This window comes from Streptomyces sp. UG1 (genome assembly GCF_049974585.1).
In the GTDB taxonomy this organism is placed as follows: domain Bacteria; phylum Actinomycetota; class Actinomycetes; order Streptomycetales; family Streptomycetaceae; genus Streptomyces.
The window spans coordinates 1-87,292 of record NZ_JBNGGG010000053.1; the positions used below are offsets into that span (position 1 = coordinate 1).

At 72.1% G+C, this 87,292-nt stretch carries 70 protein-coding genes and 9 pseudogenes; 45 read left to right on the forward strand and 34 right to left on the reverse strand.

From position 1 onward, the window contains the following. Positions 1-91: 91 nt before the first annotated feature. Positions 92-674 (reverse strand): annotated as a pseudogene (locus ACP4J3_RS42930) (transposase). A gap of 64 nt (positions 675-738) precedes the next feature. Between ACP4J3_RS42930 and ACP4J3_RS42935 the strand changes: the two are divergent. Continuing rightward, positions 739-1,146, forward strand: a complete 408-nt coding sequence (locus ACP4J3_RS42935) for a DUF6193 family natural product biosynthesis protein (RefSeq protein WP_426542331.1) — start codon at positions 739-741, stop codon at positions 1,144-1,146. Positions 1,147-1,228: 82 nt separating this feature from the next. Here the strand turns inward: ACP4J3_RS42935 and ACP4J3_RS42940 are convergent, their stop codons facing one another. Further along, positions 1,229-1,999, reverse strand: coding sequence for a hypothetical protein (locus ACP4J3_RS42940; RefSeq protein WP_426542333.1), 771 nt, complete (start codon positions 1,997-1,999; stop codon positions 1,229-1,231). A gap of 709 nt (positions 2,000-2,708) precedes the next feature. Here ACP4J3_RS42940 and ACP4J3_RS42945 point away from each other — a divergent pair. Then, complete coding sequence (locus ACP4J3_RS42945; protein ID WP_426542335.1) at positions 2,709-3,461, forward strand: phage tail tape measure protein; 753 nt, start codon at positions 2,709-2,711, stop codon at positions 3,459-3,461. 98 nt (positions 3,462-3,559) lie between these two features. Here ACP4J3_RS42945 and ACP4J3_RS42950 read toward each other — a convergent pair whose 3' ends face one another. Beyond that, the gene (locus ACP4J3_RS42950) at positions 3,560-4,594 is read right to left on the reverse strand and encodes an endonuclease/exonuclease/phosphatase family protein (RefSeq protein WP_426542337.1); all 1,035 of its coding nucleotides are present in this window, start codon (positions 4,592-4,594) and stop codon (positions 3,560-3,562) included. A gap of 510 nt (positions 4,595-5,104) precedes the next feature. Here ACP4J3_RS42950 and ACP4J3_RS42955 point away from each other — a divergent pair. The 8 genes and pseudogenes from ACP4J3_RS42955 to ACP4J3_RS42990 form a co-directional block, all read left to right on the forward strand. Next, positions 5,105-5,371 (forward strand): annotated as a pseudogene (locus tag ACP4J3_RS42955) (pyridoxamine 5'-phosphate oxidase family protein); the annotation flags it as partial. A gap of 135 nt (positions 5,372-5,506) precedes the next feature. Next, positions 5,507-6,334 carry a universal stress protein gene (locus ACP4J3_RS42960; RefSeq protein WP_426542339.1) on the forward strand — a complete coding sequence of 276 codons (828 nt, stop codon included), beginning with the start codon at positions 5,507-5,509 and terminating at the stop codon, positions 6,332-6,334. Between the two features lie 95 nt (positions 6,335-6,429). Continuing rightward, positions 6,430-7,004, forward strand: a pseudogene (locus ACP4J3_RS42965) (response regulator). Positions 7,005-7,141: 137 nt separating this feature from the next. Then, positions 7,142-8,170: a type I glyceraldehyde-3-phosphate dehydrogenase gene (gene gap, locus ACP4J3_RS42970; RefSeq protein WP_426542341.1), complete on the forward strand. Its 1,029-nt coding sequence runs from the start codon at positions 7,142-7,144 to the stop codon at positions 8,168-8,170. 123 nt (positions 8,171-8,293) lie between these two features. Continuing rightward, positions 8,294-10,024, forward strand: a complete 1,731-nt coding sequence (locus tag ACP4J3_RS42975) for a GAF domain-containing protein (protein ID WP_426542343.1) — start codon at positions 8,294-8,296, stop codon at positions 10,022-10,024. Positions 10,025-10,386: 362 nt separating this feature from the next. Further along, positions 10,387-10,590, forward strand: coding sequence for a hypothetical protein (locus ACP4J3_RS42980; RefSeq protein ID WP_426542345.1), 204 nt, complete (start codon positions 10,387-10,389; stop codon positions 10,588-10,590). 389 nt (positions 10,591-10,979) lie between these two features. After that, a complete protein-coding gene (locus tag ACP4J3_RS42985; RefSeq protein ID WP_426542347.1) occupies positions 10,980-11,723 on the forward strand; it encodes an ANTAR domain-containing protein in 744 nt (247 codons plus the stop codon). Further along, positions 11,720-12,490: an ANTAR domain-containing protein gene (locus tag ACP4J3_RS42990; protein ID WP_426542349.1), complete on the forward strand. Its 771-nt coding sequence runs from the start codon at positions 11,720-11,722 to the stop codon at positions 12,488-12,490. Before ACP4J3_RS42985 ends, ACP4J3_RS42990 begins: the two co-directional genes overlap by 4 nt. A gap of 5 nt (positions 12,491-12,495) precedes the next feature. Here ACP4J3_RS42990 and ACP4J3_RS42995 read toward each other — a convergent pair whose 3' ends face one another. The 4 genes and pseudogenes from ACP4J3_RS42995 to ACP4J3_RS43010 all read right to left on the reverse strand — a co-directional run bounded on the left by ACP4J3_RS42995 (position 12,496) and on the right by ACP4J3_RS43010 (position 17,497). Further along, positions 12,496-13,257, reverse strand: coding sequence for a GAF and ANTAR domain-containing protein (locus ACP4J3_RS42995; RefSeq protein WP_426542351.1), 762 nt, complete (start codon positions 13,255-13,257; stop codon positions 12,496-12,498). A gap of 95 nt (positions 13,258-13,352) precedes the next feature. Continuing rightward, positions 13,353-14,753 carry an NAD(P)-binding protein gene (locus ACP4J3_RS43000; protein ID WP_426542447.1) on the reverse strand — a complete coding sequence of 467 codons (1,401 nt, stop codon included), beginning with the start codon at positions 14,751-14,753 and terminating at the stop codon, positions 13,353-13,355. 21 nt (positions 14,754-14,774) lie between these two features. Continuing rightward, positions 14,775-16,600 (reverse strand): annotated as a pseudogene (locus ACP4J3_RS43005) (heavy metal translocating P-type ATPase); the annotation flags it as partial. Positions 16,601-16,630: 30 nt separating this feature from the next. After that, positions 16,631-17,497 carry a universal stress protein gene (locus tag ACP4J3_RS43010; RefSeq protein ID WP_426542353.1) on the reverse strand — a complete coding sequence of 289 codons (867 nt, stop codon included), beginning with the start codon at positions 17,495-17,497 and terminating at the stop codon, positions 16,631-16,633. Between the two features lie 357 nt (positions 17,498-17,854). Between ACP4J3_RS43010 and ACP4J3_RS43015 the strand changes: the two genes are divergently transcribed. The 3 genes and pseudogenes from ACP4J3_RS43015 to ACP4J3_RS43025 all read left to right on the forward strand — a co-directional run. Next, on the forward strand, positions 17,855-19,528 hold the full coding sequence (locus tag ACP4J3_RS43015; RefSeq protein ID WP_426542355.1) for a cation-translocating P-type ATPase: 1,674 nt from the start codon (positions 17,855-17,857) through the stop codon (positions 19,526-19,528). Further along, positions 19,459-19,884: a hypothetical protein gene (locus ACP4J3_RS43020; protein WP_426542449.1), complete on the forward strand. Its 426-nt coding sequence runs from the start codon at positions 19,459-19,461 to the stop codon at positions 19,882-19,884. The genes ACP4J3_RS43015 and ACP4J3_RS43020 overlap by 70 nt, the downstream gene beginning before the upstream one ends. A gap of 74 nt (positions 19,885-19,958) precedes the next feature. Further along, positions 19,959-20,351, forward strand: a pseudogene (locus ACP4J3_RS43025) (cation transporting ATPase C-terminal domain-containing protein); the annotation flags it as partial. Between the two features lie 146 nt (positions 20,352-20,497). Here the strand turns inward: ACP4J3_RS43025 and ACP4J3_RS43030 are convergent. Both ACP4J3_RS43030 and ACP4J3_RS43035 read right to left on the reverse strand, forming a co-directional pair. After that, on the reverse strand, positions 20,498-21,247 hold the full coding sequence (locus tag ACP4J3_RS43030; RefSeq protein ID WP_426542357.1) for an SDR family oxidoreductase: 750 nt from the start codon (positions 21,245-21,247) through the stop codon (positions 20,498-20,500). A 116-nt stretch (positions 21,248-21,363) separates the two neighbouring features. After that, positions 21,364-22,269, reverse strand: coding sequence for an AraC family transcriptional regulator (locus ACP4J3_RS43035; RefSeq protein ID WP_426542359.1), 906 nt, complete (start codon positions 22,267-22,269; stop codon positions 21,364-21,366). Positions 22,270-22,424: 155 nt separating this feature from the next. Between ACP4J3_RS43035 and ACP4J3_RS43040 the strand changes: the two are divergent. Both ACP4J3_RS43040 and ACP4J3_RS43045 read left to right on the forward strand, forming a co-directional pair. Further along, a pseudogene (locus ACP4J3_RS43040) lies at positions 22,425-22,580 on the forward strand (putative quinol monooxygenase); the annotation flags it as partial. Between the two features lie 20 nt (positions 22,581-22,600). Beyond that, complete coding sequence (locus ACP4J3_RS43045; RefSeq protein WP_426542361.1) at positions 22,601-23,560, forward strand: alpha/beta hydrolase; 960 nt, start codon at positions 22,601-22,603, stop codon at positions 23,558-23,560. Here the strand turns inward: ACP4J3_RS43045 and ACP4J3_RS43050 are convergent. The 3 genes from ACP4J3_RS43050 to ACP4J3_RS43060 form a co-directional block, all read right to left on the reverse strand. Further along, positions 23,557-24,258: a response regulator gene (locus tag ACP4J3_RS43050; protein ID WP_426542363.1), complete on the reverse strand. Its 702-nt coding sequence runs from the start codon at positions 24,256-24,258 to the stop codon at positions 23,557-23,559. The genes ACP4J3_RS43045 and ACP4J3_RS43050 overlap by 4 nt on opposite strands. Positions 24,259-24,365: 107 nt before the next feature. Then, positions 24,366-24,887, reverse strand: coding sequence for a CBS domain-containing protein (locus ACP4J3_RS43055; protein ID WP_426542365.1), 522 nt, complete (start codon positions 24,885-24,887; stop codon positions 24,366-24,368). Between the two features lie 132 nt (positions 24,888-25,019). After that, positions 25,020-25,484: a Crp/Fnr family transcriptional regulator gene (locus tag ACP4J3_RS43060; RefSeq protein WP_426542367.1), complete on the reverse strand. Its 465-nt coding sequence runs from the start codon at positions 25,482-25,484 to the stop codon at positions 25,020-25,022. Between the two features lie 238 nt (positions 25,485-25,722). Here ACP4J3_RS43060 and ACP4J3_RS43065 point away from each other — a divergent pair, with 238 nt between their 5' ends. The 11 genes from ACP4J3_RS43065 (at position 25,723) to ACP4J3_RS43115 (ending at position 38,534) form a co-directional block, all read left to right on the forward strand. Then, positions 25,723-26,646 (forward strand): carbamate kinase, encoded by a 924-nt coding sequence (locus tag ACP4J3_RS43065; RefSeq protein WP_426542369.1) that lies wholly within the window; start codon positions 25,723-25,725, stop codon positions 26,644-26,646. 138 nt (positions 26,647-26,784) lie between these two features. After that, complete coding sequence (locus ACP4J3_RS43070; protein WP_426542371.1) at positions 26,785-27,402, forward strand: hypothetical protein; 618 nt, start codon at positions 26,785-26,787, stop codon at positions 27,400-27,402. A 110-nt stretch (positions 27,403-27,512) separates the two neighbouring features. Continuing rightward, positions 27,513-28,418 (forward strand): universal stress protein, encoded by a 906-nt coding sequence (locus ACP4J3_RS43075; protein WP_426542373.1) that lies wholly within the window; start codon positions 27,513-27,515, stop codon positions 28,416-28,418. Positions 28,419-28,443: 25 nt separating this feature from the next. After that, positions 28,444-29,466, forward strand: a complete 1,023-nt coding sequence (locus ACP4J3_RS43080; RefSeq protein WP_426542375.1) for a zinc-dependent alcohol dehydrogenase — start codon at positions 28,444-28,446, stop codon at positions 29,464-29,466. Positions 29,467-29,471: 5 nt separating this feature from the next. Next, the gene (locus ACP4J3_RS43085; RefSeq protein WP_426542377.1) at positions 29,472-30,344 is read left to right on the forward strand and encodes a universal stress protein; all 873 of its coding nucleotides are present in this window, start codon (positions 29,472-29,474) and stop codon (positions 30,342-30,344) included. A gap of 47 nt (positions 30,345-30,391) precedes the next feature. Beyond that, on the forward strand, positions 30,392-32,773 hold the full coding sequence (locus tag ACP4J3_RS43090) for a phosphoketolase family protein (RefSeq protein WP_426542379.1): 2,382 nt from the start codon (positions 30,392-30,394) through the stop codon (positions 32,771-32,773). Positions 32,774-32,932: 159 nt separating this feature from the next. Next, entirely contained in the window at positions 32,933-35,626 is a 2,694-nt protein-coding gene (locus tag ACP4J3_RS43095) for a GNAT family N-acetyltransferase (RefSeq protein WP_426542381.1), read from the forward strand. 12 nt (positions 35,627-35,638) lie between these two features. Beyond that, positions 35,639-36,370: a CBS domain-containing protein gene (locus ACP4J3_RS43100; RefSeq protein WP_426542383.1), complete on the forward strand. Its 732-nt coding sequence runs from the start codon at positions 35,639-35,641 to the stop codon at positions 36,368-36,370. A gap of 24 nt (positions 36,371-36,394) precedes the next feature. After that, complete coding sequence (locus ACP4J3_RS43105; protein ID WP_426542385.1) at positions 36,395-36,898, forward strand: flavodoxin domain-containing protein; 504 nt, start codon at positions 36,395-36,397, stop codon at positions 36,896-36,898. A 45-nt stretch (positions 36,899-36,943) separates the two neighbouring features. After that, the gene (locus tag ACP4J3_RS43110; RefSeq protein WP_426542387.1) at positions 36,944-37,927 is read left to right on the forward strand and encodes a hypothetical protein; all 984 of its coding nucleotides are present in this window, start codon (positions 36,944-36,946) and stop codon (positions 37,925-37,927) included. A 31-nt stretch (positions 37,928-37,958) separates the two neighbouring features. Then, positions 37,959-38,534: an Rv1733c family protein gene (locus ACP4J3_RS43115; RefSeq protein WP_426542451.1), complete on the forward strand. Its 576-nt coding sequence runs from the start codon at positions 37,959-37,961 to the stop codon at positions 38,532-38,534. A gap of 57 nt (positions 38,535-38,591) precedes the next feature. On the opposite strand, the gene hypE is transcribed toward ACP4J3_RS43115, so the two are convergent. From hypE to ACP4J3_RS43170, 11 genes and pseudogenes are all read right to left on the reverse strand, one after another. After that, positions 38,592-39,626 carry a hydrogenase expression/formation protein HypE gene (gene hypE, locus ACP4J3_RS43120; protein WP_426542389.1) on the reverse strand — a complete coding sequence of 345 codons (1,035 nt, stop codon included), beginning with the start codon at positions 39,624-39,626 and terminating at the stop codon, positions 38,592-38,594. Beyond that, positions 39,623-40,639, reverse strand: coding sequence for a hydrogenase formation protein HypD (gene hypD / locus ACP4J3_RS43125; protein WP_426542391.1), 1,017 nt, complete (start codon positions 40,637-40,639; stop codon positions 39,623-39,625). The genes hypE and hypD overlap by 4 nt, the downstream gene beginning before the upstream one ends. Before the next feature lie 16 nt (positions 40,640-40,655). After that, a complete protein-coding gene (locus ACP4J3_RS43130) occupies positions 40,656-41,282 on the reverse strand; it encodes a CBS domain-containing protein (RefSeq protein ID WP_426542393.1) in 627 nt (208 codons plus the stop codon). A 21-nt stretch (positions 41,283-41,303) separates the two neighbouring features. Then, positions 41,304-42,633, reverse strand: a pseudogene (locus tag ACP4J3_RS43135) (Ni/Fe hydrogenase subunit alpha). Beyond that, on the reverse strand, positions 42,630-43,391 hold the full coding sequence (locus ACP4J3_RS43140; protein ID WP_426542395.1) for an oxidoreductase: 762 nt from the start codon (positions 43,389-43,391) through the stop codon (positions 42,630-42,632). Before ACP4J3_RS43140 ends, ACP4J3_RS43135 begins: the two are co-directional and overlap by 4 nt. A 1-nt stretch (position 43,392) precedes the next feature. Then, positions 43,393-44,196: an FAD/NAD(P)-binding protein gene (locus ACP4J3_RS43145; protein ID WP_426542397.1), complete on the reverse strand. Its 804-nt coding sequence runs from the start codon at positions 44,194-44,196 to the stop codon at positions 43,393-43,395. Continuing rightward, positions 44,193-44,657 (reverse strand): Crp/Fnr family transcriptional regulator, encoded by a 465-nt coding sequence (locus tag ACP4J3_RS43150; protein WP_426542399.1) that lies wholly within the window; start codon positions 44,655-44,657, stop codon positions 44,193-44,195. The genes ACP4J3_RS43145 and ACP4J3_RS43150 overlap by 4 nt, the downstream gene beginning before the upstream one ends. Further along, a pseudogene (locus ACP4J3_RS43155) lies at positions 44,657-45,737 on the reverse strand (4Fe-4S dicluster domain-containing protein). The gene ACP4J3_RS43150 and the pseudogene ACP4J3_RS43155 overlap by 1 nt, the downstream one beginning before the upstream one ends. A 149-nt stretch (positions 45,738-45,886) precedes the next feature. After that, positions 45,887-46,144: a HypC/HybG/HupF family hydrogenase formation chaperone gene (locus ACP4J3_RS43160; RefSeq protein ID WP_426542401.1), complete on the reverse strand. Its 258-nt coding sequence runs from the start codon at positions 46,142-46,144 to the stop codon at positions 45,887-45,889. Between the two features lie 6 nt (positions 46,145-46,150). Then, positions 46,151-48,949 (reverse strand): carbamoyltransferase HypF, encoded by a 2,799-nt coding sequence (gene hypF, locus ACP4J3_RS43165; RefSeq protein WP_426542403.1) that lies wholly within the window; start codon positions 48,947-48,949, stop codon positions 46,151-46,153. A gap of 117 nt (positions 48,950-49,066) precedes the next feature. Continuing rightward, entirely contained in the window at positions 49,067-49,876 is an 810-nt protein-coding gene (locus ACP4J3_RS43170; RefSeq protein ID WP_426542405.1) for a universal stress protein, read from the reverse strand. 182 nt (positions 49,877-50,058) lie between these two features. Here ACP4J3_RS43170 and ACP4J3_RS43175 point away from each other — a divergent pair, with 182 nt between their 5' ends. From ACP4J3_RS43175 to ACP4J3_RS43185, 3 genes are all read left to right on the forward strand, one after another. Further along, the gene (locus ACP4J3_RS43175; protein WP_426542407.1) at positions 50,059-50,994 is read left to right on the forward strand and encodes a universal stress protein; all 936 of its coding nucleotides are present in this window, start codon (positions 50,059-50,061) and stop codon (positions 50,992-50,994) included. Between the two features lie 14 nt (positions 50,995-51,008). Beyond that, positions 51,009-53,696: a pyruvate, phosphate dikinase gene (gene ppdK, locus ACP4J3_RS43180; protein WP_426542409.1), complete on the forward strand. Its 2,688-nt coding sequence runs from the start codon at positions 51,009-51,011 to the stop codon at positions 53,694-53,696. A 96-nt stretch (positions 53,697-53,792) separates the two neighbouring features. Beyond that, positions 53,793-54,629 carry an endonuclease/exonuclease/phosphatase family protein gene (locus ACP4J3_RS43185; RefSeq protein ID WP_426542411.1) on the forward strand — a complete coding sequence of 279 codons (837 nt, stop codon included), beginning with the start codon at positions 53,793-53,795 and terminating at the stop codon, positions 54,627-54,629. 136 nt (positions 54,630-54,765) lie between these two features. On the opposite strand, the gene ACP4J3_RS43190 is transcribed toward ACP4J3_RS43185, so the two are convergent. After that, entirely contained in the window at positions 54,766-55,677 is a 912-nt protein-coding gene (locus ACP4J3_RS43190; protein WP_426542413.1) for an EamA family transporter, read from the reverse strand. Between the two features lie 85 nt (positions 55,678-55,762). On the opposite strand from ACP4J3_RS43190, the gene ACP4J3_RS43195 reads away from it, so the two are divergent. The 4 genes from ACP4J3_RS43195 (at position 55,763) to ACP4J3_RS43210 (ending at position 61,123) form a co-directional block, all read left to right on the forward strand. Then, entirely contained in the window at positions 55,763-56,617 is an 855-nt protein-coding gene (locus ACP4J3_RS43195) for a LysR family transcriptional regulator (protein WP_426542415.1), read from the forward strand. A gap of 382 nt (positions 56,618-56,999) precedes the next feature. Next, positions 57,000-57,761, forward strand: coding sequence for an HAD family hydrolase (locus tag ACP4J3_RS43200; RefSeq protein WP_426542417.1), 762 nt, complete (start codon positions 57,000-57,002; stop codon positions 57,759-57,761). Beyond that, positions 57,758-60,157, forward strand: a complete 2,400-nt coding sequence (locus ACP4J3_RS43205; RefSeq protein WP_426542419.1) for a glycoside hydrolase family 65 protein — start codon at positions 57,758-57,760, stop codon at positions 60,155-60,157. Before ACP4J3_RS43200 ends, ACP4J3_RS43205 begins: the two co-directional genes overlap by 4 nt. 84 nt (positions 60,158-60,241) lie before the next feature. Beyond that, positions 60,242-61,123 carry a universal stress protein gene (locus tag ACP4J3_RS43210; RefSeq protein ID WP_426542421.1) on the forward strand — a complete coding sequence of 294 codons (882 nt, stop codon included), beginning with the start codon at positions 60,242-60,244 and terminating at the stop codon, positions 61,121-61,123. Between the two features lie 3 nt (positions 61,124-61,126). On the opposite strand, the gene ppk2 is transcribed toward ACP4J3_RS43210, so the two are convergent. Continuing rightward, a complete protein-coding gene (ppk2, locus tag ACP4J3_RS43215) occupies positions 61,127-61,930 on the reverse strand; it encodes a polyphosphate kinase 2 (RefSeq protein WP_426542423.1) in 804 nt (267 codons plus the stop codon). Positions 61,931-62,058: 128 nt separating this feature from the next. Between ppk2 and ACP4J3_RS43220 the strand changes: the two genes are divergently transcribed. The 3 genes from ACP4J3_RS43220 to ACP4J3_RS43230 all read left to right on the forward strand — a co-directional run bounded on the left by ACP4J3_RS43220 (position 62,059) and on the right by ACP4J3_RS43230 (position 64,564). Beyond that, positions 62,059-62,400 carry a hypothetical protein gene (locus ACP4J3_RS43220; protein WP_426542425.1) on the forward strand — a complete coding sequence of 114 codons (342 nt, stop codon included), beginning with the start codon at positions 62,059-62,061 and terminating at the stop codon, positions 62,398-62,400. Between the two features lie 65 nt (positions 62,401-62,465). Next, a complete protein-coding gene (gene ctaD / locus ACP4J3_RS43225) occupies positions 62,466-64,121 on the forward strand; it encodes a cytochrome c oxidase subunit I (protein ID WP_426542426.1) in 1,656 nt (551 codons plus the stop codon). Continuing rightward, positions 64,121-64,564, forward strand: coding sequence for a cytochrome c oxidase subunit 4 (locus ACP4J3_RS43230; protein WP_426542427.1), 444 nt, complete (start codon positions 64,121-64,123; stop codon positions 64,562-64,564). The genes ctaD and ACP4J3_RS43230 overlap by 1 nt, the downstream gene beginning before the upstream one ends. Here ACP4J3_RS43230 and ACP4J3_RS43235 read toward each other — a convergent pair. The 3 genes from ACP4J3_RS43235 to ACP4J3_RS43245 are packed head-to-tail and all read right to left on the reverse strand — an operon-like array spanning position 64,507 to position 66,827. Then, the gene (locus ACP4J3_RS43235) at positions 64,507-66,015 is read right to left on the reverse strand and encodes a cytochrome b (RefSeq protein ID WP_426542428.1); all 1,509 of its coding nucleotides are present in this window, start codon (positions 66,013-66,015) and stop codon (positions 64,507-64,509) included. The two genes, ACP4J3_RS43230 and ACP4J3_RS43235, sit on opposite strands and share 58 nt — an antisense overlap. A 41-nt stretch (positions 66,016-66,056) precedes the next feature. After that, a complete protein-coding gene (locus ACP4J3_RS43240) occupies positions 66,057-66,407 on the reverse strand; it encodes a hypothetical protein (protein ID WP_426542429.1) in 351 nt (116 codons plus the stop codon). 54 nt (positions 66,408-66,461) lie between these two features. Then, a complete protein-coding gene (locus ACP4J3_RS43245; protein WP_426542431.1) occupies positions 66,462-66,827 on the reverse strand; it encodes a DUF6479 family protein in 366 nt (121 codons plus the stop codon). A gap of 106 nt (positions 66,828-66,933) precedes the next feature. Between ACP4J3_RS43245 and ACP4J3_RS43250 the strand changes: the two genes are divergently transcribed. From ACP4J3_RS43250 to ACP4J3_RS43270, 5 genes are all read left to right on the forward strand, one after another. Beyond that, positions 66,934-67,308 carry a ferredoxin gene (locus tag ACP4J3_RS43250; protein WP_426542432.1) on the forward strand — a complete coding sequence of 125 codons (375 nt, stop codon included), beginning with the start codon at positions 66,934-66,936 and terminating at the stop codon, positions 67,306-67,308. 72 nt (positions 67,309-67,380) lie between these two features. Beyond that, positions 67,381-68,559, forward strand: coding sequence for an acyl-CoA dehydrogenase family protein (locus ACP4J3_RS43255; RefSeq protein WP_426542433.1), 1,179 nt, complete (start codon positions 67,381-67,383; stop codon positions 68,557-68,559). A gap of 9 nt (positions 68,560-68,568) precedes the next feature. Next, positions 68,569-69,411: an oxygenase MpaB family protein gene (locus ACP4J3_RS43260; protein WP_426542434.1), complete on the forward strand. Its 843-nt coding sequence runs from the start codon at positions 68,569-68,571 to the stop codon at positions 69,409-69,411. A 63-nt stretch (positions 69,412-69,474) separates the two neighbouring features. Beyond that, complete coding sequence (locus ACP4J3_RS43265; RefSeq protein WP_426542435.1) at positions 69,475-71,715, forward strand: tetratricopeptide repeat protein; 2,241 nt, start codon at positions 69,475-69,477, stop codon at positions 71,713-71,715. Between the two features lie 47 nt (positions 71,716-71,762). Next, positions 71,763-73,337 carry a phytoene desaturase family protein gene (locus ACP4J3_RS43270; protein WP_426542436.1) on the forward strand — a complete coding sequence of 525 codons (1,575 nt, stop codon included), beginning with the start codon at positions 71,763-71,765 and terminating at the stop codon, positions 73,335-73,337. On the opposite strand, the gene ACP4J3_RS43275 is transcribed toward ACP4J3_RS43270, so the two are convergent. Further along, positions 73,334-74,119 carry an SDR family NAD(P)-dependent oxidoreductase gene (locus tag ACP4J3_RS43275; RefSeq protein ID WP_426542437.1) on the reverse strand — a complete coding sequence of 262 codons (786 nt, stop codon included), beginning with the start codon at positions 74,117-74,119 and terminating at the stop codon, positions 73,334-73,336. The genes ACP4J3_RS43270 and ACP4J3_RS43275 overlap by 4 nt on opposite strands. Before the next feature lie 86 nt (positions 74,120-74,205). Here ACP4J3_RS43275 and ACP4J3_RS43280 point away from each other — a divergent pair, with 86 nt between their 5' ends. Continuing rightward, entirely contained in the window at positions 74,206-75,057 is an 852-nt protein-coding gene (locus ACP4J3_RS43280) for a helix-turn-helix transcriptional regulator (protein ID WP_426542438.1), read from the forward strand. A 4-nt stretch (positions 75,058-75,061) separates the two neighbouring features. Here ACP4J3_RS43280 and ACP4J3_RS43285 read toward each other — a convergent pair whose 3' ends face one another. Next, positions 75,062-76,822, reverse strand: a complete 1,761-nt coding sequence (locus tag ACP4J3_RS43285; RefSeq protein ID WP_426542439.1) for a serine hydrolase — start codon at positions 76,820-76,822, stop codon at positions 75,062-75,064. 127 nt (positions 76,823-76,949) lie between these two features. Between ACP4J3_RS43285 and ACP4J3_RS43290 the strand changes: the two genes are divergently transcribed. Together ACP4J3_RS43290 and ACP4J3_RS43295 are read left to right on the forward strand one after the other, a co-directional pair. Further along, a complete protein-coding gene (locus ACP4J3_RS43290; protein WP_426542440.1) occupies positions 76,950-78,059 on the forward strand; it encodes an NAD(P)H-dependent flavin oxidoreductase in 1,110 nt (369 codons plus the stop codon). Beyond that, positions 78,056-79,633, forward strand: coding sequence for an acyl-CoA synthetase (locus ACP4J3_RS43295; RefSeq protein ID WP_426542441.1), 1,578 nt, complete (start codon positions 78,056-78,058; stop codon positions 79,631-79,633). Before ACP4J3_RS43290 ends, ACP4J3_RS43295 begins: the two co-directional genes overlap by 4 nt. A gap of 24 nt (positions 79,634-79,657) precedes the next feature. Here the strand turns inward: ACP4J3_RS43295 and ACP4J3_RS43300 are convergent, their stop codons facing one another. From ACP4J3_RS43300 to ACP4J3_RS43315, 4 genes and pseudogenes are all read right to left on the reverse strand, one after another. Then, on the reverse strand, positions 79,658-82,567 hold the full coding sequence (locus ACP4J3_RS43300; RefSeq protein ID WP_426542442.1) for an ATP-binding protein: 2,910 nt from the start codon (positions 82,565-82,567) through the stop codon (positions 79,658-79,660). A gap of 200 nt (positions 82,568-82,767) precedes the next feature. Then, on the reverse strand, positions 82,768-83,775 hold the full coding sequence (locus ACP4J3_RS43305; protein WP_426542443.1) for a (-)-alpha-amorphene synthase: 1,008 nt from the start codon (positions 83,773-83,775) through the stop codon (positions 82,768-82,770). Continuing rightward, positions 83,759-85,096, reverse strand: coding sequence for a cytochrome P450 (locus tag ACP4J3_RS43310; RefSeq protein WP_426542444.1), 1,338 nt, complete (start codon positions 85,094-85,096; stop codon positions 83,759-83,761). The genes ACP4J3_RS43305 and ACP4J3_RS43310 overlap by 17 nt, the downstream gene beginning before the upstream one ends. 366 nt (positions 85,097-85,462) lie before the next feature. Beyond that, a pseudogene (locus ACP4J3_RS43315) lies at positions 85,463-86,364 on the reverse strand (penicillin acylase family protein); the annotation flags it as partial. Positions 86,365-86,608: 244 nt separating this feature from the next. On the opposite strand from ACP4J3_RS43315, the gene ACP4J3_RS43320 reads away from it, so the two are divergent. Further along, positions 86,609-86,992: a hypothetical protein gene (locus tag ACP4J3_RS43320; RefSeq protein WP_426542445.1), complete on the forward strand. Its 384-nt coding sequence runs from the start codon at positions 86,609-86,611 to the stop codon at positions 86,990-86,992. The last annotated feature ends 300 nt before the right edge of the window (positions 86,993-87,292 follow it).

Sequence of the window (87,292 nt, forward strand, 5' to 3'; positions counted from 1 at the left end):
CAACCACCACCGCGGACACACCGCGCTGAAAGGGCAACCACCCGCCAGCCGCGTCCCCAACCTCACGGGTCAGTACAACTAGGGCCCGTCTTCAAACCGATCTTGCCCAAAGCAGGAATGACGCGAGTGTGAACGCCGCTTCGTATCGGGTTGCGATGCCGCGGAACCCCATGAGCCGGTTGAAGCAGTGCTCAGCGATGTTGCGTTGGCGGTAGGTCTGCCGGTCGAACGCCGGTGGCCGGCCGCGGTTGTGCCTGTGTCGCTGCTGGTCATTCGGCGCAGGTAGGCGCGGAAACCTCGGGAGCTGTAGGCCTTGTCCGCGATGACGTGGTCAACTGTCGTGACGTTGGCCAGGTGTCACCAGGACCGCGAGGGGCCGGCCGCGGCCGTCGCAGGCGAGGTGGATTTTCGTAGTCAGTCCACCTCGGGATCGGCCGAGGGCGTGATCGTCCGGTTCGTCCGGCTGACGGATCCCCCTTTTCTGCCGGTGGCGGCCGCGTGCTGGTGAGCTCGCACGATGGTGGAGTCGACCTGGGCGTATCGGCGGAGGCGGGTGTAGATCGTTTGCCATGTCCCGCAGTGGTCGGGCAGGTCCTTGGCCGGCCGGTCGCGGCCCGAGGTGTGAGCGGAGCGAGTAGATCCCACTCCTGGTCGGTGCGTTCAAATCTGTGTATCTCCCCATGATCCGCCAGCTGGTGATCTTTGATGACGGGGCCGCAGGACCTGCACAATCACGGCATGACCAACGCCGTTGAAGCAGCCTGGCGCAAGATTCTGACCACTGCCGGCGAACCTCGCCAGCCAGAAAGATCACCACTTCTGGCACCTTCTGCCGAGCTGGTCCGGGTGGCTCATGCCGAGCCGCTGCTTCGTCAGCTCTACCCCTGGACCGGTATGTGGGAGCTGCACTTCAGCAGATGCACGGAGATCCGGTACACCTGGGACATCCCCTACATCGGCACACTGCGGGATGGCCGGTACTACGTCGAAGGACCGAGTCGGAGCAGCCCGCGGATCGACGAGACGGACAGCGCGAAGGCCGCGGTCGCGATGGTCATCGATCGCCTACCAGCACACTGCGGCCTGGCCTTCTTCGGCAATGCGGAGGAACTGGCCACTTCCGAGAAGACACGGGACGGCAAGTAGAACCGGGCTCATCAGTGACGAGGCAGAGCCCGGGGCTTTGACGACGAACCCTAGTACCCACGATCTGTACCTGGAGTACTAACTAGCCGCTTCGGGGGAAGACCTCGAACGGCACTTCTGCGGCCCACTCGATGGGGCCTGCGGGCAGGCAGTTGGCCTGAGGGTCGGTATCCAGGCCGTCACAGTGCCTCTCGCGCATCGTGATGGTGACCGTGAACGTGTGTGTGCCGACTCTGAGCGGCCGGAACGGGGGCGAGACGATGCCGGAGAACGGCAGGCCATCGGATTCGCGACCGGTGCGAAGGATCTGCTCCTTGTCGAACGTGAAGGTCCTCTGCTGGCTCGTGCCACGGTCGAGAACGACGCGGGCTCCGGTGAACTTCGCGTTGAAGTCGTCGATGGGGTTGTGCTCTTCAGGTTCGTAGCCCGCCGGATACACCGCATCGTCGCCGTCGGGTGCCGTGGCCCAGGCTCCGGCGTGCAGGACCCAACGCTCCCCGGCGAGCGCCTCGCGGCACTCCGGCTCGACGCTGATCATCCGTTCGCTGACGCCGTAGAACTCGCTGAGATTGATCCCGCCCTGGATCACGTAGTCGCTGCCCGGCGCCGGCTGAGCGGCCTCGGCGCTACCGCCGCACAGTGTGGCCACCACCACGGCGGAAACTACGGTTGAGAGGACTCGGGCCGGCTTCATCGGCCACCACGTTCCTGGTTCGACGAGCGTGGGTCTCAAGTGACCACGCCCCTCCAGCCGCGACTCGCGGACCGGCCCGTTCGAGTGAGCGGCGGTGGTCCGCGTGCTCCACCGCAATCGCACCAGCGGTGACAAGCCGCGTATCAGCATGAAGATCACGACCTATCGCTGGAGGACCACGAGGGGCGCTGTGGTCGCCGACTTCGAGATGCCTACTGGCCGGGACTTCAGAGGATCGGCGCGTGAGCTGCGGCGCATGGACAACGCGGAGTTGAAGAAGCGGTTCGGGCGCGAACTGCGAGCGGCCGGGAACCGATGGTCCCGGCGGGCTAGCAGGCGATCCAGCAGACTCCGTCCAAGCGCGGCTACACACCGGCTGGGCTGCGCGGAGGCATGTCGAAGGCCGTGAAGCTGGAGGTGCGCACCACAGGCCGGGACGCGGGCGTCCGCATCCACGTGGACGGCCGCAAGATGCCGTCGGCGACAAGTCCCTCCGGGCGTACATAGAGGGCGTCAAGAAGCCCTGGTGACACCGGACCGTCGACCTCGGCGGCGGCCGCGATGGGGCAGGCTGCCCGGCAGAAGGCAAACCAGGCCATCGACGGCGTATCCCGGGACATCAGGTGATCCGTCGGCCCGTGCGGGCCGCGTCCGTCACCTGCTCGTAGATCTGACCGGCGCTGCCGCGCCCCGACCCTGTGAGGGGAGGTGCCGCGGTGTGTCGACGCGCACCACGAGGGTCGTCTACGACCTGGTCGCCTGCACGCTCATACGGGTCGGCGGCGCGGCGAACGGGCCCGCGCGGACCGGCGCCGCGGGTGGTCTCGGCTTCGCCACGCTGAAGGCGTCCGGGGACTTCGAGAAGCCGATGAAGCAGGTCCGCGCCGTCACAGGGGCGACCGGCGAGGACTTCACCGACCTGCGCGACCAGGCCAAGCCCCTCGGCGCGACAACGAAGTTCTCCGCGACGCAGGCCGCCGCAGGCCGCCGAAGGCATGGGCTTCCCGGCCATGGCGGGCTTCCAGACCAACGGCATCATGGACGCCATGCCGCGGGCGTGCTGTCCCTGGCCTCCGCGGGCAACATGGATCTCGCCCGGTCTGCGGACGTCGCCTCGAACATCCTCACCGGCTACGGCTCCAAGGCCAACCAGTTGGGCGGCCGGCCGCGAGAACGGAATCAGGAAGCCCTGTTCAGCGAGCGGAGGGTCCTTCAGCCTCCGCTGGTAACAGTCGTGCACTCGGTCCGAGAAGCGACCACAGTTCGGACGGGCAAAGGCGACCGCGCGGCCTCTCGCCGCCACCTCGCCCGTGCCGAACGCAGACGTAACCGCCTCGACATCCACATTGGGCCTCCCCAGTGTTCGCCGCCGCGGTCTCACGCGGACCCATACCCCCGCAATCGAACGGCACCGTCACCCTCCGCCGCCGCTCCCCAAGATCTGTGCCAGAACCGAGTTTCGAGTGTCGGTGAGTTCAGGCAACAACCGGAGGGATTGCGTGGCGTGTTCTGGGCACTTCTCACGAGTTCGGCCCGCCGGCCGCTCGCCGCGACATCACGAGGGGCTTCCGCTGCATGGTGGAGCTCCTCGTCGTGTCTTGGTGCCGGTTGGGACTTCTGATCCCACGCCGCAACGCGGTTCCCGCGCGGCCGTCAAGTGCGCAGCAGGAGCACGCTTCTGACGCCGGCGTGGTCGGAGGGCCAAAGGCCTGAGGAGGTTCACTGTTGGTGGCCCACTCGGTTGCTCGTCAGTGCGGTGATGCTGCCGCGGTGAAGCACGTAGTCGATGCGCTGGGTGAGGGAGGAGGCGGGGTTGCGCAGGTTGGGGGCCTGGCAGCAGGTGAAGCCGGGGTCACGCCCGGGCCCGGCGGTCCAGGCATCGGAGAAGCCGGCGGCCAGGAGACGGTTGTAGGTCTGGGTGTCGGTTCCCGGTTGGGCGCCGACTCCTGCGGCGGCCGAGTTGAGGTCGCCGAAAAGCACGGCGGGGAGTCCGGTATTGAGGGGACCGGCGAGCAGTTCGTCGGCCTGCGCTTCCTGAACGGTTCGGGAGGCAGGCTCCAGATGGGCGGTGACCACTCGGGTGGTGTGGCCGCGCACGGTGGCGTCGGCAGCGACCCAGCCGCGCTTCACCTGGATGGGTGGATTGGGCGGGCAGCCGAACGCCGGTCGGCAGACGGGTACGAAGTTCTGGAACTGCGCGGCCTGAGCGTTGGTCACGGAGAAGACGCTCGTGGGTAGGTCGGTGCGGGCCAGCAGTACGTCCCGGTCGGTGAGTCGGATGTCCTGCAGACCAGTGGGCGTGGATCGCGGGGCCTCGAAGTCGCTGCCGACGGTGACGGTGGCCACGGCAGCGTAGTGCCTGCCCCGGGCAGCGAGCTTGTCGAGAAGGATCTGCAAGAAGTCGTACTCGACGTGGGTGGCGCTGCCCGGTCCGGCGGGAGTCTGGCTGCGCCACAGTACGGCTTCCTGCAGGCCCACGAGATGGGGATCGCTGTCGGCGATCTCGTCGGCAAGCGCCTCCGCACGCTCGGGGAAGTTCGTTGCCTGGACGTTCGCGTACACCGCGGTCACCGCGGCGACGAGTGCTTGTGGGTTGCTGGCGGCGAGGACGGGGGCAAGGTCGGCGCCCAGGTAGAGGTTGCGGGTCATGACCCGCAAAGGGGCAGCCGGCTGGGCGGCCGAGGCCGCGGTGAGGTTGCCGGGCGCCAGAAGCAGGAGCGCGGCCAGGGCGCCCGTGAACCATCGGCGAACCATGCGGTTGAACCTTTCGGCGAAGAGCGGGCGAAAGCCCGCATCTTCGCCGAAATCTAGGGCGACGGGTGGAATGCGGGCGATCCAGGCGTGGGACCGCTGTGCTGAGCGACGGCTCGGCATGACCTTGGACCCTGTCGAGCGGCCGGGGGGCGACCATCCCCCTCAGGGAATTGGTGCCGACGGAGCCGTCTCCGGGATACCCGTGGATCAACCGTTGCGGTAGTGGAGCCACGCTTCGACCCCGGAGAGGAATTCGCCGGGGGCGAGGTAGCCGGGGCGGTCGACATAGTTCTTACCGAGGTGCTCGGTGTCGAAGCGGCCAGCGCGGTGATCAGCTTGTCCACGGCGGCACGGACGCCCACAAGATCCTCCGGCGACCCCTCGATGAGCCGGAGCTGACGCGGAGGAGGCGTAGGTCGCGGATGCGGGTGCCCCGCTCGCGACGGCGTTCGATGATTCATTCAGGGTTGTCGCGAGGCACTTGACAGATGTGCTCGCTGACCAGGCCATATCGACGGCGCCGTGCTGCTGCGCGCCGGGACCGCCTCCGAGGCCGACGAGTTCGACACGGCCACACACTCGGAGTGGAGCGTCGTCGTCACCGGCGCCGCCACCGTCGTCACCGACCCGGCCGAGCGCGGGCGCCTGCTCCACACCGGCCCGCGCTCCTGGGTGCCCTCGCCCCGGGAGGTGTTCATCCGGGTCGAACCCGAACTGGTGACGGGCCGCGAACTCGTGGGCGGACACAGCGTGTACGGGCTGGACATGCCTCTCTGACCCTCGGTGGTCGGACGTGGGGCCGAACGGCCCGGCGGGCGGGGACGTTCGGCGCCGCGCCGGGTGCGCGTGGCCCCTGCCCGCGACCTCGCGGAAGGACGAGCATCAGGGGCACGGAGCAGAAGGGAGAGGGAGATGACATCCCATGTGGTCGTCGGAGTGGACGGTTCCCTGAACGCCGTACGAGCCCTCGACTGGGCCTCGGACGAGGCGGCCCGGCGCGGCGTCGAGCTGCGTGTGGTGTACGCCGTGCCCGAGCGCGACGAGGCCGGACCCGTCCTCACGTCGTCCGTGGCGCGTGCCCGGGAACGTCATCCGACCCTGACCGTCGAGAGCAGGGCCGCGGTGGGTGGCGCCGTACGGGCCCTGGTGCGCGAGAGCGAGGGCGCCGACCTGACCGTCGTCGGCACCCGGGGCTTCGGCGGTGTCACCGGACTGCTGGCCGGCTCGGTGAGTCTGCGCGCAGCCGCGCATGTGCACGGCCCGCTCCTGATCGTGCGCGGTGATCACCCGTGCGACGGCGACCGCGGCGTCCTGCTCGGCCTGGAGGACGACTCCGGCGCCGACGCGGCCGCCTACGCCTTCCTCGAGGCCGAACGGCGGGGTGTCCAGCTCCGTGTCGTGCACTCGACCCATCGCCACGTCACCCCGGAACTGCCCTCCCTGATCCCCGGGACGAGCCCGGGACAGCGGCGGCGCGCCCAGAACGACCTGTCCGAGGAGGCCGTGCCGCGCTTCAGCCTGGCCGAGCTGCGGGATGCGCACCCCGCGGTCGCCGTCGAGACCCGCACGGTCCGCAGGGGACCGGCCGAGGCCCTGCTGGACGCCGCCCGCGAGTCCGCCGTCGTCGTCATCGGGGCACACCGCCGCACCAGCCGCATCGGACCGCAGCTCGGACCGGTCGCCCACACGCTGCTGCACGGCTCCCACTGCCCCGTGGTGCTGGTACCGACCGCGGCATGACCGCACGGACCCGTTTCGACGAGGGCGAGGATCTCCGTGCCACGGGTACCCGACCGCGTGCACATGAGCGCAGGACCGCGAGCAAGGAGCATCCGGTGGCGGACGGCGAACAGCCCGGCACCACGGCCCGATCCAGGTCTTCCTGCTGGACGACCACGAGGTGGTACGGCGCGGGGTGCGCGACCTGCTCGACGACGAACCGGACATCACCGTGATCGGCGAGGCCGCCACCACGGCACAGGCCCTGGTACGGGCGCCCGCGCTGCACCCCCGGGTCGCGGTGCTGGACGTGCGCCAGCCCGACGGCGACGCAGTGACGGTGTGCCGGGAGCTGCGCTCGCGGATGCCGGAGCCGGCCTGTCCGATGCCGACCTCGTTCGACGACGAGGAGGCCCTGCTGGACTCGATCACGGCCGGCGCTTCCGGGTACGTGCTCAAGCAGATCCGGGGCCCGGACCTGGTGTCGGCCGTGCGCACCGTCGCCCGCGGCCAGTCCCTGCTCGATCCGGGCGCCACCGCCGACCCGACGGCCCGGCGGCTCTTCCTCGCCGAGAAGACCATCAAGAACCACATCCCCCGGCTCCTGGCCAAGCTCGGCGTCGAACGCCGCGTCCAGGCGGCCGTCATCGCCGGCCAGGCCCGGGACCGCAGGAAGCAGCAGGGCCGCTGAGGGAGGAACGGATGGCGAGGGGGTGGGCCGGACGTCCCGCACCTCGGCGCCTTACGGCCCCTGCCGCGGCGGATCCGCAGCCCGGAGGCTGGCAGCGCACCGGGACCCACCGGGCACCGATCGGGAGGACGACGGACATGAGCGTACGTGTGGGCATCAACGGATTCGGCCGGATCGGCCGCAACTACCTGCGCTGCGTACTGGAGCGCGCCGAGACCGCCGCCGGCACCCCGGTGGAGGTCGTGGCGGTGAACGACATCACCTCACCGGCGGCGCTGGCCCATCTGCTGGCGTACGACTCGACGTACGGCCGCATCGGCCGCCCCGTCGAGCACGACGACGACTCGATCACCGTGGACGGCCGGCGCGTCACGGTCACCGCCGAGCGGGACCCGGCCGCCCTGGCCTGGGGCGACCTCGGCGTCGACATCGTCATCGAGTCGACCGGCCGCTTCCGCACCCGGGAGCAGGCCGGAGCGCACCTCAGGGCCGGCGCGCGCAAGGTGCTGCTGTCCGTGCCGGGCAAGGGCGTCGACGCCACCGTGGTGATGGGCGTCAACGAGGGAACGTACGATCCGCAGGGCGACCACGTCGTCTCCAATGCCTCCTGCACCACCAACTGCGTCGCCCCCATGGTGAAGGTCCTGGACGAGCACTTCGGCATCGTCAAGGGACTGATGACCACGATCCACGGCTACACCAACGACCAGGTCGTCCTCGATGGCCCGCACAAGGACCTGCGGCGGGGCCGCAGCGCCGCCGTGAACATCATCCCCACCTCCACCGGAGCAGCCCGCGCGGTCGGCCAGGTCCTGCCGGAACTGGCCGGCACCCTGGACGGCATCGCCGTACGCGTGCCCGTCGAGGACGGCTCGCTCACCGACCTCAGCGTGGTGCTGGACCGGCCGGTGACCGCCGAAGAGGTCAACGCCGCCTTCCGTGAGGCCGCCGACGGACCGCTCAAGGGCGTGCTGCGCGTGTCCGACGCCCCGATCGTCTCCCGCGACATCGTGGGCGACCCCGCCTCCTGCGTCCTGGACGCCCCGCTGACCCAGGCGCACGGCGAGTTGGTCAAGGTCTTCGGCTGGTACGACAACGAGTGGGGCTACACCAAACGGCTGCTCGATCTCACCGAGTACGTCGCCGTCCGGCTACCGCGCGGCTGACGGGGAATCCCGCCCCGGCCACCGGGGCCTGATCCCGTACCATCCCGCGTCCTGGACCATTACCGTGGCACTTGACCGAGGCGGTCGCCTTCCGGCAGGTCGAGGGGACGTGGAGGAGCACCGGTGGAGCGCCATGAGCGGGCCGAGAAGGCCCGCGTACGGCCGCCGCAGCTCAAGCTGGACGAGCTGCTGGAGGAGTTGCAGGCCCGCCTCGACGCGGCCCGCGGCACGCGCGACCGGGTGCACAGCCTGCTGGAGGCGGTGCTCTCGGTCGGCCGGGAGCTGGACCTCGAACAGGCGTTGCACAGCATCGTGGAGGCCGCGGTGGCGCTGGTCGACGCCCAGTACGCCGCGCTCGGCGTGATCGGCCCCGACGGCAAGCGGATCTCGGACTTCCACACGGTCGGCGTCACCGAGGAACAGTCCGCGAAGATCGGCCACTATCCCGAGGGCCACGGCATCCTGGGCGAGCTGATCCGCCACCCCGAGCCGCTGCGGCTGACCAAGCTCTCCGAGCACCCGGCCTCGTACGGCTTCCCGGCGCACCACCCGCCGATGAACACCTTCCTCGGCGTCCCGATCCGGGTCCGGGATCAGGTCTTCGGCAATCTCTACCTGACCGAGAAGCGGGGTGGGGTGCAGTTCGACGAGGAGGACGAGTCGGTCCTGTCCACCCTGGCGGTGGCGGCCGGTGTCGCCATCGACAACGCCCGGTTGTACGAGGAGTCCCGGCTGCGTGAGCGCTGGCTGCGGGCGACCGCGGAGATCACCCACAGTCTGATGTCCGGCAGCGACCGCGGCGCGGCCCTCGGCCAGATCGCCGAACGCGCTCGGGAGATCACCGGCGCGGCCCTCGCCGTGGTCGCCATGCCCCTGGAGGGGACCGAGACGCTGGAGGTGGAACTGGCGGTCGGACAGGGCGCCGAGTCCCATCGCGGGCTCGTGCTCCCCATGAACGGGAGCCTGATCGGCCAGGCCTTCTCCACCGCCACCCCGGTCACCAGCGCGGACGTCACCCACGACGAGCGAGTGCCGTTCCCCTCGCCCCGACTGGACGGGCTGGGTGCCGCCGTGGCCGTGCCCATCGGGGCCGGTGGGGGCGTCCGAGGTGTCGTGCTGCTGGTGCGTGAGGCGGGGCGCGCGGTGTTCTCCGAGAAGGAGATCGAGCCGCTGAGGGGCTTCGCCGCGCAGGCCGCGATCGCGATGGAGCTGGCCGACCGCCGCGCGGACGCGGAGCAGATCGCCCTGCTGCAGGACCGCGACCGGATCGCCCGTGACCTGCACGATCTCGCGATCCAGCGGCTCTTCGCGACGGGCATGACCCTGCAGAGCGCCGGTCGCTTCATCGAGCACAAGGAGGCCTCGGACCGCGTCGCACGGGCGGTGGAGGACCTGGACGAGACCATCAAGATCATCCGTTCGACCATCTTCGGCCTGCGAGCCCGTGACGAAACCTCCGGAAGCGGGCTGCGGGCCCGGGTGGTCCGGGTGGCCGGCGAGGCGGCCCCGGTGCTGGGCTTCGCGCCGAGCGTGCGCATGGAGGGACTGGGGGACACCGACGTACCTCGGGGGGTCGCCGACCATGTCGCGGCCGTGCTCTCCGAGGCCCTGACCAACGTGGGCCGGCACGCCCGCGCCGACCGCGCCGACGTCGCGCTGGAGACCGACGGCCGTGAGGTACGGCTGACCGTGTCCGACAACGGTGTGGGCATCCCGGCCGACGGGCGCCGCAGCGGCCTGGCCAACATGGCGGAGCGGGCACGGCAGTTGGGCGGTGACCTGACGGTGATCACTCCCGACGGCGGCGGCAGCACGCTGGTGTGGCGGGCCCCGCTGACACCCGAAGCGCAGTAGCCGGCGCCTACGCCTGGGCCGGTCGGTCCCCTTGCCAGGGACCTTCGGATCTGTCGGGCGATGGCGCGCGGTGTCAGGCTGAAACCCGGCTCACGAGGCCACATCGGCGGATGCGAAGGCCTCGTGCGGCTTCTCGGGAGGGGCAGGGCGGCCACCCTGTCCTGCCGGGCCCGCGTCAGGCCGACACGGGGCGTGCTGGGGACGCGCGGTTCCGCGGTGTCGACGGGCCCGGCATACACCGGCGGCGGCACGGATCAGGGCCGTACGGCCGGCCGTCATGGCCACCCGGCCCCTCCCGTCACCCCGGGGGCCGGACGACGCTGAGAAGTGGCAAGCAGAGCCTCCAGAGAGGGAGGGCCGTCATGAAGTTCCGGCGCCTGTTCCTGTTCACGGAGGAGACCGTGCTGTACGCGTTCGCCGTGGTGCTCGCGTTCCTGGGCTTCGCGGTGGCCCTTTCGATGGTCGGGATCATCGTGGCGCCCCTCGCGATACTGGGTGTCATCGGGCTGGTCACGCTCGCACGGCACGTCGACCATGACCGTCGCGGTCTCGTCCCCCGGCACTGACCGGGATGGCAGACCAACAGTCCCGGCCGCAGGGGCCGCCCGGCTCCTGCGGTCCCGTTCGGCGCAGAGTCCCGCGGACTCCGGTGCCCCGTCCTCCGGCCGTTCGAGCTGGGGCGTACTCCCGCACGCCCCAGGTGCCGTGGGGACGGTCCTGCGCGAGCCCTCGTGGCCGGGGAGCCATGCGGGTTGTCGCGCCGGCGGCTGCCGCTGTCGCCGACTCATGGCGGCGGCCGCCCCCAGTGAGGGCGGGTTGCACGGGCTCGGCTTCGGCCGGGGGACATGGGGCCGATGGCTGTGGGATCGCGGGGCCGGCGCCCGCTGTGCGAAGTAGGCTCCCCGCGGGTCGGTGGGTGTCGTGCCCGCCATGTGGCGGTGACAGGTGGGGCTCGGTGATCAGCGACGGCATGGCCGAGGTGCTGCGGTCCCTGGGGCGCAGCCGGGGCGACGAGGTGATGCGCGCGAGCGCCCGGGTGCTGGCCGCCGACGGCGCCGCCGTGGCGCTGATGGTCGGCAACGGCCATCTCGCGGAGCCACTGTGGTGGACGGCGGGCGCGAGCGCGCGGTTCGAGGAGTTGCAGTACACCCTCGGTGAGGGGCCCGGCCTCGACGCGATCCGCATCAGGACGCATGTGCTGGAGCCGGATCTGGAGGCGGTGCGGCCGGGGCGCTGGCCCGTCCTGGTGCCGGCGGCCCGTAAGGCGGGCGTGCACGGTGTGTGCTGCTACTTCCTGGGGGTGGGCGGCATACGTCTGGGGGTGCTGACCGTGTTGAATCCACAGGCCCGCAAGGTGACCGAGCGGCAGCACGAGGATGCCCTCGCGCTGGCGGCCGGGCTGACCGCCGCTCTCCTGGGCGAGAACCCGCCGGAGACCTGGCCCGGCGAGGGCGAGACGGCGCGGGAGCGGACGATGTGGGCGTCCGGCGGTCTGTACCGGCCGGTGGTGCACCAGGCCACGGGGATGATCAGCGTGCAGCTCGACGTGCCGCTCGCCGAGGCCCTGGTGCGGCTGCGCGCCCACGCCTACTCCACCGGCCGGCCGCTGGGCGAGGTCGCCCGGGACGTGGTGGCCAGGAGGCTCCGTTTCAGCAACGATGTGAAGGGGCCGTACCCGGCCGACGGAGCGAAGGGATGAACGGCATGGCCCGCGAGCAGCGTCTCGCCGAGATCTTCGTCGAGCTGGCGGACTCCCTGATCGACGACTTCGACGTCATCGACCTCCTGCAGCGTCTGTCGGCCCGCTGTGTGGAACTCCTGGACGTCGAGGCCGCCGGCATCATGCTGGCCGACGGGCAGGGCGAACTCCAGGTCGTCGCCGCCTCCGACGAGCGCACCCATCTGCTGGAGCTGTTCGCCCTGCAGCACGATCAGGGCCCCTGCGTGGAGTGCTTCCGGACCCGGGAGCCGAGGACGGACATCGATCTGACCGACACGGCGGCGACGGCAAACTGGCCGGCCTTCGCCGCGCGGGCGCGGGAGACCGGCTACCTGGTCACGCACGCGCTGCCGTTGAGGCTGCGGCAGCGGATCGTGGGCGCGCTCAACCTCTTCCAGTCCCGTCCGGGCACGCTCGTGGAGGACGACACCACCCTCGCGCAGGCGATGGCCGACGTGGCCACCGTCGCCATCCTCCAGCAGCGGACGCTGGAGCGGGCGCACGTCGAGAACAGCCAGTTGCAGACCGTGCTCACCAGCCGGGTGCTGATCGAACAGGTCAAGGGCGTGCTCGCCGAGCGCTGGGGCTCCACGGTCGACCAGGCGTTCACCCAGTTCCGCGCCTACGCGCAACAGGAGCGGCTGGACCTGGCCGAGCTGGCCCGGCAGATCGTCGACGGCAGCAGGGACACGACCGCCATACCGCCGCCCGGGTCACCGGTCCGGGACCCGGGCCCGAGCCAGTGACGCGGTCACCGGCGGTCGGACGACCAGTCGTGCGCCGCGGTACGTGACGCGCCGGCCATGCTGTCCAGCACGTCCTGCGCCACGTCGGTGAGACGGCGCTGATGGTGCCGGGCGTGGCCGCGGATCTGCTCGAAGGCGTCCTGCACGCTCACTCCGCGCCGCTGCGCCAGCACTCCCTTGGCCTGCTCGATGACGACCCGGGAGGAGAGGGCACCGCGCAACTGGACGGCCAGCGCGGCACTGTCGCGCAGGGCCCGCTGCTGCAGAATGCTGATGGCGGCCATGTTCGCCAGGGCCCGGGCGAGCCGCAGCCGATCGGCGTCCAGGGGGGTCGGGCGCGCGTTGAACAGGACGAGTGCGCCGATCACCTGCTCGCGCAGCCGCAGCGGCACCGCGGCCACGGAAGTGAAGCCGAGGTCGCGGGCCGCGCGGCTGAACCGGCGCCAGGCCGCCTGTGCGTGGGGGTGATCCAGGGGGATGTCGGGGATCGGGCGACCGGTGCGCAGGCAGTCCTGGCCGGGGCCCGCTCCCTGTTCGACGCTCGAGGCCTGAAGCGCGCGCGTGTTCTCGTCGGAGGCCGCCACATCGAGGCCGCGGCCCTGGGGAGAGGCCAGCAGGACGCCGGTCGCCGCCACGTCGAGCAGCCGGACGCAGTGGTCGGTGAGCGTATGCAGGAAGTCGATCACGTCGAAGTCCTCGCCGACCAGGGTGTCGGCCAGTTCGACGAAGGAGGCTGCGAGATCCGTCTCACGGGACTCGTAGGGCATCGGTGCACCTCGTCTCGCTGAGTGCCGACCACGCTCGCACGGTTCCGTATCCCGGGCCAGGGCCGAACGGCCCCTTGAGGGGTCTCGCAGTCGGTTCACTCCTCCGGCACCATCTCGATCGCACCGGCCGGGCACTCGGCGGCGCACAGCCCGCACCCCTTGCAGTAGTCCAGGTCGATCGCGAATCCCTTGCCGGGTCCCAGCTTGGTGATGGCGTTGTCCGGGCAGACGCCGTAGCAGTTGTCGCACTCGAAGCAGTTCCCGCACGACATGCAGCGCCGGGCCTCGAACAGGGCCGTGGACTCGTCGAGCCCCCGCACCACCTCGTCGAACGTCGAGACACGGCGGGCCAGTTCGAGCCGGGGCCGCACCGAGGCGGGCGCGTCCGAGTAGTACCAGGTGTTGAGGCGGTCGAAGTCGGCCGGAGCGTGCTTGGCGTCGGCCTCGTAGGAAGCGCCGCGCAGATAGGCGTCGATGTGCCGCGCCGCCCGCTTCCCGTGCCCCACGGCCACCGTGACCGTGCGCTCGGCGGGCACCATGTCGCCGCCGGTGAAGATGCCCCGGTGACCGGTCATCAGGCCCTCGGCGACCCGCACCATGCCGTGGTCCACGGCCAGCTCGGGCACGCCCTTGAGCAGTGACAGGTCGGAGTCCTGGCCCAGCGCAAGCACCACGGTGTCGGCGTCCAGCTCCTCGAACTCGCCCGTGGGCTGCGGGAACCCCGTCTCGTCGAGCCGCATCCGCTCGATCGTGACACGGCCGCCGTCGGCGTGCTTGATGGTGGACAGCCACTTCATCCGCACGCCCTCCTCCAGGGCCTCCTCGACCTCCTCGTCGTGCGCGGGCATCCGGTCCCGGGTACGCCGGTAGACCACCACGGCGTCGGTCGCGCCCAGCCTGCGCGCGGTGCCCGCCGCGTCCATGGCGGTGTTGCCGCCGCCGTAGACCGCGACCGTACGGCCCAGCAGCGGAGGAGCCTCGCCCTCCATGCTGCCCAGCAGCGCCACCGCGTCGAGGATGTGCGCGCTGTCGCCCGCCGGGATGTACGTGCGCCGGCCGATGCCCGCGCCCACGGCCAGGAACACGGCGTCGAAGCCGCCGTCCCGCTGCGCGGCGAGCACGTCGTCGACGCGGGCGCCGGTCTCCAGGACGACGCCGAGGGCGAGAACGCGGTCGATCTCCGCGTCCAGCACCTCGCGTGGCAGGCGGTAGCGCGGGATGCCGTGGCGCATCATGCCGCCCGCACGCTCCTGTGCCTCGCGGATCGTCACCTCGTGGCCGAGGAGCCGGAGATGGTACGCCGCCGACAGTCCGGCGGGGCCGCTGCCGACGACCAGCACACGCTTCCCGGAGGACACCGGCGGGGCATCCACCTGCCAACCGCGCTTGATCGCCTCGTCCCCCAGGAAGCGCTCGACGGCGTTGACGCCGACGGCGTCGTCGACCCGCACCCGGTTGCAGGCCGTCTCGCACGGGTGGTAGCAGACCCGGCCCATGACGGCGGGCAGCGGGTTGTCCCCCTCCTGGAGCAGGGCGCCGGCGGCCGGTGGAATCAGGCCGAGGGCCGCGGCGGCCATCGCGGCCAGCGACAGCGCCATACCGCCGAGCGCGCTCTGCACCGCGATGCGCGGGACCGTACGGCGATGGTGACGGCGTCGGCCAGGCGGTCCACCCGGTCGGCGGTCAGCACGATGTCGGCGGCCTCGGAGGCCGCCGTGGAGCCGCGGGCGCCCATCGCCACTCCGATGTCGGCGGCGGCGAGCGCGGGCGCGTCATTGACGCCGTCGCCGACCATCGCGGTGACGGCGAGGTCGCGTTCGGCGCGCACCGCGGCGACCTTGTCGGCCGGGGAGAGGCCGGCCCGCACCTCGTCGAGGCCGAGCACGGCGCCGACCTCGCGGGCGGGCTCGGCACAGTCGCCGGTGAGCATCACGAGTCGTTCGATGCCCGCAGCGCGCAGTCGACGCAGCGTGCGCGGGGCATCGTGCCGGAGCGGGTCGCGCAGCAGCACGGCTCCGACCGGGTGGCCGTCCACACTGAGCCAGACCACCGCCGCCCCGTCCAGGACGGCACGGTTGTCCGCCGCGCGGGCCCAGGCGGGCTTGTCCACCCCGGAGTCCAGGCGGCCGACGCGCATCCGGCGTCCGGCGACGGTGCCCACGGCCCCGCGGCCGGGTTCCTCGGACATGTCCGAGGGCACGGACAGCCGCAGACCGCGCTCCCGGGCCTCGTCGACAAGGGCCCGCGCCAGCACATGCGGCGAGTACTGGTCCAGGGAGGCGGCCAGCCGCAGCACCTGCGACGGCTGCCAGCCGTGCGTCGCGATCACGTCCAGCACCCGCGGCCGTCCGCCGGTGAGCGTCCCGGTCTTGTCGAGCAGCAGCGTGCGGGCCCGGCCGAGCTTCTCCAGCGCCCCGCCGTCCCGGATCACCACCCCGCGGCGCGAGGCCCGTGACAGACCGGAGACCACCGCCACCGGCGCGGCCAGCAGCAGGGGGCACGGCGTGGCGACCACCAGCACCGCCACCGCCCGTACGGCGGATCCGCTGACCAGCCAGGTCAGCCCCGCCACGGCCACGGTGAGCGGCAGGAACCAGGCCGCGTACCGGTCGGCCAGCCGCACCACGGGCGCGGACTGCGCCCCGGCCTGCCGGGCCAGCCGCACGATCCCGGCTCACGTGCTGTCCTGCTCGGTCGCCGACGCACGCAGCTCGAAGGCACCGCCCGCGTTGACGGCGCCGCTGCGCACCGAGCGGCCCGGCGCCCGCCGCACGGCCAGTGGCTCTCCGGTGAGCACCGACTCGTCGAGCACGGCCGGGTCGCGGACCACGATCCCGTCGACGGGGACGACCTCGCCGGGCCCCACGACGAGGAGATCGCCGACCGCCACCTCGCCCAGCGGCACCATGCGCACGTCGGTGCCGGTGCGGCGCCTGGCGGTGCGGGGCGCGTGCTCCAGCAGGGCGCGCAGATCATGTGAGGCCCGCCGTCGGGCGGCCGCCTCCAGGGTGCGGCCGGAGGCGAGCATCAGCGCGATCAGCGACCCCGCCAGTTACTCGCCGACCGCGAGCGTGCCGGCCAGCGCCAGGACCGCGATCAGGTATACGCCGGCCCGACCCCGCCGGAGCGCACCCAGCACCCAGCCCACCGCGGGCCCGACGGCGACGAGGGTGCCCAGGGCCCAGCACAGGTCGGCGAGATCGGTGGCGCCCGCCAGCCGGAAGGCGCCGCCGACCGTCAACGCGACCACGGTGTCGGCCAGCAGCAGCGACTCCAGTGCCGGCATACGGGAGAGGACCGACAGCACCTGATGCAGCGGCCTGTGAGGAAGGAAGCGGGTCATGGCGGTGCCCGTCCCGGACGCCCGGTCGGCTCAGTCGTGCGGGACGACGGCGACGGGGCACGACACGTGGTGCAGGGCGGCGTGCGCGACCGGCCCGAGCTTCCACGTCAGCAGTGACGGGTGGAGCCTGCGTCCCACCACCATCAGGCGGCCGCGGGCCGAGGCGGTCAGCAGCACCTGCGCGGCGGGACCCGTGGCCACGTGCTTAATGACAGGCACGTCGGGGAACTTCTCGCGCCACGGTGCCAGCGCGTCGGCCAGCCGCGTCCGCTCCTCGGCCTCGATGTCCTCGTCGACTCCGGCGACGAGCGAGGTCAGGGGCACCGCCCGTACCGCCCGAAGCCGTGCTCCGTGCGTGGCGGCGGAGGTGAAGGCGAACTCCAGCAGCGGCTCGGCGGCCGTTGCCGGATCCTCCACCCCGACGACGACCTCGTCGCGGTTCGCCGCCGCCGGATGGTCCCAACCCGTCTCGACGGCGGGGTCGCCCGCCCGGACGGCGACAGCCGGACACGGCGTCAGGCCGAGGACGTGCAGGCTGATGGAGCCCAGCAGGAAACTCGCCACGGAGCCGTACCCGCGCGAGCCGAGCACGAGCACGGACGCGCTCGAACCGTGCTCCAGCAGGACCTGTGCGGCAGGCGCCGACACCAGTTCCGTGGTCAGTGTCAGATCACCGTGACGGTGCAGCAGCTCGGCCGCGGTCCGTTGCAGGATGTCCCGGCCATAGCGCTGCTTGGTATGTGCCTCCTGACGGATCGGCACGTCCAAGGGCTGGGTGGTCCACGAGTGGAGCAGTACGACGGGCAGGTGCCGGTCCGCGGCCTCGCGGGCGGCCCACCAGGCGGCCGTCACGCTCGCCGGCGATCCGTCCAGCCCCACCACCACAGGTCCGGTCATGGCACACCTCCCGGTGTCGGCGCGGCACCCGTACCGGGTACCGCGCGTGTGCTCCCTCCGCACTTCCAGAGTGGGAGCCCGGTGCCCGCGGGACGAGGGCCGGTCGGGGTGTGCCCGGGGCCCGGTCGGCCCTGTGCGGGGATCGGCCGGCGAGACGAGCCTGGGAGCACAGGAGCGGGGCGACGGCCGCACGCCGGGCCGGCAGGGCCCGGCCGCACCGTGCTGCCCCGCCGTGTCGTACGGAGCCCGACTGCCTTGCCCGGAAAAGGGGAGCGCGATGAACAGCCCGGTTCTCGTAGGGGTGGACGGTTCCCGGCTCCAGGCCGTGCGCGAGGTCCGGGCGGGAGGGAGGTGACCGTGGGCGGACGACTGGCGGAAGCGGCCCCGCCGGAACGCACTCCGGAGGCGGACAGCCACCTACTGGCCCCGGCCGAGGTGGCCGCAGGCCTGGGGGTCGACCCGGCGACGGGGCTGAGCGCGCGGCAGGCCGCCGAGCGCGCCGCGATCCATGGGCCGAACCGGCTGGCCGAACCGGCCCGGCGGCCCGAATGGCTGAAATTCCTGGACCAGTTCCGCAACTGGCTCATCGGCATCCTGCTGATCGCCGCCGTCGTGGCCGGCGCCATCGGCGACATCAAGGACGCCGTCGTGATCACCGTCGTCCTCCAGATCAACGCCGTCCTCGGCTACCTCCAGGAGCGGCGCGCCGAGCGCAGCCTGGAGGCGCTGCGCCGGATGCTGGTGCCCACCGCCCGCGTCCGTCGCGACGGCATTCAGTGGCAGGTCGAGGCCGCCACCCTCGTCCCCGGCGACATCGTCCTGCTGGAGGCGGGCGACCGGGTGCCGGCCGACGGGCGCCTCACCGTCGCGGAGTCGGCGGAGGTCGCTGAGGCGGCCCTGACCGGCGAGTCACAGCCGGTCGCCAAGAGCACCGCGCCGGTCGAGGCGGAGACGAGCGGACCGGTGCCGCTCGCCGAGCGCACCGGCATGCTGTTCATGAACACCGCCGTGACCCGGGGCCGCGCCGAGATGATCGTGACGGCCACCGGCATGCGCACCGAACTCGGCGCGATCGCCGAGGCGCTGCGCAGCGGCGCGGAGCCGCCCAGCCCGCTCCAGATCCAGCTCGACAGCCTCGGCCGCCGACTCGCCCTGCTCAGCGGCGTCGCGGTCGTTGCCTACGCGCTCGTCGCCCTGATCCAGGGGGAGACGATCGGGGAGATCGCCCTGCGTGCCGTGGCCCTGGCCGTCGCGGCCATCCCCGAGGGGCTGCCGGCGGTCCTGGCGCTGACCCTGGCGCTCGGCGTGTACCGCATGGCACGCCGCGGGGCCATCGTCAAACGGCTCGCCTCGGTGGAGTCGCTGGGCTCGGCGACGGTCGTGTGCAGCGACAAGACCGGCACGCTGACCCTCAACGAGATGACGGTACGGGCCCTTTGGACCGCCGGCAGGCTCTACGAGGTCACCGGCGAGGGCTACGGCACCCGGGGCGCCGTCCGCGGCGGCGAGGGACACACCGGTCAACTCCTGCCGTTCGCCCTCTGCAACGACGCGCGGCTGACCGACGACGGCTTCGTGGGCGACCCGACGGAGGCCGCGCTGATCGTCCCGGCCACGAAGGCCGGCCTCGACGCCGACGGGCTGCGGGCCGAACTGCCGCGCACCGGCGAGCTGCAGTTCGACGCCGCGACCAAGTACATGGCCACCTTCCACCCCGAGCCCGACGGCCGCACCCGCGTCCACGTCAAGGGCGCGGTGGACGTGCTCCTTGACCTGTGCATCGCCGTACGGACCGAAGAAGGGTACGACCGCTCGACGCCCTGCGCCGCAGCGAGGTCGAGGCGATGGCCGCACGGCTCGGCGGCGCGGGACTGCGCGTCCTGGGCGCCGCGACCGCCGTCGTGGACGGCCCGCCCGACCCCACCGCACTGCCGGGCCTCAGCCTCGTCGCCGTCGCCGGGATCGCCGACCCGCCGCGCCCCCAGGCCCGCGACGCGATGGCGCAGTGCCGGTCGGCGGGCGTCGCGGTGAAGATGATCACCGGGGACCACGCCGACACGGCGACGGCCATCGCCCGCGAACTCGACATCGACGGACAGGTGGTCACCGGCACCGAGCTGGACCGGATGACGGAGGAACAACTCGCCGCGCGCATAGACGACATCGGCGTGTTCGCGCGGGTCGCCCCCGAGCACAAGGTCGGGATCGTGCGGGCCCTGCGATGGGGCGCACCGGCACGGACGTGGCCAAGGAGGCCGCCGACGTGGTCCTCACCGACGACGACTTCTCCACCATCGTGCGGGCGGTCCGCGAGGGGCGGGCGATCTACGACAACATCGTCAAGTTCGTCCGCTTCCAGCTCGCCACCAACGTCGGCGCCATCCTGACCCTGCTGGGCGCCTCCCTGGCCGGCCTGCCGGCCCCGCTGACCGCGGCCCAACTGCTGTGGATCAACATCATCATGGACGGCCCGCCCGCCATGGCCCTGGCCGTCGACCCCGCCCGCGACGACGTGATGCGCCACCCTCCGCGCGATCCTGGGGAACGGATCCTGGACACCCGCCGACTGCTGGCCATCACCCGGGCCGGCGCGGCCATGGCACTCGGCACGGTGGCCCTGCTGGCCGCGGCCCGCTCGTGGATCGACACGGACACTGCGCTGACCATGGCGTTCACCACGTTCGTCCTGTTCCAGCTCTTCAACTCGCTGAACGTCCGCGCCGACGACGGGCCCCTGCTCGGCCGCCACCAGTTCCGCAACCGCACGCTGTGGCTGTGCCTGGCCGGGGTGCTGGCGGTGCAGGTGCTGGCCGTCCATCTGCCGTGGGCCCGCTCGGTGTTCGGCACGGTGCCGCTCGACGCGGGACAGTGGGCGCTGTGCCTGGGTACGGCAGCCACGGTGCTGCTCGTCGAACTCGCGGCGCGGGGGGGGGGCGGCGGCTGCTGGGGAGGTAGGCGCCGAGGTATCAGTACGGCGCCCACCTCGCGTCCGCCGGCAGGTCACTTCGCCTGGGCGAGCCAGACCGCGTCGGCACCGGCCGGGAAGCGGAGCTGGCCGGTGGTGTCGTGCACGGCTCGCCACACCGTCTCGGCGACATCGCTCTCCTTGGTGAACAGGTCCTGGCCCGTGAAGGAGTCCATGGCCTGCTTCGCCCACGCCGCGTAGGGCGCCGGGACCAGCTCGTCCAGGGAGGCGCCGTTGGTCGCCCTGACGGCGAAGTTCGTCGTCAGGCAGGCTCCCGGCTCGACCGTCTTCGCCCGCACTCCGAAGGGCGCGAGCTCGAGCGCGAGGGAGGAGGTGAACCCCTCGATCGCCATCTTGCTCGCCTTGTAGACGGCAGACAGCGGCATGTGTCCGAGCACCACGCTGGAGGTCACGTTGACCACGACGCCGGAGCCGCGCTCGCGAAACTGCGGCAGCACCGCCTGCGTCATCGCCATCACGCCGAACGTGTTCGTCTCGAAGACCCCCCGCACCCTGGCCATGGGAGTGCCTTCGAACACGCTGATCGAGGGGACACCCGCGTTGTTGACCAGGACGTCGACGGGCCCGGCCGCCTCCAGCGCGGCGGCGATACCCTCCGGGTCGGTCACGTCGAGCCCGACGACGCGCAGCCGGTCGGACTCGGGCAGGACGCCCGTACGCGGGGTGCGCATCGTGGCGATGACGTTCCACCCCTGCGCGTGGAAGTGGCGGGCGGTCTCCCGGCCGTAGCCGGACGAGGTACCGGTGATCAGAACGGTCTTCATGCCGAGCTCCTCTGCGATGGGAATGAGTAATCCCAGTGAATCGCTCTGACCTGCGCAAATAATAGAACTATCCTCGCTTCCACTTGCACGATCCTCCTTGGTGAGGGAGTTTCCGCTCAGGACAGCACCCCCACGGGAGTGCGCACGGCGGCACGCAGCCGTGCGGCGTCCCTGCTGGGCGGTGCGCCGAACTGGCGCCGGTACTCCCGGCTGAACTGTGACGGGTTGTCGTAGCCGACGCGCTGTCCGACCCCCGTGACATCGCCGGGGTGGGTGGCGAGCAGCAGCCTCGCCTCCTGGAGCCTGATCTGCTTCTGGAACTGGATGGGGCTCATCGCGGTCACCGCCTGGAAGTTGCGGTAGAAGGCGGACACGCTCATGCCGGACATGCGGGCCACGTCCTCCACCCGGAAGGGCTCCGCATAGTGCTCGCGGATCCAGCGCACGGCCCGCGAGACATGGCTGAGGCTGCTGTCGGCGAGGCCCAGTTGACGAACCGTCGCCCCCTGCTCACCGGTGATCAGACGCCACAGGATCTCGCGCTTGACCAGCGGGGCGAGTACGGCCCGGTCGCGGGGCTCGTCGAGCAGCCGCAGCATCCGGACCACCGCGTCGAGCAGCGGGGCGGAGGCGGTGCTGACCGCGATCCCCGACGGCGCGCCTCCGCCGGCCCGGGAGGTGACTTCCGGCCCGGCCTGGAGCAGCAGTTCGGCGACGGCGGACGGCTCCAGCGTGAGGCCGAAGCCCAGCGCCGGACGGTCGGGGTCGATCCGGGTGAACTGGCCCGTGACGGGCAGGTCGACGGACGCGACCAGGTACTGCCCGGGGCCGTACTCGTACACCCGGTCACCCAGGGCGAGCCGCTTCGTGCCCTGGGCGATGACCGCGAGCACGGTGCCGGACATCGAGGGCGCCGGTGGGTCCGCACGGTCGACCTTGGAGATCAGGACACCGTCGATGGCGGTGGTCCAGTCGGGGCGGGCGTACCGGGCGAGCAGGGTGCGGAGTTCGTCGAGGTCCATGCGTCCATTGCAGCACCAGAGCTGTGGATGGCTCCTGTGCTCGCGAGGATTGTGCAAGCTCCGACGAGTATCGTTCTAACGTTTGCGCAGGTCAGACGGATTCAATGGAATCACCTCACTCCAACACCGAGAGGGAAGATTCCATGGACCGGTTGGTCGACGTCACCGAAGGCTGGACCAGCGAGGAGGACCATCACCGGATCTTCGCCGGTGCGGCCGCCCAGGCCGTCGTGGCCCGGATCGACGGGCTGCTGGCCAAGGAGCCTGAGTACGCCGACCACGTCCCGGTCCTCGGCAAGGCCGCCTTCTGAGCCCTCGAAAGGAAAAGATCATGACCGCGACCCGACCCGCCCTTGACCCCGAACTGCGGGAGCTGCTCGTCGACATGCCCCTCATGTCCCGGCTCAGCGCGGAGGTTCTCACACAACTGCGCCGGATGCCGTCGACCCCCGTCGACTCCCTCCTCACTCACCGGCAGGTCGACCGGCGTGAGATCACCGTGTCCGCCGAGGACGGGGCCCCGATCCCCCTGTCGGTCCTCAGTCCGGCGGACAGTAAACGCACCGCCGCCGCACCCTGCGTCTACTGGATCCACGGCGGCGGGATGGTCATGGGCGACCGCTTCTCGCAGATCGACATCCCGCTGGAGTGGCTCGACGAGTTCGGCGCGGTCGTGGTCTCCGTCGACTACCGGCTCGCCCCCGAGGCCACCGGGACCACCCTGGTCGACGACTGCTACCAAGGACTGCTCTGGGTCGCCGAACACGCCGCCGAACTCGGCGTCGACCCCGCCCGCATCGTCGTCGCGGGAGCCAGCGCGGGCGGCGGCCTCGCGGCCGGCGTCACCCTGCTGGCCCGCGACCTCGGCACCCCGGCGATCGCCGCGCAGATGCTGATCTGCCCGATGCTCGACCACCGCAACGCCACCCTGTCCAGCCGCCAGTACTCCGGAGTGCCCGGCGTCTGGACCGGCGAGATGAACGAGTTCGGATGGCGGGCCGTCCTCGGCGACCTCACCGGCGCCCAGGTGCCGGCGTACGTCTCACCCGCCCTCGCCGACGACCTCTCGGGCCTGCCGACCACGTACATCGACACCGGCTCCGCCGAGGTTTTCCGCGACGAGGACACCGACTACGCCACCCGCATCTGGGCAGCGGGCGGCCAGGCCGAACTCCACGTCTGGGCAGGCGGCTGCCACGGGTTCGACGCGCTGTACCCGCAGGCACGCATCTCCGCCACGGCCCGCCGCACCCGGACCGACTGGCTCGCCCGAGTCCTGCCCGGCACCTAACGGCCCGGGCGGTCGCCGGCCTCCGGCTGCTCCAGGTGGGTGGCGAGTACGGCGGCCTGGACGCGCCGCTGGACGCCCAGCTTGGCCAGCAGCCGGGAGATGTGGTTCTTGACCGTCTTCTCCGACAGATAGAGCCTGCTGCCGATCTCACGGTTGGTCAGACCGTCCCCGATCAGCGCGAGGATCTCCCGCTCGCGCGGGGACAGCCCGGCCAGTTCCGGCGCCTCGACGGGAGCCTGTGCGGGCTCGGTGCGCAGGGAGCGCATCAGCCGGGCCGTGGTCGCGGGGTCGAGCATGGACTGCCCCGAGGCGACCGTGCGCACCGCCGACACCAGGTCGGACCCCTTGATCTGCTTGAGCACATAGCCGGACGCCCCGGCCATGATCGCGTCGAGCAGGGCGTCCTCGTCGTCGAAGGAGGTGAGCATCAGCACGGCCAGCTCCGGCATCCGGCTGCGCAGCTCGCGGCAGACCGTGATGCCGTCGCCGTCCGGGAGGCGTACGTCCAGCACGGCCACGTGCGGCCGCACCGCCGGGGCGCGGACGAGGGCGTGCTCCACGTTCGCCGCGTCGCCGACGACGCAGATGTCCGGCTCGGCGTCCAGGAGGTCGGACAGTCCGCGCCGGACGACCTCGTGATCGTCTAGCAGAAAGACCCGGATCGGCTCCTGTGCGGTGAAGCGGCGCGCTTCGGTCATGTCGACCCCTCGTTCCCCGGACGGTGGCGGACGGCGGGCCGTCCTTGACCACGATCATCGTCCGACAGGGACGTGCGCACCAGGGCCGATCGGCCCCACTCGGAGCATCAGTGGGTGGCACCGTCCCACCCGTCCAGTTCGAACGTGACGTGGATCAGCCGGGCGGCCACCGGCACCAGCGACGTGTCACGGATCCGGCCGCGCACCGTCACGACCCCGTCGTCGACCGCGATCCGCGCCGCCGACGCCGGCGGCGGGAAGAGGTAGGACACGACCTCGCGGCGCACCTCCTCCGCGATCTCCTCGTCGTCCCGCAGGAACACCTTCAGCAGGTCGGCCCGGCTGACGATGCCCTCCACCCGGCCGTCCACGGCCACCACCGGCAGCCGCTTGACCCTGGCCCGTGCCATGGTGCGGGCGGCCTGGGCGAGCGTGGCGTCGGCCGTGACGGTCATCGCGGGAGAGGTCATCAGCTCGCCCGCGGTCAGCGAACCGGCCTTCCTCAGGCCGGACAGCCGGCGCAACTGCGTGTACCGGTCGGGGTCGCTGTCGCGGAACTCCTCCTTGGGCAGCAGATCGGCCTCGGAGACGACACCGAGGACCCGCCCCCGGCCGTCCACCACGGGCACGGCGCTGACCTTGCGGTCCTGCAGCGTCCGTACGACATCCTTGAACGCGGCGTCGCGGCCGAGGCGACGTCGCGGGTCATCACATCACGCACGATGTGCGGGGATCCGGGCACGATGGCTCCCTCCAACTCCTCAGCGCGGGTTTCCGCTCCCGTACGGGGCGTACAGGTCCAGCAGCCGGACCCGGGCCGCCTGCAACCGGTGGGCCACGACCTCACCGACCCAGCGGGCGATGCTCCCGCCGAACTCGGGGTCGCTCTCGCACAGCGCGCGCACGGCGGCGGCGTCGAACTCGTAGGCCCGCAGCGGCGAGGCCGCCTCCGCGCCCAGGTGCCAGATGTGCGGCGAGTACAGCCAGGACCAGCCGACGAGTTCGTTGTGGCCGAGCGAGTCGATGACGGCGGCCTGGCGGCCGGGCACCCGCATGTCGAGGTCGACCGTGCCGGTCCGGACGATCCAGAACCGGTCGGCCGGCCCGCCCTCCTCGAAGAGCCGGGCGCCCTGCGGGAAGGACACCTCACGCGCGATCCGCAGCAGCCGTTCCCGGTGCTCGGCGGACAGTGCCCGAGGCATGCTGGTCGTAGCCGGTGCGTTCATGGGTGCCTCCAGGTCGGGCGTGCGGAGCTACCACCTCCAGCGTCGGCACGACCGGCCGCCGCAGCCATGGGCCACCCGGCCCCAGGACCGGGCCACCCGGCGGCTCCGAGAGGCCCTTCGGCACGCTGTGCGGCCGCGCGGCCGCGCCGTTCCATGGGGGCAAGAGCGCCGCTCGGCACGGTCTCGACGAAGCGAGACGAAGCGAGACGAAGCGAGGCGAGGGGAGAGGCGAAAGACCATGCGCATCGTCGTCGCCCTCGGCGGCAACGCCCTGCTGCGCCGCGGTGAACGCCCCGACGCGGACGTCCAGCGCGCCAACACCGTCCGTGTCGCCACCGCGCTCGCCGCCCTCGCCCACGAGCACGAACTCGTCGTCACGCACGGCAACGCGCCACAGCTCGACCTCCTCGCCGCCCAGAGCACGGCCGACACCGCCCTCACCGCCCCGTACCCGGTGGATCTGCTCGGCGCCCAGAGCCAGGGACTGATCGGCACCCTCCTGGTGCGCGCCCTGCGCGGGGTGCTGCCCGGACGCAGGGTCGTCGCACTCGTCACGCACACGCGGGTACGGGTCGACGACCCCGCGTTCGACCACCCCACCGGGTTCGTCGGCCCCGTCTACCCGGAGCGGCCGGCCCGGTTCCTGGCGGCGAAGTACGGCTGGTGCATGGCCGAGTACCGCCACGGCTGGCGGCGTGTGGTCCCCGCGCTCTCGCCCGAGCGGATCCCGGAGGCCGACACGGTCCGGGTGCTCCTGGAGATGGGGACCGTCGTGGTGTGCGCGGGCGGGGGAGGCGTCCCCGTGGCCTGCGACTGGACGACCGGGGAGCTGCACGCGGTGGAGGCGGTCGTGGACAAGGACCTCGCCGCCGCCCGACTGGCCGAGGACCTGAAGGCCGACTTCCTCCTCGTCCTCACCGACGTCCCGAACGTGTACACCGGCTACGGCACCCCGGACCAGCGGCCCGTACTCGATGCCACGCCCGCCGAACTGCGCGACGCCGACTACCCGCAGGAGTCGATGGGCCCCAAGGCCGAGGCCGCCGCCAGGTTCGTGGAGAACACCGGCCGACTGGCCGCGATCGGGGCCCTGGACGCGGCGTACGAGATCGTGCACGGCCGCTCCGGCACCCTCGTGCGCCCCGACCTGTTCGTCACCTGACGGCGACCGGCGGCCCGACAGGGCCCGGGGTTGGGGCCGTTCAGCCCAACGGACGCGGACCTTCGGCATCGGGGCAGGGCATGTCCGCGCCACGAAAGTGGACGGTGTCAACAGGGAATCCGCTCCGAAAGGAACATCATGGCCGTGCACGAGCACCCTCACCGGAGTTCCGGCTTCCACCTTCCGTCGTTCCGCAGGACCGGGACGGCACCGGCGGCGGCCGCCACGACGACGGCGACCGCGACGAGCCCGTACGTCTTCGCGTCCCTGCGCCTGCTGACCGGGTTCATCTTCCTGTGGGCGTTCCTCGACAAGACCTTCGGCTTCGGCTACGCGACCCCGTCCGGCAAGGGCTGGATCGACGGCGGCTCGCCCACCAAGGGCTTCCTCAGCGGTGTCGCGGCCGGGCCGATGGAGTCCACGTTCCACGACTGGGCCGGGGCCGGCTGGGCGGACTGGCTGTTCATGCTCGGTCTGCTCGGCATCGGTCTGGCGCTGGTCCTGGGCATCGGGCTGCGGCTCGCCGCGGTGGCGGGCACGTTGATGATGGCGCTGATGTGGATCGCCCAGTGGCCGCCGGCCAAGCACCTGTCCGACGGCTCGCCGAGCATGTCGGCCAACCCGTTCGCCGAGTACCACGTCGTGTACGCCGTCGTCCTGATCGCCCTCGCGGCGGTGGGAGCCGGCGCGGTCTGGGGACTCGGCAAGGCCTGGGCCCGGCTGCCCTTCGTCAGCCGCAACCCCTGGCTGCGGTGAGTCCAGGGGCCGCTGGGCCGGTCGGTCCCGACCGGGGACCAGCGGCCCCTCCACGAGGGCACCCGCACATCCGACTCTGGACACAGATCCCTGACCAGGAGGCAGACATCATGGTCCGCACCGTTGTAGTAGGCCTCGACGGCTCGTCCGAGAGCCGGGCCGCCGCCGAATGGGCGGCGCGCGAGGCGAAGCTGCGCGGCCTGCCGTTGAAGATCGTCAACGTCTGGGAGCCCGTCCCGGAACCCATGGCCCAGGCCCCGCTGCTCGGCACCGAGACCCAGCAGCACTGGACCGAGCGGATCCCGCGCGAGGCCGCCGAGGGGATCAGGCTGCGCCACCCCGGCATCGAGGTGACCACCGAGCAGCTCACCGGTGCCTACGCCGAGACCCTGGTCAAGGCCACCGAGGACGCGGAGCTGCTGGCCCTCGGCTCCCGCGGACTGAGCGGGTTCGGCGGCTTCATGGTCGGCTCCGTCGGCCTGTCCGTCGTGGCGCACTCCACCCGGCCGGTCGTCCTGGTCCGCGCCGGGGAGCAGGCGGCCGACGAGCACGAACCGGACCCGGCGGGCATCCCCTCGGCCGCCACCGGCTACCGGCCCGTCCTCCTCGGCCTCGACGCCGAGAGCCCCGACGACTCGGTGATCGAGTTCGCCTTCGAGGCGGCCGCCCGCCGCGAGACCGGCCTGCGGGTGCTGCACGGCTGGAACCTGCCGCCGTACTACGTCTACGGACTGTCCCGCGACGTCCGGCTCCACGACGAACTCACCCGGCAGAAGGCCGCCATCCTGACGGAAACGCTGCGCCCCTGGCGCCAGAAGCACCCGAACGTGGAAGTCACCGAGGAGTCCCCGTCCGGCAGCCCCGGCGCCCACCTGGTGGACGCCTCCCGCGAGGCATCCCTGGTCGTCGTCGGCCGCCGTGTCCGCCGCAGCCCGTTCGGCGCGCACATCGGCCCGATCACCCACGCCGTCCTGCACCACGCCGCCGCCCCCGTAGCGGTCGTCGCCCACAACTGACACCGAGTCCCGAGGAGTTGACCCCATGAAGGCAGCGGTCGTCCGAGCCTTCGGCGAGCCCCTGGTCATCGAGGAGCGCCCCGACCCCGAACCCGGCCCCGGCCAGGTCCGCATCCGTGTCGAGGCCTCCGGGCTGTGCCACACCGACATCCACGCCGCGCACGGCGACTGGCCGGTCAAGCCCAACCCGCCGTTCGTCCCCGGACACGAGGGCGTCGGCCTCGTCGAGAAGCTCGGCGACGGCGTCACCCACCTCGCCGTCGGCTGGCGGGTCGCCGTGCCGTGGCTGGGCTGGGCCTGCGGGCGGTGCGAGCACTGCCTGTCCGGCTGGGAGACGCTGTGCGAGCGGCAGATCAACACCGGCTACGGCTGCGACGGCGGCTACGCGGAGAAGGTGCTCGCCTGGGCCGACTTCGCGCAGCCCGTGCCGGACGGTGTCACCGCCGTCGACGCCGCCCCGCTGACCTGCGCCGGCGTGACCACGTACAAGGCGCTCAAGGTCGCAGGCGTCCAGCCCTCCCAGCTAGTCGCGATCTCCGGAGTCGGCGGACTCGGGCACCTGGCGGTGCAGTACGCGAAGATCGCCGGAGCCACCGTCGCGGCCGTCGACGTCACTGACGACAAGCTCGAACTCGCCGCCGAACTGGGCGCCGACATCGTCATCGACGCCCGCAAGGAGGACGTCGGCGAGGTGCTGAAGCGGCACGGCGGCGTTCACGCCGCGATCGCCCTCGCCGTGAACGACAAGGCGTTCGCCGACGTCAACTCCGGTCTGCGGCGCGGCGGCAGGCTCGTCATGGTCGCCCTGCCCGCGCACGGCACCGTCCAGGTCCCGATCTTCGACACCGTCCTGAACGGGACGAGCGTGATCGGCTCGATCGTGGGCACCCGGCAGGACCTCGCCGAGGTCTTCCAACTGCACGCGGCCGGCCATACGAAGGTCATCTGCGAGACCCGCCCGCTCGCCTCCGTCAACGAGTCCATCGACGAGGTGCTGCGCGGCCAGGTCAAGGCCCGGATCGTGTTCGACCTCGGCGCGCAGCGGTGACGGCGATGGACCTGCCGATCGTCGTCGGCGTCGACGGCTCGGAGCCCAGCCTGCGGGCCGTCGACTGGGCGTCCGACGAGGCCGCACTGCGCGGGGTGCCGCTCAGCGTCGTGTACGCCTGCCTGTGGGAGCAGTACGAGCGTGCCGCACTGGCCAAGGACCTCGGCAAGGCCTCGGCGCGGCGGCTGCCCCAGGAGATCACCGGCGCCGCCGCCCGACGGGCACACGATCGGCACCCGGATCTGACGGTGACCTCCGACGTGCTGTTCGAGGAGCCCGAGTACGCCCTGGTGCGCGCGAGCCGGAACGCCTGCGCGCTGGTCGTCGGCAGTCGCGGCCGCAGTTCGCTCGCCGAGGCGCTGCTCGGCGCCGTCAGCCTGACGGCCGCCGCACACGCCCACTGCCCCGTGGTCGTGCTCCGCGGCAGCCACGACAACCAGGCGACACCACCGGTGCACGGACGGATCGTGGTGGGCGTCGGCGACGGCGCCGAGGACTCGGCGGCGGTGCGCTTCGCCTACGAGGAGGCCCGGCGCCGCGGCGTCCCCCTGGAAGCGATACGGGCCTGGCGGTGCCCCGCGCACGAGACCACCGACCACCCGCTGCTCACCGGAGCACCCGCCGAGCTGCACGAGCGGGACGCCGAGGAGACACTGGCCAAGGCCCTGCGGGACGCCCCGCCGGATCTTCAGGTGCACCGCCGGACCCTCGAGGGGCACGCCCGCCGCGTGCTGGTGGACGCCTCGCACAGCGCCGACCTCCTGATCGTCGGCGCCAAGCGTCGCGCCGGCCACCTCGGGCTCCAGCTCGGCCGCGTCGCCCACACGGCACTGCACCACTCGGCCTGCCCGGTCGCCGTCGTACCGCAGCCGGCCTGACCGGCCCGTTTGCTGTTGAACCCCCCCCATGACCTACGGAGTCACCCATGGCAGAGCTGGAACGCCGGCCCGGCACCGAACTGACCGACGACGAACTGCACCGGCTCGACGCCCACTGGCGGGCCGCCAACTACCTCGCCGCCGGACAGATCTACCTGATGTCGAACCCGCTGCTGACCGAGCCCCTCGCGCCGGAGCACATCAAGCCGCGACTGCTGGGTCACTGGGGCACCTCGCCGGGCCTGAACCTCGTGTACACCCACCTCAACCGCGTCATCAAGGAGCGCGGGCTCGACGCCCTGTGCGTGTGGGGCCCGGGGCACGGAGGGCCGTCCGTGCTGGCCGGCTCCTGGCTGGACGGCAGCTACAGCGAGACCTATCCGGACGTGACGCGCGACGCACAGGGGATGGAGCGGCTGTTCCGGCAGTTCTCCTTCCCCGGCGGCGTGCCCAGCCATGTGGCGCCGGAGGTCCCGGGCTCCATCCATGAGGGCGGCGAGCTCGGCTACTCGCTCTCCCACGCCTACGGCGCCGCCTTCGACAACCCCGACCTGGTCGTCGCCTGCGTCATCGGCGACGGCGAGGCGGAGACCGGTCCGCTGGCCGCCTCCTGGCACTCCAACAAGTTCCTCGACCCGGTCCACGACGGCGCCGTCCTGCCGATCCTGCACCTCAACGGCTACAAGATCGCCAACCCGACCGTGCTGTCCCGCCTGCCCGAGCACGAACTGGACGCCCTGCTGCGCGGATACGGCCACGAACCCCTCCACGTCACCGGCGACGACCCGGCCACCGTGCACCGCGCCCTGGCCCACGCCCTGGACGACGCGCTCGACCGGATCGCCGTGCTCCAGCGCACCGCCCGTGAGGACGGCATCGGCGAGCGCGCCCACTGGCCGATGATCGTGCTGCGCACACCGAAGGGCTGGACCGGCCCCGCCGAGGTCGACGGTGTGCCGGTGGAGGGAACCTGGCGCGCCCACCAGGTCCCGCTCGCCGGCGTCCGGGAGAACCCGGACCACCTGCGCCAACTCGAGGCGTGGCTGCGCTCGTACCGGCCCGAGGAACTGTTCCACCCGGACGGCACACCCGTCGCCGACGTCCTCGCCTGCGTCCCCGAGGGCGCCCGCCGCCTGGGCGCCACCCCGCACGCCAACGGCGGTCTCCTCATGCGCGACCTGCCCGTGCGGTCCCTGGACTCCTTCGCCGTACCGGTCGACAAGCCGGGCACGACCCTGCACGAGCCGACCCGGATCCTCGGCGACCTGCTGGAACAGGTCATGAAGGACACCCGTATCCGCCGGGACTTCAGGGTCGTCGGCCCGGACGAGACCGCCTCCAACCGGCTCCAGGCCGTCTTCGACGCCAGCGGCAAGGCCTGGCAGGCCGGGACACTTCCGGTCGACGAGCACCTGGACCGGCACGGCCGGGTGCTGGAGATCCTCTCCGAACACACCTGCCAGGGCTGGCTGGAGGGCTACCTCCTCACCGGCCGGCACGGACTGTTCGCCAGCTACGAGGCGTTCGTGCACATCGTCGACTCCATGGTCAACCAGCACATCAAGTGGCTGAAGACGTCCAGGGGGCTGCCGTGGCGCGCGCCCATCGCCTCCCTCAACTACCTGCTGACCTCCCATGTGTGGCGGCAGGACCACAACGGCTTCTCCCACCAGGACCCCGGCTTCGTCGACCACGTCCTCAACAAGAGCCCCGAAGTCGTACGGGTCTATCTGCCGCCGGACGCCAACACGCTCCTGTCCGTCGCCGGCCACGCCCTGCGCAGCCGCGACTACGTCAATGTGATCGTCGCCGGCAAGCAGCCCTGCTTCGACTGGCTGTCCATGGACGCCGCCCGCGCCCACTGTGCACGCGGAGCCGGCATCTGGGACTGGGCCGGCACGGAGGACGGCGCCGAGCCCGACGTCGTGCTCGCCTGCGCGGGCGACGTGCCCACCCAGGAGGTCCTGGCGGCCGCCCAGTTGCTCCGCCGCCATCTGCCCGGCCTGGCCGTGCGCGTGGTCAACGTCGTCGACATGACCCGGCTGCTGCCGCGCGAGGAACACCCGCACGGCATGACGGAGTTCGAGTACGACGGTCTGTTCACCAAGGACAAGCCGGTGATCTTCGCGTACCACGGCTATCCGTGGCTGATCCACCGCCTCGCCTACCGCCGCACCGGTCACCCCAACCTGCATGTGCGCGGCTACAAGGAGTCCGGGACCACGACCACGCCGTTCGACATGGTCGTCCGCAACGACCTCGACCGCTACCGCCTGGTCATGGACGTCATCGACCGCGTCCCCGGCCTCGCGGTGCGCGCCACCGCGGTACGCCAGCAGATGGCCGATGCCCGCACCCGCCACCACGCCTGGATCCGCGAGCACGGCACCGACCTGCCCGAGGTCGCCGACTGGACCTGGAACGCCTGACCAGGTCTTCGAGGTGGGCCGGACCGCCCGCCGCCCGGCCCCGCACACAGGGCCGACCGGCCCACCCACACCGCCCGGACAGCCCATGGGGCCGCCGCCCGTTCCGCTGGACGCTCTAAGTGCCGGGGAAGACCCGGAGGAATGCCGAGGGGAACCGCGATGACGGACGACACGCTCAGTCGGCCCACGGTCCACGCCCTGCTCGCGGACGGCACCACCGTGTGCATCCGCCCCGTGCGGCGGGACGGTCACGACCAGGTGCAGGGGCTGTACGAGGAGATGTCCCCGGAGAACCTGCGCCTGAGGTTCTTCGCCGCAAGCCGCCGCTCCGCCCAGATGGCCGCCGACCGGGCCTGCGCCGGGGCGGGCCCCGGGTACCGGGCGCTGCTGGCCGAGACCGGCGGCCGGGTGATCGGTCTCGCCGAGTACGACCGGGACGGCACCGGGACCACGGCGGAGATCTCCATCGCGGTCGCCGACGGACTGCACCACCGGGGCGTCGGCACCCTGCTCGTCGAGCACCTGGTCTCCGCGGCCCGCGCCGAGGGCGTCACCGAGTTCACGGCCGACGTGCTGAGCGAGAACCACGAGGTGCTGAAGCTCTTCGCCGACCTCGGCCTGCGGACCACCCGCCGCTTCGAGGGCCCGGAGGTGCGCTGCACGATCGCCCTCGACCAGAGCGACACCTATCTCACGGCCGTGGAGGAACGCGGCCGTGCCGCCGACGTCGCGAGCCTCGAACCACCGCTGCGGCCGCGCACCGTCGCCGTCGTCGGCGCCGGACGCAAGGCGGGCTCGGTGGGCCGGGCGATCCTGCACCACCTGCACGCGGGCCGCTACACCGGCCGCCTGTTCGCGGTGAACCCGCGCGCGAACTCGATCCTCGGCGTGCCCTGCCACTCCTCGGTCGGCGCCCTGCCCACGACCCCCGACCTCGCGATCCTCGCCGTACCCGCCGCCGCGGTCCCCGGCGCCGCCGAGGAGTGCGGCAAGGCGGGCGTGCGCGCGCTGCTGGTCGTCACCGCGGGACTGGACGCCGGCCAGGCGCGGGCCCTGCTGGAGGCCTGCCGCGCCCACGGCATGCGCCTCGTCGGGCCGAACTGCCTCGGCGTCTCCAACACCGACCCCGAGCTGCGCCTGGACGCCACCTTCGCCGCCGGCCATCCGCGCCCCGGCACCGCGGGCGTCGCCGTCCAGTCCGGCGGCGTCGGCATCGCCCTGCTCGACGGGCTGTCCCGGCTCGGCATCGGCGTCTCCTCCTTCGCCTCCCTCGGCGACAAGTACGACGTCAGCGGCAACGACATGCTCCAGTGGTGGGAGAGCGACGGCCACACCGATCTCGCCTTGCTCCACCTGGAGTCCTTCGGCAGCCCGCGCGCCTTCTCGCACACGGCCCGCCGCGTGACCCGCCGGATGCCGTTCCTGACCGTCGACGCCGGCCGCACCGAGGCGGGCCGCCGCGCTGCCGCCTCGCACACCGCGGCCGCCGCCACCCGCACCATGACGCGCGGCGCGCTGTTCACCCAGGCGGGCATCACCGCCACCCGCTCCTGCGGCGAACTCCTCGAAGCGGCCGCGCTGTTGCACTCCCAGCCGCTGCCCGAGGGGCCCCGCGTCGCCATCGTCACCAACGCCGGGGGAGCGGGGGTCCTCGCCGCCGACGCCTGCGCCGAGGCCGGGCTGCAACTCCCCGCGCTCACCCCGGAACTGATCGACGACCTGCGCGCCGTCCTCCCGGAAGGCGCCGCCGTCGGCAACCCCGTCGACGCCACCGCCGCCGTCACGGAGGAGCAGCTCACGGACTGCGTGGTCCGGATCATGCGGAACGGCGCCGCCGACGCCGTCCTCGTGGCCCTCGTCCCCACCGCGGTCGCCGCGGCGACCGGCGACGACCTCGTCCGAGCCCTCACCCACATCCCCGGACGACACCCCGAGCCGATCGTCGCGGTACGACTCGAACAGGGGCTGTCGGTCGAGCTGTTGCCCGCTGCCGACGACACCACCATCCCGTCGTACGCCGAACCCCAGGCGGCGGCCCGGGCGTTGGCCCATGCGGCCCGGCGCACCGCCTGGCTGGCCCGGCCCGCCGGGACGGTCCCCGACCTCGACGGCATCGAGACGGACCGCGCCCACACCGTCGTCGAGGCCTACCTCGACCGGCACCCCGACGGCGGCTGGCTCGACCCGCGACAGTGCGCCGAACTCCTCGGCTGCTACGGCATTCCCCAGCCGGCCTGGGCCTGGGCGGACACCGAGAACGACGCCGTCCTCGCCGCGGACCGGCTGCGCGGCGCCGACGGCCGGGTCGTGATGAAGGGCCACTGGCCGGGCCTGGTCCACAAGAGCGCCGAACACGCCGTCCACCTCGATCTGCGCGGCGACCATCAAGTCCGCGCCGCCTTCCGCGACCTGGAGACCAGGTTCGCCGGGCTGCTGGAAGGCGTGCTGATCCAGCCGCTCGCCGACCGCGGCACCGAACTGTTCGCCGGCGTCGTCCAGGACCAGGTCTTCGGCCCCCTCGTCCTGTTCGGACTCGGCGGCACCGCGACGGAGGTCCTCGCCGACCACGCCGCACGGCTCGCCCCGCTCACCGACCACGACGTCCACGACCTGATCACGTCCCCGCGCTGCGCCCCGCTCCTGCTCGGCACGAACGGCGCCCGGCCCGTGGACCTCCAGGGCCTCGAACAACTGCTGCTGCGGCTGTCCCGCATGGCGAGTGACCTGCCCCAGCTCGCCGAGGCGGACTTCAACCCCGTGCTCGCGACATCGGGCAGGGTCACCGTGCTCGACGCGCGCATCCGCCTGCTGCCGCGCAGGCCCCAGGACCCGTATCTGCGCCGACTCCGCTGAGGAGGAACAGTCATGAAGCACAACAAGGTCGGCTCCGTGATGACCACGGAGGTCGTCCGCGCCGAGTACGGCACCCCGTTCAAGGAGGTCGCCCGGCTGCTCGGTGACCACCGCATCAGCGGACTGCCGGTCGTCGACGAGGACGAGCGGGTCATCGGCGTCATCTCCGAGACCGACCTGATGGTCCGGCAGGCTGAGACCCCCGACCCGTACGAGCTCAGGAAGCGCTTCCGCTTCGACCGGCTGACCCGCACCGGCCGGGAGCGGGCCGTGAAGGTCCGGGCCCGCACGGCCGGGCAGCTCATGACCGAGCCCGCCGTCACGGTGCACGCCGACGACACCATCGTCGAGGCCGCCCGGACCATGGCGAAGCACCACGTGGAACGGCTGCCCGTCCTCGACGAGCAGCAGCGGCTGGTGGGGATCGTCACCCGCCGCGACCTGCTCCAGGTCTTCCTGCGGCCGGACGAGGCCATCCGCGCCGAGGTCGTCGACGAGGTCCTGGTCCTGGCCCTGTGGCTGCCGCCGCGCAGCATCGCCGTCTCCGTCACCGAGGGCGTGGTCACGCTGCTCGGCCAGATGGAGCGCAAGAGCGAGACGGAGATCGCCCTGTCCATGACCCGGCAGATCGACGGCGTCGTCGCGGTCGTCGACAAGCTCACCCACCGACTGGACGACTCGCATGTGAGGCCCGACTCCCCGGCGCTGCACGGCGTCGCCGACGAGTGGCTGCGCAAGCTGTGATGTGGTGAAAGGAGGCGGAGCACCATGACCGCCACCAAGGTGCTGGTCGCCTACGGGACGACCAACGGATCGACGGCGCAGATCGCCGAGGCGGTGGCCGAGGTCCTGCGCAAGGAAGGCCTCACCGCCGAGGCCCTGCCGGCTCGCTCCGTGGCCCGTGTGGACGTGTACGACGCCGTCGTGGTCGGCGGCGGACTGTACGCCGGACGCTGGCGCAAGGACTCCCGCCGGTTCCTCAAGCGGCACGGCGGTGAGCTGGCGGGACGCCCGCTGTGGCTGTTCAGCAGCGGCCCGCTGGACCCCTCGGCCTCCGAGCGGGACATCCCGCCCGTGCCCGGACTGCAGCGGGCCATGACCCGGCTCGGCGCGAAGGGGCACGTCACCTTCGGCGGCTGCCTGGAGGAGGGCGCCAAGGGATGGGTCGCGAGGATGATCATCAAGAACGGAAAGGGCGGCGACTACCGGGACTTCGCCCGGATCGAGGACTGGTCGCGCGGCGTCGCCCACGACCTGGTCACCACGGCCTGAGCCAGGCAGCGCGGGCCAGGAACGTCCACGAAGGGTGGCAGCACCATGTCCCTGTCGTACGAGATCCCCGGCCCCGCCGCCGCCCGCGTGGGCCACGGTCACGCCGCTCTCCACCTGGCCCGCGCCGCTTCCCTGGCGCCCTCACCGCACAACTGCCAGCCGTGGCTCTTCGCCGAGGAGGGCCGCGACCACGGCTTCGAGGTGTATCTGCACGGGGGGCGGCGGATGATCCTCACCGACCCCGGCGGCCGGGAGGCGGTCATAGCCTGCGGGGCCGCCCTGTTCAACGTGCGCATGGCCGTACGCCAGTTGGGCTTCCAGCCCGCCGTCGAACTCCTGCCGACAGGGAACTCCAGTCACCTGGCGCACGTGGCCTACGCGGCCCACGCCCCGGCCACGCCGGAGGAGACGGTGATGGCCGGCGCCATGCCCCACCGGCACACCCACCGCGGGCCCTTCGGCCCCGACCCCGTGCCGGACACCCTCCTCGACGAACTCCACGAGCACGTCCGTGCCGAGGGCGCCGAGCTGCTGGTCATCGACGAGCCGGAGAAGCTCCGGCTGCTCGCGGACCTGGTGCGCACCGCCGAGGATCTGCATCGCGCGGATCCGCGTCACGCCGCCGAGATCCGCCGGCTCGTCGGCCCGGAGGGGGTGCCCGTGGAGGCATGCCGCCACCACTCGGACACCGTCCTGCTCGCCGGCCGCGACTATCTCGGGCTCGCGCCGTACTGGGTTCGCCCCGGCCGCCGATGGACCGGACGCACCGGGACCGTCGCCGTGCTGTCCACACCCGGCGACAGCCGCACCGACTGGCTCCGCTCGGCCAGGCCCTCCAACGGCTCCTCCTGCACGCGACCGCCCACCACGTCGCGGCGGCCTTCCACACCCAGCCCCTCGAACTGCCCGTACTGCGGGCTCAGTTGCGCACGCACCTCGTCGGCGGCCGGTTCCCGCAGGTGGTCCTGCGCCTCGGCCGTACGACCCGCACCTCGCGCACCCTCCGTCGGCCGCCCGCCGAGGTGCTGATCCGCGACGTCCTTCGGGACCGGTGACGACGATGACCCGGCCCGGGCGACTGTGCTGGCGCCTGAGGCGCAACCCTCTCAGGCGCCGCAGCTACCTGACGGAGGCCTGGCTGATCCTCCTGGCCTGGACGTCCGCCGTCCTTGTCGCCGTCGTCACGGGCGTCCTGACCGCGCACGCCGTCGAGCGCGACATGAACGGCCTGCGGGCGCAGCGGCACCCCGTCACGGCGGTGCTCACCGAGGACGCGGAGACGTCCACGTCCGCCACCGAGGGCGCCGACAGCGCCCGCGTCTGGGCCAAGGTCCGCTGGGCCGCCGCGGACGGCACCTCCGGGACGGGACTGGCCCGCGTCGAGCCCGGCCGTAAGGCAGGGGAGACGACGCGGGTGTGGCTGAACGACAAGGGACGGCTCGTGCCCGCGCCCCCGACCCGTGACCAGGCCGAACTCCAGGGCGCGGTGCTGGGCACGGCGGCCGCGGTGGGCGTCGGCGCGCTGCCGGTTCTCGCCGGCTGGGCCGCGATCGCCCACCTGGAGCGGCAGCGGCTGCGGCAATGGGAGACGGAGTGGGCCGAGGTCGGTCCCCGGTGGCGGCGGAAGGCCGGCTGACGGGACGCGCTCAGATGACAGAAGATGACAGAAAGAGGCCGCTCCTCAGCCTGCCCCTCAGCAGATGCGCGGCAGCTGCTCCCCGAGCGGCATCTCCACGATCCGCCGGGCGCCGACCAGGGTGCGCAGGGTCACCCGACCCGCCGGCCCGTCCGGCAGCACCTCACCGATCCGCACCGCCCCCGCGCCCTCGGCGACCGAACGCATCGCGCTCAGGGCGCCCTCCGCCCCGTCGGCGGAGGCGAAGGCGACCAGGCAGCCCTCGTTGGCGACGACCAGCGGGTCGAGGCCGAGCAGATCGCAGGCCGAGGCGACCGCCCCGGGCACCGGCACCGCGCTCTCCTCGATCTCGACGGCGACGGACGAGTCACGGGTGATCTCGTTGAGGGCCGCCGCGAGCCCGCCGCGCGTCGGATCGCGCAGCACATGGACGTCGGCGCCGAGCGGTGCCAGGGCGCCCACCAGGCGGTGCAGCGGCCGGGTGTCGGAGGCGATGTCGCCCTCGAAGCCGAGGCCTTCACGGGTGCTGAGCACGGTCGTGCCGTGCAGCCCGACCGGCCCGGACAGCAGGACCGCGTCGCCGGGGCGGGCCAGCGCGGCGGACGGATGCAACGAGCCGTGCCGCCGCCCGACGCCGGTCGTGTTGATGAACAGCCTGTCGGCGGCACCACGGCCCACGACCTTGGTGTCCCCGGTGACCACGGGCACCCCCGAGTCCTGGGCGGCCTTCCCCAGCGAGGAGAGGACCGCCCGCAGTTCGGCCAGCGGCAGCCCCTCCTCCACGATCAGGGAGACGGACAGCGCGAGCGGCCACGCGCCCCGCATCGCGAGGTCGTTGACCGTGCCGTGGACGGCGAGCGAGCCGATGTCCCCGCCGGGGAAGAACAGCGGACTGACCACGAAGCTGTCGGTGCTGATCACCAGTTCCCGGTACCCGGGCAGCAGCGCCGCGTCCTCCATGGGACCCGGGCCGCCGTCGAGGGCGGGCAGGATCAGCCGGTCCAGCAGCTCCGCGGTGAGGCGCCCGCCGGCTCCGTGGCCGAGCAGGACGACCTCGTCGTCGTGGTGGGGGCTGGGGCACTGGATGGTCATGCCGTTCTCCTCGCAGGAGTGCGTCCGGCCGCGTGGAAGGCGGCGCAGGTGCCCTCGGACGACACCATCGGCGCGCCGAGGGGGTGGCGGGGCGTGCAGCGGGTGCCGTACGCCGGGCAGTCGGTGGGCACCTTGGCCCCGGTGAGGACGGCACCGGCGATGCACTCGGGGTCCTCGACCGGGCACAGCCCGGCCACGTCGAAGCGCCGGGCGGCATCGAACCGCCGGTACCGCGGGGCGAGTTCCAGACCGCTGTCGGGCAGCGCCCCGATGCCCCGCCAGGCCCGGTCGGTCACCTGGAACACCTCGCGGACCGCGTCCTGCGCCTTGGTGTTGCCGGAGCGCCGCACGGCCCGTACGTACTGGTTCTCGACCTCGGAGCGCCCCGACTCGAGCTGCCGTACGGCCATCAGGATGCCCTCCAGCAGGTCCAGGGGCTCGAACCCGGTGACCACGATCGGCACCCGGTACTTCGCGGCGATCGGCTCGTACTCCCGCCAGCCCATCACCGCGCACACGTGCCCGGCCGCGAGGAAGGCCTGCACCTCGCAGTCCGGGTCGTCGAGCAGCGCCGTCATCGCGGGCGGCACCAGGACATGGCTGACCAGCATCGACAAGTTCGTCAGCCCCAGGCCGGCCGCGTGCAGCACGGCCGTCGCGTTGGCGGGCGCGGTCGTCTCGAAGCCGACCGCGAGGAAGACGACCTCCTTGTCGGGGTGCTCGGCGGCCAGGCGCACGGCGTCCATCGGGGCGTAGACCACACGGACGTCCGCGCCCCGCGCCCGCAGCGACAGCAGGTCGGTGTCCGTGCCGGGCACGCGCAGCATGTCGCCGAAGCTGGTGAGGATCACACCGGGCCGGGCGGCGACGGCCATGGCCCGGTCCAGGGTCTCCAGCGGGGTCACACAGACCGGGCAGCCAGGGCCGTGGATCATCCGCATCCCGGCCGGCAGCAGCTCGTTCAGCAGTCGCCGGGCGAGGACGGGATCGCGGTACTCGTCGAGGTACTTCATCGCACGTGCGGCCCCTTCACCGGTGGCTGAGATCCAACTGGACGTCGACGACTCCCTCGACGGCCCGCACGGCCCGAGCCACCACCGGCACGAGCCCGCGCTCGGGCATCGAACCGCTGAGCGTGACCACGCCCTCGGTGACCGAGACGTCCAGCCCGGTGGTGATCGGCATGCAGGTCATCACCTGAGTGCGGATCTCGTCGGCGATCTCGGCGTCGGAACGCAGGAACACCTTCAGCAGATCGCTGCGGCTGACGACGCCCTGGAGCATGCCGACGCCGTCCACGACCGGAAGCCGCTTGACATGCCGGCGGGCCATGATGCGCGCCGCCTCGGCCAACGAGGCGTCCGCGTGCACGGTCACCGCCGGGGTGGTCATCAGCTCACCCGCGGTCAGCGCGGCCGCCTTGACACGCTCCGCGAGATCGCCGCCGATGTCGCTGCCGCCCCGGAACTCCTCCTTGGGCAGCAGGTCGGCCTCGGAGACGACGCCGACGACCCTGCCCTCACCGGCCAGCACCGGAACGGCGCTGACCTTCCACTGGTCGAGCAGCTCGACGATCTCCTTGAACGGCGCCTCGCTGCCGACGGCGACCACGGTGTGGGTCATCACATCGCTCACGGTGTACGGAGATTCAGGCATCACAGCCTCCCGCAGTTCTCGTCAGGTACGGACGACCGTCAGGTCGAGGAAGTGGGTCGAGCAGGAGATGCACGGGTCGTGGTTGCGGATCGCCCGCTCGCACAGGATCGTCAGCTCGCCGTCGTCCGGGTCGCCCTCGCCGATCGCCCGCTGGGTCAGCCGCCGCAGGTCGTCCTCGATCGCGCCCTGGTTCTGCGCGGTCGGCGGCACCAGCAGGGCGCTGGTCACGATTCCGGCGGGGTCGAGTTCGTAGCGGTGGTAGAGCACCCCGCGGGGCGCCTCGGTGGCACCGTGCCCGATGCCCGCGACCGGCGGCACCTCGGTGTACGGACGCGGGCGGCTCGTACGCCCTGATGATCCGCAGCGCCTCGGAGACGGCGTACAGCGTCTCCACCGCCCGCACCAGGATCGACCGGAACGGGTTGCGGCACACCGCCCCGTCGCGCGGATCGCCGAGCCCGTCCGCCACCGCCGCCTGCAGCGCCACCGGCGAGAGCCGGGCGCCGCTGATCGCGAACCGGGCCAGGGAGCCGGTGGGATGGAGCCGCCCGTCGAGCCGCGAGTGCAGTGCCGTGGAGTGCGGGACGTGCGTCTCGGCGACGCGCTCGGTGAAGTCCCGCACAGGGAAGGTGTCCGTGGTGCCGTCGGCGCGCAGCACGGTCGGTGTCCCGCTCTCGATGGCGTGCGTGTCCGGCTCGGCCGGCGCCAGCAGGTCGGCCTCGATGCGGGCGTCCGGGAACTCGAAGCCGGCGACCCAGCCCACGGTGTCCCACGCGTCGTCGAGCGCCCGCTTCAACTCCTCGGCCACCGGCCGTAGTTCGTCGCGGGTCGGCACGCGGTGGAAGCCGCCCAGGCGGACGTTGACCGGATGCACGGCCCGCCCGCCGAGCAGTTCCATCAGGGAGTTGCCCGCCTTCTTCAGCCTGAGTCCCCGCTCGACCTCGGCGCGGTGCGTGCGGGCCAGTTCGATGGCGCTCGCGCGGCCCAGCAAGTCCGGCGCGTGCAGCAGATAGATGTGCAGCGCCTGGCTCTCGATCCACTCGCCGCAGTACAGCAGCCGGCGCAGTTCGCCGATCACCGGGTCGACCGTCACCCCGCACGCGTCCTCGATCGCCGCGCAGGCGCTCATCTGGTACGCCACCGGGCAGATCCCGCACACCCGGGCCGTGATGTCCGGCGGCTCCGTGTAGGAGCGCCCGCGCAGGAACGCCTCGAAGAACCGCGGCGGCTCGTAGATCTCCAGCTTCGCCTCGGTGACCGTGCCGTCGTGGACGTGCAGGCGCAGCGCGCCCTCGCCCTCGACCCGGGACAGCGAGCCGACGTGCAGCAGACGGGAACCACGGTGCGTCACGACTCCAACTCCCTCTCGAACTTCTCGAACGCGGCGGTGTTGAACGTGTGCAGGAACCGCCCCACGTCGTCCTCGCCGAGGCCGTCGCGGCGCAGCAGCGGGATCAGCGCGGGCAGGTTCACCGACCCGGACGGGCCGAAGCAGCCGAAGCAGCCGCGGTGGTACGCCGGGCACAGCGCCCCGCAGCCCGCGTGTGTCACCGGGCCGAGGCAGGGCGTGCCCTGGGCGACGGTCACACAGACGGTGCCGCGCCGCTTGCACTCGAAGCACACGCTGTGATCGGGGATGTCCGGCTTGCGGCCGGCGAGGAAGGCGGTGATCACCTCGATGAGCTGACGCTTGTCGATCGGGCAGCCGCGCAGCTCGAAGTCGACGTCCACGTGCGCCGACACGGGCGTTGACGTGGCCAGCGTCTCGACGTACTCGGGGTGCGCGTACACCACGCGCCGGTACTCGTCGACGTCCGCGAAGTTCCGCAGCGCCTGGATGCCCCCGGCGGTCGCACACGCCCCGATGGTCACCAGATGGCGCGAGGCCGCCCGGATCGCACGGACCCGCTCGGCGTCCTCGGCCGTGGTGACCGAGCCCTCGACGAGGGACAAGTCGTACGGTCCGGGCGCCACCGCACTGGTCGCCTCCAGGAAGTGGGCGATCTCCACCTCGCCCGTCAGCGCCAGGAGTTCGTCCTCGCAGTCCAGCAGGGTGAGCTGGCAGCCGTCGCAGGAGGCCAGTTTGAATACGGCGAGGGTGGGGGCCATCTCACAACTCCCTTACCGACAGCAGCGGTTCGGCCTGAGCCCAGTTCACGACCGGCCCCGCCCGGCACAGCAGCGGGCCGAGCCGGCAGTGCCCGCAGTGCCCGGTCGCGCAGCGCATGTTGCGCTCCAGCGACACGCGGACACGGTCGTGCGGGACGCCGCGCTGGACGAGTTCGCGGGCGGTGGCCCGGATCATGGGCTCGGGCCCGCAGACGAACCCCCAGGTGGAGCCGGAGTCGAAGCGCGCCCGCCCCAGGAGCTGGGTGACCACGCCGACGTCCCCGCGCCAGCCCGGAGCGGGCTGGTCGACCGTGACCCCGGTGAAGGCGGTGGGCCGGCTCTCCACCTCTTCGCGGCCGATCAGGTCGTCCGGGGTGCGGGCCCCGACGAGGACGTTGACGCGGCGGTACGCCTCCGGCTCGGCCAGCGCGCCGAGGATCAACGGCCGCAGCGGGGCGAGGCCGATACCGCCGGCCACGATCAGCACGTCACTGCCGCGCGCCCGCCACAGTTCCCAACTGTTGCCGTAGGGGCCGCGGATCCCGACGACATCGCCGACCCGCGCGGCGCACAGCCCTTCGGAGACCGCGCCCACGGAGCGGACGGTGTGCGCCAGACCGCCCGTGGCCTGCACGGAGCTGACCGACACCGGGATCTCGCCCCGGCCGAAGGAGTGCACCATCGCGAACTGCCCCGGCGCGAAGTCGGGCAGCGCCGCGGCCACCGGTTCCAGGCACAGCGTGACCGTGTCCGCGGTCTCCGCCCGGCGGGCGATCACACGATGGGGGACCGGCACGGTGGTCATCGCGGCTCCTTCGTCTCGTAGATCCCGTACAGGTCGACCAGCCGGGCGCGCGCCGCGTTCAGCCGGTGCGCCAGCACCCGGCCGACCCAGTGCTCGACGGCACGGCCGAACTCGGGGTCGTTCAGACAGGCGAGACGGACGGCGACGGCGTCGAACTCGTAGGCCCGCAGCGGCGTCACGGCCTCGGCGCCCAACTGCCACACGTACGGCTCGTACAGCCAGGACCAGCCGACGAGGTCACCGACACCGAGCGTCTCGATGACCGGTGGCCGGCGCCCGGGCACATGCATGTCGAGGGCGGCCGTGCCGTCCCGGATGATCCAGAAGCGGTTCGCGTGCCCGCCCTCCTCGAACAGGCGGGTGCCCCGCGGGAAGCTCACCTCGCGGCCGACGCGCAGCAGCCGCTCGCGGTGCTCCACGGGCAGGGCGTGGTTCATGCGCAGGGCGATCGAGGGAGGCATCAGCCCGTCTCCGTTCCGGTCGTCGCGTGAGCGGTGCGTTTGGCGTCCAGGGCGGCGACCTCCTCCGTGATGTCGATGCCGGCCGGGCACCAGGTGATGCAGCGTCCGCAGCCGACGCATCCGGACATGCCGAACTGGTCGTGCCAGGTGGAGAGCTTGTGGGTGAGCCACTGCCGGTAGCGGCTGCGGGGAGAGGAGCGGACCGGCCCGCCGTGCAGATAGGAGAAGTCCAGGTCGAAGCAGGAGTCCCAGCGCCATGGTGCAGTTGCCGCAGGTCAGACAGCGGGCCGCGACGTCGTCCCAGCGCTCGGCGGTCAGGCTCGCACCCATGAGGGTGCGCAGTTCGACCGGGGGCAGCGAACGGCCCATGCGGTCACGGGCCGCCACCACGGCGGCGTCGGCGGTCTCCTCGGCGACCGGGTCGGCGGTGCGGTGCGGTATCCCCTCGAGGAGTTCGGCGCCTTCGTCGCTGCCGACGAGGACGAGGAAGCGGTGCCCGTCCTCGTCCACGACCTCGGTCAGCGCCAGGTCGTAGCCGGGGTCGGCCGCGGGGCCGCCGCCGGTGGACACGCAGAAGCAGGTCGCGCCGGGCTCGGTGCACTCGGCGGCGATCAGCAGTGCCTTGCCGCGACGCTTGCCGTACCCGGTGTCCTCGTACCGTCCGCCAATCAGCACCCGGTCCTGGATCGCGATGGCCCGCAGGTCACAGGGGCGGACGCCGAGGAAGGCGTGCAAGGGCCGCGTCGGCTCGTCCGCGGTGAAGGAGATGTCCCCCTCTGCCGTCCGGTCGGCGCTCCACAGCTTCTCCCGCGCCGGGTGCAGAAAGGACTTCCAGGACTGCGGGCCGGCGCTGTGCGCGAAGGCCGCGCCGTCCTCGCGGGGGACCGGCCGGTACCGCCCGGCGTCCAGTTCGACGCCCCAGCCGTAGGGAAGAGCGTCCGCCGAGGTCAGCTCGCGGAGCACGATCGCGCCGTCGCGGACGGTCGGCCCGATGACCGTGCGTCCCTGCGCCACGCGGGCGGCGACCAGCGCGTTCAGACCATCCCGGTCGAGCACGGCGGGGGCTGTGGGGGCGGTCATGACGGTCCTCCTCGTCCGGGTGGCTCGTGCTCCTCCACCGTCAGGTTCCGACCGCGAGGGGTGCCGGCGGCAGGGGCTGACCGGCCCTCTTGACGGGCCGACCGGGTCCCTCCGGAGAGCCCGTTCGAGGACAGCCGGCGGGAAGGCGGTCAGGGGAGCGGCTCGCCCAGCTCGCTCTCCACCGCGTCCGCCATCGACCGCAGCACGTCGAGCGTGCGCTGTGCCTCCGCCTCGTCGACCTGGGTGATCGCGAAGCCGACGTGCACGATGACGTACGATCCGACGGCCGCCTCGGGCGTGTAGCTCAGACAGACCTCGCGCCGGATACCGCCGAAGTCGACCGTCGCCATGCGCAGGCCCGCGTCGTCGTGGACCTCCAGGATCCGCCCGGGGATGCCCAGGCACATACGCGTTCACCCCTCCCCGGCCAGCCGTGCGACCGCGACCGCCGCCTGGCCGTAGCTGATGCCGCCGTCCCCGACGGGGACCTGACCGCCGACGAGTACCCGCAGGCCCGCTGCCTGCAGCCGGCGTTTCACCTCCGTCAGCAGCCGCCGGTTCACGAAGCAGCCGCCGCCCAGGCACACCGTGCGCGGCGCGCCCTCGCCCACGGCCCGCGCCGGGAGTTCGGCGGTGACGATCGCGAGCGTCAGATGGAAGGCCGCCGCCAGTCGGGCCGGCGGCTCCCCGTCCCGCTGCCGCCGCAGCAGATCGGACAGCGTCGGCACGGAGTCGTACACCCACAGGCCCCGCTCCCGTACCACCCGATGGGCGAGCGGTACGGCATGCTCGTCGCCGGCCGCCGCTTCGAGCAGGACGGCCGCCTCACCTTCGTAACTCACCTGGTCGGTGAGGCCGAGCAGGGCCGCCGCCGTGTCGAAGAGGCGTCCGGCGCTGGAGGCGCGCGGGCAGTTGACGTCCCGCGCGACCATGGCGCGCACGGCCGCGACCTCGGCCGGGTCGAGCCGGTCGGTGAAGGGCCGGGTGAGCCAGGGGTAGGGGCGTGGGGCGCCCAGCATCTCGCCGCCCAGCAGATGGCCGAGGGCAGTGCGGGATGGATGGCGTACCGCAGCGTCGCCGCCGGGCAGGGGCGCCGTGGCGAACCTGCCCACGCGGCGGTAGCCGCTCAGATCGGCGACGAGGATCTCGCCGCCCCACAGCGTCCCGTCGTCGCCCAGGCCCAGCCCGTCGTAGGCGATCCCGAGGAACCGGCCGCGCACCCCGTGCTCGGCCGCACAGGCGGCCACGTGCGCGTGATGGTGCTGTACCGGGACGCGGCACAGCGGCTGCTCCGTCGCCCACCGCGTGGACAGATATCCGGGGTGCAGGTCGTGGGCGAGGACGGCGGGCTCGATTCCGGTGAGTTCCTTGAGATGGCCGTACGACGTCGTGAACGCCTCGTGCGTCGGGAGGTCGGCCAGGTCCCCGGTGTGCGGACCGATGTGGGCCCGGCCGTCGGCGGCGAGGGTGAACGTGTGCTTGAGCTGGGCGCCGCCACCGGCCACCGGCCGCCCCACGGCCAGCGGCAGCGGGGCGGGAGCGAGCCCGCGCGCCCGGCGGACCGTGATCCTCGTCCGCCCGGTGAAACACACCACGGAGTCGTCGTACCGGGACCGGATCGGCCGGTCGTGCGTGAGGAACCCGTCCGACACGGCGGCCAGGCTGCCGCGTGCTTCTTCGTCATCGATGGCGATCGGCTCGTGGCTGAGATTGCCGCTGGTGACCACCAGGGGCCGCGCCAGCTCGTCCAGGAGGAGGTGGTGCAGGCCGGTGGTGGGCAGGAACAGGCCGACCCGGCTCAGGCCGGGGTGGACCTCGGGGGCGAGCGGAGCCGCGCGCCCACGCCACCGGCGGCGGCCCAGCAGCACCACCGGGCGCTCCGGGGAGGTCAGGGCCGCACGCTCGCCCGCGCCGATCTGCGCGAGCCGCGCGGCCGCCGCGAGGTCCGCGACCATCACGGCGAACGGCTTCGCCGGACGCCGCTTACGACGACGCAGCTCCGCCACGGCCACCGGGTCGCCCGCGTCGCACACGAGCTGGTAGCCGCCCAGCCCCTTCAACGCGACGATGCCGCCGCGGTCGACCGTGCGCACCGCCGCCCGCAGCGCCTCCTCGCCGCGCAGCTCCTCCCAGGCGAGCCGTGGCCCGCAGGCCGGGCAGGCGACGGGTTCGGCGTGGAACCGCCGGTCGCCGGAGTCGGCGTACTCGGCGGCGCACTCGCCGCACAGCGGGAAGCGGCGCATGGTCGTGCGGATCCGGTCGTACGGCAGGCCCTCGATGATCGTGGCGCGCGGGCCGCAGTCGGTGCAGTTGATGAACGGGTAGCGGTAGCGGCGGTCGCGGGGGTCGTACAGCTCGCCGAGACAGGCGTCGCAGATGGCCGCGTCCGGCGGGATCTCGCGGGCAGCGGTGTCCCGGCCGCCGCCGGGGGCGCTGAGCCGTACCTGGAATCCCGGGTCGGACGGCCGAGCGTGCACACCGTTGGTCAGCCGGACGCGGCGCACCCGCGCGAGGGCCGGTGCGTCGGTGCGCAGCCGGGCGGCGAACTCCTCGACCGCACGCGTGGGCCCGCAGACCTCGCCCTCCACATGGCCGTCGACGTTGGCCACCCAGCCGTCCAGGCCGAGCCCGGCCGCGGTCCGGTAGACGAAGGGCCGGAAACCGACGCCCTGGACGATGCCCTCGACGGAGAAGTGACGCACGGTCATCGCTGCCCCCCCGGCCGACACGTCACCGCTGCGCGCGATCTCGTCCTCGACCGCCGTCGCGACGGGCTCCACCGCGGCCGCGACGGCAGGGGAGAGGCCGGTGCCCAGCTCGCTCTCGGCGCCCTCGACGGCGTACACGACCAGCCGCTCGGGCAGCATGCCCAGCACCCGGGCCAGCTCCACGGCCTCGCCCAGCCCCAGCCCGTGAGAACTGGTGGTCGACGGCTGCGCGAGGCACCCGGCGTCGAGTGCCAGGCGGTGCACCCGCCCGGGCGTGCCCGGGCGGGTGTGGGCCGCGTCGACGACCACCGCGAGACGGGCGCCCTCCCACAGGCCGAGCAGTCGGCCGGGGTCGCCGTCGCAGGTCGCGAGGTCGGTGTCCGGCGGCAACGCCCGCTGCTCGGCCCGCTCGCGCAGCCGGGCGAGCACCGCCCAGCCCACGCCGTCGTCGCGCCGGAACTCGTTCCCGACCCCGATGACGGCGATGCGACCGCGTCTCCTCATGCCCTCACCGTGGGCCACGACCGCCGCATGCCGCATGGGCCGAACGACCCCTGCCAAGGGGCCGACCCTCCCCGGCCACCCTCGCCTGTCGCACCGAGCCGTGAACCCGTCGGGGCGCTATGCCGGGACGACCGCGACCGGGCACAGCGCGAGCGCCGTACGGCCCGAGCGGCGGCCGACCACCACCAGACCGCGGTTCCCGGAGGCATGGGCGAGCGCGACCTCCGGGGCCAACAGCACGACGTCCTCCAGAACGTCCACCTCCGGATACTTGCCGCGCCACGGCCGCAGCGCGTCCGACAGCCGCTGCACCTCGTCGTCCTCCCAGGTGGCGCGGTCCTCCTCCAGCACGGGGAAGGGCCGCTGCGCCGCCCGCGCGAGCGGCGCCCAGACATGTACGGCGTGCAGCCGGACGCCGCGCAGCCCGGCCGCCTCGAAGGCGAGGCCGACGGCGCCGCTCGCCGGGCCGCGGGCATCGATCCCGAGGGTCACGCCGTCGGCACGGCCGGGTGGTCCCTCGCCCGTCGGCGCACCGGGGACCAGCACCACCGGACGCGGGCATGCCCGGACCATGGCGGTGGCGGTCGAGCCCACGGGAATCCTGGGGTGAGCGCCCTCGCCGCGCAGACCGAGCACCAGCAGCTCCGCGTCCCCGGCCGCCGTGCGCAGGGCCGCCGCCGGATCCCCGGTGACATTCAGGCCCTGGGCACGCAAACCCGGGTGCCGGCCGATGAGTTCGGCGACCACGTGGTCCGCCACCGCCTCGGGACGGTACGGCCGGCGCTCGGCCGGATCCGGGCCGCCCGGCGGGGACACGTGCACCACCCGCAGCGGCAGGCCGCGCGACAGCGCCTCACGCGCGGCCCAGTCCGCCGCCGCACGGCTGCGTACCGACCGGTCCACGCCGGTGATGATCGCTCGCTCCATGATGTGCCGCCTTCCACTCCGGGGGAACTCGATGCGCGGGCCGTTCCAGCGTCGCCTCGCGCACGACCGGCACACAGGGGGCCGAACGGGCCCGGACCGAGGCCCTGGCGGCCCATGTCCGCCGGGAGGGCTCGGGCGGACGCTGGCACCGAGGAGCAGACCGACCACAGGAGGTGCGCGCCATGCTTCCGTCCGTCATGGCCGGCGTCGACGGATCCCCCGAGAGCCTCGCCGCCGCCATGGGGGTACCTCCCACGCCCTTAAGGCAGTGGGGGAGGGCCGCCCGCGAGGCGGTGCGCCGGGACCGGCCGCTGCGTCTGGTGCACGTCTGGAACTGGCACCCCGGCCAAGGCGCGGCGGAGCCGGCACCGGCGGTCCGGCGCCATCTGGGCCGGCGCGCGCTGCGCCAGGCCGAGGACCGGATCCGCCGTACCTGCCCCGGCGTCAAACTCGACGACGAGCAGATGCCGGGACCCGCGACCACCGCCCTGCTCCACGCGGCCGAGCAGTCCGTACTGCTGGTGCTGGGCTCGCGCGGGCTCAGCGGATTCACCGGGTTCCTGGTCGGGTCGGTCGCACTGGGAGTGGTGGCGCGCGCCATGCAGCCCGTCGTCCTCGTCCGGGCCGACGAGGAGGCGTCCGACGAGCACGTTCCGGCCGCCGACGGCGGCCCCTCCACCCGCACCGGCTACCGCGACGTCGTCCTGGGCATCGACCTCGACGACCCCTGCGACGAAGTGATCGAGTTCGCCTTCGAGGCGGCCCGACTGCGCGGCGCGCGCCTGCACACCGTGCACGCCTGGCAGACACCGTCCCCGCTCGGGCTCGGCCCCGGCGACATCGGCCTGGTGGACGGCCCGGGACAGGCCGACGAATGGCTCGGCTTCCTCACCGCCGTCATGAAGGTGTGGCGGGACAAGTATCCCGAGGTCGAGGTCGCGGAGACCGTCACCGAGGGCCGCGCCCAGTCCGTGCTGGTCCGCGCCGCCACCGGGGTGAGCCTGCTCGTGGTCGGCCGCCGGACGACCGAACGCCCGACCGGCCCGCGCACCGGACCCGTCACGCACGCCGCCATCCATCACGTCGGCTGCCCCGTGGCCGTCGTTCCCCACGAGTGAGAGGCCCAGGCCCGATGAGTGCGCCCACCAAGTACGTGTACGAATTCGCCGAGGGCAGCCGGGACATGGCCGCCCTGCTCGGCGGCAAGGGAGCCGGCCTCGCCGAGATGACCCGGCTCGGCCTGCCCGTACCGCCGGGCTTCACCGTCACCACCGAGGCCTGCAAGGTCTACCTGGCCACGGGCGAGGAACCGGACGAACTCGGCGTGGAGGCCGCCCAGGCGCTGGCCGGCCTGGAGCGGACCATGGGCCGCACCCTCGGCGCGCCCGACGACCCCCTGCTGGTGTCCGTGCGCTCCGGCGCCCGCTTCTCCATGCCCGGCATGATGGAGACGATCCTCGACATCGGCCTCAACGACGAGTCCGTCGCCGGGCTGGCCAAGGCCTCCGGGCAGGAGAGGTTCGCCTGGGACTCCTACCGCAGGCTGGTCCAGATGTTCGGCCGGACCGTGATGGGTGTCGACGGCGACCTCTTCGAGCAGGCCATCGCCGCCCACAAGGCGAAGCGCGCCGTCGCCACCGACCACGACCTCGACACCGCCGAACTCGTCGCGCTCACCGAGGAGTTCAAGGACATCATCCGCAAGGAGACCGGCGAGGACTTCCCCCAGGACCCCACCGAGCAGTTGGCCCGCGCCATCCGCTCCGTCTTCGACTCGTGGAACGTCGAACGCGCCCGCGTCTACCGCCACCGCGAGCACATCCCCGACGACCTCGGCACCGCCGTCAACGTCCAGGCGATGGTCTTCGGCAATCTCGGGAACGACTCCGGCACCGGCGTCGCCTTCACCCGCGATCCCGCCACCGGCGAACGGGGCGTGTACGGCGACTATCTGCCCGACGCCCAGGGAGAGGACGTCGTCTCCGGTGTCCGTGACGCGCTGGCGCTGAGCGAGCTGAAGACGCTCGACCCGCGTGCGTACCTCGAACTCGGCGACCACCTGCGCACTCTGGAGAACCACTACCGCGACCTGTGCGACGTGGAGTTCACCGTCGAACGCGGCAAGCTGTGGATCCTGCAGACCCGCGTCGGCAAGCGCACCGCCGAGGCCGCCTTCCACATCGCCCACGACCTGCGGGAAGAAGGAACCATCACCGCGGACGAGGCCCTGATGCGCGTCGACGGCGCCGCGCTGACCCGGCTGATGTTCCCCCGCTTCGACACCACCCCGTCCGACGTACCCCTGGCACACGGCGTGCCCGCCTCGCCCGGCGCGGCGGTCGGCGCCGTCGTCTTCGACTCCGCCGAGGCCGTACGACGTGCCGCGGCCGGCGAGCAGGTGGTCCTCGTCCGCCGGGAGACCACGCCGGACGACCTGCCCGGCATGATCGCCGCCGAGGCGGTCCTGACCAGCCGGGGCGGCAAGACCAGCCACGCCGCCGTGGTCGCGCGCGGCATGGGCAAGGTGTGCGTGTGCGGCGCCGAGGCGCTGTCCGTCGACCCGGTCGCCCGCCGGGTCACCACGACGTCGGGCGTCGTCGTGCACGAGGGCGACACCGTCTCCGTCGACGGCACCGCCGGCACCGTCCACCTCGGCGCGCTCCCGCTCACGGCGTCCGAGGTCGGCCGCGCCCTGGAGACCGGCGCGAGCACCGACCCGGTCACCGAAGCCGTCCTGGGCGCGCTCGCCCACGCCGACTCCGTACGCCGCCTCGAAGTGCGGGCCAACGCCGACACCCCCGAGGACGCCGCACGCGCGCGTGCCCTCGGCGCCCAGGGCATCGGCCTGTGCCGCACCGAGCACATGTTCCTCGGCGAGCGCAGGGCGCTGGTCGAACGGATGATCCTGGCCCGCGACGACACGGCACGCGAGGAGGCCCTGGCCGCCCTGCTGCCCCTGCAACGCGAGGACTTCACCGGCCTCCTCGATGCGATGGACGGCCTGCCGGTGACGATCCGGCTGCTGGACCCGCCGCTGCACGAGTTCCTGCCCGACCGCACCGACCTGGCCGTCCGCCTCGCCTCCGCTGCCCACCCCGACCCGCACGACCGCGAACTCCTGCACGCCGTCGAGCGCATGCACGAGCAGAACCCGATGCTGGGCCTGCGCGGGGTGCGCCTGGGCCTGGCCGTACCCGGCCTGATGGCCATGCAGGTACGGGCCGTCGCCGAAGCCGTGATCGACCGTCTGGGCGCGGGCGGCCGTCCGCGCGCCGAGATCATGATCCCGCTCGTCGGCACCGTCGAGGAACTGCGCCTGGCCCGCGCCGAGGCGGAGCGCGTCCTCGCCGAGGTCGCGGCCGAGACCGGCACGAGGCTCGACTGCCCGATCGGCACGATGATCGAGCTGCCGCGCGCCGCCCTCACCGCCGGACGCATCGCCGAGGCCGCCGACTTCTTCTCCTTCGGCACCAACGACCTCACCCAGACCACCTGGGGCCTGTCCCGCGACGACGCCGAGGCCTCCTTCTTCCCGCTGTACCTGGAGAAGGGCGTCTTCGCAGTGTCGCCGTTCGAGTCGATCGACCAGGAAGGCGTCGGACACCTCGTGGAACTGGCCGTACGAGCCGGACGCGCCGTCAATCCCCGCCTGGAGACCGGCGTGTGCGGCGAGCACGGCGGTGACCCCGACTCCATTCACTTCTTCCACCACGCGGGACTGGACTACGTCTCCTGCTCGCCCTTCCGCATCCCGGCCGCACGACTGGAGGCGGGCCGGGCGGCCGTCGCCGACCGGTCCGGCACCAGCGACACCAGGTGAGGCGGCCGGCACGCGCGCGAATCGTTCACAGACTCGTCCCATAACCTCATGCCTGGAGACGTCGGATGCCCTGGGCGTCCAGGGTGAGGAGGGGCGATGGTGCTCGGAAGGATCACGCGTTTACTCGTGGGCGCCATGACCGTGGCCTGCATGGTGCTCGTGGGCCCCAGTGCGCCGAGCGGTGCCCTCGTCGCGGGGGCACTGCCCGCCGAGGCCGTCAGAGACGCCGTACCGAACCGGGTCATGACGTGGAACATCTGCAACCCCTGCGAGACGAGCAACGTCGACCGGGCGGCGGAGATCGCCACGTACGCGCCCCAGGTCATCGGCATGCAAGAAGCGTGCGTGCGTGACGTCGAGAGCATCCGGGACCATCTGGAGAACCTCTACGGGCTGGTCTACCACGTCGAGTACGGGATGGTGCTGCGCAGTTGGGGCCGCTGCGGGGGAGTGCCGTGGAGCCCCGGGGAGTTCGGTCAGGCGGTCCTCTCGGCGGCACCGATGACCGACCCCGTCGAAGTGGAGTATCCCGACGGCGGATCCGAGGACCGCGGGTACATGGCCGTCACCACCACCGTGGCCGGCCAGTCCGTCCGGGTCTTCAACACCCACCTCGCCCACCGGCGCCAAGAGACGGTCCGAGCAGGCCAGACGCGCGTACTCGCCGCGGAAGTCGCCGAGCACGACCGGGCGATCGTGCTCGGCGACTTCAACGCCGTGCCGGACGCCCCCGAACTCGCCCCGATGTGGGCCCTGGCCACGGACACGGACCCCCAGTGCCGTCCCTCGGCCACCGGCTCCTGCACGCCGACCACCGACTGGCAACTCAAGTTCGACTACGTCTTCCTGCGAGGCTTCGTCCCGCTCGAGCACCATGTGCATCCGACCCCGAACTCGGACCACCACGTCCTGCGCACCGACGTCGGCTCGTAGTTCGCTTTAGCCGGCAGTGCGGCAACGCTGCACTGTGGCGGAGATCCGTCCAACTCGTCCTCGACGTCGACGACCCCTTCCTCGGCGAGCGCGCCCCGCACTGCCTGCACTGGTTCTGACCGCGCGCCCGCGTCCCTCAGTCGCGCGACGTCAGAATGCTCAGCGAGTTGGCCGCGACGATCGCCCCGACGCTCGCCCACTCCAGGCCGCCCAGGCCCTGCCCCAGACCCACCCAGCCGACCAGGGCCGCGATGACCGGGTTGACGCTCATGAACAGGCCGAAGGCCCGGGGCGGGACGTGGCGGAGCGTGAACAGGTCCGCGAGATAGGGCACGGCCGAGGACAGCAGCCCGGCGATGATCGCGCAGGCCACGGCGCCGGCCGTGGGCGGGTGCCGGACGGCGAGGGCGATACCGACCGGCAGGAACATCACGGCGGAGATACCGGCCGCGGCCGCAGCCCCCTGAGCCCCGGGGACGCGTCGGCCGACGGTGCGGTTGAGCAGGATGTACGACGCCCAGCAGACGGCCGCCAGCAGCCCCAGCGCCATCCCTAGGTAGTCCGTCGAGGGCTGCGGGCGCATCAGCGTGACGACGCCGGCCCCGGCGATCACCGCGCAGCACATGTCCACGCGGCGGCGCGAGGTCGCCAGCGCGATGGCGAGCGGGCCGAGGAACTCCAGCGTCACCGCCAGCCCCAGGCCGACCCGCTCGATCGCCGAGTACAGGGAGAGATTCATGGTGCCGAACACCACGGCCAGCAGGATCACCGGCCACCACTGACTCCACGTGAACGAACGCAGCCTCGGCCTGCCGACGGAGAACAGCACCAGGGCGGCGACGTACTGACGCACGGCGACGACACCCACGGGGCCGAGGACGGGGAAGGCGAGGGAGCCGATCGCGGCCCCGGTCTGGGTGGACAGGCCGCTGCCGATCATGGTCGCCACACCGGCGAGCCGTCCGCCGGTCTGCTCGGGCGTGTCCAACCGGGTCGCGGGCGCGGGTGCGGCTACGGACGTGGGCGTGGGTGCGGGTCGGGTGCGCATACGCCGATCGTGCGGCCACTCGATCATTGCGCAAAATGCGCAGGCCGCGTCATGCATACGCCTGGGTTATGCATACGGTGGCCTCATGGATGTGGAGCTGAGGCAGTTGCGCTGTCTCGTCGCGATCGTCGACGAGGGCACCTTCACCGACGCCGCCATGGCCCTCGGCGTCTCCCAGGCCGCCGTCTCCCGCACACTGGCCTCGTTGGAGCGCTCGCTGGGCGTCCGGCTGCTGCGGCGGACCTCCCGTGAGGTGACCCCGACCGGGACCGGCCTGCGGGTCCTGGCACACGCCCGTCGGGTGCTCGGCGAGGTGGACGACCTGATCCGGGAAGCGGCCTCCGGACACGCCCGGCTGCGGATGGGCTACGCCTGGGCCGCGCTCGGCCGGCACACCCCGGCCTTCCAGCGCCGCTGGGCCGCCGCCCACCCCGGAACCGACCTCCAGCTCGTCCGCGTCAACTCCGCCACCTCGGGGCTCGCCGAAGGGGCCTGCGACCTGTCCGTCGTACGCCGGACAGTGGCCGACCGGCGCTTCGACTCCGCCATCGTGGGGCTGGAGCGACGGCTGTGCGCGGTGGCCGCCGACGACCCGCTGGCCCGGCGCCGCTCGATTCGACTGGCCGAGCTCAGCGGGCGCACCCTCCTCGTCGACCGCCGCACCGGCACCACGACGACCGAGCTGTGGCCGCCCGATTCGCGCCCCGCGACCGAGGAGACGAACGACGTCGACGACTGGCTCACGGTGATCTCGACCGGCCGGTGCGTCGGCGTGACCGCCGAGGCCACCGCCAACCAGTACCCACGGCCCGGCGTCGTCTACCGGCCCCTCCGCGACGCCGAACCCATCGCCGTACGGCTGGCCTGGTGGCGCGACGACCCACCACCGGCCGCCCAGGCGGTGGTCGAGCTGGTCACGGCCCTGTACCGGGGCGAGTGAGGGCCGGGGCGGCCGCATCCGCACAAGGGGCGGGAAGGGCCCCATCCACTTCTCGCGGATCCTGATTGCGCGGTGCACGGCTGCCGGCCGCTTCTCCGCGCCGTTACGGGTCCTTCCCGTCACCTCCAGCACACCACGCGCACGGCGGCTGCGCCAGGGCCGGTCGGCCCTTCAGGGCCCACGAAGGTGACAAGGCGGGCCCGGCGGGTACCCATGAGCAGCGGATCCCGTCGGACGAGGGACGCGGCTCGAATGGAGGTGAGGAGGTCGTGCGGTTCACACATCGAGGTGCCGGCCACGACGGACATCCCCTGGACGCCGTACGCGCGCGGTCTCGCTCCGCGCACCACCCGATCGCCGTCCCGACACGGTGGGAGTGACCATGCCCCGCCCGCCGACACCGGACCCGTCCGAGGGCACGCTCGGCGACCCCCTTCGTGATGTGCGCGCCGTCGTGTTCGACACCGACGGGGTGATCACCGATTCGGCCCGGGTGCATGCGGCTGCCTGGAAGGAGGCGTTCGACGGCTTTCTGCGGGCTCATCCGCCGGCGGATCCCGAGCAGGGGCGCCCGTTCGATGTGCGGGAGGACTATCTGCGGTATGTGGACGGCAAGTCGCGCCTGGACGGGGCGGCGGCTTTTCTCGCGGCGCGGGGTGTCGAGGTGTCGGAGGAGACGGTGCGTGCCGTGGCTGCGGACAAGGAGCGGTTGTTCACGGAGCGGTTGCGAGCGCATGGTGTCGACGCCTATCCGGGGACGGTACGGCTGGTCCGGGCGCTGCGTGCCGCGGGAGTGCCCCGAGCGGCGGCCTCGGCGTCCCGGCACGCCGGCGAGCTGCTGAGCCGGGCCGGGGTGCTCGACCTGTTCGACGCCCTGGTGGACGGCAACGAGGCGGCCCGGCTGGGCCTCGCGGGCAAGCCGGAGCCCGATCTGTTCCTGGAGGCTGTGCGTCGGCTCGGTGTGCCGGCGGGGGAGGCCGCTGTCGTGGAGGACGCCCTGGCGGGGGTGGAGGCCGGGCGCAGCGGAGGGTTCGCCCTGGTGGTCGGTGTCGACCGGGGCTCCGGTGCGCGGCTGCTGCGGCACGGCGCCGACATCGTCGTACGCGACCTTGGAGAACTCTGCGCGGGAGGAGAGCCGCAGTGACGGACGAGCTGAGCCCGGAGGCCGTGGCGGCCGGCTGGAGCTGGGAGTACGCGGGCTATGAGCCCGCCGACGAGCGGCTTCGGGAGTCGCTGTGCACGCTGGGCAACGGCTACTTCGCCACTCGGGGAGCGCTTCCGGAGTGTGCTGCCGGCGAGGTCCACTATCCGGGGACGTATGTGGCGGGCATCTACAACCGGCTCACGTCCGATGTGGCGGGCCGCCGTGTGGAGAACGAGGACATGGTCAACGTTCCCAACTGGCTGCCGTTGCGCTTCCGCCTGCCCGACGGGCAGTGGCTCACCCCCGACACCACACCCGTGCTCGAACACCGGCAGCTGCTGCACCTGGCAGATGGACTGATGGAGCGCCGGACGCGCTACGACCTGGGCGGGGGCCGTGTGTTGGCGGTACGGCAGCTCCGGATGGTGCATATGGCCGACCCACATATGGCGGCCCTACGCACCGAGTTCACGGCCGAGGGGTTCTCCGGCGAACTGGAGGTGGAGGCGGCCCTGGACGGCGGTGTCACCAACGCCGGAGTGGCGCGCTACCGGGACCTGGACGGCCACCACCTCACCCACCTCCACGCCGGCACCTCCGCCCCGGACACCGTCTGGCTGCGCTGCCGCACCCGCACCTCCGACATCCGGATCGGCCTCGCGGCCCGCCTCACCGCCGACGTGCCCGCGACGGTCCGCCACGAACTGCCGTACGTCATCCAGCGGTTGAGGCTCGATCTGGCCTCCGGCCACACCGTCACCGTCGACAAGACCGTCGCCCTGCACACTTCCCGCGACCCGGCGATCAGTGACCCGCTGCATGCCGCCGTCGACCGCGTACGCCGGTCCCCGGACTTCGACACGCTGCTCAAGTCGCATCGCACGGCGTGGGATCAGCTGTGGCGTCGTGCGGAGCTGGATGTGCCTGGTGAGTCGGGCCGGATCCTGCGGCTGCATCTCTTCCATGTCCTGCAGACCCTGTCCCCGCACACCGCCGACCTCGACGTCGGCGTGCCCGCGCGGGGGCTGCACGGCGAGGCCTACCGCGGGCATGTCTTCTGGGACGAGCTGTTCGTCCTGCCGTACCTCAACCTGCACTTCCCCGAGGTGTCCCGGGCCCTTCTCCACCACCGCCACCGCCGCCTCGAACAGGCCCGCACCAGCGCCGCGGCGGCGGGCTACCGGGGTGCGATGTATCCGTGGCAGAGCGGCAGCGACGGGCGTGAGGAGACCCAGCAGCTTCACCTGAATCCGCGTTCGGGGCGCTGGCTGCCCGACCATTCCCATCTGCAGCATCATGTGGGCTCGGCGATCGCGTACAACGTGTGGCAGTACTGCGAGGCGAGCGGCGACATGGAGTTCCTGCACACCAAGGGTGCGGAGATGCTGTTGCAGATCGCCCGGTTCTGGGCGGACCGGGCTGTCTATGACGAGGGGTTGGGGCGGCATCGCATCCGGGGTGTGGTGGGCCCGGACGAGTACCACGAGGCGTATCCGGACAGCGCCGTGCCGGGTCTGGACGACAACGCGTACACCAACGTCACCGCGGCGTGGGTGCTGGTCCGCACGCTGGAGCTGCTCGACACCCTGCCGGAGCCGCGCCGGCGTGAACTCGTCGAACGCACCGGACTCGACAGGGGCGAACTCGAACAATGGGAGGACGTCTCCCGCACCCTCCACGTCCCCTTCCACGACGACGTCATCAGCCAGTTCGAGGGCTACGGCGACCTCGCCGAACTCGACTGGAACGGCTACCGCGAGAAGTACGGCGACATCCGCCGCCTGGACCGGATCCTGGAGGCGGAGGGCGACTCCGTCAACCACTACAAGGCCTCCAAGCAGGCCGATGTGCTGATGCTCGGCTACCTGTTCGCACCGGCGGAACTGCGGGATCTCTTCCGCCGTTTGGGGCATCGGCTGGATGACGACATGTGGCGGCGCACGGTCGACTACTACATGCATCGCACCAGTCATGGCTCCACGCTCAGCGGGCTGGTCCACGGCTGGGTGCTGGCCCGGTGCCGGCGTAGCGAGGCGTGGAAGTTCGTGCAGGAGGCGCTCCAGGGCGACATCGCCGATGTGCAGGGCGGCACCACCGGTGAGGGCATCCACCTGGGCGCCATGGCCGGCACCCTGGACCTGGTGCAGCGTGGGCTGACGGGACTGGAGACCCGGAGCGGGGCGCTGTGGCTCGACCCCGTGCCGCTGCCCGAGCTGTCCTCGTACGGGTTCGCCCTGCGCTACCAGGGCAACTGGGGCGTCCGGCTGCGTCTGGAGCGCGGGCTGCTGGAGATCGCGGTTCCGTCCCACGACGTCTCCCCGATCGACGTGAGGCTGGAGGGGCGCGAGATGTCCGTGCAGCCGGGGGAGACGGCGCGCCTGGTCGTTCACGGCTGATCGGCTGATCGGCCCTGTGCGGGATGCGGCCGACGGGTGGAGGCTGGGAGGACAGCAGCGGATCCGGCCGGGAGGGTGAGCGCGATGGACGGCCCGGTGGTCGTAGGGGTGGACGGTTCGCCGTCGAGCATGGTGGCCGTGGAGGTCGCGGCGCGCGAGGCCGGGCTGCGGGGCGTGGCGCTCCGGCTGGTGCACGCCTTCGGCTGGCCGGCCGCGCACATCCCGCCCGGCGGGCGGCCCTGGGACGCGAGGAGTGCGGGGGTGCGTGAGCTGCTCGACGGCACGCTCATCCGGGCCGAGCGGTGCGCTCACGACACGGCCCCGAATCTGGAGATCACGCGTGAGGTCGTCGTCGGCGAACCGGTGACGGTGCTGGAGGTCGAGTCGCGCACCGCGTCCCTGGCCGTGGTCGGCAGCCGCGGTCTGAGCCGCTTCGGCGCCCTGCTGCTCGGCTCCACCGCAGGTCACCTCGCCGCCCACGCCTCCTGCCCGGTGCTGGTGGTGCGCCGCAGGCCCGACCCGGCCGGGCCCGTCCTCCTCGCCGTGGACGGCTCGCCCGCGGCGCGGGGAGCGGTCGAGTTCGCCTTCGCCCACGCCTCGCTGCACGGCGTGCGCCTGGTGGCGCTGCACGCCTGGAGCACCCGGACCGAGCGGGCGTACGAGGCCCCGGCCGACCCGCCCTTCGTGACGTACGACGAGGGCCGGCTGCACGACGAGGAGGAGCGGGTGCTCGCCGAGGCGCTGGGCGGGCTGCGCGAGCGGTATCCGGATGTCGCCGTGGAGCGCAGGCTGGTGCGCGGCCGGGTGCGGCACTCCCTCATCGAGGCCAGTGCGGATGCCGGGCTGGTGGTGGTCGGGGCGCGTGGACGGGGCGGTTTCGCCGGGCTGCTGCTGGGCTCGGTCAGCCAGGCGGTGCTCCACCATGCCGAGTGCCCGGTCGCCGTGGTCCGCACCGAGGAGAAGTGAACCTCACAGGCCGGCGGTGTGGTCCGGGACGTAGTTCTGCAGCTCGCGCGGCGGTCGCCGGTAGCCGGTCGACTCCGGGCGTTCGGGCAGTTCCAGGACCGGTGGAGGCACGTCCCGGTACGGCACGGAGTCCAGCAGGTGGGCGATCATGTTCAGCCGGGCCCGGCGCTTGTCGTCGCTCTCCACCACGTACCAGGGCGCCTCGGCGATGTCGGTGTGCACCATCATCTCGTCCTTGGCCCGGGAGTAGTCCTCCCAGCGGGTGATCGACTCCAGGTCCATGGGGGACAGCTTCCAGCGGCGCAAGGGGTCCTCGATGCGGCGCCGGAAGCGCTCCTGCTGCTCGTCGTCGCTCACCGAGAACCAGTACTTGCGCAGCAGGATCCCGTCCTCCACCAGCATCCGCTCGAAGATGGGGCACTGCCGCAGGAAGAGCTGGTACTCCTCCTTGGTGCAGAAACCCATGACGTGCTCGACGCCGGCCCGGTTGTACCAGCTCCGGTCGAACAGCACGATCTCCCCGGCGGCCGGCAGATGCTCGACGTAGCGCTGGAAGTACCACTGGGTGCGCTCGCGCTCGGTCGGCTTGGGCAGGGCCGCGATCCGGGCCACCCGCGGGTTGAGGTGCTCCGTGACCCGCTTGATCGTGCCGCCCTTGCCCGCCGCGTCCCGCCCCTCGAAGACCACGACCAGCCGGGCGTCGGTCGCGCGCACCCACTCCTGAAGCCTCGCCAGCTCCGTCTGGAGGCGCAGCAGTTCCTTCTCGTACGTCTTGCGCGGCAGCTTCTTCGCGTCGTCGCCGGCCATGCCGCCTCCCACAGCCGCATCGAACACCAGAACAGCACCGTACTGACGGGCGGCGGGCGGCGCACGCCGGACACCGGACTTGCGGCCCTTCACGCAAGGGGCACCCGGCGGGAGGGCAGGATGGGTCCATGGACGACGCCGATCCGCATATCCACGTCGAGCAGAGCGTGACCCGTTACGACGCCCGTGCGCGCAACCTGCTCGCCGGCACGTTCGGCCTGGTCGGCGATCTGCCGGAGACCGTCGCCACCGGCTGCGGGCTGCGGGTGCCGTACGCGATGACCTCGGCGCGGCCGGAGAGCGTCACCTGCCTGGCCTGCCGCGAGCACGGTCGCGCGCAGCACCTCCGCCTCGCCGAGCAGATCGAGCGGCTGGGGTCCATGCCGGGCGCCGCCATCACCCCGGACCAGTCGGGCCAGGTGGCCGACCACCATCGGGACCTCGCGCGGAGGTTCGCCGACGGCGGCTGAGGCGCACGGGTGAATGCAGCCCGGCGCAGGACTGCCACCACCGGTGACGGGGTACCCAGCGGCGCATGGCGGTGGACAGCAGGATGGGGCGGACGCCGGCGGCGCCGCCCCGGCCGGATGGCAGACTCGGTCGAGCGTTGGTGCGCTGGGCGACCACGACCGACCACAAGGTGATCGGCAACCTCTATCTGACGACCTCCTTCGGCTTCTTCCTCCTCGGCGGGGTCCTCGCGCTGCTGATGCGGGCCGAACTCGCCCGCCCGGGGCTTCAGCTGTTCAGCAACGAGCAGTACAACCAGCTCTTCACCGTGCACGGCACGGTCATGATGCTGCTGTTCGCGACCCCGCTGTTCGCCGGGTTCGCCAACGCCATCATGCCGCTGCAGATCGGCGCCCCCGACGTGGCGTTCCCCCGGCTCAACGCCCTGTCGTACTGGCTGTACCTGTTCGGCGGCCTCATGGTCGTCAGCGGCTTCCTCGTACCCGGCGGAGCCGCGAACTTCGGCTGGTTCGCCTACGCGCCCCTCAACAGCGCGGTCCGCAGCCCCGGCGCCGGCGGTGACCTGTGGACCATGGGCCTGGTGTTGACCGGTGTGTCCACCACCCTCGGCGCGGTCAACTTCATCACCACGATCCTGTGCCTGCGCGCCCCCGGCATGACCATGTTCCGGATGCCACTGTTCACCTGGAACGTGCTGTTCACCTCGATCCTCATCCTGCCCGCGTTCCCCGTCCTCACCGCCGCCCTGCTCGCGCTGGAGGCGGACCGCAAGTTCGGGGCCCACATCTACGACGCGGCGAGCGGCGGGGCGCTGCTGTGGCAGCACCTGTTCTGGTTCTTCGGGCACCCCGAGGTGTACATCGTGGCGCTGCCCTTCTTCGGCATCGTCACCGAGATCATCCCGGTCTTCAGCCGCAAACCGATCTTCAGCTACCTCGGCCTCATCGGCGCCACCATCGTCATCACCATGCTGTCCGCCGTGGTGTGGGCGCACCACATGTTCGCGACCGGCGCCGTGCTGCTGCCGTTCTTCTCCCTGATGTCGTTCTTCATCGCCGTCCCGACCGGCATCAAGTTCTTCGCCTGGATCGGCACCATGTGGAAAGGCTCGCTGTCCTTCGAGACACCCATGCTGTGGGCCATGGGGTTTCTGGTGACGTTCCTGCTCGGCGGCATGAGCGGCGTTCTCATCGCCTCCCCGCCGCTGGACTTCCACCTCACCGACTCGTACTTCATCGTCGCCCATCTGCACTACGTGCTCTTCGGCACCGTCGTGTTCTCGATGTTCGGGGGCTTCTACTTCTGGTGGCCGAAGATCACCGGGAAGATGCTCGACGAACGTCTCGGCAAGATCCACTTCTGGACCCTCTTCGTCGGCTTCCAGACCACCTTCCTGGTCCAGCACTGGCTCGGCGAACAGGGCATGCCCCGCCGCTACGCCGACTACCTGGCCGCGGACGGCTTCACGCCGCTGAACACCATCAGCTCCATCGGCGCGTTCCTGCTGGGCCTGTCCACCCTGCCGTTCCTGTACAACGTGTGGCGCACCGCCCACCACGGGCGCCGGGCGGACCGGAACGACCCCTGGGGCTACGGCCGTTCCCTCGAATGGGCCACCTCCTGCCCGCCCCCGCGCCACAACTTCACGGCGCTGCCCCGGATCCGCTCGGAGTCCCCGGCGTTCGACCTGCACCACCCGGACATCGCCAAGGAGGGCTGATGCGGACCGAATCCCGGCTCTTCGTCGGTGTCGCGGCGTTCTTCCTCGTCACCACCGTCGGCTACGGCCTGAGTTCCGAGGAACCCGCGGGCACCGCCGTCCTGCTCATCGCGTTTCTCATGGCCGCGCTCGTCGCGTTCTTCCTGCACATGCAGTACCGAAGGCGCGGCCTGCGCGCCCAGGACCGTGCGGACGCCGAGGTCGCGGACACGGCCGGTCCCCTCGACTTCTTCCCGCCGCACAGCCCCTGGCCGATCACCGTCGCCGCGGGATCCGTCATCGCGGCGCTCGGCGTGGTCTACGGACTGTGGCTGTTCCTGCTGGGCGTCGGGGTGCTCGGGCACGGGGTCGTCGGCATGGTGTTCCAGTACGCGGGCCGGGACGGTCAGCGCTCCAGCTCCTCCGCGGACGGCTCCCGTTCCTCCTCGACCCGGAACCCGTAGCCGCGCAGGACGTACCGCCGTTCCTCGTCGAGCGGCTCGTGGCTCTCCTCGTAGCCGCCCTCGATGGTCTGCCGCACCTCGCCGGTCTCCTCGCCTTCCGTCAGACGCTCCTGGTCGACCTCCCGCATCGCCCGGCAGACACGTCTCGTCACCATGAACGCGAGCGGCGGCAGGACCAGGAACGAGATGCGGAACACCCAGGTCAGCGCGTTCACGGAGATCGAGAAGGTGTCGGCGATGACGTCGTTGCCGCCCGCCGCCAGCAGCACGCCGTAGCAACTGACCGCCGCGACCCCGAGTCCGGTGCGCACGGGGTGGTCGCGGGGGCGGTCGCACAGATGGTGCTCCTCGCGGTCGCCGGTCACCCACCGCTCGGCGAACGGGTACGCGTACAGCACCGCGAACAGCACCCCCGGCAGGACGACCGCGGGCAGCAGCACGTTCCACATCAGGGTGTGCCCGGCCACCGTCGTCTCCCACGGGGGCACCAGGCGCAGCGAGCCCTCCAGGAAGCCGACGTACCAGTCCGGCTGCGAACCCGTCGACACGACGTCCGAACGGTAAGGGCCGTACGCCCAGATCGGGTTGATCTGCGCCACCCCCGACAGCAGCGTCAGCACCCCGGACACCATGAAGAACAGACCGCCCGACGAGGCCGTGAACTGCGGGACCATGGGCTTGCCGACCGCGTTGCGCTCCGTGCGGCCACGGCCCGCCCACTGGGTGTGCTTGAGGTAGAACACCAGGATCAGATGCACGGTGATGAGCGCGAGCAGCAGGCCGGGGAGCAGGAGGATGTGCAGCGCGTACAGCCGCGGGATGATCTCCTCGCCGGGATACTCGCCGCCGAAGGCGAAGAAGGACACATACGTGCCCGCCACCGGGATCGACAGCATGATGCCCTGGGCGATCCGCAGGCCCGTCCCCGAGAGCAGGTCGTCCGGCAGCGAGTAGCCGGCGAATCCCTCGGCCAGCGCCAGCAGGAACAGGGTCACGCCGATCAGCCAGTTGGCCTCGCGGGGGCGGCGGAACGCGCCGGTGAAGAAGATCCGCAGCAGATGGACCCCGATCGCGGCGAGGAACACCAGGGCCGCCCAGTGGTGCATCTGACGGATCAGCAGACCGCCGCGCACATCGAAGCTGATGTCCAGCGTCGACTCGTACGCGGCCGACATGCGCACCCCGGCCAGCGGCGTGTACGAGCCCTGGTAGACCACCTCGGTCATCGACGGGTGGAAGAACAGCGTCAGCCACACACCGCTCAGCAGCAGGACGACGAAGCTGTAGAGGGCGATCTCGCCGAGCAGGAAGGACCAGTGGTCGGGGAAGGCCTTGCGCAGCAGTCCGCCGCCCTCGGAGAGCGGCAGACGCCCGTCGACGTAGTCCACCGTGCGTTCAGCGGCATGACGGGCCCGGGCACCGGCACGAGCCCTTCTCCTCCTCCACAGCACGGATCACGAGTCCCCTGACGCCCGCACCGGGAAACGGACTGTTACGTACGATCACCCTTCGGCTTCCCCCGCTGGTCCGGTGTGCCGTGCGGCGGCGGACTGAAGGGCTCCGGCGAGGTCGCGGGGGACACCGGGGAGCCCGCCCGGTGCGCGCCGCTCTCGGGGCGCAGCGCGCCGGGATCGCCGGACGTCGGTTCGGCGCCGGACTCGAGCTGCTCCAGTCGGGTGGCCAGCAGTTCGGTCACCGCGAGCCGGTCGGCGTGCGACCGCTCGTAGGCCAGCAGCTCCTCGACCTCGCCGGCGGACAGCGACCGTACGCGGCTCTCCAGACCGCCGATCGGCAGGTGGTCGTAGTCGGGCAGCGGCAGGGTGTTACGGGCCGGGTCGGCCATGGTTCTCACTTCCTTCTGTACGGCCTGTGCGGCGGCCTCGGACGGCGCCGGGCCTCACGTACCGCCCGGCCCGCCGCCGCCGAACGACCCGCTGCCGCCCGCGCTCCAGCGGCGCCGTTTCCGGGACGGGCCCGGCCGGGTGGGCAGGTTGCCGTGGGCGGGCAGTTCGTGCGGGGTGACGCGGTGGTCGCTTCTGGGCACCTCGGCGGGCTCGCGGTTCTCCCGGACCTCGTGGACCGGGCCCTGCTCGGGCAGCCGGGGCTGTTCATCCGGGCGGGGCGGACGTGGTTCGCGGCGCCTGACCCGGATGCCCAGGGCGAAGGCGCCGACGAGCAGCGCCGTGACGGCCACGCCCGCGACGAGCAGTCCGACGGCGAGCGCGCCCGATGCCGCGGCGATGTCCATCCAAGCGGTATCCATGGCGCGCGAGTACCCCTGGCACCACACGTGAACCCGGACACCGCGACCGGCCCGGACGCCCAGGAACACCGGGTTTGGCGCCCGCGGCTGCGGCTACCCGCCCGGTGTGACATCGACAACATCCCAGCAAGAGCTCGTCCGGTTCCTCGAGGACCGCTTCGCGTGCGCCCAGGCCTGTACGGAGTGCGCCCGTGCCTGTGCGCTGCGCGCGAGCCTGGTGGATCCGGACGGGACGGAGGAACAGGAACTCCTGCGGCGCAAGGGCATCATGTGCGCGGAGGTCTGCGACGCGACCTGCCAGGTGCTGTCCGAGCAGAACCTCCTCGACGAGGCCGCGATCCGCGCTCAGCTCGAGTGGTGCAGGTCGGTGTGCGTGGAGTGCGCGCACACCTTCGACAGCCGTCCCGGCGGCGAGGAGGCCGCCGAGGCGTGCCGGACGTGTGCGCGGGCTTGCACCGACTTCATCGGGAGCCTCGCCTGACCGTTCCCAATTTCTGAAACACGTTCTACGGTGTGCGCCGTCAGGACCGCCCTTCGGGAGCCTGGAGGCGCCGTGCATCTGGAATACCCGCCCGAGCAGCAGCGGCTGCGCAGCGAACTGCGCGACTACTTCGCCGAACTGGTGCCGGACCTCGCACAGACCCGCTTCACCGACCCGGCCGCCCAGAAGCGCCACTACCGCAAGACGATCCGGCGGCTCGGCGCCGACGGCTGGCTCGGCGTGGGCTGGCCCAAGGAGTACGGCGGACGCGGCTTGACCGCGATGGAACAGTTCATCTTCTTCGACGAGGCCGCCCAGGCGGGCGTACCGCTGCCGCTGATGGCGCTCAACACCGTCGGCCCGACGATCATGCAGTACGGCACCGACGAGCAGAAGGCGTACTTCCTGCCGAAGATCCTCTCCGGCGAGATCGACTTCGCGATCGGCTACAGCGAGCCCGAGGCGGGCACCGACCTCGCGTCCCTCAGGACCCGCGCGGTGCGCGACGGCGACGACTACGTCGTCAACGGGCAGAAGATCTGGACCACCAACGGTGACACCGCCGACTGGGTCTGGCTGGCCGTGCGCACCGACCCGGACGCCCCGCCCCACAAGGGCATCACCATGCTCCTCGTCCCGACCACCGAACCCGGCTACTCCTGCACCGTCATCAACACCCTCGCCTCGCACGACACCACGGCCAGCTACTACGAGAACATCCGCGTCCCCGTCTCCCGCCGCGTCGGCGCCGAGAACCAGGGCTGGCGCCTGATCACCAACCAGCTCAACCACGAGCGCGTCACCCTCGCCGCCCACGGCACCATGGCCGTCCGCGCCCTGCACGACGTCCAGCGCTGGGCGATGGAGACCAAGCTCGCCGACGGCCGCCGGGTGATCGACCTGCCCTGGGTGCGCCGCCGCCTGGCCCAGACCCACACCAGGCTCGCCGCCCTCAAGCTCCTCAACTGGCAGATGGTCAGCGCCGTCCAGGACGGCACCCTCACCCCGCAGGACGCCTCCGCCGTCAAGGTCTACGGCTCCGAGGCACGCCGCGACGCCTACGCCTGGCTGATGGAGATCGTCGCCGCACCAGGGGCGCTGAAGGAGGGCTCGGCGGGCGCCGTGCTCCACGGCGAGCTGGAGCGCGGCTACCGCTCGGCCGTCATCTTCACCTTCGGCGGCGGCAACAACGAGATCCAGCGGGAGATCATCTCCTGGATCGGTCTGGGGATGCCGAGGGTACGGCGTTAGCCTGCGGGCATGGGCGATCCCGGACTGTTCACGCCGAACTCGGTGACCTGGCAGATGCACGGCGACCCCATGATGTGGGTCGCCGGAATACGCGCGCTCTACCTCCAGGCCCTGCATCCGCGCGCGGTGCGCGGCGTGATGCAGAACTCGGACTTCCGGCAGGACGCCTGGGGCCGCCTGCTGCGCACCGCCAACTTCGTCGGCACCATCACCTACGGCACCACCGAGGCCGCCGAGAAGGCCGGCGCCCGGGTGCGCAGGATCCACAGCATGCTCAGCGCCACCGACCCCGACACGGGGGAGCGGTACGGCGTCGACGAACCCGAGCTGCTGCTGTGGGTGCACTGCGCCGAGATCGACTCCTATCTGCACGTCGCAAGCCGCTCAGGCCTGCGCCTCACCGACGCACAGGCCGACCGCTACATCGACGAACAGCGCGTCAGCGCCCGCCTGGTGGGCCTGGACCCTGACGCCGTACCGGCGAACCAGGCGGAGATGGCGGAGTACTTCGACAAGGTGCGCCCCGAGCTGGCATGCGGACCCGGCGCACGCGCCGTGGACGACTTCCTGCTCCGCCCGCCGACGCACCCCCTCCTCGTCCCGGCGCGTGAGGTGCTGTGGCGGCGCGTGGCGCACCTGGCGTACGCCGCCCTGCCGCCGTACGCCCACGAGCTGTACGGCAGAGCCGCCCCGAAACCCGCCACCGTCACCCGTCAGTTGCGTGCCACGGGCACCCTGCTGCGCTGCGTTCCCGCACGTCTGCGCTGGCAACTCCCGCCCAAACACATCCTGCGCGCCATGGCACGGCTCGGTCCGGGCTCGCGCCCGGCACCGTACAAACTCGGACGATAGCTCGCCATACTGGACGGGCCGGGGGAGGGCGGGGCGGGCCGTGACGGGGGGCGAGCGCGGGAGATGGGGGACAGCAGGCTGATCCAGGGCCGGTACCGGCTGCTCGAACTGATCGGGCGCGGCGGTATGGGCGAGGTGTGGCGTGCGCGCGACGAGTCGCTGGGCCGGCACGTCGCCGTGAAGTGCCTCAAGCCGCTGGGTCCCCACCACGACCACTCCTTCACCCGGGTCCTGCGGGAGCGGTTCCGCCGCGAGGCCCGGGTGGCCGCGGCCCTCCAGCACCGCGGGGTGACCGTCGTCCACGACTTCGGAGAGTCCGACGGCATCCTCTTCCTGGTCATGGAGCTGCTTCAGGGCCGCAACCTCAGCCAGCTCCTGGAGGACAACAAGCACCATCCGCTGCCCGTCCCCGACGTCGTCGAGATCGCCGACCAGGTCGCCGCCGCCCTCGCCTACACCCATCAGCAGGGCATCGTGCACCGCGATCTGAAACCGGCGAACATCATGCGGCTCGCCGACGGCACGGTGAAGATCTGCGACTTCGGCATAGCGCGCCTGGCCCACGACATCGGCTTCACCTCCCGGCTGACCGGCACCGGCATCGCGATGGGCACCCCGCACTACATGTCCCCCGAGCAGATCGGCGGCGAGGAGGTGGACCAGCGCAGCGACCTGTACTCGCTGGGCTGCGTGCTGTACGAGATCGCCACCGGGGTACCGCCGTTCGACCTGGACGACCCGTGGGCGATCCTCGTCGGCCACCGCGACACCCCGCCCCGGCCACCGCGCAGCCACCGCGCCGAGCTGCCCGAGTACGTCGAGCAGGTCATCCTCGACCTGCTGGCCAAGCGCCCCGAGGAACGCCCGCACGACGGCCGTGAGCTGGGCCGTCGGATCAGCCTGGGCCGTACGACACCGCAGTACGTGCCGACCGTGGTGACCCCGCAGCCCGCCCTCAGGCCCCCGGAGCCCGCCGCCCGCGAGCCCCGCCTGCCGTCCTGGACCCGCGGCATGACCACCGGCCACAAGGCCACCGGCGCCGGACTGCGCACCACACCCCCCGACGCCGGGGCGGGCCTGACCGGCGAGTGGATCCCGCGCCCCGCCACCGGACGGCCCGACGAGGGCGCCGTACCCGAGGAGCCGCCCGCCCCGTCCGTGGCGACCCTCACCGCGCTGGCCGGACGGCACAACGCCGGGCTCAGCCTCGGCCGGCTGGGCCGCTGGACCGAGGCGGGCGAAGTGCACCGGGCCGTCGCCGCCGAGCGCGAGCACCTCCTCGGCCCCGACCACCCCGACACCCTCGCCAGCCGCTACGAGGTCGCCTTCACCCTCAGCCGCACCGGCCGCGCCGCCGACGCGCTGCGCGAGTACAAGCACGTCGCCCGCGCCCGCAGCCTGGCGCTCGGCCCGGACCACCCCGAGACGCTCGCCGCCCGGCAGGAGATGGCGTACGTGCTCGGCCAGTTGGGCCGGCACTTCGACGCCCACCAGGTCTACACGTCGGTGCTGATCGCCCGCGAGCGCGCCATGGGCGCCGACCACCCCGACACCCTGCGCTGCCGCCACAACCTCGCCTTCAACCTCAGCAGGCTCGGCCGCCTCGAGGACTCGTACCGCATGGCCGACGAGGTCGCCGCCGCCCGCGCCCGCATCCTCGGCCCGCACCACCCCGACACCCTGGTCACCCGCTACGAAGTCGCCTACGCGCTCGGCCAGCTGGGCCGCTGGGCGGAGGCCCTGCAGACCTACCGCGAGGTCGCCGAGGCCCGCGCCCAGGCCCTCGGCCCCGACCACCCCGACACCCTCTCCGCCCGCTACGAGGTCGGCATCAGCCTCGGCCGCCTCGGCCGCAGCGCGGAGGCGCTCCAGCTCTACCGCGACCTCGTCGACGACCGCACCCGCGTCCACGGCCCCACCCACCCCGAGACCCTGCGCGCCCGCCATGGCCTCGGCGTCAACCTCGGGCGCCTCGGCCGCTGGGAGCAGGCGCTCGCCGAGTCCCGCGACGTGTGCGCGATCCGCGAGCGAGTGCTGGGCCCCGACCACCCGGACACCCTGGTCAGCCGACGCGAGGTGGCCGTGAGCCTCGGCTGGCTGGGCCGCTGGCCGGACGCGCTCACCGAGTACCGCAGGGTGGCCGCCGCCCGCGAACACGTCCTGGGCGCCGACCACCCCGACACCCTCGCCAGCCGCAACGACGAGGCCCACTGCCTGCAGCAGCTCGGGCGGGAGGCGGAAGCGGTCGAGCTGTACCGGAGGGTGGCGGTGCTGCGGCAGCAGCGGGCGTCCGGCGGCCGGTGACGGCCTCACCCATGGCCGACCTGGATCATCGCGTGTTACGAAGAACCATGGCCGCACACGAGGGACACCCGGGACACCGTACGTACGACGCCGTCATCGTCGGCGGAGGCCACAACGGCCTGGTCGCCGCCGCCTATCTGGCCCGGGCCGGCCGGTCCGTGCTGGTGCTGGAGCGGCTGGACCACACCGGGGGCGCCGCCGTGTCCACCCGGCCCTTCGCCGGGATCGACGCACGGCTCTCCCGCTACTCGTACCTGGTCAGCCTGCTGCCCAGGAAGATCGTGCGGGACCTGGGCCTGGACTTCCGCGTCCGCACCCGCGACGTCTCCTCGTACACGCCCGTGGAACGCGACGGACGGCCCACCGGACTGCTGGTGGGCGGCGGCGAGCGGCGCACCCGGGAGGCGTTCGAGCGGCTGACCGGCGGCGAGCGCGAGTACGCGGCGTGGCAGCGCTTCTACGGCATGACCGGCGAGGTCGCGCGGCGCGTGTTCCCGACGCTCACCGAGCCCCTGCCCGGCCGCGAGGAGCTGCGCCGCCGGGTCGACGACGAGGACGCCTGGCGCATGCTCTTCGAGGAGCCGATCGGCGTCGCGATCGAGGACCGCTTCACGGACGACCTGGTGCGCGGCGTGGTCCTCACCGACGCCCTGATCGGCACCTTCGCCGACGCCCACGACCCGTCGCTGAAGCAGAACCGCTGCTTCCTCTACCACGTGATCGGCGGCGGCACCGGCGACTGGGACGTCCCCGTCGGCGGCATGGGCGCCCTCACCGACGCACTGGCCACCGCGGCACGCGAGGCGGGCGCGGCCCTCGCCACCGGGCACGAGGCGGTCCGCATCGACACGGACGGCCGTACCGCCGAGGTCACCTACCGCACGGCGGACGGCGAAGGCGTCGCCGCCGCCCGGCACGTCCTGGTGAACGCCTCCCCGCAGGACCTGGCAGCCCTCACCGGCGACACGCCCCCGGCGCCCGCCGAGGGCGCCCAGCTCAAGGTGAACATGCTGCTCAGACGCCTGCCCCGGCTGCGCGACAGCTCCGTCGACCCGCGCGAGGCGTTCGCCGGCACCTTCCACATCGCCGAGGGCTACGACCAGCTCGCCACCGCCCACGCCCAGGCCGCCGCAGGCGAACTCCCCGCCGCGCCCCCGTCCGAGATCTACTGCCACTCCCTCACGGACCCCACGATCCTCGCCCCTGCCCTCGTCGAACAGGGCTACCAGACCCTCACCCTCTTCGGCCTGCACACCCCGGCCGGCCTCTTCGAGCGCGACAACGACGCCGTACGCGACGAACTGCTGAAGTCGACCCTGGCCCAACTCGACGCCCACCTCGCCGAGCCGATCGCCGACTGCCTGGCGACCGACGCCGACGGACGACCCTGCATCGAGGCGAAGACACCCCTCGACCTGGAACGCGACCTGCGGCTGCCCGGCGGCAACATCTTCCACCGCGAGCTGGCCTGGCCCTACGCCCAGGAGGGCACCGGCCGCTGGGGTGTGGAGACGCGGCACGCGAACGTGCTGCTGTGCGGGGCCGGCGCGGTGCGCGGGGGAGGGGTGAGCGGGGTGCCCGGGCACAACGCGGCGATGGCGGTGCTGGAGGCCGCCGACTAGGCGCGGACGCCGCCGTCCACCTGGAGGACCACGCCGGTCACATAGGACGCGCGGTCGCTCAGCAGCCATGCGGCGGCCTGGGCGACCTCCTCCGGGTCGGCGGCCCGGCCCAGCGGGTTCTGCGCGATGAGCCGGTCGATGATGCCGGGGGAGTCGCGCTCCCACTCCTCGACCATCTCGGTGCGGGTGAGTCCGGGGGCGATGGCGTTGACCCGGATGGCCTCGCGGCCGTACGTGACGGCGGCCGATGCGGTCAGGCTGTTGAGCGCCCGCTTCATCGCGCCGTACACGGGCAGCTCCGGGTTGGCGGCGAGGCTGCCCACGCTGGAGTTGTTGACGATCGCGCCGCGTCCGGCCGTGGCCCGGATGGCGGCGATCTCGGCCTTCATCGCCAGCCACGGCCCCTTGAGGTTGACGGCGCCGATCCGGTCGAACTCGGCCTCCGGGAGCTGGTCCATCGGGCCGGGCGGCTGGATCGTCGCACCGTTGTTGAAGGCGACGTCCAGCCGGCCGTACAGCTCCACGGCCCGATCGACGGCGGCCCGCACGCTGTCGGCGTCGGCCAGGTCGCACGGCACGAAGTCCGCGGTGCCGCCCGCCGCCCGGATCTCCCCGGTGACCGCTTTGAGCTGCGCCTCCGTGCGCGCGGCGAGCAGCACCCGGGCCCCTTCCCGGGCGAACAGCCGAGCGGCGGCGGCGCCGATGCCGCGGCCGGCGCCGGTGACGAACGCGACCTTGCCGTCGAGCAGGCCGGTCGCAGTGGTGATCGGTGTGTCGTTCATGCCGTCGAGCCTGCGACCGGCCGCACGGCCCAGCCAGGCACCGGCTGTACCTGGCTGGGCCCTGGACGCATGCGCACACTGGACGGGTGGACCGACGACAACTGGCCGACTTCCTGCGCAGCCGACGCGAGCGTGTCGCGCCCGCGGACGTGGGGCTGCCGAGCGGGCCGCGGCGCCGTACGCCGGGACTGCGCCGCGAGGAGGTGGCGCAACTCGCGTTCATCTCGACCGAGTACTACACCCGGCTGGAGCAGGCCCGCGCCCCGCACCCCTCGCGCGAGGTGCTGGCCCAGCTCGCCCGTGCCCTGCGGCTGTCGGACGCCGAGCGGGACCACCTCCACCACCTCGCCGGAGCCCCGCCCGGACCGCCGCCGGGGCCCTCGCGCGAGGTCCGCCGGAGCATCGTCGACCTGCTGCACCGGCTGCCGCGGGCGGCCGCGATCGTGATCTCGGCGACCTTCGAGATCATCGCCTGGAACGACCTCGCCGCCGCCCTGATGGAGGACTTCTCCGCCCTGCCCCGCCGCGACCGCAACCTCGTCCGCCGCGCCTTCCTCGGCCCGCACCGCGACGGCCGACGGCTCTACGGCGTGTCCGACGTGACCGAGTTCGCGCGGAACTCCACCCAGCAGCTCCGCGCCGCCGCGGCCCGCTACCCGCACGACCCGGAACTGAACGGGCTGATTCGCGAACTCCTCGACGGCAGCGAGGAGTTCGCCCGACTGTGGGCGGCCCACGACGTGACCGCCACGGCCATGCTGAACAAGACCTTCGACCACCCCGTCGTCGGCCCGGTCACCGTCAACTGCGACGTCCTCGACATCGCCGACCGCGACCAGCGGGTCGTCATCTACACCGCCACCCCCGGCTCGCCGTCCGAGGAGGCGCTGCGGCTGCTGTCCGTCGTCGGCACCCAGCGCCTGGACGTTCCCGGCTGAACCGTCAGTTCGCGGAAGCGGCCCAGCCGTTCGCGGTGATCCGCGCCGCATCCGCCGGCCGCGCCTCGTCGAAGAGCACGGTGCGTCTCGTCTCCACCCGCATCCCGTCCACGTAGGCGCCACGGCCCACGTACCGCCGGTCGGTGGCGTACCGCCAGCGCAGTGCCAGCCGCCGGTGCGCGGGGAGCTGGGCGGTGAGCCGGTGCCAGACCCGGCCGGACCAGCCGGTGACCGTGCCGGTCGGGTGGGACTGCGGCCGCTCGCCGGGGCGTGACGTGGTGAAGGGGAGCGGCTGCCAGGTGGTGCCGCCGTCGGTCGTCGCCTCCAGGGTGAGGCCGTCGGCCCCGGGCTCGGTGTCCCACCACAGGGCGCAGCACAGCCGCGCGTCGCCGCCGGACGTGTCGAGCGCGGGAAGGGCGAGGGTCGCGGTCGTGTCGCTCGCCATTGCCGAGAACCATGCCGTACGGCCGTGTCGTGGGCGGACCGGCACGGCGCGGGCCAGGTTGTTCGCGGACGCGACCCGGGGCGCGGAACCCGAGCGCCAACTGCGCACCGGGTGAACCGAGTTGCCGAGCACGACGAGGAAGGAGTCGGTCGTCGGGTCGAGGACCAGCGAGGTGCCGGTGAAGCCGGTGTGCCCCGCGGTGCGCGGAGTGGCCATCGCGCCCATGTACCAGTGCTGGTAGAGCTCGAAGCCGAGTCCGTGCTCGTCGCCGGGAAAGGCGGTGTTGAAGTCGGTGAACATCAGCTCCACCGACTCCGGCTCCAGGATGCGCGCGCGGCCGTAGCGGCCACCGTTGAGCAGCGTCCGGCCGAGGACCGCGAGATCCCAGGCGTTCGAGAACACGCCCGCATGGCCCGCGACTCCGCCGAGGCTGAAGGCGTTCTCGTCGTGCACCTCGCCCCACACCAGACCGCGGTCCAGGCCGGACCAGGGTTTGCGGGCGTCCTCGGTGGCAGCGATCTTCGCTTTCCAGGCGGCGGGCGGGTTGTAGCGGGTGCGGCGCATGCCGAGCGGGCCGGTGATCTCGTCGTGGAGGAGCGTGTCGAGCGTATGGCCGGTGATCTTCTCCAGGACCAGTTGGAGGGAGATCAGGTTCAGGTCCGAGTAGAGGTAGGCGGTGCCGGGCGCGTTGACCGGCGCCTCGTTCCAGATGAGCTGGAGCTTCTCCTCGTACGTCGGCGCCTGGTACAGCGGGATCCAGGCGCGGAACCCCGAGGTGTGGGTGAGGAGCTGACGGATCGTGATGTCCTGCTTGCCCGCGCGGCCGAAGTCCGGGAGGTAGGAGGCGACCGCCGCCTCCAGCCCCAGGGCGCCCCGCTCGATCTGCTGCACGGCGAGGATCGAGGTGAACAGCTTGGAGACCGAGGCCAGGTCGAAGACGGTGTCCTCGGCCATGGGTATCTGCCGGTCGGCCGGGAACTCGACGCCGGTGTCGGTCTTCTCGTCGTACGCCTGATAGCGCACCGCCATCCCGATCGGCTGGTGCAGGGCCACGGTGCCGCCGCGCCCGGCGAGCAGGACGGCGCCCGCGTACCAGGGGTGCTCGGGGGAGGGGCCCAGGAAGGCCTCGGCGTCGGTGACGAGCCGGCGCAGGTGGCCGGGGAGGAGACCGGCGCGTTCGGGGGAGCCGTGGTGAAGGGTGGGGTGACCGGACGCGGCTGCGGCCGGGGCGGCGGGTAACGGGGCGAGGGCCAGGGCGCCGCCCAGGGCCAGGGTGCCCAGTTGACGGCGGGTAAGTCTCGGGATCACCTCATCGGTCATCGTGAAACCTTCCTGTCGGGCGCCGGCCGTGTCAATGAGGCGTGCGCGTTCCAGGAGGCGAGCAGAAAGCTGACGGGGCATCAGAAAACCCCTTCCGTCCTCCGGAGGACTGCGGCATCCTGCGCCCATGCAGACGGAGCTGAGCAAGAAACTGGGAGTCGAGCACGCCATCTTCGGCTTCACGCCGTTCCCCGCCGTCGCCGCGGCCATCAGCCGGGCCGGCGGCTTCGGAGTGCTCGGCGCGGTCCGCTACACAGCACCCGACGACCTCAAACGCGACCTCGACTGGGTCGAGGCACATGTCGACGGCCGGCCCTACGGCCTCGACGTCGTCATGCCGGCGAAGAAGGTGGAAGGCGTCACCGAGGCCGACGTCGAGGCGATGATCCCCGAAGGACACCGGCAGTTCGTCAAGGACACCCTCGCCAAGTACTCGGTCCCCGAACTGGCCGAGGGGGAGGCGGCCGGCTGGCGCATCACCGGATGGATGGAGCAGGTCGCCCGCACCCAGCTCGACGTCGCCTTCGACTATCCGATCAAGCTGCTCGCCAACGCCCTCGGCTCACCGCCCGCGGACGTCGTGGAGCGCGCCCACGACCGGGGCGTGCTGGTGGCCGCCCTCGCGGGCAGCGCCCGGCACGCCCGCAAGCACAAGGAGGCGGGCATCGACATCGTCGTCGCCCAGGGCTACGAGGCCGGCGGCCACACGGGCGAGATCGCCTCCATGGTGCTCACCCCGGAGGTGGTCGAGGCGGTCGACCCGTTGCCCGTGCTGGCGGCCGGGGGCATCGGAAGCGGCCAACAGGTGGCTGCCGCACTGAGCCTCGGCGCCCAGGGCGTGTGGCTGGGCTCCATATGGCTGACCACCACCGAGGCCGACATGCACTCGCCCGCCGTGACCCGCAAACTTCTCGCCGCCGGCTCCGGCGACACCGTCCGCTCCCGCGCCCTGACCGGCAAGCCCGCACGCCAGTTGCGCACCGAGTGGACCGACGCCTGGGACGACCCGAACGGGCCCGGTACCCTCCCCATGCCCCTCCAGGGGCTGCTCGTGGCCGAGGCCGTCTCGCGGATCCAGAAGTACGAGGTCGCGCCCCTGCTCGGCACGCCCGTCGGCCAGATCGTCGGCCGGATGAACAGCGAACGCAGCGTCCAGGCCGTCTTCGACGACCTCACCCGCGGCTTCGAGCGGGCCGTCGACCGCATCAACCGCATCGCCGGAAGGAGCGGCCAGTGACCAACACCCCCGCGGCACACACCGTCAGCACCCCGCCCGTCGGCTTCTGGGCCCAGGCCGCCGCCGACCCGGACCGCCCGGTCCTCGTCGCCCCCGACGGCGAGCAGTGGACCGCCGGGCGCCTGCACGCCGCCACCAACCGCCTCGTCCACGGCCTGCGCGCGGCCGGCCTCCGGCGCGGCGACGCCTTCGCGGTCGTCCTGCCCAACGGCGTCGAGTTCTTCACGGCCTACCTGGCCGCCTCCCAGGCCGGCTTCTACCTGGTCCCCGTCAACCATCACTTCGTCGGCCCCGAGATCGCCTGGATCGTCGCCGACTCCGGCGCCAAGGTGCTCATCGCCCACGAGCGCTACGCCGACCCCGCCCGCCGGGCCGCCGACGAGGCGGGCCTTGCGGCCACCCACCGGTACGCCGTCGGCGAGGTCGAGGGCTTCCGGCCGTACGCCGAACTCCTCGACGGACAGCCGGAGTCCGCGCCCGCCGACCGCACCCTCGGCTGGGTCATGAACTACACCTCGGGCACCACCGGCCGCCCCCGCGGCATCCGCCGCCCGCTGCCCGGCAAGCCCCCCGAGGAGGCCTACCTGGGCGGCTTCCTCGGCATCTTCGGCATCAGGCCCTTCGACGACAACGTGCACCTCGTCTGCTCACCGCTCTACCACACCGCCGTGCTCCAGTTCGCCGGCGCGTCCCTGCACATAGGGCACCGGCTGGTGCTGATGGACAAGTGGACGCCCGAGGAGATGCTTCGCCTGATCGACACCCACAAGTGCACGCACACCCATATGGTCCCGACCCAGTTCCACCGCCTCCTCGCCCTCCCCGAGGACGTACGGGCGCGCTACGACGTCTCCTCCATGCGGCACGCCATCCACGGCGCCGCCCCGTGCCCCGACCACGTGAAACGCGCGATGCTCGACTGGTGGGGCCCCTGTGTGGAGGAGTACTACGCCGCCAGCGAGGGCGGTGGTGCCTTCGCCACCGCCGAGGACTGGCTGAAGAAGCCCGGCACCGTCGGCAAGGCCTGGCCCATCAGCGAACTGGCCATCTTCGACGACGACGGCAACCGGCTCCCGCCCGGCGAACTCGGCACCGTCTACCTCAAGATGAACACCGGAGGCTTCGCCTACCACAAGGACGAGGCCAAGACGAAGAAGAACCGCATCGGCGACTTCTTCACGGTCGGCGACCTCGGCCACCTCGACGAGGACGGCTATCTCTTCCTCCGCGACCGCAAGATCGACATGATCATCTCCGGTGGGGTCAACATCTACCCGGCCGAGATCGAGTCCGCCCTGCTCGCCCACCCGGCCGTCGCTGACGCCGCCGCCTTCGGCATCCCGCACGACGACTGGGGCGAGGAGGTCAAGGCCGTCGTCGAACCGGCCCCCGGCCACGAACCCGGCCCCGCGCTCGCCGCCGCCATCCTCGACCACTGCGCCGGACAACTCGCCGGCTACAAGCGGCCCAGGAGCGTCGACTTCATCACCGAGATGCCGCGCGATCCCAACGGCAAGCTGTACAAGCGGCGGTTGCGGGAGCCTTATTGGGAGGGGCGTACGCGGCCGGTGTGACCGGAGCCGCACGGTGTGCGTGGGTCATGTCCGCGGTCGCGGGAAGGTCTCCAGGGCCTGGGCGAGGCCCGTGGAGTCGGTGCCGATCTTGCGATAGGCGGAGGACAGCAGTTGCCGTACGCCCTGCTCGGTGAGGCGCAGTTCCTTCGCAATCACCCCCACCGAGCGGCCCTGGACCATCAGTTCGGCCGTTCGTCGTTCGTGAGCGGTGAGGGTGTCCGTCTGCGCGTAGCGCAGGGGCAACGGCCGCAGCCCGGCCGCCGAGAGCTCTTCCCTGGCGCGGGCGGCGAGGGCATCGGCCCCACAGTGAACGGCGCCTTCCAGTCCTTGGTAGAGCCGGTCGGCGGCCTCCTGCACCCGCCCGTTGCGGGACAGCGCGGCGCCGTGCCCGACGAGCGCACGGGCCAGTTCGTACGACGCGGGTGACCGCTCCAGTTCCTCGACGGCCCCGGCATACAGGTCGAGAGCGGCCGGACCGCCGGTCACCTCGGCCTCGGTGTGGAGGGCCTGGCCGATCGCGGACGCCGCACCGAAGTCCCGCGCCCGCTTGACGGCGTCCCGGGCGAGGGAGACCGCCCGATCCGGGGCGGTGGGGGCGAGGGCGGACGCCAGGTTGAGCTGCCATGGGCACCAGGCGGGGTTGTGCCAGGCCCGCGACTCCAGCCAGTCCCCGACGTCGGCCAGCAACTCTGCCGCCTCGGGGCGTCGCTTCTCCGCCAGGAGCAGTTCGGCGTACACCGTGCGGGGATCGGGGAAGATGACGGCGTTCGGGACCACGTCGCCATAGTGGTAGGCGTCGGCGAGGCGGCGCGCGTCGGCGGTCCGTCCGCGGGCGAGCAGGATCTGGATGAGGATGCCGATGGCGAACCACTGGGCGGGTACCGCGCCTTCGACGCGCTCGGCCGTGCGCAGCCCGGCCCGGACGAGTTCTTCCGCCTCGGAGAGGCAGCCCCGGCGGTAGCGGATGTAGCCGAACAGGGTCTGCCCCTGCGCCAGGTGGGAGCCGCTCCATCCCTTGTGCTCGCACTCGGCCATACCCTTGGAGAACAGCTCTTCGGCCCGCCACGGCTGGTCGCAGTACATGAACAGCAGGGCGACCGCGACGGGCACCTCGAAGCCGCGGTTCTCGTCGGTCCAGCTCATCCCGCCGCGCAGCGCCTCCTCGGCATGCCCGAGGGCGGTTCGCCGCGGCTCGCCGCGTACCAGGGCGTCCCACGCCCGCAGACCGAGGATGTAGCGCTCCTCCAGGCCGCGGCCGGTCAGCTTGTCGGCCAGCCTCGCCAGCCGGCGTGAACGGGCGGAGGAGTCGGGCTCGTCGGTGCGGAACGCACTCCAGACGAAGTGATCGGCCTGCATGCGCAGTTTGACACGGGGATTGGGGGCCCGCCGCGCCTCGTCGGCGGCCACCTCCGCGGCCTCGGTCAACCGGTCGGTGTTGGCCAGCGCCTGGGTCAGCCGGTAGACGATGGAGGCGCGGAGGTCGGGGTCGATTCCGGGCTCTTTCAGCGCCTCCCGGAGGTGGCAGACCGTGGCTGTGGGCTCGATCAGGAAGGTCGAGCAGGCGAGTTCGTGGAGGAGCGCGGCACGGTCCTCCGCAGGGGGCGGTTCCCGCAGCGCCCGGGTCAGCACGCGCCGGGCGGCCTCCGGGGCCCCGGCACGGAGGTACTCACGCGCGGCGGCCCGCAGGCACGCGACAGCCTCGGGCCGGCCGTCGCAGGGGACCTCCAGCAGATGCCGGGCGGCAGCGGTGGGGCCGAGCCCGGCCACGTGGGCGGCGTCGGCGGCCGCGTTGTGCATGCCGACCCGCAGGCTCGGAGGGATGGCCCGGTAGATGGTCGTGGCGATGAGCGGGTGGACGAACTCCAGGTTGCCCCCGGGCCCGTCGCCGTCCGCGAGGATGCGGGAGGCGCGCAGCTTCTCGGCCGCCTCCGCGGCTTCCTCACTGCCGAGCACCGCGATTCCCGCGGCAAGCTCTGGTGAGAAGGACCCACCCAGTACGGCGGCGGCCCACGCGAAGCGGACGGTGCTCGGGCCGAGCCGACGGAGGCGCTCGATCAGGCCGGGGCCCTTGACCGCTGCCGCGAGGTCCCGCATCACGGGCAACTCGTCCTGGGTGCCCTTCACTTGCCGTTCGTCGAGCCTGATGGCCAGTTCGACGGCCTCGAAGGGGCTTCCGCCGGTGACCGTCCAGCACTCGCCGCAGAACTCGTCCTCGGCCGCCTCGCCCAATGTGGCCCTGACGATCCGCGCCACACCGGCCTCGCCGAGCGGCGACAGGAGATGAGGGCGCTCCTCGTGGCGCTCGACGAGCGTGCGGAACGAGGTCGCGTCGGGCGGGAGTTCGTCGGGCCGGTAGGCAACGACGATCAGGAGCGGGAGATCCGCGACCCGGGGGGCGAAGGAGGCGAGCCAGTCGAGGGATTCGGTATCGGCCCAGTGCAGGTCGTCCAGGAGCAGAACGAGGGGCGTATTCAGTACCGTGAGGCGCGTCATGACCCAGTCGAGGCCGTCGCGCACTCCGGTCGGGTCCGGCATATGAGTGGTGTCCGTCGCCTCGAGGCCGAGCGCGGCGCCGACGATGTCGTACCAACTGCCCAGGAAGGCCCGACGCTCCGTCTCGCTCATCATCGCCAGGGCGGGCTGCATGACCTGGCGGACGACGCGGAACGCCAGCCCCTGCTCCTTCTCGCCGCCCCTGCCCGAGAGCACCGTGAATCCGTGCGCGGCGGCGCGGGTGCGCGCCGCCGCGATGAGCGTGGTCTTGCCCAGCCCGGCCTCTCCGGTGAAGGCGAGCAACCCGCCGCGCGGCGCCCGGGGCACCCCGTCGACGGCGCCACGCAAGCCCGACAACGCGGAGTCGATTGCCTGAAGTTCCCGGTCGCGTTCGAGTAGGGGCCGGTGTTCGGTGATCGGTTGCCGCAGCCCATGGGCCATGTGGTCTACCGCTTCCTGTCGTTGCTCCCCGCCGGACGGGGCGAGCGTACGCCTCATGGCGGCCCGTTGGCCGGGTTGGAACAGGAGGTCGGCAGGGAAGGGTGAATTTTTCACGGTAGGCGTTCGAGTTTCGGCCCTTTGGGTAACATATCCCGCTCCCGCTTGGGCCCTTCGCTGCGGGTGACCGGTCGGGCAGGGGCTCACGGCATGGCGGATGCCACCACCGTGTCCGCGTACCGCGGCACAGTACGGGACCAGAAGTAACATCCGGGGATCCAGCCGGCCATGCCCTCCACATAGCCGACGCCGGCTGCGCTCAACTCCGGCCTGATCTCACTGTACTGCTCCTCGAACTCGCTGATGGTCCAGTTGATGCGCCGGATGGCCAGCGTGACGGCCACCGGCAGGGAGCACTGGTGTGAGCGCTGGTATGCGAGGGCCAGATTGATCACACCGCCGGCCCGCTGCTCCTTCACCGCGGAGAAGAGGTCGGCTATCCACACCGCCGCGTCGACCGACAGCCGCCCCAGGCGCCGTACGACGGGATGCCGCAATTCCTCCGGGGCCAGCTCGTGCAGATGCGCGGCCTCGCACAGCGGGTGGAACGGCTCGATGCCCGCGATGAGGGAACGTATCGTCCGACACAGTCCGCTCGCCAACGGCACGGAGTGGGTCTGGGCCACCGCCTCGTACAGCAGACCGTGCACGTATTCACGACTGTTCCAGGCCCATCGTGCGGCCTGAGCGGGTGTGCACCGCTCCTGGACCTGCCGTTGGAGGTCGGCCAGGGCGGCCCCGAGCGGGGTGTCCGGCGGTTGGCCGTCCCGCAGGATCCGGACGCTCTCGCTCAGCATGGGCAGCAGCCGCCCGGGCCGCTGCAGGCCGACGTCTTCCGCCCGGTCGTCGAAGATGAACTGGTAGGCGATTTGGTTGGCCATGATCTGGAGGAGGCCGGAATCCACGGTCGGGCTGTTGTAGGCCGCGAGTTCGGCGGGGCGGGTATAGGAGATCATGGCCGCTACCGCCGGATCATCGGTAAGCCCCCAAGCACTCAGCCATTTCTCGACGCCCGCCGCTGCCTCGGACGCGTGGGGATTGCTCTGGAACGGGAAGGGCATATAGAGGTTCGCGTCAATCAGCTCCCGCAGGTTGACGGCGGGAATTCCGCTCCGCGCTGCGATCGTGATTCCCTCATGCGTAGTTGACATCGTCACCACCTGCCGTTCGGGGATCGTGGACGCCGGAAGTCTGCGTTGCCCGGGGGGCGAGGGATGGCGCCCGAGGCGGTGTGCCCACCGGCCGTTGCGCTCGTGGTTCGCAGACCATGACCAGGTCCCTCGGGCCCAAGGACGCTGCGGGGCGCAGCCGTTCGATGTGTCCGGGCAGATGGCGCAGCCGCCAGTGGCGGGCGATGTACGCGATGGCCACGGTGGCTTCCGCCATGGCGAACGTGTCGCCGATGCATTTCCGGGCGCCCGCGGCGAACGGGATCATCGCTCCGGGCGGGACGGCGGCCGCCTGCCCCGGCAGCCAGCGGTCGGGGAGGAAGCGGTCGGGGTCGGGGAACGAGGCGGGGTCGTGGTGCAGGAGGTACGGGCTGTACAGGACGGTGGCGCCCCGTGCGAGACGGTGCCCGGCGAGATCGGTCTCCTTGGTGGTCACCCGGGTGAAGAGCCAGCCCGGCGGGCGGTGGCGAAGGGTCTCGGTGAGGACGTGCCGGGTGTGGACGAGGCGCGGCAGCTCATCGGAGCCGGGCGGCCGCCCTCCGGCGAGCACGGCGTCGACCTCGCTGTGCAGGCGGCCTTCCTCCTCAGGATGGAGCGCCAGGAGCTCGAAGGCAGAGGCGAGGCACAGGGAGGTGGTCTCGGCTCCGGCGAATATCAGCGTGAGCACCTGGCTGCGGAGTTCCGGCTCGGTGATCGCCGCCGATTCGTCGTCGCTCCGCGCGGCCGTCAGCAGGACCCCCAGCAGGTCGTCCCGGGCACGAGTGTCCCGTCGGCGCTCGGCGATGACCGTGTCGACGATCGCGCGCAGACGGGCGGAAGCGTGCCGGAAACGCCGGTTGGCGGGCGTGGGAACCCGGAACGGGGCGTCGACCGGCACCACCGTCCGCAGGAACAGGCCGCGGACGATGGTGACGAGGCAACGGTGCACCTCAGCGGCCTTCGCGGCGTCGAGCGAGTCGGAGAAGAGGACGCGGCTGATGACCCGTGCCGACACCGTCAGCATGGTCGCGCTGACGTCGATCTCCTGCCCCGCCCGCCATTCGCGGCACACCGACTCCACTTCCTCGCCCATCAGTTCCGTCTGACCGGCGATCCGGGCCTTGTGGAAGCCGGGTTGGAGGAGCCTGCGCTGCCGCCGGTGTGCCTGATGGCGGCAGGTGCCGACGCCGTCACCCAGGAGCGTGCGCAGCCTGTCGTAGAGCGGGCCCCCCTTGTCGAAGGTGCGCGGATCCATGAGCACTTGGTGGACGAGATCCGGGTGGCACACCATCCAGGCCCGCACGGGACCCAGGCGTATCTCCACCAGATCCCCGTGAGCGGGTAAGGAATTGAGAAAATCCAGCGGTCGCCGAAACAAAGCGATACTGTGGCTGACGGTGGGGAATATGCCTGGCGCAATCCCCACCCTCCAGGTGTGTCCTGATGCAGGCACGACACGACTCACCGCAAACCCCCTGTCTCAATCGCCACGCGAAAGTCGGTGAATGCTCCACCGAGTTGGCGCTCGAGTCATGTCCTGCCCAGTTCAACCAGCCGTCGCTTTCATGAATCCTTTCTGCACAGGGGCGCACAGGAGCACAGAGAAGCACAGCAGCATTCGGCCGTGGTCGCCCTCGGGAGAGCTGAAAAGCGGGTCCAGCCCGTTGAAAGGGGCGGGACGGCATTGCTGTTACCTGTGTTCGTCGACCGTCACCACACGCAACACGGGCGACGACAGGATGTCCTTCTCACAGAACCGCGCCGTCACCCACTTCTCACCGGAGAACAACCGGGTCTGGTCGCTGAAGTGCGGCGAGTGGGGGTGGGACGACTGTGCGTACGTCAGCAGCGTGCGTGCCACCGGGCAGCGGCTGCCGTCCCAGCCCACCGCCTGGATGTGGCTGGAGCCGGTCGTCACCTCCGTGTAGCCGCCCCGCGCCTGGTCCCACACCGGCTCGATCTTGTTCCACACGCCCATCCCCTCGGTGCCGCCGTGCACGGGGATGCGTTGGCCGTTGCGTACGACGACCTGGTGCTCGCCGAGGCGCGAGTCCAGCGCGATGCCCGCCGCCCGCAGCTCGGCGACCGCGTCCGCGAAGGCCGTCGCGAAGCCGGGAGCGCCGGTGTTGAGCGTGTTCGGGGTGCGCACCGGGTCCGCCGCCGAGAACGGCACCTTCCACCGCTGCGCGGCCGGTACCGTCGCGTTCAGCTTCCGCCAGAACCGGTCGAAGAGCAGGGCGCCCCGACTGCGGGTGTCCATGGTGCGGTCCCAGGACGCCAGCACCGGGCAGGCCCCGGACACGTCGACGGCCCTGCCGTCACTGCCGGTCGCCGTCCCGCCCGGCAGCGCGGCACACGCCTGCGCCACATCGGCCGCCGCCAGGTCGCCCGCCGGCACCCGGTTCGCGAACTGCTGCCGCTCCAGGTCCCGGACGGTCAGCCTGCCCCGCCCCGCGCCGCCATCGCCGCCACGTCCTCGATCGCGCCGCGGGTGCGCACGGAGCGCTGGGTTCCGATGCTGCCGAAGATCCGCTCGTAACCGGTCAGCGGCCGGTCGGCGTTGCTGAGCCACGCGCTGTCGTTGGAATTCTCCAAGTTCATGATCAAGGCGTATCTTCTCTGCATGCCCACCCGCGTAACCAGGCCGCCCAGAGCGGTCATCTACACTCGCGAGATTAACGACCCACGAGGCGACGCGGTCAACGTCTCAGCGCAGGAAGAGGCGTGACGGAAGCTGGCCGCAGATCTCGGCTGCTGGGGCTTGGGCTGGTCGGCGGCGCAGCCCCAGGCTCACTGCCGTCCGGCTCACGCAACCCTCCACGCCCGGCTGGAGGCATTGGCCGACACATTCGCCGACGATGACGATGCCGATCCCCTTGAGTACCGCGCTGCGTCCCGCAGGGTGAAGGAGAAGATCGCGGCTGTCGAACAGGAGATCGCTGATGCCGCAGCAGCAGCCTCCGTCAACGAGCCAGGCCCGCTCGATGGCGTGGAACCGCCAGAGCTGGTACGGCGGCACACCGTTGATCCGGACGACGCCTTGGCGTGGTGGCGCGAGGAATACTCCCTGGAACAGCGCCGCAAGATCCTCAGCACCCTTGCCACGGTGACGCTCGTGCGCGCCCGGCAAGGACGGCCTGCCGGGTTCTTCCCGGGCCGTGGACAGGGGTACTTCGACCCGGACTCCGTACGCATCACGCCGATCGGGTCCGGTCGGTGATCCCGCGCGTCGAGGTCACTGTGGGCGGCTATGAGAGCACCTGTCGACGATCCAGCGCCACAAGTGGGTCTACTACGACCTGTGCCGCTTCCTCAGAACTCCGTTCTACGGCCGGGCCCTGCTCAACCCGTACCCGTTCGGCCGACCCTGGCCGCTCGCCATCGCGTACACGCCTGAAGTGCGTGCCTTGCTGCGGTGTGCCGAGGTCGTGTCCCTTGTCGTAGTGTAGCCGATCATCCGGCGGTCGTGTTGGTGGTGTTGGGTAGCGCGGGGGCGCTTTCGGGGCGTTGGGCGGGGTAA

Bases quoted from the DNA above. Each gene is read 5' to 3' on its own strand.
- ACP4J3_RS43275 (WP_426542437.1), bottom strand. From the start codon at position 74,119: ATGAACGACACACCGATCACCACTGCGACCGGCCTGCTCGACGGCAAG.
- ACP4J3_RS43045 (WP_426542361.1), top strand. From the start codon at position 22,601: ATGACCGCGACCCGACCCGCCCTTGACCCCGAACTGCGGGAGCTGCTC.
- ACP4J3_RS43190 (WP_426542413.1), bottom strand. From the start codon at position 55,677: ATGCGCACCCGACCCGCACCCACGCCCACGTCCGTAGCCGCACCCGCG.
- ACP4J3_RS43050 (WP_426542363.1), bottom strand. From the start codon at position 24,258: ATGACCGAAGCGCGCCGCTTCACCGCACAGGAGCCGATCCGGGTCTTT.
- hypE (WP_426542389.1), bottom strand. From the start codon at position 39,626: ATGACCATCCAGTGCCCCAGCCCCCACCACGACGACGAGGTCGTCCTG.
- hypD (WP_426542391.1), bottom strand. From the start codon at position 40,639: ATGAAGTACCTCGACGAGTACCGCGATCCCGTCCTCGCCCGGCGACTG.
- ACP4J3_RS43270 (WP_426542436.1), top strand. From the start codon at position 71,763: ATGGCCGCACACGAGGGACACCCGGGACACCGTACGTACGACGCCGTC.
- ACP4J3_RS43000 (WP_426542447.1), bottom strand. From the start codon at position 14,753: ATGGGCCGGGTCTGCTACCACCCGTGCGAGACGGCCTGCAACCGGGTG.
- ctaD (WP_426542426.1), top strand. From the start codon at position 62,466: ATGGCGGTGGACAGCAGGATGGGGCGGACGCCGGCGGCGCCGCCCCGG.
- ACP4J3_RS43230 (WP_426542427.1), top strand. From the start codon at position 64,121: ATGCGGACCGAATCCCGGCTCTTCGTCGGTGTCGCGGCGTTCTTCCTC.
- ACP4J3_RS43200 (WP_426542417.1), top strand. From the start codon at position 57,000: ATGCCCCGCCCGCCGACACCGGACCCGTCCGAGGGCACGCTCGGCGAC.
- ACP4J3_RS43140 (WP_426542395.1), bottom strand. From the start codon at position 43,391: ATGGCCCCCACCCTCGCCGTATTCAAACTGGCCTCCTGCGACGGCTGC.
- ACP4J3_RS43305 (WP_426542443.1), bottom strand. From the start codon at position 83,775: ATGTCAACTACGCATGAGGGAATCACGATCGCAGCGCGGAGCGGAATT.
- ACP4J3_RS43100 (WP_426542383.1), top strand. From the start codon at position 35,639: ATGAAGCACAACAAGGTCGGCTCCGTGATGACCACGGAGGTCGTCCGC.
- ACP4J3_RS43265 (WP_426542435.1), top strand. From the start codon at position 69,475: ATGGGGGACAGCAGGCTGATCCAGGGCCGGTACCGGCTGCTCGAACTG.
- ACP4J3_RS43175 (WP_426542407.1), top strand. From the start codon at position 50,059: ATGCTTCCGTCCGTCATGGCCGGCGTCGACGGATCCCCCGAGAGCCTC.
- ACP4J3_RS43085 (WP_426542377.1), top strand. From the start codon at position 29,472: ATGGACCTGCCGATCGTCGTCGGCGTCGACGGCTCGGAGCCCAGCCTG.
- ACP4J3_RS43075 (WP_426542373.1), top strand. From the start codon at position 27,513: ATGGTCCGCACCGTTGTAGTAGGCCTCGACGGCTCGTCCGAGAGCCGG.
- ACP4J3_RS42950 (WP_426542337.1), bottom strand. From the start codon at position 4,594: ATGGTTCGCCGATGGTTCACGGGCGCCCTGGCCGCGCTCCTGCTTCTG.
- ACP4J3_RS42990 (WP_426542349.1), top strand. From the start codon at position 11,720: ATGAACGGCATGGCCCGCGAGCAGCGTCTCGCCGAGATCTTCGTCGAG.
- ACP4J3_RS43195 (WP_426542415.1), top strand. From the start codon at position 55,763: ATGGATGTGGAGCTGAGGCAGTTGCGCTGTCTCGTCGCGATCGTCGAC.
- ACP4J3_RS43185 (WP_426542411.1), top strand. From the start codon at position 53,793: ATGGTGCTCGGAAGGATCACGCGTTTACTCGTGGGCGCCATGACCGTG.
- ACP4J3_RS43035 (WP_426542359.1), bottom strand. From the start codon at position 22,269: ATGGACCTCGACGAACTCCGCACCCTGCTCGCCCGGTACGCCCGCCCC.
- ppdK (WP_426542409.1), top strand. From the start codon at position 51,009: ATGAGTGCGCCCACCAAGTACGTGTACGAATTCGCCGAGGGCAGCCGG.
- ACP4J3_RS43010 (WP_426542353.1), bottom strand. From the start codon at position 17,497: ATGACCGGACCTGTGGTGGTGGGGCTGGACGGATCGCCGGCGAGCGTG.
- ACP4J3_RS42935 (WP_426542331.1), top strand. From the start codon at position 739: ATGACCAACGCCGTTGAAGCAGCCTGGCGCAAGATTCTGACCACTGCC.
- ACP4J3_RS43260 (WP_426542434.1), top strand. From the start codon at position 68,569: ATGGGCGATCCCGGACTGTTCACGCCGAACTCGGTGACCTGGCAGATG.
- ACP4J3_RS42960 (WP_426542339.1), top strand. From the start codon at position 5,507: ATGACATCCCATGTGGTCGTCGGAGTGGACGGTTCCCTGAACGCCGTA.
- ACP4J3_RS42945 (WP_426542335.1), top strand. From the start codon at position 2,709: ATGAAGCAGGTCCGCGCCGTCACAGGGGCGACCGGCGAGGACTTCACC.
- ACP4J3_RS43105 (WP_426542385.1), top strand. From the start codon at position 36,395: ATGACCGCCACCAAGGTGCTGGTCGCCTACGGGACGACCAACGGATCG.
- ACP4J3_RS43290 (WP_426542440.1), top strand. From the start codon at position 76,950: ATGCAGACGGAGCTGAGCAAGAAACTGGGAGTCGAGCACGCCATCTTC.
- ACP4J3_RS43240 (WP_426542429.1), bottom strand. From the start codon at position 66,407: ATGGCCGACCCGGCCCGTAACACCCTGCCGCTGCCCGACTACGACCAC.
- ACP4J3_RS43070 (WP_426542371.1), top strand. From the start codon at position 26,785: ATGGCCGTGCACGAGCACCCTCACCGGAGTTCCGGCTTCCACCTTCCG.
- ACP4J3_RS43030 (WP_426542357.1), bottom strand. From the start codon at position 21,247: ATGAAGACCGTTCTGATCACCGGTACCTCGTCCGGCTACGGCCGGGAG.
- ppk2 (WP_426542423.1), bottom strand. From the start codon at position 61,930: ATGGCCGGCGACGACGCGAAGAAGCTGCCGCGCAAGACGTACGAGAAG.
- ACP4J3_RS43285 (WP_426542439.1), bottom strand. From the start codon at position 76,822: ATGACCGATGAGGTGATCCCGAGACTTACCCGCCGTCAACTGGGCACC.
- ACP4J3_RS43065 (WP_426542369.1), top strand. From the start codon at position 25,723: ATGCGCATCGTCGTCGCCCTCGGCGGCAACGCCCTGCTGCGCCGCGGT.
- ACP4J3_RS43145 (WP_426542397.1), bottom strand. From the start codon at position 44,196: ATGACCACCGTGCCGGTCCCCCATCGTGTGATCGCCCGCCGGGCGGAG.
- ACP4J3_RS43090 (WP_426542379.1), top strand. From the start codon at position 30,392: ATGGCAGAGCTGGAACGCCGGCCCGGCACCGAACTGACCGACGACGAA.
- ACP4J3_RS43160 (WP_426542401.1), bottom strand. From the start codon at position 46,144: ATGTGCCTGGGCATCCCCGGGCGGATCCTGGAGGTCCACGACGACGCG.
- ACP4J3_RS43210 (WP_426542421.1), top strand. From the start codon at position 60,242: ATGGACGGCCCGGTGGTCGTAGGGGTGGACGGTTCGCCGTCGAGCATG.
- ACP4J3_RS43300 (WP_426542442.1), bottom strand. From the start codon at position 82,567: ATGGCCCATGGGCTGCGGCAACCGATCACCGAACACCGGCCCCTACTC.
- gap (WP_426542341.1), top strand. From the start codon at position 7,142: ATGAGCGTACGTGTGGGCATCAACGGATTCGGCCGGATCGGCCGCAAC.
- ACP4J3_RS43095 (WP_426542381.1), top strand. From the start codon at position 32,933: ATGACGGACGACACGCTCAGTCGGCCCACGGTCCACGCCCTGCTCGCG.
- ACP4J3_RS43170 (WP_426542405.1), bottom strand. From the start codon at position 49,876: ATGGAGCGAGCGATCATCACCGGCGTGGACCGGTCGGTACGCAGCCGT.
- hypF (WP_426542403.1), bottom strand. From the start codon at position 48,949: ATGAGGAGACGCGGTCGCATCGCCGTCATCGGGGTCGGGAACGAGTTC.
- ACP4J3_RS43130 (WP_426542393.1), bottom strand. From the start codon at position 41,282: ATGCCTGAATCTCCGTACACCGTGAGCGATGTGATGACCCACACCGTG.
- ACP4J3_RS43220 (WP_426542425.1), top strand. From the start codon at position 62,059: ATGGACGACGCCGATCCGCATATCCACGTCGAGCAGAGCGTGACCCGT.
- ACP4J3_RS43245 (WP_426542431.1), bottom strand. From the start codon at position 66,827: ATGGATACCGCTTGGATGGACATCGCCGCGGCATCGGGCGCGCTCGCC.
- ACP4J3_RS43115 (WP_426542451.1), top strand. From the start codon at position 37,959: ATGACCCGGCCCGGGCGACTGTGCTGGCGCCTGAGGCGCAACCCTCTC.
- ACP4J3_RS42995 (WP_426542351.1), bottom strand. From the start codon at position 13,257: ATGCCCTACGAGTCCCGTGAGACGGATCTCGCAGCCTCCTTCGTCGAA.
- ACP4J3_RS43060 (WP_426542367.1), bottom strand. From the start codon at position 25,484: ATGAACGCACCGGCTACGACCAGCATGCCTCGGGCACTGTCCGCCGAG.
- ACP4J3_RS43150 (WP_426542399.1), bottom strand. From the start codon at position 44,657: ATGCCTCCCTCGATCGCCCTGCGCATGAACCACGCCCTGCCCGTGGAG.
- ACP4J3_RS43080 (WP_426542375.1), top strand. From the start codon at position 28,444: ATGAAGGCAGCGGTCGTCCGAGCCTTCGGCGAGCCCCTGGTCATCGAG.
- ACP4J3_RS43110 (WP_426542387.1), top strand. From the start codon at position 36,944: ATGTCCCTGTCGTACGAGATCCCCGGCCCCGCCGCCGCCCGCGTGGGC.
- ACP4J3_RS42980 (WP_426542345.1), top strand. From the start codon at position 10,387: ATGAAGTTCCGGCGCCTGTTCCTGTTCACGGAGGAGACCGTGCTGTAC.